The sequence below is a fragment of the Janthinobacterium sp. OK676 genome, from assembly GCF_900103595.1.
Classification (GTDB): domain Bacteria; phylum Pseudomonadota; class Gammaproteobacteria; order Burkholderiales; family Burkholderiaceae_D; genus Janthinobacterium.
Genome location: NZ_FNHA01000004.1, coordinates 137,416 through 252,758 on the forward strand (window position 1 = coordinate 137,416; position 115,343 = coordinate 252,758).

91 protein-coding genes, 4 tRNA genes and 2 pseudogenes (2 of these 97 only partly in view) are annotated in these 115,343 nt (G+C 63.9%); 56 read left to right on the top strand and 41 right to left on the bottom strand.

Going from position 1 to position 115,343, the window contains the following annotated elements; translation table 11 throughout:
• The 11 genes from BLU39_RS10005 to BLU39_RS10055 form a co-directional block, all read left to right on the top strand.
• Nucleotides 1–380: the 3' portion of a response regulator gene (locus tag BLU39_RS10005; protein WP_034755074.1), read on the top strand. Its footprint begins 310 nt before the window's first position; the window shows 380 of its 690 coding nt (coding positions 311–690); the start codon falls outside the window, past its left edge; it ends in the stop codon at nucleotides 378–380.
• A gap of 11 nt (nucleotides 381–391) precedes the next feature.
• Nucleotides 392–1,708: a phosphate regulon sensor histidine kinase PhoR gene (gene phoR / locus BLU39_RS10010; protein WP_092712464.1), complete on the top strand. Its 1,317-nt coding sequence runs from the start codon at nucleotides 392–394 to the stop codon at nucleotides 1,706–1,708.
• Between the two features lie 77 nt (nucleotides 1,709–1,785).
• Nucleotides 1,786–2,982, top strand: coding sequence for a selenoneine synthase SenA (senA, locus tag BLU39_RS10015; RefSeq protein ID WP_254788944.1), 1,197 nt, complete (start codon nucleotides 1,786–1,788; stop codon nucleotides 2,980–2,982).
• Between the two features lie 35 nt (nucleotides 2,983–3,017).
• Entirely contained in the window at nucleotides 3,018–4,964 is a 1,947-nt protein-coding gene (locus BLU39_RS10020; protein ID WP_092712466.1) for a UvrD-helicase domain-containing protein, read from the top strand.
• Between the two features lie 93 nt (nucleotides 4,965–5,057).
• Nucleotides 5,058–5,972 (top strand): NAD-dependent epimerase/dehydratase family protein, encoded by a 915-nt coding sequence (locus tag BLU39_RS10025; protein ID WP_092712468.1) that lies wholly within the window; start codon nucleotides 5,058–5,060, stop codon nucleotides 5,970–5,972.
• A gap of 382 nt (nucleotides 5,973–6,354) precedes the next feature.
• Nucleotides 6,355–6,738: a LiaF transmembrane domain-containing protein gene (locus BLU39_RS10030; RefSeq protein ID WP_254788945.1), complete on the top strand. Its 384-nt coding sequence runs from the start codon at nucleotides 6,355–6,357 to the stop codon at nucleotides 6,736–6,738.
• Entirely contained in the window at nucleotides 6,728–7,543 is an 816-nt protein-coding gene (locus tag BLU39_RS10035) for a LiaI-LiaF-like domain-containing protein (protein WP_092712470.1), read from the top strand. The genes BLU39_RS10030 and BLU39_RS10035 overlap by 11 nt, the downstream gene beginning before the upstream one ends.
• 6 nt (nucleotides 7,544–7,549) lie before the next feature.
• Nucleotides 7,550–8,626 carry a sensor histidine kinase gene (locus tag BLU39_RS10040; RefSeq protein WP_092712472.1) on the top strand — a complete coding sequence of 359 codons (1,077 nt, stop codon included), beginning with the start codon at nucleotides 7,550–7,552 and terminating at the stop codon, nucleotides 8,624–8,626.
• Nucleotides 8,627–8,637: 11 nt separating this feature from the next.
• Nucleotides 8,638–9,366, top strand: coding sequence for a LytR/AlgR family response regulator transcription factor (locus BLU39_RS10045; protein WP_092712474.1), 729 nt, complete (start codon nucleotides 8,638–8,640; stop codon nucleotides 9,364–9,366).
• Between the two features lie 57 nt (nucleotides 9,367–9,423).
• On the top strand, nucleotides 9,424–9,825 hold the full coding sequence (locus BLU39_RS10050; RefSeq protein ID WP_254788946.1) for a type II toxin-antitoxin system RelE/ParE family toxin: 402 nt from the start codon (nucleotides 9,424–9,426) through the stop codon (nucleotides 9,823–9,825).
• Between the two features lie 33 nt (nucleotides 9,826–9,858).
• Entirely contained in the window at nucleotides 9,859–10,287 is a 429-nt protein-coding gene (locus BLU39_RS10055; protein ID WP_175539257.1) for an XRE family transcriptional regulator, read from the top strand.
• A 7-nt stretch (nucleotides 10,288–10,294) separates the two neighbouring features.
• Here BLU39_RS10055 and BLU39_RS10060 read toward each other — a convergent pair whose 3' ends face one another.
• From BLU39_RS10060 to BLU39_RS10070, 3 genes are all read right to left on the bottom strand, one after another.
• A complete protein-coding gene (locus tag BLU39_RS10060; protein WP_092713007.1) occupies nucleotides 10,295–12,550 on the bottom strand; it encodes an ATP-dependent DNA helicase in 2,256 nt (751 codons plus the stop codon).
• Nucleotides 12,551–12,555: 5 nt separating this feature from the next.
• The gene (locus BLU39_RS10065) at nucleotides 12,556–14,208 is read right to left on the bottom strand and encodes a VRR-NUC domain-containing protein (RefSeq protein ID WP_092712481.1); all 1,653 of its coding nucleotides are present in this window, start codon (nucleotides 14,206–14,208) and stop codon (nucleotides 12,556–12,558) included.
• Nucleotides 14,209–14,293: 85 nt separating this feature from the next.
• On the bottom strand, nucleotides 14,294–14,998 hold the full coding sequence (locus BLU39_RS10070; protein ID WP_092712483.1) for an SMI1/KNR4 family protein: 705 nt from the start codon (nucleotides 14,996–14,998) through the stop codon (nucleotides 14,294–14,296).
• A 155-nt stretch (nucleotides 14,999–15,153) separates the two neighbouring features.
• Between BLU39_RS10070 and BLU39_RS10075 the strand changes: the two genes are divergently transcribed.
• The gene (locus BLU39_RS10075; protein ID WP_092713009.1) at nucleotides 15,154–16,383 is read left to right on the top strand and encodes an MFS transporter; all 1,230 of its coding nucleotides are present in this window, start codon (nucleotides 15,154–15,156) and stop codon (nucleotides 16,381–16,383) included.
• 133 nt (nucleotides 16,384–16,516) lie between these two features.
• On the opposite strand, the gene phaP is transcribed toward BLU39_RS10075, so the two are convergent.
• From phaP to BLU39_RS10095, 4 genes are all read right to left on the bottom strand, one after another.
• Complete coding sequence (phaP, locus tag BLU39_RS10080; RefSeq protein WP_092712485.1) at nucleotides 16,517–17,128, bottom strand: TIGR01841 family phasin; 612 nt, start codon at nucleotides 17,126–17,128, stop codon at nucleotides 16,517–16,519.
• 108 nt (nucleotides 17,129–17,236) lie between these two features.
• Complete coding sequence (locus tag BLU39_RS10085; RefSeq protein ID WP_092712487.1) at nucleotides 17,237–17,431, bottom strand: hypothetical protein; 195 nt, start codon at nucleotides 17,429–17,431, stop codon at nucleotides 17,237–17,239.
• 47 nt (nucleotides 17,432–17,478) lie between these two features.
• The gene (locus BLU39_RS10090; protein ID WP_092712489.1) at nucleotides 17,479–19,719 is read right to left on the bottom strand and encodes an ATP-binding protein; all 2,241 of its coding nucleotides are present in this window, start codon (nucleotides 19,717–19,719) and stop codon (nucleotides 17,479–17,481) included.
• Nucleotides 19,720–19,821: 102 nt separating this feature from the next.
• Nucleotides 19,822–20,250, bottom strand: coding sequence for a winged helix-turn-helix transcriptional regulator (locus tag BLU39_RS10095; RefSeq protein ID WP_092712492.1), 429 nt, complete (start codon nucleotides 20,248–20,250; stop codon nucleotides 19,822–19,824).
• A 116-nt stretch (nucleotides 20,251–20,366) separates the two neighbouring features.
• Between BLU39_RS10095 and BLU39_RS10100 the strand changes: the two genes are divergently transcribed.
• Entirely contained in the window at nucleotides 20,367–21,218 is an 852-nt protein-coding gene (locus tag BLU39_RS10100) for an SDR family oxidoreductase (RefSeq protein ID WP_092712494.1), read from the top strand.
• 87 nt (nucleotides 21,219–21,305) lie between these two features.
• Here BLU39_RS10100 and BLU39_RS10105 read toward each other — a convergent pair.
• The 3 genes from BLU39_RS10105 to BLU39_RS10115 form a co-directional block, all read right to left on the bottom strand.
• Nucleotides 21,306–21,390 (bottom strand) — tRNA-Leu (locus BLU39_RS10105).
• A gap of 80 nt (nucleotides 21,391–21,470) precedes the next feature.
• A tRNA-Leu gene (locus tag BLU39_RS10110) sits at nucleotides 21,471–21,555 on the bottom strand.
• A 303-nt stretch (nucleotides 21,556–21,858) separates the two neighbouring features.
• Nucleotides 21,859–21,943 (bottom strand) — tRNA-Leu (locus BLU39_RS10115).
• Nucleotides 21,944–22,351: 408 nt separating this feature from the next.
• Between BLU39_RS10115 and rnr the strand changes: the two genes are divergently transcribed.
• The 5 genes from rnr (at nucleotide 22,352) to udk (ending at nucleotide 28,220) form a co-directional block, all read left to right on the top strand.
• Nucleotides 22,352–24,913 carry a ribonuclease R gene (gene rnr / locus BLU39_RS10120; protein ID WP_092712496.1) on the top strand — a complete coding sequence of 854 codons (2,562 nt, stop codon included), beginning with the start codon at nucleotides 22,352–22,354 and terminating at the stop codon, nucleotides 24,911–24,913.
• A 14-nt stretch (nucleotides 24,914–24,927) separates the two neighbouring features.
• Nucleotides 24,928–25,671 carry a 23S rRNA (guanosine(2251)-2'-O)-methyltransferase RlmB gene (rlmB, locus tag BLU39_RS10125; RefSeq protein WP_058048541.1) on the top strand — a complete coding sequence of 248 codons (744 nt, stop codon included), beginning with the start codon at nucleotides 24,928–24,930 and terminating at the stop codon, nucleotides 25,669–25,671.
• Between the two features lie 194 nt (nucleotides 25,672–25,865).
• A complete protein-coding gene (gene cysE / locus BLU39_RS10130; RefSeq protein ID WP_092712499.1) occupies nucleotides 25,866–26,615 on the top strand; it encodes a serine O-acetyltransferase in 750 nt (249 codons plus the stop codon).
• Between the two features lie 10 nt (nucleotides 26,616–26,625).
• Nucleotides 26,626–27,336, top strand: coding sequence for a YceH family protein (locus BLU39_RS10135; protein ID WP_092712501.1), 711 nt, complete (start codon nucleotides 26,626–26,628; stop codon nucleotides 27,334–27,336).
• 239 nt (nucleotides 27,337–27,575) lie between these two features.
• On the top strand, nucleotides 27,576–28,220 hold the full coding sequence (udk, locus tag BLU39_RS10140; protein WP_092712503.1) for a uridine kinase: 645 nt from the start codon (nucleotides 27,576–27,578) through the stop codon (nucleotides 28,218–28,220).
• Nucleotides 28,221–28,246: 26 nt separating this feature from the next.
• Here udk and BLU39_RS10145 read toward each other — a convergent pair whose 3' ends face one another.
• The 11 genes from BLU39_RS10145 to BLU39_RS10195 form a co-directional block, all read right to left on the bottom strand.
• A complete protein-coding gene (locus tag BLU39_RS10145; protein WP_092712505.1) occupies nucleotides 28,247–29,416 on the bottom strand; it encodes an HlyD family type I secretion periplasmic adaptor subunit in 1,170 nt (389 codons plus the stop codon).
• Nucleotides 29,413–31,545 (bottom strand): ATP-binding cassette domain-containing protein, encoded by a 2,133-nt coding sequence (locus BLU39_RS10150; protein ID WP_217635065.1) that lies wholly within the window; start codon nucleotides 31,543–31,545, stop codon nucleotides 29,413–29,415. Before BLU39_RS10150 ends, BLU39_RS10145 begins: the two co-directional genes overlap by 4 nt.
• A 28-nt stretch (nucleotides 31,546–31,573) precedes the next feature.
• A complete protein-coding gene (locus BLU39_RS10155) occupies nucleotides 31,574–32,797 on the bottom strand; it encodes a TolC family protein (protein WP_175539258.1) in 1,224 nt (407 codons plus the stop codon).
• Nucleotides 32,798–32,986: 189 nt separating this feature from the next.
• Nucleotides 32,987–40,111 (bottom strand): hypothetical protein, encoded by a 7,125-nt coding sequence (locus BLU39_RS28575; RefSeq protein WP_092712509.1) that lies wholly within the window; start codon nucleotides 40,109–40,111, stop codon nucleotides 32,987–32,989.
• 759 nt (nucleotides 40,112–40,870) lie between these two features.
• On the bottom strand, nucleotides 40,871–41,872 hold the full coding sequence (locus BLU39_RS10165) for a hypothetical protein (RefSeq protein WP_092712511.1): 1,002 nt from the start codon (nucleotides 41,870–41,872) through the stop codon (nucleotides 40,871–40,873).
• Nucleotides 41,869–42,741, bottom strand: coding sequence for an ABC transporter ATP-binding protein (locus tag BLU39_RS10170; RefSeq protein WP_092712513.1), 873 nt, complete (start codon nucleotides 42,739–42,741; stop codon nucleotides 41,869–41,871). The genes BLU39_RS10165 and BLU39_RS10170 overlap by 4 nt, the downstream gene beginning before the upstream one ends.
• A complete protein-coding gene (locus BLU39_RS10175) occupies nucleotides 42,738–43,118 on the bottom strand; it encodes a GntR family transcriptional regulator (protein ID WP_092712515.1) in 381 nt (126 codons plus the stop codon). The genes BLU39_RS10170 and BLU39_RS10175 overlap by 4 nt, the downstream gene beginning before the upstream one ends.
• Nucleotides 43,119–43,248: 130 nt before the next feature.
• Nucleotides 43,249–43,965 (bottom strand): DUF72 domain-containing protein, encoded by a 717-nt coding sequence (locus tag BLU39_RS10180; protein ID WP_092712517.1) that lies wholly within the window; start codon nucleotides 43,963–43,965, stop codon nucleotides 43,249–43,251.
• Between the two features lie 69 nt (nucleotides 43,966–44,034).
• Nucleotides 44,035–44,781 (bottom strand): UDP-2,3-diacylglucosamine diphosphatase, encoded by a 747-nt coding sequence (locus BLU39_RS10185; protein WP_092712519.1) that lies wholly within the window; start codon nucleotides 44,779–44,781, stop codon nucleotides 44,035–44,037.
• Nucleotides 44,782–44,867: 86 nt separating this feature from the next.
• Nucleotides 44,868–45,359 carry a peptidylprolyl isomerase gene (locus tag BLU39_RS10190; protein WP_092712521.1) on the bottom strand — a complete coding sequence of 164 codons (492 nt, stop codon included), beginning with the start codon at nucleotides 45,357–45,359 and terminating at the stop codon, nucleotides 44,868–44,870.
• 73 nt (nucleotides 45,360–45,432) lie between these two features.
• Nucleotides 45,433–46,062 carry a peptidylprolyl isomerase gene (locus BLU39_RS10195; protein ID WP_175539259.1) on the bottom strand — a complete coding sequence of 210 codons (630 nt, stop codon included), beginning with the start codon at nucleotides 46,060–46,062 and terminating at the stop codon, nucleotides 45,433–45,435.
• Between the two features lie 278 nt (nucleotides 46,063–46,340).
• Here BLU39_RS10195 and cysS point away from each other — a divergent pair, with 278 nt between their 5' ends.
• The 8 genes from cysS to BLU39_RS10235 all read left to right on the top strand — a co-directional run bounded on the left by cysS (nucleotide 46,341) and on the right by BLU39_RS10235 (nucleotide 56,486).
• Nucleotides 46,341–47,735: a cysteine--tRNA ligase gene (gene cysS, locus BLU39_RS10200; RefSeq protein WP_092712523.1), complete on the top strand. Its 1,395-nt coding sequence runs from the start codon at nucleotides 46,341–46,343 to the stop codon at nucleotides 47,733–47,735.
• Complete coding sequence (locus tag BLU39_RS10205; protein ID WP_092713015.1) at nucleotides 47,735–48,445, top strand: DNA-3-methyladenine glycosylase family protein; 711 nt, start codon at nucleotides 47,735–47,737, stop codon at nucleotides 48,443–48,445. The genes cysS and BLU39_RS10205 overlap by 1 nt, the downstream gene beginning before the upstream one ends.
• Nucleotides 48,446–48,499: 54 nt before the next feature.
• Nucleotides 48,500–49,474 carry an acetyl-CoA carboxylase carboxyltransferase subunit alpha gene (locus BLU39_RS10210; RefSeq protein WP_065308858.1) on the top strand — a complete coding sequence of 325 codons (975 nt, stop codon included), beginning with the start codon at nucleotides 48,500–48,502 and terminating at the stop codon, nucleotides 49,472–49,474.
• Nucleotides 49,475–49,621: 147 nt separating this feature from the next.
• Nucleotides 49,622–51,040, top strand: a complete 1,419-nt coding sequence (gene tilS, locus BLU39_RS10215; RefSeq protein ID WP_092712525.1) for a tRNA lysidine(34) synthetase TilS — start codon at nucleotides 49,622–49,624, stop codon at nucleotides 51,038–51,040.
• Between the two features lie 196 nt (nucleotides 51,041–51,236).
• Nucleotides 51,237–52,484 carry an aspartate kinase gene (locus BLU39_RS10220; protein ID WP_092712527.1) on the top strand — a complete coding sequence of 416 codons (1,248 nt, stop codon included), beginning with the start codon at nucleotides 51,237–51,239 and terminating at the stop codon, nucleotides 52,482–52,484.
• Nucleotides 52,485–52,594: 110 nt separating this feature from the next.
• A tRNA-Ser gene (locus BLU39_RS10225) sits at nucleotides 52,595–52,687 on the top strand.
• Nucleotides 52,688–52,991: 304 nt separating this feature from the next.
• Nucleotides 52,992–54,188 (top strand): tyrosine-type recombinase/integrase, encoded by a 1,197-nt coding sequence (locus BLU39_RS10230; RefSeq protein ID WP_232731037.1) that lies wholly within the window; start codon nucleotides 52,992–52,994, stop codon nucleotides 54,186–54,188.
• Nucleotides 54,189–54,887: 699 nt separating this feature from the next.
• Nucleotides 54,888–56,486 (top strand): ATP-binding response regulator, encoded by a 1,599-nt coding sequence (locus BLU39_RS10235; RefSeq protein WP_034754634.1) that lies wholly within the window; start codon nucleotides 54,888–54,890, stop codon nucleotides 56,484–56,486.
• Between the two features lie 26 nt (nucleotides 56,487–56,512).
• On the opposite strand, the gene BLU39_RS10240 is transcribed toward BLU39_RS10235, so the two are convergent.
• The 5 genes from BLU39_RS10240 to BLU39_RS10260 all read right to left on the bottom strand — a co-directional run bounded on the left by BLU39_RS10240 (nucleotide 56,513) and on the right by BLU39_RS10260 (nucleotide 64,642).
• On the bottom strand, nucleotides 56,513–60,523 hold the full coding sequence (locus BLU39_RS10240; protein ID WP_092713017.1) for a response regulator: 4,011 nt from the start codon (nucleotides 60,521–60,523) through the stop codon (nucleotides 56,513–56,515).
• An 8-nt stretch (nucleotides 60,524–60,531) separates the two neighbouring features.
• The gene (locus BLU39_RS10245) at nucleotides 60,532–61,689 is read right to left on the bottom strand and encodes a response regulator (protein WP_051959249.1); all 1,158 of its coding nucleotides are present in this window, start codon (nucleotides 61,687–61,689) and stop codon (nucleotides 60,532–60,534) included.
• 600 nt (nucleotides 61,690–62,289) lie between these two features.
• Complete coding sequence (locus tag BLU39_RS10250) at nucleotides 62,290–63,831, bottom strand: IS66 family transposase (RefSeq protein ID WP_092712532.1); 1,542 nt, start codon at nucleotides 63,829–63,831, stop codon at nucleotides 62,290–62,292.
• A gap of 29 nt (nucleotides 63,832–63,860) precedes the next feature.
• Nucleotides 63,861–64,208, bottom strand: coding sequence for an IS66 family insertion sequence element accessory protein TnpB (gene tnpB, locus BLU39_RS10255; RefSeq protein WP_034754629.1), 348 nt, complete (start codon nucleotides 64,206–64,208; stop codon nucleotides 63,861–63,863).
• Nucleotides 64,205–64,642: an IS66-like element accessory protein TnpA gene (locus BLU39_RS10260; protein WP_217635066.1), complete on the bottom strand. Its 438-nt coding sequence runs from the start codon at nucleotides 64,640–64,642 to the stop codon at nucleotides 64,205–64,207. The genes tnpB and BLU39_RS10260 overlap by 4 nt, the downstream gene beginning before the upstream one ends.
• 476 nt (nucleotides 64,643–65,118) lie before the next feature.
• On the opposite strand from BLU39_RS10260, the pseudogene BLU39_RS10265 reads away from it, so the two are divergent.
• The 3 genes and pseudogenes from BLU39_RS10265 to BLU39_RS10275 form a co-directional block, all read left to right on the top strand.
• Nucleotides 65,119–65,418 (top strand): annotated as a pseudogene (locus tag BLU39_RS10265) (transposase); the annotation flags it as partial.
• 2 nt (nucleotides 65,419–65,420) lie between these two features.
• Nucleotides 65,421–65,804 (top strand): annotated as a pseudogene (locus BLU39_RS10270) (integrase core domain-containing protein); the annotation flags it as partial.
• Between the two features lie 230 nt (nucleotides 65,805–66,034).
• Nucleotides 66,035–70,603: a hypothetical protein gene (locus BLU39_RS10275; protein WP_139178224.1), complete on the top strand. Its 4,569-nt coding sequence runs from the start codon at nucleotides 66,035–66,037 to the stop codon at nucleotides 70,601–70,603.
• 488 nt (nucleotides 70,604–71,091) lie between these two features.
• Here BLU39_RS10275 and BLU39_RS10280 read toward each other — a convergent pair whose 3' ends face one another.
• On the bottom strand, nucleotides 71,092–72,060 hold the full coding sequence (locus BLU39_RS10280) for an IS1595 family transposase (RefSeq protein WP_092712538.1): 969 nt from the start codon (nucleotides 72,058–72,060) through the stop codon (nucleotides 71,092–71,094).
• 295 nt (nucleotides 72,061–72,355) lie between these two features.
• Between BLU39_RS10280 and BLU39_RS10285 the strand changes: the two genes are divergently transcribed.
• Nucleotides 72,356–72,961 carry a hypothetical protein gene (locus BLU39_RS10285; RefSeq protein WP_092712540.1) on the top strand — a complete coding sequence of 202 codons (606 nt, stop codon included), beginning with the start codon at nucleotides 72,356–72,358 and terminating at the stop codon, nucleotides 72,959–72,961.
• A 264-nt stretch (nucleotides 72,962–73,225) separates the two neighbouring features.
• Nucleotides 73,226–73,762, top strand: coding sequence for a DUF2325 domain-containing protein (locus BLU39_RS10290; protein ID WP_232731359.1), 537 nt, complete (start codon nucleotides 73,226–73,228; stop codon nucleotides 73,760–73,762).
• Nucleotides 73,763–73,769: 7 nt separating this feature from the next.
• Here the strand turns inward: BLU39_RS10290 and BLU39_RS10295 are convergent, their stop codons facing one another.
• The 3 genes from BLU39_RS10295 to BLU39_RS10305 form a co-directional block, all read right to left on the bottom strand.
• Entirely contained in the window at nucleotides 73,770–75,530 is a 1,761-nt protein-coding gene (locus BLU39_RS10295; protein ID WP_092712543.1) for a chloride channel protein, read from the bottom strand.
• Entirely contained in the window at nucleotides 75,523–75,951 is a 429-nt protein-coding gene (locus tag BLU39_RS10300; protein WP_092712591.1) for a MarR family winged helix-turn-helix transcriptional regulator, read from the bottom strand. Before BLU39_RS10300 ends, BLU39_RS10295 begins: the two co-directional genes overlap by 8 nt.
• An 85-nt stretch (nucleotides 75,952–76,036) precedes the next feature.
• Complete coding sequence (locus BLU39_RS10305) at nucleotides 76,037–77,029, bottom strand: alpha/beta fold hydrolase (protein WP_092712597.1); 993 nt, start codon at nucleotides 77,027–77,029, stop codon at nucleotides 76,037–76,039.
• Between the two features lie 184 nt (nucleotides 77,030–77,213).
• Between BLU39_RS10305 and BLU39_RS10310 the strand changes: the two genes are divergently transcribed.
• The 5 genes from BLU39_RS10310 to BLU39_RS10330 all read left to right on the top strand — a co-directional run bounded on the left by BLU39_RS10310 (nucleotide 77,214) and on the right by BLU39_RS10330 (nucleotide 80,889).
• The gene (locus tag BLU39_RS10310) at nucleotides 77,214–78,038 is read left to right on the top strand and encodes a TlpA disulfide reductase family protein (RefSeq protein ID WP_092712599.1); all 825 of its coding nucleotides are present in this window, start codon (nucleotides 77,214–77,216) and stop codon (nucleotides 78,036–78,038) included.
• 58 nt (nucleotides 78,039–78,096) lie between these two features.
• Nucleotides 78,097–78,372 carry a metal/formaldehyde-sensitive transcriptional repressor gene (locus BLU39_RS10315; protein ID WP_092712602.1) on the top strand — a complete coding sequence of 92 codons (276 nt, stop codon included), beginning with the start codon at nucleotides 78,097–78,099 and terminating at the stop codon, nucleotides 78,370–78,372.
• 10 nt (nucleotides 78,373–78,382) lie between these two features.
• Nucleotides 78,383–79,357, top strand: a complete 975-nt coding sequence (dmeF, locus tag BLU39_RS10320) for a CDF family Co(II)/Ni(II) efflux transporter DmeF (RefSeq protein WP_092712604.1) — start codon at nucleotides 78,383–78,385, stop codon at nucleotides 79,355–79,357.
• Between the two features lie 91 nt (nucleotides 79,358–79,448).
• On the top strand, nucleotides 79,449–79,790 hold the full coding sequence (locus BLU39_RS10325; RefSeq protein WP_092712606.1) for a zinc ribbon domain-containing protein YjdM: 342 nt from the start codon (nucleotides 79,449–79,451) through the stop codon (nucleotides 79,788–79,790).
• A gap of 64 nt (nucleotides 79,791–79,854) precedes the next feature.
• Nucleotides 79,855–80,889, top strand: coding sequence for an RNA methyltransferase (locus BLU39_RS10330; RefSeq protein ID WP_092712608.1), 1,035 nt, complete (start codon nucleotides 79,855–79,857; stop codon nucleotides 80,887–80,889).
• A 56-nt stretch (nucleotides 80,890–80,945) separates the two neighbouring features.
• Here the strand turns inward: BLU39_RS10330 and BLU39_RS10335 are convergent, their stop codons facing one another.
• Together BLU39_RS10335 and BLU39_RS10340 are read right to left on the bottom strand one after the other, a co-directional pair.
• A complete protein-coding gene (locus BLU39_RS10335; protein ID WP_092712610.1) occupies nucleotides 80,946–81,350 on the bottom strand; it encodes a hypothetical protein in 405 nt (134 codons plus the stop codon).
• Nucleotides 81,351–81,412: 62 nt separating this feature from the next.
• Entirely contained in the window at nucleotides 81,413–81,640 is a 228-nt protein-coding gene (locus BLU39_RS10340) for a hypothetical protein (RefSeq protein ID WP_092712612.1), read from the bottom strand.
• 127 nt (nucleotides 81,641–81,767) lie between these two features.
• On the opposite strand from BLU39_RS10340, the gene BLU39_RS10345 reads away from it, so the two are divergent.
• Nucleotides 81,768–82,445 (top strand): phosphoribosylanthranilate isomerase, encoded by a 678-nt coding sequence (locus BLU39_RS10345; protein WP_092712614.1) that lies wholly within the window; start codon nucleotides 81,768–81,770, stop codon nucleotides 82,443–82,445.
• Here BLU39_RS10345 and BLU39_RS10350 read toward each other — a convergent pair.
• The 7 genes from BLU39_RS10350 to BLU39_RS10380 all read right to left on the bottom strand — a co-directional run bounded on the left by BLU39_RS10350 (nucleotide 82,442) and on the right by BLU39_RS10380 (nucleotide 91,523).
• Nucleotides 82,442–83,347: a LysR family transcriptional regulator gene (locus BLU39_RS10350; RefSeq protein ID WP_092712616.1), complete on the bottom strand. Its 906-nt coding sequence runs from the start codon at nucleotides 83,345–83,347 to the stop codon at nucleotides 82,442–82,444. The genes BLU39_RS10345 and BLU39_RS10350 overlap by 4 nt on opposite strands.
• 233 nt (nucleotides 83,348–83,580) lie before the next feature.
• Complete coding sequence (locus tag BLU39_RS10355; protein WP_157808699.1) at nucleotides 83,581–84,120, bottom strand: 4'-phosphopantetheinyl transferase family protein; 540 nt, start codon at nucleotides 84,118–84,120, stop codon at nucleotides 83,581–83,583.
• A 21-nt stretch (nucleotides 84,121–84,141) separates the two neighbouring features.
• A complete protein-coding gene (locus BLU39_RS10360; RefSeq protein WP_092712620.1) occupies nucleotides 84,142–88,197 on the bottom strand; it encodes a Pls/PosA family non-ribosomal peptide synthetase in 4,056 nt (1,351 codons plus the stop codon).
• A 148-nt stretch (nucleotides 88,198–88,345) separates the two neighbouring features.
• A complete protein-coding gene (locus BLU39_RS10365; protein ID WP_092712622.1) occupies nucleotides 88,346–89,053 on the bottom strand; it encodes an anaerobic ribonucleoside-triphosphate reductase activating protein in 708 nt (235 codons plus the stop codon).
• The gene (gene nrdD, locus BLU39_RS10370) at nucleotides 89,043–89,243 is read right to left on the bottom strand and encodes an anaerobic ribonucleoside-triphosphate reductase (protein WP_092712624.1); all 201 of its coding nucleotides are present in this window, start codon (nucleotides 89,241–89,243) and stop codon (nucleotides 89,043–89,045) included. The genes BLU39_RS10365 and nrdD overlap by 11 nt, the downstream gene beginning before the upstream one ends.
• Nucleotides 89,240–90,988, bottom strand: a complete 1,749-nt coding sequence (locus BLU39_RS10375) for a ribonucleoside triphosphate reductase (protein WP_092712626.1) — start codon at nucleotides 90,986–90,988, stop codon at nucleotides 89,240–89,242. The genes nrdD and BLU39_RS10375 overlap by 4 nt, the downstream gene beginning before the upstream one ends.
• Nucleotides 90,989–91,112: 124 nt before the next feature.
• Nucleotides 91,113–91,523: a hypothetical protein gene (locus BLU39_RS10380; RefSeq protein ID WP_092712628.1), complete on the bottom strand. Its 411-nt coding sequence runs from the start codon at nucleotides 91,521–91,523 to the stop codon at nucleotides 91,113–91,115.
• A gap of 165 nt (nucleotides 91,524–91,688) precedes the next feature.
• Between BLU39_RS10380 and BLU39_RS10385 the strand changes: the two genes are divergently transcribed.
• From BLU39_RS10385 to BLU39_RS10395, 3 genes are all read left to right on the top strand, one after another.
• On the top strand, nucleotides 91,689–92,723 hold the full coding sequence (locus BLU39_RS10385) for a ubiquinone anaerobic biosynthesis protein UbiU (RefSeq protein WP_092713021.1): 1,035 nt from the start codon (nucleotides 91,689–91,691) through the stop codon (nucleotides 92,721–92,723).
• Nucleotides 92,724–92,849: 126 nt separating this feature from the next.
• The gene (locus BLU39_RS10390) at nucleotides 92,850–93,746 is read left to right on the top strand and encodes a ubiquinone anaerobic biosynthesis protein UbiV (RefSeq protein WP_092712630.1); all 897 of its coding nucleotides are present in this window, start codon (nucleotides 92,850–92,852) and stop codon (nucleotides 93,744–93,746) included.
• Nucleotides 93,747–93,765: 19 nt separating this feature from the next.
• Nucleotides 93,766–94,293 (top strand): ubiquinone anaerobic biosynthesis accessory factor UbiT, encoded by a 528-nt coding sequence (locus BLU39_RS10395; RefSeq protein ID WP_092712632.1) that lies wholly within the window; start codon nucleotides 93,766–93,768, stop codon nucleotides 94,291–94,293.
• 31 nt (nucleotides 94,294–94,324) lie between these two features.
• Here the strand turns inward: BLU39_RS10395 and BLU39_RS10400 are convergent, their stop codons facing one another.
• Nucleotides 94,325–94,588 carry a heavy-metal-associated domain-containing protein gene (locus tag BLU39_RS10400; protein WP_092712634.1) on the bottom strand — a complete coding sequence of 88 codons (264 nt, stop codon included), beginning with the start codon at nucleotides 94,586–94,588 and terminating at the stop codon, nucleotides 94,325–94,327.
• A 247-nt stretch (nucleotides 94,589–94,835) separates the two neighbouring features.
• On the opposite strand from BLU39_RS10400, the gene BLU39_RS10405 reads away from it, so the two are divergent.
• From BLU39_RS10405 to BLU39_RS10440, 8 genes are all read left to right on the top strand, one after another.
• Complete coding sequence (locus tag BLU39_RS10405; RefSeq protein ID WP_092712636.1) at nucleotides 94,836–95,705, top strand: substrate-binding periplasmic protein; 870 nt, start codon at nucleotides 94,836–94,838, stop codon at nucleotides 95,703–95,705.
• Nucleotides 95,706–95,976: 271 nt separating this feature from the next.
• Nucleotides 95,977–97,659 carry an aspartate-alanine antiporter gene (aspT, locus tag BLU39_RS10410; protein WP_092712638.1) on the top strand — a complete coding sequence of 561 codons (1,683 nt, stop codon included), beginning with the start codon at nucleotides 95,977–95,979 and terminating at the stop codon, nucleotides 97,657–97,659.
• A gap of 42 nt (nucleotides 97,660–97,701) precedes the next feature.
• Nucleotides 97,702–99,390 carry an aspartate-alanine antiporter gene (gene aspT, locus BLU39_RS10415; protein ID WP_092712640.1) on the top strand — a complete coding sequence of 563 codons (1,689 nt, stop codon included), beginning with the start codon at nucleotides 97,702–97,704 and terminating at the stop codon, nucleotides 99,388–99,390.
• A gap of 68 nt (nucleotides 99,391–99,458) precedes the next feature.
• Nucleotides 99,459–101,069, top strand: a complete 1,611-nt coding sequence (locus tag BLU39_RS10420) for a bifunctional aspartate transaminase/aspartate 4-decarboxylase (protein WP_092712642.1) — start codon at nucleotides 99,459–99,461, stop codon at nucleotides 101,067–101,069.
• A 177-nt stretch (nucleotides 101,070–101,246) separates the two neighbouring features.
• On the top strand, nucleotides 101,247–102,656 hold the full coding sequence (locus BLU39_RS10425; RefSeq protein WP_254788947.1) for a TolC family protein: 1,410 nt from the start codon (nucleotides 101,247–101,249) through the stop codon (nucleotides 102,654–102,656).
• A 2-nt stretch (nucleotides 102,657–102,658) separates the two neighbouring features.
• A complete protein-coding gene (locus BLU39_RS10430; protein WP_092712646.1) occupies nucleotides 102,659–103,633 on the top strand; it encodes an HlyD family secretion protein in 975 nt (324 codons plus the stop codon).
• A 6-nt stretch (nucleotides 103,634–103,639) separates the two neighbouring features.
• On the top strand, nucleotides 103,640–104,821 hold the full coding sequence (locus BLU39_RS10435; protein WP_092712648.1) for an ABC transporter permease: 1,182 nt from the start codon (nucleotides 103,640–103,642) through the stop codon (nucleotides 104,819–104,821).
• Nucleotides 104,818–105,966 (top strand): ABC transporter permease, encoded by a 1,149-nt coding sequence (locus BLU39_RS10440; RefSeq protein WP_092712650.1) that lies wholly within the window; start codon nucleotides 104,818–104,820, stop codon nucleotides 105,964–105,966. The genes BLU39_RS10435 and BLU39_RS10440 overlap by 4 nt, the downstream gene beginning before the upstream one ends.
• Before the next feature lie 60 nt (nucleotides 105,967–106,026).
• Here BLU39_RS10440 and BLU39_RS10445 read toward each other — a convergent pair whose 3' ends face one another.
• A complete protein-coding gene (locus BLU39_RS10445; RefSeq protein ID WP_092712652.1) occupies nucleotides 106,027–106,890 on the bottom strand; it encodes a LysR family transcriptional regulator in 864 nt (287 codons plus the stop codon).
• Between the two features lie 99 nt (nucleotides 106,891–106,989).
• On the opposite strand from BLU39_RS10445, the gene BLU39_RS10450 reads away from it, so the two are divergent.
• The 8 genes from BLU39_RS10450 to BLU39_RS10485 all read left to right on the top strand — a co-directional run.
• Complete coding sequence (locus BLU39_RS10450; RefSeq protein WP_092712654.1) at nucleotides 106,990–107,847, top strand: alpha/beta fold hydrolase; 858 nt, start codon at nucleotides 106,990–106,992, stop codon at nucleotides 107,845–107,847.
• The gene (locus BLU39_RS10455) at nucleotides 107,844–108,455 is read left to right on the top strand and encodes a glutathione S-transferase (protein ID WP_092712656.1); all 612 of its coding nucleotides are present in this window, start codon (nucleotides 107,844–107,846) and stop codon (nucleotides 108,453–108,455) included. The genes BLU39_RS10450 and BLU39_RS10455 overlap by 4 nt, the downstream gene beginning before the upstream one ends.
• Before the next feature lie 74 nt (nucleotides 108,456–108,529).
• A complete protein-coding gene (locus BLU39_RS10460) occupies nucleotides 108,530–110,110 on the top strand; it encodes an AAA family ATPase (protein WP_092712658.1) in 1,581 nt (526 codons plus the stop codon).
• Entirely contained in the window at nucleotides 110,107–110,574 is a 468-nt protein-coding gene (locus BLU39_RS10465; RefSeq protein WP_092712660.1) for a hypothetical protein, read from the top strand. The genes BLU39_RS10460 and BLU39_RS10465 overlap by 4 nt, the downstream gene beginning before the upstream one ends.
• Nucleotides 110,575–110,583: 9 nt before the next feature.
• Complete coding sequence (locus tag BLU39_RS10470; RefSeq protein WP_092712663.1) at nucleotides 110,584–111,555, top strand: hypothetical protein; 972 nt, start codon at nucleotides 110,584–110,586, stop codon at nucleotides 111,553–111,555.
• Nucleotides 111,552–113,309 carry a hypothetical protein gene (locus BLU39_RS10475; RefSeq protein WP_092712665.1) on the top strand — a complete coding sequence of 586 codons (1,758 nt, stop codon included), beginning with the start codon at nucleotides 111,552–111,554 and terminating at the stop codon, nucleotides 113,307–113,309. Before BLU39_RS10470 ends, BLU39_RS10475 begins: the two co-directional genes overlap by 4 nt.
• Nucleotides 113,310–113,396: 87 nt before the next feature.
• Nucleotides 113,397–113,990 (top strand): hypothetical protein, encoded by a 594-nt coding sequence (locus BLU39_RS10480; RefSeq protein WP_092712667.1) that lies wholly within the window; start codon nucleotides 113,397–113,399, stop codon nucleotides 113,988–113,990.
• Nucleotides 113,987–115,343, top strand: partial view of a phenylacetate--CoA ligase family protein gene (locus BLU39_RS10485; protein ID WP_092712669.1) — the 5' portion only. Its footprint extends 23 nt past the window's final position; only the first 1,357 of its 1,380 coding nucleotides appear in the window; its start codon is at nucleotides 113,987–113,989; its stop codon lies off the right edge, out of view. The genes BLU39_RS10480 and BLU39_RS10485 overlap by 4 nt, the downstream gene beginning before the upstream one ends.

Below are 115,343 nucleotides of genomic sequence, written 5' to 3' on the forward strand. Positions count from 1 at the left end.
ATTACGTCACCAAGCCGTTCTCGCCGCGCGAGCTGCTGGCCCGCGCCAAGGCTCTGCTGCGACGCAAGAGTCCGGAACACGCGCAGGCGCCCATGCGCGCCGGCAACGTGGCCCTGGACCCCGTCAGCTGCACCGTGATGATGGATGAACAGAAGATCGATATCGGCCACGCCGAATACAAGCTGCTGAAATTCCTGCTGGCCCATCCGGAACGCGTGTTTTCGCGCAGCCAGCTGCTCGACAAGGTGTGGGGCGACCATGTGGTGATCGAGGAGCGCACGGTCGATGTCCACGTATTGCGCTTGCGCAAAGCCTTGAAAGAGGCGGAAAGCCTGATCAAGACCGTGCGCAGCGTCGGCTACATGTTGTCTGAAAAGTAAAGTTTGACTCTATGAATCCGAAATTGCTGTTCTGGGTACCGGCCGCCCTGCGCATGGTGCTGGCGCTGCTGGGCGTGGCCGTCGTCTGGTATCTGTTTGGCGCCACGTATGCGCTGGGCATCGCCTTCGTGCTGATGGCCATGATGGTGTTCGTGCAGCTGTCGTATCTGTTCCAGCTGAGTAACTGGCTGGACAATCCGCAAAGCGCCAAGCTGCCCGATGGCTGGGGCGCCTGGACCAGCATTTTCGCGCGCCTGTACCGCATGCGCCGCGACGACGAAAAAAACCAGGCCGAGCTGACGGAATGGCTGGCGCGTTTCCGCCAGGCCATGCACCTGCTGCCCGACGGCGTCGTCATCATGGACGACGTGCTGTTCCTCGAATGGTGCAATCCCGCCGCCGAGAAACACCTGGGCCTCACGCACGAGCGCGACAAGGGCATGCGCGTGACGAACCTGATCCGCAGCCCCGAGTTCATGGATTACATCATCCTGGGCCGCTACGACCAGCCGCTGACGATCACCTTCCGCAACCGCAAGCTGATCGTGCAAATCATTCCATTCGAGAACCGCCGCCAGATCCTCGTCACGCATGACGTGACGGAAACGGAACGCATCGAAATGATGCGCCGCGACTTCATCGCCAATGCCTCGCACGAATTGCGCACGCCGCTCACCGTCATCGTCGGCTTCCTGGAAATCGCTTCCGCCGAGCTGGACCTGGACGCCACCACGCGCGCCGCCCACCTCAAGCTGATGACGGAGCAGGGCCACCGCATGCAGCATCTGATCGAGGACATGCTGACCCTGTCGCGCCTGGAATCGGTCGACTATCCGCTGCGCCCCGAGCCTGTCGATATCAAGAAGCTCATGCAGCAAGTCTTGCGCGACGCCAAGGGTTTGTCGGCCGGCAAGCATGAAGTGACGATGGAATGCAATGGCCCTGGCGTGCTGGGCAGCTACGACGAGCTGTACAGCGCGTTCGGCAACCTGGCGTCGAACGCCGTGCGCTACACGCCGGCCGGCGGCACCATCACCCTGCGCTGGCAGGATGGCCCGGCCGGGCCGCAATTCATCGCGCAAGATACGGGCATCGGCATCAGCCAGGAACATATCTCGCGCCTGACGGAACGTTTCTACCGCGTCGACAAGAGCCGTTCGCGCGAAACCCAGGGCACGGGCCTGGGCCTGGCCATCGTCAAGCACGTGCTGCTGCGCCATGGCGGCACCCTGGCCATCCAGTCCGTGGCCGACAAGGGCAGCAGTTTCATCGTCAGCATGCCCAAGTCCGTCGTCACGCCGCTGCACGGCGAATTGCTGGTCAAGTAAGCGGAGGAAGGGGAGGACTTCTTCCCTGTTTCCTGCGCGACTAGTGCAAGCTTGGCATAAGTCGTTACAATCAGGCCATGACTTTAATCAACGCCTCTTTTCGCCATGCCGGCGCGCAGCAACTGGCCCAGTCGCTGCAGGCCGCGCGCCAGGATACTTTATCCCTGTTCGACTGTTACGTCAGTGCCGGCCTGGACGTGGTGGCTGGCCTGCCCCGTCATCCGCGCCTCAATCCGCCCTTGTGGCAACTCGCGCACATCGCCTGGTTTGCCGAATGGTTCATCCTGCGCGAAGCCGCTTCCAGCCATCCGGCCGACGCCATTTACAACTCCCTGCTGACGCGTGGCGACGACTTGTTCGATGCCAATATGGTGGCGCACCGCGCGCGCTGGAAGCTGGAATTGCCCAGTCCGGGCGCCGTCAAGACGTATTGCCGCGAAGTGCTCGACCGGGTGCTCGATAAACTGTCGCGCGAAGCCAATGTCGACAGCGCTCTGGCGCCGTACCGGCTGGCCTTGGCGCATGAAGACTTGTGTGGCGAGGAAATGCTGGCCGGCTTGCAATGGCTGGGCCTGGAAGCGCCGGAATCGCTGGCTGCCAGCCCGGCCTTGCCGCCGGGGGCCGGCGAGATCGCTTTTCCTGGCGGCACCATCGAACTGGGCTCGCCGCGCGGGGCCGGCTTCGCCTTCGACAACGAGTCGCCGCCTTATGCCTGCTACGTGCCGCCGTTTTCCATCGATGCCTGTGCCGTATCGAACGCCCAGTTTGCCGATTTTGTCGCCGATGGCGGCTACCAGAACCGCCAGTTCTGGAGCGCGGCCGGCAGCGCCTGGCTGATGCAGCAGGAGCGCTCGTCGCCCCTGTACTGGCTGCGCGAAGCAACACAGTGGCGCGCCATGCGTTTCGGCCAGCGCACGACCTTGCCGCCGAACGAAGCCGTGCGCCACATCAACCTGTATGAAGCGCAGGCCTACTGCGCCTGGGCGGGGCGCCGCCTGGCGACCGAGGCGGAATGGGAGTATGCTGCGCTGTCCGGCCACCCGCGCTTTCACTGGGGCCAGGTGTGGGAGTGGACGGCGACGCCGTTCGAACCGTATGCGGGCTTTGCGGTCGATGCCTGGCGCGAATATTCGGCGCCGTATTTCATGCAGCACCAGGTGCTGCGCGGCGCCGCCTTCGCCACGCCGCCACGCCTGCATTCGCCCCGCATGCGCGCCTTCCACGCGCCCGAACGGGGCGACGTCTTTGCCGGCCTGCGCACTTGCGCCTGGTAACGGAGCAGGGAGTAGCAACCATTTCAGGAATTCTTTTGAGTACAGATAACGCCCCGCAGTTCATTCCCAAACGCATCACGCCCACGCCGGAACAGGTCGCCATCCAGACGGCGCAAAAGAAAGTGGTCTTGATCGACGCCAATGCCGGCGCGGCCAAGACGACGACCCTGGCCCTGCGCTTGGCCGAAGCGCTGCACCGGGGCCGCGCGCCCGAACGCATGCTGGCCCTCGTGTTCACGGAAGCGGCGCGCGTGGCCCTGCGCCAGCGCCTGCTGGAAGTGGGCGTGCCGCTCGGCGTCGTCAAGCGCCTGACCATCGATACCTTCGACGCCTTTGCCGCCAAGGTGCTGTTGCAGCTGGAAAACATGCAGGTCGCTTCCATGCGCAGCGATGAAGAGCTGCGCCCGGTGGCCTGGGAAGCTTTGGCCGTCGTGTCGGAAAAGTATGCTCACCGTTACCCGCTGGAAATCAACACGACGAACGGGGCGATTGCCGAATTCTTGAAATTGCAGTTGCGCACCAAGGCGCGCCTCGATTTCCAGAATCCCGACTTCGACAGCAATTCCCTCGACGACAACCTGGAGCTGCTGGGCATGTCGCGCACGCATTATCTGTGGCTGCGCGAATACGAAGGCTTGCGCGGCGCCGACACGGGCGATATCCAGTTCCGCGCACCGTTCGATGCCACCTACGACCTCGTGCGCATGCTCGATGGCGACGAGCCGCTGCGCCAGCAATTGCCGGCCTTCCAGATCATCGTGGCCGATGAATTGCACGATTTGAATGAAGCGTCGTTCCGCCTGCTGACCATGCTGATACGCCGCGGCAACGCCTTTTTCTGCGGCGCCGGCGACAAGGATCAAGTCATCTACACGTGGTCGGGCGCCGACCACCGCTTCCTGCGCCAGCGCTTCGAGCAGGAATTCCCCACCTTGCAGCGCTTGCCGCTGACGGCGTCCTACCGCTACGGCCCGCAACTGGCGCAGGCCGTGGGCGTGCTGAAAAACAAGGCCAGCGTGTCGGCCCTGTCGCGCGCCACCCGCATCGAGCTGCTCGAGTATGACCATGCGCAGCCGCAGGCGTGCAGCGCCCAGCTGATCGCCGCGCTCGAACATGCGCATGCGGGCACGACGGCCATTTTGCTGCGCGACCGCGATCAGGCCATCCGCGTGGAAACGGCGCTGTTCCAGAGCGGCATCGCGTATGGCCTGGTGGACATGAACAGCTATCTGCTGAGCCTGGAAGTGCTGATGCTGCGCGGCATGGTCGCCATCGCCCGCAAGGACTTGCATGCGATCAAGAGCGGCCCGCGCCGCGGCGAGATCCTCGAAGCCCTGGTGGCCTTCGCGGAAATCCCGTTTACGCGCGCGGAATTGCAGCAAGCCAAGGCCGACGTGGCCAACTATCCCGACTTGCTGGAAGGCTTCCTGACGAACCAGCTGGCCAAGTCGCAGAACCAGGACAAGGCGGCGCTGACCCTGGCCGCCGTCGATTATCTGCGCGCGCTGCCCCCCGACGCGCTGGCGGGCGAGGCGCTGCAGCACATCTTTGGCCTGATGCAGCTGGAACAGACGGCGCGCCGCATCTATGTCGACCCGGCCCAGGCGCGGGTCGTCGCCCGTTCCCTGCACGGCTTTATCGCCGTGTGCCGCGAAGCGGGCGTGGCGCTGGGCGGCTTTGCCGGCTGGCTGGGCGAGATGGAGGAGGCCGTGACGGTCTCGACCGGCAAGGCCAAGCTGGTGATTGCCTGCATCGACCAGATCAAGGGCCTCGAATACAACCACGTGATCTTGCCCTATCTGGCCGTCGACGAATTCCCACGCAGCAAGACCGACCCGCTGGAAGAGGAAAACCGTTTCTATGTGGCCGCCACCCGCGCGCGCGACAGGCTCACCTTGCTCACGCCGGAAGACCCCGCCTACCAGAGCCGCTACATCGCCGCCCTGCAGCTTAAACAGAAAATTGTTGCGCCGAAGTCATAGATCTTTTGCCGTGTGACTGCTTTTTGCGAAAGACGAAAGCGGGCATACTGGACTGGTGTGATTGACAGCAATCTAACCAGACAGGAGTAAAGCATGAAGATTTTCTTGACAGGCGCGGCAGGTTTCATCGGCAGTTCCATCGCGGCGGGCCTCGTGCGGGCCGGCCATCAGGTGACGGGTCTTGTGCGCAAGCCGGAACAGGTGGCCGAGCTGGCCACTATCGGGGTACGTGGTATCGTCGGCACCTTGAACGACCGCGAGCTCATCATCGAGCAGGCGAGGGCGGCGGACGCCGTCATCAATGCGGCCAGCAGCGACCATCGGGGCGCCGTCGAAGCCATCATCGAAGCGCTGGCCGGCAGCAACAAGCCTTTCCTCCATACCAGTGGCTCCTCCATCGTGGGCGACGCGTCGGGCGGCGAAGGCACGGAACAGGTTTATTTTGAAGACAAGCTGCCGGCGCCCACGGCCGACAAGGCGGCCCGGGTCGCCATCGATGACCTGGTACTGGCCAGCGCAGGCAAGGGCGTGCGCGCGAGCGTGCTGTGCAATACCCTGATCTACGGCCACGGCGCCTTGCCGCGCGACAGCGTGCAATTGCCCCGCTTATTGAAACAGGCGCGCAAGAACGGTATCGTGCGCCACGTGGGGCCGGGCCGCAATATCTGGTCCAACGTGCACATCGGCGACGTCGTCAGCCTGTATCTGCTGGCGCTGGAAAAGTCGCCCGCCGGTACCTTTTACTTTGTCGAATCGGGCGAAGCGGCTTTCCGCGACATGACGGCCGCCATCGCCAGGGCGCTGGACCTGGGTCCCGCGCAGGACTGGCCGCTGCCCGAGGCAATTGCCGAATGGGGCTATGAGATGGCATCCTACGGCCTCGGCTCCAACAGCCGCGTGCGCGGCGAACGGGCACGCAAACTGCTGGGCTGGCAGCCGCAAGGACCGTCCGTGCTGGCATGGATCGAGAACGACATGCTCCATCCGCCGCACGCCATCACGAATTGATGCAGCTCAGCAAAACCGCAGCAGTGTGCGCTAGCGAACGGTGCTGTTTTGCGATCGGGAGTATGATGTCTTTGCTTGGTTGAGACGCACTGCCGTGAAGTTGGCGGCATGTTCGATCTTCCAGCAGGTCAGCCGGTCGCCTCGAGGATCGGCACCAGATTTTGGCCGCCGGCGCCCTTGCGCTCGCCGGCCGTGCACTGCCACTCCAGGTCGCGGTGTGTACTGCGAACCCCTTCAAGGCCGGCCTAGCCGGTCTTTTTTTTTGCCGGTTATTTCTGTCCCCGCGCCATTCACCGCCACCTGTCCGCCATTCGCCGAAGCGGTGTTTTCGCGCGCCCGAAATCCGCGTATCTTTACGATGAACCAACTTCAAGGGGTGACCGTGAAACCTGAACCAGCGTATTACCGCCGTACCCAGCTGCTGTGGGGCGTGCTGCTGATCGCCGTCGGCGCCATCATCCTGCTGGACCGGCTCGATGTGATCGATCTCCATGATTACTATGCACTATGGCATTATTGGCCGGTGATACTGGCCGTCTTTGGCCTCAACAAGCTGCTCACGCCCGTGTCCGCCAAGCAGGTACTGAGCGGCCTGTGGCTGATCTTCTTCGCCGCCTGGTGGTATGTGTCGTATGAAGAACTGTGGAACTTGAATTTCTACAATAGCTGGCCCGCCTTGCTGATCGCCTGGGGCGTGGGGCTCGTGCTCGAACCGCTGTTGAACAAACATTTTATTGCCTACCGGGAGTCCGAGCATGAAAAATAGACCGCCGCTGCACTCGCCATCGCAAATCGTGCTGGGCGTCATCGTCATCGGCCTGGGGCTGCTGTTCCTGCTCGATAACCTCGGTTTCATCAATGTGCGCTATACCTTCCGCTTCTGGCCCACCATCCTCATCATTTTCGGCTTGCTGAAAATATCGCAAAGCCATTCCCGCTCCGGCTACATCCTCGGCGGCGTGATGGTCTTGCTGGGCCTGAGCTGGACCTTGAAAGCCATGGGCTTGTTCTATATCAACTGGAGCATGCTGTGGCCGCTGCTCATCATTGCCGCCGGCGTGGCCGTCGTGTCGAAATCCCTGCCCGGCGGACAGCAGCGGCAGCGCCGCCGGCACTTTGCCGCGCCGCCCGATGGCAGTGCCGCGCCCGACGCATTCGGCCAGGCCAGGAATGGCGCCGTATCGCTCGACAAGGAAGGCGCCGGCGCCACTGCAGCGCCCGGCGCCAGCGGGCAGGCGGACGACGACAGCATCATCGAAGTGACGGCCATCCTCGGCGGCTATGTGCGGCGCGTATCGTCGCAGCGCTTCAGGGGCGGCGATATCAACGTCATCATGGCCGGCTGCGAAATCGACCTGCGCCAGGCATCGATCGAAGGCGAAGCCGTGCTCAACGTGTTCGCCCTGTGCGGCGGCGTCACCATCAAGATTCCGCCCGACTGGAGCGTCGTGCTGCAGGGCACGCCCATCCTCGGCGGCTTCGAAGAAAAGACCATCGTGCCGCCGAACCAGAACAAGCGTTTGTACGTGACGGGCTACGCCATCATGGGTGGCCTGGAAATCCGCAACTAGGCGCGCATGTCCGGACCCTTGTCGAAGCGGCGCGGCGCCGTCGTGGTGTTGCTGGTCTGCATCGCGCTGGGCCTGGCCCTGGCTTCCATCCTGGCCAGGGTGGCGCACGCGCCCTGGCTCAATGCCGTCCTGCTGGTGGCGCCCGCCACGCTCGTGTATGCGATCGGTTCGGGGTTTTCCGCGTTTTACCTGTGCCGCGCCTATCCCTTGCACGCCCGCCATCCGCTCGCCATCGCCGGCGTGATGGGCGTGGCGGCCCTGTTCGCGGGCTTGCTGTGGGCGACCCTGCTGCAATTTTTGAACAGCGTCAGCCTGTTGACGGAGCAGCACTGGCTGGGCGTGGACCTGACACCATCGCTGCTGGCCCTGTTCTTCGGCCTGGGCGCGCTGCTGTATTGCCTGGCCGCCGCCGTGCATTATCTGCTGCTCGAATTCGTGCGCGCCAGGATGGCCGAGCAGCGGGGCCTGGAAGCGCAGCTGATGGCGCAGGAAGCGCAGTTGCGCATGCTGCGCACGCAGATCGACCCCCATTTCCTGTTCAACAGCCTGAACTCCATCAGCGCCCTGACGTCTATCGATGCGGCGGGCGCGCGTCAGATGACGGTGCAGCTGGCCAGTTTCTTTCGCCAGAGCCTGAGCCTGGAAGCGCACAAGCACATCACCGTGCAAGAGGAACTGGTCCTGATCCGCCATTTCCTGGCCATCGAACAGGTGCGTTTCGGCGCACGCCTGCAAGTGGCGGAAAGCATCGACACTGCCGCGCTGGCGTGCCTGCTGCCGCCCATGCTGATACAGCCGCTGGTGGAAAATGCCGTCAAGCATGGTATCTGCGGCTTGACGGAGGGCGGCCTGATCGCCATCGAAGTGCGGCGCGCGGGCAGCCTGCTGCAGATCGCCGTGCGCAATCCCGTCGATGCGGATCAGGGCCCGGCGCGCGGCAATGGCGTGGGCCTGGAGAATGTGCGCCAGCGCCTGGCCGGCGCGTATGGCCACGAGGCCAGCGTGCACTGGACGCGGCGCGGGCCGACGTTTGAAGTAACGTTATCGATGCCGGCGCAGACCGGCGACACGGAGGAAGCATGATGCAGGCAAGAATGCGGGTGGCCATCGTCGACGATGAAGCGCTGGCGCGCGGCGTGCTGCGCGAATACCTGGCGCGCCATGGCGATATCGAGATCGTGGCCGAATGCGCCAACGGCTTCGAGGCCGTCAAGGCCATCGCGGAACTGGAGCCGGAACTGGTGTTCCTCGACATCCAGATGCCGCGCCTGGACGGTTTTGAAGTGGCCGAGCTGATCGGCGCGAAGACGCGTTTGATCTTCGTCACGGCCTACGACCAGTACGCCTTGAAAGCGTTCGACTGCCACGCCCTCGACTATCTGCTCAAACCGTTCAGCGAACAGCGCTTCGACCAGGCGCTGGCCCACGCGCGCGCCCACCGCAGCATGCCCGAGACTGTACAAACGCTGGCGCGCGAGGCGGCCACGCGCGCCGCACCGTTGGACCGCGTGCTGATCCGCGACGGCGCGAAAGTCCACGTCATCGCCAGCGCGCGCATCGACTACATCGAGGCGCAGGACGATTACATCAGCATCCGCTCCGAAGGCAAGTCCTACCTGAAAAGCCAGCGACTGTCGGAACTGGAGACCCAGCTCGATCCCGCCAAGTTCCTGCGCGTGCACAGGTCGTATCTGCTCAATATCGACGGCATCCGCCGCATCGAGGCGGCCACCAAAGACAGCCACGTGGCCATCTTGCGCGACGATACGAGGATACCTGTGAGCAAGGCGGGCTACCAGAAGCTCAGATTATTGGTGGGCTAGCATTTTCGCTGGCGTAGATGCATAATCATCTGCACATGATATCATCCGGAGATGATAGTGAATGCGCCGAGGATATGGCCGGTCACGTTTCACGATGACTTCGATGCGGAATTCGATGCTCTGCCGATAGATGTTCAGGATGAATTGCTGGCGAGTGCCGATGCGCTGTCGAAGCTGGGTCCGGCTGCCGGGCGTCCTCACGTGGGGACGTTGAAGAATCCTAAACACCCGAACATGAAAGAGCTGCGTTTCAAGGCCAATAACGGGGCACAGGTGTGGCGCGCGGTCTTTGCTTTTGATACGAGGCGTGAAGCGGTCATTCTGGTTGCAGCGGCCAAGCTAGGTGTCGATGAGGACAAGTTTTACCGGGATTTGTTATTCAAGGCAAATGCACGCTACGAGCAACACCTCAACAAGCTGGATGTGGCGAAAGCGAGGCAGGGCAAGGGCCGGAGATGATTTTAGGAACAGGAGTTTGCCATGGGAAGAAGTTTGAACGACGTCATCGCCAGTTTGCCGGCTGAGCGGCAGGCAAAAATTGCCGCTCTGTCCCAGGAAAAAATGCAGGAAATGATAGCGCATGCCGCTACGCTGACGGATTTCCGCAAGGCAGTGGGCAAGACCCAGGCGGAAGTCGCCAGGGAACTTGGGATTCAACAGCATGCTGTTTCCCAACTGGAAAAGCGTACCGATACCTATGTCTCGACCTTGCGCCGTTTCCTGCAATCGCTGGGCATGACATTGGAGCTGTCGGTCGTTGCGCAAAACGGCGTGCGTATCGAACTGCAGAATTTTCTACGCAGTCAGGAAGTTGAAGCCGATGTCAATGTCAAGGCAGTGCCTGCGCCTTCAGCCGCGCCTGTCACCAAACCAGCAAGGAGAAAAGCAGGCGTGCCGCGCAAGCAGGCTGGCAACGCCTGAAGTCGCTTTATCCAGCAGCCAGTTGCACATCCCACCACGTGGGGAGCAGCTGGCGGATTTCCGGGCGCGAAAAACGGTCGTCGATCAGGTAGACGACGCCCTTGTCCGACTGGGTGCGGATGACCCTGCCGGCCGCCTGCACCACCTTTTGCATGCCCGGATACAGATACGTGTAGTCGTAGCCGGCGCCGAAGATGTCGCCCATGCGCTGGCGGATTTGCTCGTTGACGGGATTGATCTGCGGCAAACCGAGGGTGGCGATGAAGGCGCCGATCAGGCGCGCGCCGGGCAAGTCGATACCTTCGCCGAAGGCGCCCCCGAGCACGGCAAAGCCGATGCCGCGCGTGTCCAGGCCGAAGCGGCCCAGAAATTGCGCGCGGGCAGTATCGTCCATGCGGCGCGGCTGCTGCCAGATGGGAACGGCGGGGTAGTGCTGGGCGAACAGGGTGGCCGTCTTTTCCATGTAATCGAAGCTGCTGAAGAAGGCCAGGTAGTTGCCCGGCGCTTCCGCGTACTGGCGCGCCATCAGCTGGGCGATGGGCAGCAGCGAGGCGGCGCGATGCTGGTAGCGCGTGGAAATGGTGTCGGCCACGCGTACGGACAATTGCTCCGCCTGGAATGGGGATTCCACGTCGACCCAGGCCGTGTCGGCCGGCATGCCCAGGGTGTCGCTGTAGTAATTCCATGGACTCAGGGTGGCGGAAAACAGGGCCGTGCTGTGGCTGGCCGCGAAGCGTTCCTTCAGGAATGGCGCCGGGACAATGTTGCGGATGCAGACGGTGGAGCCCGTCTCCGTCTTGCTCACGTCGAACAGCGAATGCTCGCCGAAGCTTTCCGCCAGGCGATTGATCAACAGTACGTCAAAGTAAAAGCGCTGCAAGTCTTCGTCCAGGGCCGTGGCGTGTTCGGCCATGTGGTCGCCGATGGCCGTCGCCACGCCTTGCAAGGCGCCAAAGAATTTCTCGGGCAAGGCGGGATGCACGTGGTAGTCGCCATCCTGTGCTTTTAATAATGCCGTCCACTGGCGCGAGAGGCGGTCGAGCGGCTTTTTCAACGCTTCGGGGGCGAATTTGCGCAGCATCTTCAGGTCGATCTGTGCCAGCTCGGCCGAATACATGCTGCGCGCGCGCGACACCATATTGTGCGCCTCGTCGACCAGCACGTTGACTTTCCAGTCGTGGGCGAGGGTCATGCCGTACAGCATGGCGCTGAGGTCGAAGTAATAATTGTAGTCGCCGATGACGACATCGCTCCAGCGCGCCAGCTCCATGCCCAGGTAGTACGGGCAAATACCCTGTTGCAAGGCGATGGCGCGCACGGCTTCCTTGTCGAGGATCAAGCCGCTGGCCAGCGCCACCTCGCGCGCCAGCGGCAGGCGGTCGTAAAAACCCTTGGCCAGCGGGCACGATTCGCCATGACAGGCTTTGTCAGGATGTTCGCAGGCGCAGCTCTTGGCGCTCAGTTCCAGCACGCGCAAGGGCAGCAGCGGGGCGCTATCCTTGAGGATGGCGCAGGCGTCGAGCGCCATCTGGCGGCCGGGCACCTTGGCGGCCAGGAAAAACAGTTTATCGAGGCCATGCGCGGCCGTCGCTTTCAACATGGGAAACAGGCTGCCCACCGTCTTGCCGATGCCGGTCGGCGCCTGCGCCAGCAAGCCGCAGCCGCGGCTGCTGGCCTTGTACATGGCTTCGGCCAGCTGGCGCTGGCCCGGGCGGAAGTCCGCATGGGGAAAGGCCATGGCCGTGAGTTGTGCGTCGCGGCTGGCGCGGTGCGCCATTTCCTGCTCGGCCCAGTCGAGGAACAGCGCGCAATGCTGTTCGAAGAAGGTGCGCAGCGCCTCGGCCGTGCACTCCTCGTGCATGACGGTTTCCTTCTGGCTGGCAATATCGAAATACACGAGCGCCACGCGCAACATGGGCAGGTTCAGTTGCTGGCACAGCAGGTGGCCGTAGATGCGCGCCTGCGCCCAGTGCAGCTGGCGGTGGTTGGCGGGCATGGCGTCCAGTTCACCCCGGTAGGTCTTGATTTCTTCCAGCTGGCGCCGCGCCGGGTCGTAGCCATCGGCACGGCCCCGCACGTGCAGGGGGCCGAAGTCGCCGCACAAGCTGATTTCGCGCTGATAATCGTCGTCGCGCCGGCCCGTGACGGTGGCGTGGCCGGCCATGCCTTCCTGCGCCGTGGGCGAGGGCGTGAAACGCAAGTCCAGGTCGCCCACCTTGGCCGTGAATTCGCACAGGGCGCGCACGGCGATCGTGTACTTCATGCCGCTCATGTGGCCACCTGCCACTGCAGGTAGCACACACTGACGGGCATGGCGTGTTCGGCGCAATACGCGATCCAGCGCAGCTGGTTGTCTTGCAGGCGGTCGCCCGGACCCTTGACTTCGATCATGCGGTAGCGCCGTTCGGCCGGCCAGAACTGGATCAGGTCGGGAAAGCCGCTGCGGTTGCTTTTTATGTCGAGCAAGATGCGCTCGAATGCCTTCTTCAGGTGAAAGGCCGGGATGCAGGCCAGCGCCAGGTCCAGCAAGCCGTCGTCGAGCACGTCCCAGCTGACGAAGGGCGAGACGATGCCGTGCTTGGCGGCAAGCGTGGCGCGGATGGCCGCGTGGTAGCTGCCATCGTCCAGCTGCGCCAGGCAGGCGGCAAAGTCGCTGCTGCGGCGCTGGTAGAAATCGGCGCTGTGCAAGTCGGCCGGGCCACGGTGGAACGGGTGGAAGAAGGCGCCCGGCATGGGCTTGAAGATGGCGGGCCAGCACAGCAGGCCGAACAGCGAATTGATCAGGGTGTTTTCCACGTAGTACACGGGCGCAGCGTCGTGGCTCAAGTGCTGCTGCACCACGCCTTCCACGTAGCACGCCTGTTCAGGGTAGGGCAGCAGCAGGTCGATGCGCTCCACGGCGGCCGCTGCATTGGCCGCCTGTTTGGCATGGCCCAGCTTGCGCCGCAGACGGGGCGCCATGCGCAGCAGTAATTGCTGTTCCGCTTCGCTTTCCGGCGCGGCCAGGGCGATCAGCAGGCGCTCGTAGGCCGCTTGCGGCTGCTCATCTTTTTCCAGCACGCGGATGGCGCGGCCACGCGCACCCGGATAGCGGCAATCGGCGTAGGCGCGGTAGGCGGCCGGCCAGTCCTGGCATTTTTCCAGGTGCTGGGCGATCTGGAAGCGCAGCTTGTCGCGCCGGCTGGCCAGCCAGGTATTGTCCTCGGCCAATGGCAGCGCCGCCAGTTCCCGCAGCACCTCGTCGGCCGGTGCGCTGTCGTTGTAGCGTTCGCGGCACTGGTGCAGCATTTCGTAGTGTTCGATATCCTGGCGCGTGCGAAACCCGCGCGATTGCGGCGAGAATTCCACTTTTTCGTATTGATACACGCCGAGGTCGGACAGCACGAATTCCGACCAGTCCTGGTGATAGTTGCCAAAATAAATCAGGCGCAGGCGATCGCACAGCGCTTGCAGGCCGATGCGGTACAGCACGTCGGTGCAGGCCGGATACCATGCGGAAAACGGTTTATTTTCCCCATGCTGCTCGCGCAAGGCGTCCAGTTGCTCGGCCTTGCGCGCCGCTCTCAAGGGCGCGGCGAGGTCGAAGGCCTGGGCGACTTCCGCCTTCAGCAGCAAGTCGAACAGTTCTTCGAGCGAGATGACGGGATCGGCCACCACCCAGCCCGTCGCCAGCAGGGGCAGGGCAGCCGCGCGCGTGTCGCCGATTTCCGGGTAATTGAGTTTGCTGGCACGAAACAGGCAGCCCTTGCGCATGACAAGGCGCACGAACAGGGCGCGCGACGGCTGCGGCAGCGCGCCGAAGGCGGCGATGAACTGTGTTTCTTCAGGACTCAGCAGATCGGCGTAGCGCGCGCTGATCCAGCTCAGCACGTCCTGGAAATTATCCAGATAGTACAGGGGATTTTCCAGGACTCTCAACATGGGGGCAATAGGGCAAGGTGATGGTTTTTACTGTGTTTATATACAGTTTAAACCTTCAGCCGCCGCTTGCCCAGCGATTTCATGTTCAGTCAGCCGTGCTGTAGGCAAAATAGCTGTCGAACTTTTCGTAGGGAATCAGTTCCGCGCGCAGGCTGGCCAGTTCCATATCGGTCAGCAAGCCCCGGTGCGCTTCCTTGCGTCCCTTCGGCAGCAGTACGTCGTAATCGACGATGTCCCTGGCCAGCAAGGCCTGCAGCACGTCGGCTTGCCGCGCCGTCAGGTAGCGTGCATGCGTGCCCAGGGTTTTCGTCAGTTGCTCCTTGAATGCCTCGTCGCTGACGCCATTGTATGTGTCCTGGTCCGCCATGCTGTTCAACAACATGTGAAGCAGGAAGTCTTGCAGGTTTTTCGCCAGGTAGCGGGCTTCATTCTCGTCATGCCACAGCAGCACGACGGGCATCTCGCCGTCTTGCTCGCTTGACGCGAAAAAGCAGTAGTGGTCGCCCGCGCCCGTTTGCGCGAACGGGATGAACTGGAAGGCGGGATCGACCTGCCGGTAATCGTCGGCGTCCCGCAAGGTTTCCACTTCCTCGGCCACGGCCTCGATGTTGAGCAGTTCGAAATCGTCGGCATGCAACAGCAGGGTGGGCCGCTCCGTCAAGGTGGGATAGACCAGCTTGTACCAGTCGGGCCCGTATTCGCCCACGGCCAGCATGCCGTCGCGCTCCAGTTGCCGATACAATGCGGGATAGGTGAAGCCGTGCTGCTGTTCAATTTCCGACAGTGTCATGTTTGTCCCGTTCAACGTGATTCGTGTGGGCATGATAGCCGAGGCCGTACTTGGCACGCTTCACGGCAGCAACGATGTGCATCATTGCAAACATTTAAGTTTGCTTGTGTGGCATGGTCACGTATGCTTGCCAGACCAACATCCGCCGAAGCCGCATGAAAAACATCATCCTGATTTCCGCCGCCTGCCTGCTGGCGCTGCTGTCGACCATAGGCGCTTCGCTGCCATACCCGATTTTGCCGCCGCTGTTCGCGGCCGAGGCGCCGAATGCCTTCAACAACTTCCTGGGCTTGCCGTCCAAATTGCTGTTCGGCCTGGCGCTGACCATCAACCCGCTGGGCTTGCTGATCGGCTCCGCCTTGCTGGGCCCCTTGTCCGACCGCTATGGCCGCCGTCCCTTGCTGATGCGCACGGCCGTGGGCGCCGCCATCGGCCACGCCATTACGGCCTGGGCGCTGGTGATCCAGTCCTACCCGCTGTTCATCGTCGCCCGTTTCATCACGGGTTTGCTGGAAGGGAACGGCGCCGTGGCGCGCGCCATGCTGGCCGACCAGCTGACGGGAGCGCTGCGCCTGCGCGCGATGTCGTGGCTGAATGGCGCGTTTTACCTGGGCTGGCTGGTGGGGCCGATCCTGGCGGGCGCGACTCTGCATTGGGGCGTGACGGTGCCATTCTGGATCGCCGCCGCCGCCCTGATGCTCGTCGCCGTGCTGGTGGCCGTGGGCTTGCCGCGCGAAACGCCCTCGCTCTTGACGACGTCGTGGTGGCAAGTGGCGCGCGATCGCCATTCGCTCAATTTGCTGCGCCATGAGGAGCTGCGCACCCTGTTCATCGTGCAACTGGCGCTCACCTGCGGCGTGGCCAGTTTTTACGAGTTCTATCCGCTGTGGCTGGTCGAGACGGCCAATTACCATGCGCAGGAGATTGCCTGGGTGAATGTGGGCCTGTGCGGCACGATGACGGTCACGTCCCTGCTGGCGGGCGGTCCCAGCCGCCATGCGCCCTTGCTGCGTGCCAGCTGGTATGCGTGCGGCGTGGCGCTGGCCGTGGGGATTCTGGCGCTGGGCAATATCTGGGTGGGCATTGCCGCCATCGTGCTGTTCGGCATTCCGAATGCGTTGTACAACACGGTGATACAGGGTTGGTGCGCCGAGCGCTTCAGCGCGCACGGTCAGGGCGCCGTGATGGGTTTGCTGGCAACGACGTTTTGCATCGCCAACATCGTCGTCGCCCTCAGCGGCTCCGTGCTGACCCTGATCGATACGCGGCTGATCCTCGTCGCGGGCGCCTTGTCCGCCGCCTGGGCCGCATGGCGCATGGTGGCCTGGCGCCGCCAGCTGGACGGCGCCGTCGAGGCGAAGGCATGCGAGGATTTCTGCAGCTAGGCTCAGGCTATTTCGGGGGTATGGGAGGAGGGCGAATACCGGACCCTGCCGGTGGATTCTTGTAGGTCGGTAGGTCGGATTAGCGCGCAAGCGCGTAATCCGACATCACCATTAACGCCAACAATGCGTCGGATTACTTTTTGGTAGCCTTCGGCTTGGTCGCCGGCGCCGCTTTGTCAGCCGCGGCGGTGGCGCCGTTTGTCGCCTTTTCCGTTGCCTGCGCCACTTGCGCGCTGGCCTTGGCGATCTGCTCTTCCACCGTTTTCACGGCCTGCTTCGTGGCCTTGGTCACTTGCTCGTAGCCGAGGAAGGCGTTGTCGATGGCGGCCTTGACGATGGCGACGGCGTTTTCCGAGCCGGGCGGCACGTTCTTCGTGACGTCGTAGATCAGGGCGCTCAAGTTGCTTTTCGCTTCGGCCACGTGGGCTTCGGCGGCCGTCGTGAATTCCGTGTGGATTTCCTTGATGATGTCGTCGAGTTGCTGTTTATACGCTTTGGCGCCGGCCACGCCCGGTTGCAGCTGGGCAGCGGCGGCGGCCATGGCGGCCTTCGGATCCTTGGCCTGGCTGATTTCCTTGCCGGCGGCAAGGCCATCTTCGATGCCGGACTTGGCGGTGGCCATGTTCAGCGCCAGCACCTGTTCCACGCCTTGCACGGCCTTCGAGGTGAGGGTGTTGAAGGTCATCAGCTGGAATTCAAACAGGGCCTTGGTGGCCGATGCGAATTGTTCGGGATTCGTAAACATGTGGTCTCCTCGGTTTGAATAGATACGTTCTTATCGTTCCATACTCTTTCGACGCCGCAATGCCATCGCTTGCAATCAAGCCGGTGCCCCCGTGTGATCATGGCCCCATTATTTAGCAAGCGCCGGTTTTTCGCAACGGCTATCTTTGTACGGTCCCGAAGCCAGTTCCCAGCCAAATCCTAGGGTGGACTGGGCGCACGACAGGGTGCCGTCGATCTTGCTGCGCCATTGGTACCAGGGTGCAGGTCCGGCCGAGGCGCAGGCGCAGGCGGCCAGCAGGGCCGTGGCGATCAGGTATTTCATGGTTGCTCCGAAAGAAATGCTTGCGAGCATTGTAGCGCGCTTGCCGTTCAGGGCGCGGGCGATTGCGGCGCCACGGCCGGCAGCTGCAGGGTGAAGGTGGTGCCGCTGGCGTCGCCCGTGTTGCTGGTGGCGTCAATATGGCCGCCCAGCACGCCCGTGACGATGTTGTGCGCCACATGCAGCCCCAGGCCCGAGCCGCCGGAACCGAGCTTGGTCGTGAAGAAAGGGTCATAGACGTGCACGAGGTCGTCGGCCGCGATGCCCACGCCCGTGTCGGCGATCGACATGGTGATCGTTTTCCCATCGTCGCTGCCGCGCGCCCTGACGGCGATATTGCCGCCGCTGCGGCCTTCGAAGGCGTGGCGCAGGCAGTTTTCCAGCAGGTTGCTCAGCACCTGGCCCAGCGGACCCGGATAGCTGTCCATGGCCAGGTCCTCGGGCACGTCCTGCGTCAGCGTCAAGCCGGCCGCCTTGAGCGGCGTGGACAGGGGCAGCATCAGCTCGGCCACGAACTGGCGCAGCAGGAAGTGGCGGCGCTGCGAACTGGCGCGGTCGACGGCGATCTGCTTGAAGCTCGAGACGAGGTCGGCCGCGCGCTGCAGGTTGCGCAGCATGATGGCGTCGGCCTCGCTGGCCTGGGTCAGGTAGGCGCCCAGTTCGGAACGGCGCAAGCCGTCCTGGAAGCTGGCCTGGAGTTCGCGCGTGCGTTCGGCCATCGTGGTGGCCACCACCAGGCCGTTGCCGATCGGCGTATTGAGTTCATGCGCGATGCCGGCCACGAGCGCGCCCAGCGCGGCCAGCTTGTCGCGGCGCACCAGTTCTTCCTGCGTGATGGACAGGTTTTCCAGCGCGGCGGCCAATTCGCGGTTTGCCTGTTCCGACTGTTCCTTGGCCTGGGTCAGGGCCGCCGTGCGTTCGGCCACCAGCTCTTCCAGGTGGGCGCGGTGGCGCTGCAATTCGCGTTCGTGGCGCATGCGGCCAATCGCGATGCCGGCCAGGTCGGTTGCCGTGTCGATCAGCTCGAGGTCGCGCGCATCGGGCGTGCGCACTTCGCGGTAGTACATGGCGAAGGAGCCGAGCACGGCGCCATCCTGCCCGAAGATGGGGCGCGACCAGCAGGCGCGCAAGCCGAACGGCGCGGCCAGCTCGCGGTAGGGCGCCCACAGCGGATCGCACATGATGTCGCTGACCACCACCGGTTCGCGCAGGAACATGGCAGTGCCGCAAGAGCCCACGCCGGGGCCGATGGCCACGCCTTCGAGCAGGGCCATGTATTCGGGCGGCAGGCTGGGGCCGGCCGCGCTGTGCATGTGGACGCCGTCATCGTCGAGCAGCATGATGGAGCAGTACACGCCGCGCGACTGGCCTTCGATCAGGAGTAGCAGCTGGTTCAGGGTGGGAATCAGGGGGGCGCCCTTGGCGACCATTTCCAGCAGGGCGCTCTGGCCCGAGCGCATCGCTTCGGCGAGGTTGCGCTCCGTCAAGTCGATGATGCGCGCATGCACGAGCTGGCGGCCCGGCACGGACAGGCGCATCAGCCGGATTTCGCAGGCGATGGGGCGGCTGTCGCGGTGGCAGCAGCTGGCGCGGAAGACGACGATCTTGCCTTGCAAGGTATCGCGGATCTTTTCTTCCAGCAGTTGCGGCGAGGCGCGGCCATCGCTCTGATGGGTGGGGAACAGCGGTTCCATGCCGCCTTGCAGCAACTCGGCCAGCGGCATGCCGAACAATTCCTCGGCCAGGTGGTTGGCGTCGATCAGCAGGCCGTTGTCGATATCGAACAGCAGCACGGCATCGGGCGAGCCGGCCAGTATCGAGTGGTAATTGACTTCCAGCGTTTGCGGATGCAGGGGGCGCGGCGGCGTGGCGGCATGCGGCGCCGGTGCTTCGGCCTTGTGCAGCGCCAGTTCCATGAGGATTTTTTCCGCCACGTCGCGCGCATTGAAGGGCATCTTGATGTAGTCGGAGGCGCCGGCGCCCACGCTGCGGCCTTGCTCCTCGGCGCTGGGGGTGGCCGACATCAGCAGCAGGGGGACGCTGTGGCGACCGCCCGCATTGCGCAAGCGCATGCAGGTGGCGCCGATATTCGTGCCCGCCAGGGCCGCGTCGAGCAGGATCAGGTCCGTTCCGCCGGCCGCCAGTTCCACGCCTTCGTCGATATCGCCCGCCAGCCCCGTGCCCAGGTTATGCCGGTCCAGCACATACAGCAGTTCGCGCACATCGTTTGACGAATTGCTGACCAGCAGCACATTGGCCCGGTCGGCAATGGAAGAAATCAACTGGTTCATGGTGTCGCGCCCTTACGCGTTTCATGGGCCTAGTATTACATCAAGGCAAGTAGGAGTAAACGATAATTCTTGATGACCAAAAGCAAGGGTCATAGTAGCCGTTCAGGCGGCGTTTTGCACTGCGGGCGCCGCGGCCAGGTCGGCGCGCGCCTGTTCGATGCGCGGATAATTATCCTCGATCCAGTCGACCAGCACGGCCAGGCGTTCGGCCGCCTCGCGTCCCAGCGGCGTGAGGCTGTATTCCACCTTGGGCGGGATCACCAGATACGCCTGGCGCAGCACGAAACCGTCGCCAGCCAGCGCTTCCAGGGTTTGCGCCAGCATTTTTTCGCTGACGCCGCCCACTTCACGGCGCAGTTCGCTGAAGCGCCGCGTGCCGCTCAGCAGCAGTACCAGCACCAGCACGGCCCAGCGGCTGGTCAGGTGGCTGAGCACGGCGCGCGACGGGCAGGCGGCGGCCATCAGGTGCGCGCCCTGGGTTTGGCGGGCGAGGGCGGCGCGCAGGCTGGCACCGGGAGTGTCTGTGGACATGATAGTTGGCCTTGATAATTTAAAATTTACGCATACTTACCAAAAGGTACGTACTTACAATAAGTAAGTAATAGTCCTATTATAGGGTTTTACCACCCACGTACCAAGGAGAAATCATGATCGTCATCACCGGCGCCACAGGCAATCTGGGGCAGCACGTCATCGCCAGCCTGCTCAAATCCGTACCCGCAGCCAATATCATCGCCGCCGTGCGCAATCCGGCCAAGGCCGCCAATCTGGCCGCCCAGGGCGTGCAAGTACGCCAGGCCGATTACAACGACGGTGCCAGCCTTGATGCGGCGTTCAAGGGCGCAACCAAGATCCTGCTGATTTCGTCGAGCGAAGTGGGCCAGCGCATCCAGCAGCACCAGAACGTCATCGATGCGGCCAAGCGCGCCGGCGTGGCCCTGCTGGCCTACACGAGCGTCTTGCGCGCCGACACGTCGCCGCTGGGCCTGGCCGCCGAGCACGTGGTCACGGAAGCGGCCATCCGCGCGTCCAATGTGCCGTACGCTTTCCTGCGCAACGGCTGGTACCTGGAAAACCACACGGAACACCTGGCGCCCGTGCTCGAGCATGGCGTCGTGCTGGGCGCGGCGCAAAACGGCCGTTTCTCGTCGGCCGCGCGTCTGGACTATGCCGCCGCCGCCGCTGCCGTGCTGGTCGCTGACAAGCCGCAAGCCATCTATGAACTGGCCGGCGACCAGGGCTTTACCCTGGCCGAGTACGCGGCCGAAGTGGCGCGCCAGTCGGGCAAGGCGATCGTGTACAAGGATTTGCCGCAGGCGGACTTCAAGGCGGCGCTGGTGGGCGTGGGCGTGCCGGAAGGCTTTGCCGATCTGCTGGCCGATTCCGATGCGGGCGCGGCCAAGGGCGGCCTGGAAGACCATGGCAAGCAATTGAGCGCGCTGATCGGCCGTCCGACGACAAGCCTGCTCGACGCCGTCAAGGCCGCGCTGGCCAAATAAGAAGAGGGTGCCGCAGGGATGCGGCATTCTGGAATGAAAAAAGCCGCAAACTCGTGAAAGTTTGCGGCTTTTTTGCGAATTAGGTAATGGTGCCCACGAAGGGACTCGAACCCCTACACCCGAAGGCACATGGACCTGAACCATGCGCGTCTACCAATTCCGCCACGTGGGCACTGATGCTGCTAGTTACTGCTGATGTCTCACTACGGTACTGCTTTACTGCGGACTACAACGAAAACAACTCGTTGCTGGTGGTGCCCACGAAGGGACTCGAACCCCTACACCCGAAGGCACATGGACCTGAACCATGCGCGTCTACCAATTCCGCCACGTGGGCATTGTTACTGCTTGCTGCTTGTCGCTGCGTGTTCTGCAGCGAGGACAAAATCATAAGGGCTGGCGCGCATTCGGTCAATCAACATTTTGCACTTTTCTTCAAGAAACATGTTTTTTCGCCTGAAAAGGGCTGTTCCCTATGGAAAAAGGGGAAATCTGCCTCTTTTTTCAGCGATTTTCCGCAGACTTCTATCCGCAGGCATGCCGCGTGACCAGTCTGGCGCGAGAGGGAAGGGCTTTTCGCTGCGGAAATGAAAAAAGCCGCAAACTCGTGAAAGTTTGCGGCTTTTTGCGAATTAGGTAATGGTGCCCACGAAGGGACTCGAACCCCTACACCCGAAGGCACATGGACCTGAACCATGCGCGTCTACCAATTCCGCCACGTGGGCACTGATGCTGCTATTGCTTACTACTTTGCTGCTCGAGTATTCGTTGCCAAATAACTTGGCAACAATTCTGCTATTATAGCGGCTTGAAGAGTTTTGCGCCAGATGAGCTTTCGCTCCATACTGCACATCAACCCTGTACCGCTTTCCTGCAACCGCATTCCCGTGAAGGTTTGTCGCTGCAAGAGACCGAGATTATAGAGCAATATTTGCCGAAGTCAAATGCATTGCGCAGCTTTTCTTCTTTTTTTCATCGGCGGGGCACTTGTTCGGTTTCCGCTACGCTGTCCGTTAGGCAAACCAAGGCGTCCTCCGGTACACTACCGGACATCACCGTGTCAATATTGACGGTGATGTCATCGGTCTTTGTCTTCCGTTTGATCACTGTCAATAACAACTATAGAAATACTTTTGAGCCAAAATACCCACACCATCCCCAGCCGGGAGGACATTCTCGGCATATTCCGCAGCGTCAACGCGCCTCTCGACCCGCAGTCTCTCGGGAAAACGCTGCAAGTGCATGCCGATTCCATGGATGTCCTCGTTCGTCGCCTGAAGGCGATGGAGCGCGACGGCCAGCTCAAGTCTGACGCCAGCGGTGTTTTCAGCCTGGCCGACCAGAGCGCGCTTGTCGCCGGTCGCGTCACCAGCCACCGCGATGGCTTCGGCTTCGTTATTCCCGACGACGCGAGCGCCGACCTGTTCCTGCCTGAGAAAGAAATGCAGAAAGTACTGCATGGCGACAAGGTCATGGCCCGCATCGTCGGCACGGACCGCCGCGGCCGCCCGGAAGGCACGATCGTGGAAGTCACGCAGCGCGCCAACACCCACGTCATCGGCCGCCTGATCCAGGAGAACGGTACCTGGGTCGTGGCGCCGGAAGACCAGCGCATCGGCCAGGATATCCTGGTGACCGGTTCGGTGGGCAAGGCCAAGGCCGGCCAGATCGTCAGCGTCGAGTTGACCGAGCAGCCGATGCGCTTCAAGCAACCGGTCGGCAAGATCGTCGAAGTGCTCGGTGCGCTCGATGATCCCGGCATGGAAATCGAGATTGCAGTGCGTAAATTCAACGTGCCGCACATCTTTTCCGCCGCCGCCCTCAAGCAAGCTGAAAAACTGCCGTTCGAAGTGCGCGCCGCCGACCTGAAAGACCGTGTCGACCTGCGCGACGTGCCGCTCGTCACCATCGATGGCGAGGATGCCCGCGATTTCGACGATGCCGTGTATTGCGAGCCCGTCAAGATCGGCCGCGCCAACTGCTTCCGCCTGATCGTGGCGATTGCCGACGTCAGCCATTATGTGAAACCGAACGACGCGCTCGATATCGACGCGCTCGAGCGCAGCACGTCCGTCTACTTCCCGCGCCGCGTGATTCCGATGCTGCCGGAAAAACTGTCGAACGGCCTGTGCTCGCTGAACCCGGCCGTCGATCGTTTGACCCTCGTGTGCGACGCCGTCGTCAGCGACAAGGGCGAGCTGAAGGCGTACCAGTTCTATCCAGCCGTCATCCATTCGGCCGCGCGCCTCACGTATGACGAAGTCGCCGCCGTGCTGGGCAACACCAAGGGACCCGAAGCGGCGCGCCGCGCGGACATCCTGCCGCACCTGCAAAACCTGGAAGCCGTCTACCGCGCCTTGCTGAAAGCACGCACGGAGCGGGGCGCCATCGACTTCGAGACGACGGAAACGTATATCGTCTGCAACAGCGCGGGCAAGATCGAAAAGATCATTCCCCGCACGCGCAACGAAGCGCACAAGATCATTGAAGAGTGCATGCTGGCGGCCAACGTCTGCGCGGCCGATCTGCTGCTGCGTAACAAGCATCCAGGCACCTACCGCATCCACGCCAGCCCGACCAAGGAAAAGCTCACGCAAGTGCGCACCTTCCTCAAGCAAGTCGGCCTGAACCTGACGGGTGGCGATACGCCATCGGCATCCGATTACCAGACCCTGATGCAGCAGATCAAGGAGCGTCCCGACGCGGCCCTGCTGCAAACGATGCTGCTGCGCTCGATGCAGCAAGCCGTCTACAGCCCGGACAATATCGGTCACTTCGGCCTGGCGTACGAGGCGTATGCCCACTTCACCAGCCCGATCCGCCGCTATCCCGACCTGCTGACGCACCGCGCCATCAAGGCCATCTTGCAAGGCAAGAAATACGAGCCCAAGCTGTCCGAGAAGACCGTGCTGAACACGAACGTGTCGAACGCCACGCGCAAGCAGCAGGCGAAAGACAAGGCCGAAGGCAAGCCGAAGAAGACCGATCTGACGATCTGGGACGCGCTGGGCGTGCATTGCTCGGCCAACGAGCGCCGCGCCGACGAAGCGTCACGCGATGTCGAAGCCTGGCTGAAGTGCTACTTCATGCAGGACAAGCTGGGCGAGGAATTCACCGGCACCATCACGGGCGTGACCACCTTCGGCGTGTTCGTGCAACTGGATACCCTGTTTGTCGAAGGCCTGGTGCACGTCACCGAGCTGGGCACCGACTACTTCCAGTACGACGATGCGCGCCATGAATTGCGCGGCGAACGCACGGGCAAGCGCTACCAGCTGACCGACCGTCTGACGGTGCAAGTGGCGCGTGTCGACCTGGAAACGCGCAAGATCGACCTGCGCCTGGTCACCGATGCGGAACTGGCGGGCGAAGAAGCGCCAGCCAAGCAGGCTGGCGGCAAGCGCAAGGGCGAAAAGAAATCGATGGTCAAGCCTGGTCCCGCGACCGAGCAGCGCCACGAGATCAAGGCCAGCGTCAATGGCAGCGGCAACAATGGTGGCAAACCCGGCAAGGGTTCCGGCGGCCGTTCCAACGGCGCCAAGGCGCAAGCCAAGCCTGCAGCCAAGGCAGCGCCCAAGGCGGCAGCCCCCAAGGCCGCCGAGTCTAAGCGCAGCAAGAAACCAGCCGCGGCACCCGCTGCGGCGGCACCACGTGCAGCAAAAACTGTATCAAAATCAAGCAAGAACAAGCGATAAGCGATAGATAGATAATGAAGAATAAAATGATTTTCGGCTTCCACGCCGTCACCTCGCGTTTGCGTCATGAAGCGTCGTCCGTGGAAGAAATTTTCGTCGATGCCAGCCGCGTCGACGGCCGCATGAAGGACATGATCGCCGCCGCCAAGGCTGCGAACGTGCGCGTCATGCCCGTCGATTCGTCGCGTCTGGACAAGATCGTCGGCACGCGCCGCCATCAGGGCGTGATCGCGTTTGCCTCGCAGCTGTCCCTGGCGCGCAATCTCGATGAGCTGCTGGACGCCATCGACGGCCCGCCGCTGCTGTTGATTCTCGACGGCATTACCGACCCGCACAACCTGGGCGCCTGCCTGCGCGTGGCCGACGGCGTCGGCGCACATGCCGTCATCGTGCCGAAGGACCGCGCCGTGGGTTTGAACGCCACGGCCGCCAAGGTCGCCAGTGGCGCCGCCGAAACTGTCCCGTACATCACCGTGACGAACCTGGCGCGCACCATGCGTGAACTGAAGGATCGCGGCATCTGGCTGATCGGCACCTCGGACGACGGCGAAAAAGGCTTGTACGAAGCCGATTTCACGGGCCCGACGGCTCTCGTCATGGGGTCCGAAGGCGAAGGCATGCGCCGCTTGACGCGCGACACCTGCGACATCCTCGTCAGCATCCCGATGTTCGGCTCCGTCGAGAGCCTGAACGTGTCCGTGGCTTCGGGCGTGTGCTTGTATGAAGCCCGCCGCCAGCGCATCGCGCTGGAAGCCTAAAAAACGTCCATGGCTGCGTTGCATTGCCTCGCCGTACATTCGTACTGTCTTCGGCAATGCGCCTTGCCCTGAACGTTTTGTAACGCTTCCAGAAAATCAGCCGCCGCCCTTGAGGCGGCGGTTGTTTATCTGCCTCTCCGGCAGCACGCCGCCGAATACGCTACCATTTGCGTTCCACCTTATCCATTTTCATTATGTTCCACCACCTGCGCGAAGACATCAACAGCATCATCGAACGTGACCCGGCCGCCCGCAATGGCTGGGAGGTGCTGACCTGTTATCCGGGCTTGCACGCCATCGTCATGCATGGCTGGGCGCACTGGTGCTGGACGCGGCACATGAAGTGGGTGGGGCGCTTCATTTCCTATATCGCCCGCATCATCACGGGCATCGAGATCCATCCGGGCGCGGTCATCGGCCGGCGCGTCTTCATCGACCACGGCTTCGGCGTGGTGATCGGCGAGACGGCCGTCGTCGGCGACGACTGCACCATCTACCAGGGCGTGACCCTGGGCGGCACCTCGCTGCACAGCGGCGCCAAGCGCCATCCGACCCTCGAGCGCGGCGTCATCGTCGGCGCCGGCGCGCAGGTGCTGGGCAGCTTCACGGTGGGCGAGTACGCCAAGGTGGGCTCGAACGCCGTGCTGTTGAAACCCGTGCCGTCCGGCGCCACGGCCGTCGGCAACCCCGCGCACATCGTGCAAAAGGATGTCAGCGCCCTGCGCGAGGGCAGCACGGCCCATTTGTTCGCCGCGTATGGCGTCACGCCCAACGGCGACGATCCGCTGTCGAAAGCCCTGCAAGGGCTGATCACGCATGCCGTGGCGCAGGAACAGCGCATCGAAACCATCCTCGCCACCCTGAAGGCGGCGGGCATCTGCTGCCAAGCTGTACCTGAGTGTGATAAATTCGATTCCGAGCAAATGAACAAGCTGGTTGATTAAGGATACAGGCATGACTACAGACGCAAACATAGCTGGAAACGCAGCAGAAAAGAGCAGCGACAATCCGAATCTGCTCGACCCGTTCGAGATCCGCGTGCTGGCCGTGCTGGCGGAAAAGGAAGCGCTGACGCCGGACAGCTATCCGCTGTCGCTCAACGCGCTGACGAACGGCTGCAACCAGCTGTCCAGCCGCGACCCCGTCATGGCCCTCTCCGAAGAAACCGTCTACGACGTGCTGCAGCGGCTGATGCAGCGCAAGTTCGTCAACGGCATCACGCAGGCCGGCGCGCGGGTCGCCAAGTACGAACACCGCATGCGCATCAAGTGGTCGCTGGAGCAGGACAAGCTGGCCATCCTGACGATCCTGATGCTGCGCGGCTTGCAGACGGCGGGCGAAATCCGCAGCCGCAGCGGCCGCGTACATGAATTCAAGTCCGTGGCGGAAGTGGAAGCTGGCCTGCAATTCTTGATCGACAAATATCCGCCGCTGGTGGCCAAGCTGGCTGTCGCACCCGGCGCCAAGGAACCGCGCTACGGCCATCTGCTGGGCGGTGAAGAGGCGCTGGCACAGATCGAGACGGCGGCAGGTTTTGCCGGCGCCGTCAGCGCGCCGCAGCAGGGCAGCCGTGTGGCCCAGCTGGAGCAGGAAGTGCTGCAATTGCGCAGCGACTTCGATGGCCTGGCGGCGCAGTTCGAGGCGTTCCGCAAGCAGTTCGAATAATGGCCGCTCACGCGTGACGTTTTCCTTTTGCGCCGCTCCTGCGGCGAGACCCACTCGGGCATGCCCAGCTTCGACGCCCGGGATGCCTGCGTCAATGACGCGAAGCGCGCGCATCGGCCCTTTCTTCGGCTGGCCGGAACGGGTAGCCGAGCTGTGTGCGCGGCCCGTGCATGGCGCGGACAGGCCCGTCATTTCAGCCGCTCCCTGTCAGTCCGGCCCCGTTTCCGGTATCATTCGGCATGAATACTATTTCCTTCCAACCGTTTGTTATTGGTGTCGCTGGCGGAAGCGGCAGTGGCAAGTCCACCGTATCACAGCAGGTGCTGGCGTCGTTTGGCGCCGACATGGTCTCGGTCGTGATGCAGGACGACTACTATTGCGACCAAACCCATCTCTCCCCTGAAGTCCGGCGCCAGCAGAATTATGACCATCCGCAGGCGTTCGAGTGGCCATTGCTGGTGCAGCACATCCAGGCCTTGCGCAATGGCGAGCCGATCGAGATGCCTGAGTACGACTTCACGCTGCACAACCGCTCCAACCGGACCATTTCCGTCAAGCCGGCGCCCGTGATCGTGATCGAAGGCCTGTTCGCCTTGTATGACGAAGACTTGCGCAACATGATGTCGCTGAAGATCTTTGTCGACACGGCCTCCGACGTGCGCTTCATCCGCCGCATGCAGCGCGATATCACGGAGCGCGGCCGCTCCGTCGAAAGCGTCATCGAGCAGTACCTGGAAACGGTACGCCCGATGCACAAGCAGTTCATCGAGCCGACCAAGCGCAATGCCGATGTCATCTTGCCGCATGGCGCGAATGGCCCCGCGGTCGACATGATCACGGCCAAGGTGGCCAGCGTGATTGGTCAATTGAAACCGGCTGCCTGAAGCCTGCCGGCTACCATCCCGTTGCGTCAGCGTTCTCCCATCGATTCCGAAAACGTCTTGGTGATCGGTTTCGTCAGGTAGCGCAAGACCGTCTTGCGGCCCGTGTTGATTTCCACCGTAGCCGTCATGCCGGGCTGGATCAGGATAGGCTCGCCATTCTTGCCCATCAGATTGCGCCCGCTGGTCTTGATCTGCACGCGGTAGTAGGGCTGTTCGTTGCCCTTGTTGTCTTCACTTAGGGTGTCGGCGCTGATGTAGCTGACGGTGCCGCGCAAACGCCCGTAGATGCCGTAGTCGTAGGCGTCCAGTTTCACGGCCGTGGGCAGGCCTGGCTTGATGAAGGCGATGTCGGCCGGTTTGACTTTCGCTTCGATGATCAGGTCATCGTCCGTCGGCACGATCTGCAGGATTTCCTCGCCCGGCTTGGCCACGCCACCCAGGGTAGTGAGGCGCACGTTGCGCACGATGCCGTCCGTGGGCGCGTAGATATCCGTCGAACCGAGCTGCTCCTTGCGCTGCGTGACCGTCTGCAGCACGCCGGCCAGGTCTTCCTGGGCCTTCACCAGGTCCGTCTGGCTGTCCTGCAGATATTTGTTGCGCCGGTTGGTGATCTGCGCCTGGATGTCGACCACTTGCCGCCGCAGTTTCAGCACTTCGGCGCGGCTGACATCCCCCGTTTCCAGCAGCGGCAGATTCATTTCCAGCTCTTCCTTGATCAGCTTCATGGCGCTTTCCAGCGAGCTCACTTCCGCCTGCACGGCGCCCTGGCGCTTGCCGAACAGGGCCAGCTGGTTGGCGCGAAATTCCGGGAACGCCTGCAGTTCGGGCGGGAACTTCGGCGTGCCGCCAAACACTTCCGCCTGCAGGCGCGCCACGGCCGCCTTCAGACCGGCCGCCTTGGCCGTGCTTTCCAGGTAGCTCGTCTCGGCCCGCGTGCGGTCGAAACGGGCCAGCAATGCTCCCTTTTTCACCACGCTGCCTTCGTGCACGCGCAGTTCGGCCAGCACGCCGCCATCGGCCACCTGGATGATCTGGTTGCGCGAACTGGCGATCACCTGGCCGTTGGCGCGCGTGACCTGGTCCAGCTCCGCCCATGAAGCCCAGGCGATGACGCCGGCCAGCGCCGCCGTGCAGCTCCAGATCAGCACCCGGCCCCGTTTCGCTTCCTCTCTCGTTGCCACCTTGGCCAGTTTCATGCGACGGCTCCTTGCGCCACCGGCGCAGGGGCCGCACTGGGCACGGCTTGCGGCTTGCCCGACAGCTTGGCCAGCACGGCATCGCGCGGACCGTCGAGCAGTACCCGTCCCGCCTGCAGCACCACCAGGCGGTCGAGCAGGGGCAGCAGGGCGTTCTTGTGCGTGGTGGCGACCATGGTCACGCCTTCGGCCGCCAGTTCGCCCAACAGCCCGACGATGCGCGCTTCCGTCTTCGCATCCATGGCGCCCGTGGGCTCGTCGAGCAGCCAGATGCGCGGCTTGGCCAGCAGCAGGCGCGTGACGGCAATCAATTGCCGCTGGCCGCCCGACACGCCGCGCCCGCCTTCGGTGATGGTCAGCGCCAGTCCCCGTGGCTGGCCCAGTATCAGCTCGATCAGGCCAGTACGTTTTGCCGCCGCCAGGATCGCTTCCTCGCCCGGGTCGGCCAGTCCCAGTAACAGGTTGTCGCGCAGGGTGCCGCTGAACAGCCGCGTTTCCTGCGGCAGGTAGCCGACCATTTCGCGCACCACGGGCGGCGCCAGCAGGGCCATGTCGACGTCGCCCAGGTAGGCCTTGCCCTCGGCCGGCTGGTACAGGCCCGAGGCCAGTTTCAGCAGGGTGCTCTTGCCCGAGCCGATGGCGCCCACCAGGCCGACCCGTTCGCCGGGGCGGATGGCCAGGCTGTCCACTTCCAGCGCCACCTTTTGCGCGCCGCCATACGTAAAGCGGATGCGTTCGAAGCGCAAGCCCGTATCGAGGCTGCGCGGCGTCAGCGCGAACTGCGCGTTGTCCGCTTCGTTGGGCAGGCTGATGACCTGTTCCAGGCCGTCGATCGAGGCGCGCGCATGCGCCCACTGCACCATCACGGCGGGCAGCTGCACGATGGGCATCAGGGCGCGGTTGCTGATGATGGTGCAGGCCATCAGGGCGCCCATGGTCATCTGGTTCTCGGCCACGAACCACGCACCCATCGAGATCAGCGCCACGTTGGTCAATTGCTGGAAGGCGGCCGTGATGTTTTGCGACAGGGCCGCATAGTCGCGGATGTTCTGCTCCGCGTTGCTGCTTTCGGCCACCAGTTCGGCCCAGCGCGCCTGCATCATCCATTCGGCGCTGCTGCCCTTGAGCGTTTCCACGCCATCGACGGCTTCCACCAGCAAGCCGGCCTTGCGGTTGCTGGCGTTGAGGTTCTTGCGCGTGTGGCTCTCGATGGCGCGCTGGAACATCAGCCCGCACAGGAGGGCCAGCGGCAGCGCCACCAGCGGCACCACCACCAGCCAACCGCCGATGATGGTGATCATGGCGAGGAAGATCAGGGCGAAGGGCACGTCCGTGAGCACGAACAGCGACGTCGACGTGAGCACGCCGCGCACCATTTCAAAGCCCTTCACCTGCGCCGCCAGGGTGCCGACGGAAGCGGGGCGCGACTCCATGCGGATGCCCAGCATGCGCTGGAAAAACCACTCGGACAATTCATGGTCGACGTCATTGCACGAGTGGTCGACGATGCGGCTGCGTACCTGCTTGAGGATGAATTCCAGGCCGATCGACAGGGCCACGCCCACCACCAGTACCCACAGGGTGCTGAAGCTCTGGTTCGGAATCACGCGGTCGTACACCTGCATGGAAAACAGCGAGGTGGCCATGGTCAGCAGGGTCACCAGCGCGGTGGCCAGCACGGCGTCGACGAACACGCTTTTCTTCAGCCACAGGGCCTGGCGTACCAGGCTGAGTGCGCCGGGGCGGGCGCCGCTTTTTTCGCTGCGGCGCGGCAGGCCCACGCAAGCGAGGCCGGCCAGCGAGGCCAGCTGCAGGGCGCGCCCGTCGACGCCTTCGCCGCGCCAGGCGCCGTCGGCGCCGCGCGACTGCAGCAAGCCCCAGCCCGTGCTGGCGCTGTAGACGGCGAACGGCAGCTCGCCCGGCGTCGGTGCGTGCAGCTGGCGCGCCGCGCCTTCCAGCCCGGCCGCCTGCCAGATTGCGGTAAGCACCATGGCGGGCGCGCCGCTGTCGTCGATATCTTCGAGCTGGCGCTGCAGGTCGGCCAGGCGCGCGCTGGCGACGTGCTGGCCCGTCAGGCGCGCAGCCCGTTCGATAAGTGTCAGCAAGCCATGTTTGATGGAGTTGTCCACGCTGTCTCCTGTGTGCATCATGTCGGTGTCAATTCGCGCGCGCCACGCCCGCCGGCGCCGTGCGCCCGGCCAGGGTGCCCGTCTGCGCGGCCAGGCGCAGGCTGGCGGCAATCGCCTGCGCCCGCGTGTCTTCCAGCGAAAACCGCGCCTGCGTTGCTTCGCGCACGGCGTTGAGCACGTCGTTCCAGCTCTTGCGGCCGATCACGTACTGGCGCGCATACGATTCGAATACCTGCGTCGAGGTGGTGCTGGCTTCGCCCGCGTTGCCCAGGCGCTGGCGGCTCGCCTCGGCCTCGTTCCAGTCCAGCGTAAAGCGTTCGCGCACGTCGCGTTCGGCCGCATCGTGCGCGGCGCGCGCCCCTTCGCGCCTGGCCACGGCGGCGTCCACGCCGGCCTTGGCCGACAAGCCGGCGCCCGGCTGCGCCTGCAGCACCAGCATGGCGCGCGTGCGGTTGTCCGCATTGATGCCGCCCGTGGGCTTTTCCATGCGCAGCACGACTTTCGGCATGTAGGCCGAGCGTTGCAGGGTGATTTCGGAGTCGGCCGCCTGCGCCTCGAAATCGAGGCGGTGCAGGGTGGGGGAGTAGTCGACGGCCTGGCGCATGACCCGCTCCAGGCTGGCGTCGGGCAGCGGTTCGCCCACGCCGATGCCGCTGGCGGTGACGAGGCGCACCGGTTTGCCGGCCAGCTGCGACAGCTGCGCCAGCGCGTTGTCCAGCGCCTGGCGCGCATTCGACACGTCGTTGGCCGCCTGGTAGGCGCGCGATTCGGCCAGGCGCTGGTCCGTTTGCGAACTGACCGACTGCGCCACGCGGCGCTTGATCATGTCCAGCAGGCGCTGGTGTTCGGCCAGTCCCTCTTCGGCAGAACGCACGCGCGCCGTCTGGCGCAGCGCTTCCGTGTAGGCGGCGATCACGCGCAGGGACAGGGTCAGGCGTTCCTCTTCGATGGCCGCGCCGGCCGCGTCGACCCGGCTGCCGGCCGCATCGATGCCCGCGTCGATGCGCCCGCCGCTCCACAACGGCTGTTCGACGCGCACCACGCCGCCCGTTTCGCGCGAACCCGTGGGGACTTCGGCCGACAGGCTGGGGAAGCGCTGCCACTGCGCGCCATCGAGCTCGGCGCGCGCGGCCGCCTGCGCCGAACGCTTGCCCTGGACGGCGGGATGGCTTTGCAGCGCCTGCTGCAAGACCTGGTCGAAGCTCCAGGCCGTGGCGCCCTGGGCCTGGGCGAAAGTGCTGATCGATGCCATGGCCATGGCCGCCAGTACGGCCGCGCCACGTGGCAGTAAAAACCATGCTGGGAAACCGCGTAATCTCATCCCGTATTTTTCCGGCACCAGGCCTGATGCATTTCAAGGTGTGGCGGGAGCGCGCGCCGTGCTGCGCTGCGCGCTCCCGCTCCCGTGCCAGGCGTGGCGCCTGGCGTGGTTGCCCCTGCTTCAGACGACGAAGTTGGCCGCCGTCAGCTGCGTGATGTTCACGCCACCGAGCAGCACCAGCGCCGTATCGATGGCGTTGGTGTTGCTCAGGTCACTCGAGTGATACACGGTCACGGCGCCGCTGTTCTGCGCATCGGCGATGACGATGTAGCCCTGTCCCGACAAGACGCTGTTGTCGGCCGCGATGGCGCTGGCCGCCGCGCCGATCGACACGGACGTGCCGTCGAAGATGAACAGGTTGTCGTTGCCAAAGTCCGTGCCCACGTTGACGCCCACGGCCACCGACGCCGTCAGGTGGGCGATGGCGGACATGTCGATCACGTCGCCGCCGGCCGCCGGCAGGCCCGTGCTGAAGTCGGCGACCGTCAGCGGATTGTGCAGGGCGTTCTGGCTCAGCACGAACAGCTGGCTGGCGTCGGTCAGGTCGGCTTGCGCCTGGGCGGCGGCCGCCGCCGCGGCATCGGCATTCGCCGCCACCGTCAGCGAACTTGCGTCCGTCAGGTCCGCCTGCGCCTGCGCTTGCAGGGCGGCGGCCGCTGCCGCATCGGCTGCCAGGTGCAGGGCGCTGGCGTCCGTCAGGTCGGCCGTCTGCGACGCGGCCAGGGCCGCTGCCGCTGCCGCATCGGCGGCCTGCGTGAGCGCCACGGCATCGGTCTGGTCAGCCAGCGCTTGCGCGGCGGTGGCGTGGGCCGCGTCCGTCGCTGCCACGGATGCCAGGGCGCTGGCGTCGGTTTGGGCGGCGATGGCGTTCGCTTGCGCCAGCGCGATGTCGGCCGCCTGCGCATCGGCATTGGCCTGGGCCGCCGCCGCGTCGTCCGCATAGGCGGCGTTCGCATTGGCATGCGCCTGCGCCGCTGCGGCTGCCGCGCTGGCGGCGACCGCATCGTCGGCTTGCGCCGCTTGCAGGGCCAGCAGGGAGGCGGCGGCCTGTGCCTGCGCCAGCGTCGCGGCCGCATCGGCCGCATGGGCGGCCAGCGCGGCCGCCGCCGCGTTGTTGGCGTTGACGGTGGCCGCCGCTGCCGCCGCATCGTCGGCTTGCGCCGCCTGGGTGAGGGCCAGCGAGGCCGCGGCCTGGGCTGCCGCTGCCGCGGCCGCGTCGTCGTCGTTCTGCGCCGCCGTGGCCGCTGCCAGTGCGCTGGCAGCCGTTGCCGCCGTGCTGACGGCGAGGGCGTCGGCGGCGATGGCGGCCGTGTGCGCGGCGGTGGCGGCGGCCGCATTGGCCGCGGCCTGGTTGGCGGCCGTGTCATCGGCTTGCGCCGCCTGGGCGGCGAGCAGCGCCGCCGCCGCTGCCGCGGCGCTGGCGCTGGCCGTGGCGTCGGCCGCTGCCGCTGCCGTGGCGGCCGCTTGCGCCAGTGCGGCTGCGGCGGCGGCATCGGCTGCCGCCTGGTCGTCGGCGACGGCGGCGTTGTGCGCGGCCTGGGCATTGGCGGCGTTGGCCGCCGCCAATGCGGCTGCCGCGTCATCGGCTTGCGCCGCTTGCGTCGCCGCCAGGGTAATGGCTGCCGCAACGGCTGCGGCCGCTGCCGCCACATCGGCGTCATGCGCGTTTTGCGCCGCCAGCTGGGCTGCCGCTGCCGCGGCGGCGGTGGCGGCCACGTTGGCGTCGGCGGCCAGGGCGGCGTCGAGCGCCGCTTGCGCGCTGGCGGCTGCCGTGGCGGCAGCTGCCGCGGTGGCGTCGTCCGCCTGGGCATTGAGGGTGGCGGCCATGGAAGTGGCCGCTTGCGCCGCCGCCGCTGCCGCGGCGGCATCGGCATTTTGCGCCGCGACGGCCGCCGCATGCGCGGCGACCGCATTGGCGGCGGCGGTGGCTGCCGCCGCATCGTCGGCCTGGGCCGCCGCCAGCGCCGCATGGGCTGCCGCCGCATTGGCATTGGCCTGGGCCGCATTGTCGGCCGCTCCCTGGGCGGCGATAAGGAGGTTCAGTTTCAGGGTCCTGTCATTGTCGGCATCCGTGGCGTTGACATCGGCCGTGACGGCGGCGGTCAGATTGGCGATGGCCGCGTTGAGCGCGGCATGGGCGTTGAGCGCTGCCGTATCGGCCAGTTGTGCCGCCAGGGTGGCGGCCGCCGAGAGGGCGGCCGTGTGCGCGGCATTGGCGGCGGCATCGTCGGCGGCCAGCGCCGCGCTGGCTGCCGCCAGTGCGTTGTTGGCCACCGTGGCGAGGGTTGCCAGGGCGCCGTCGGCCAACAGCGCCGCGTCGGAAGCAAGCTGTGCCACTGCCGCGGCAGCGGCCGTGCTTGCCGCCGTGGCGTCGTCGTTCTGGGCCGCCGTCGTCGCGGCAAGCGAGGCAGTGGCCGCCACGATTGCCGCGTTGAGTGTGGTCGTGGCGTTATTCAGGGCCGTTTGCGCGTTGGCCGCTGCCGTGGCAGCCGTGGCGGCCAGGCTGTCGTCGTTCAGGGCCTGGTTCAGCGCGGCCAGCGCGCTTGCCGCCGCCGCCGCGGTCGTGCCGACGGCGAGATCGGCCGCTTGCGCGGCCTGCGTGGCTGCCAGCGAGACGGACGCCGTGAGCGCGGCTGCCGCCGCGGCGATATCGTCCGCTTGCGCGTGCTGCGTGGCGGCGGCCGAGATGGCTGCCACGGCGGCGGCCGCTGCGGCAACCGCGTCGGCGGCGGTGGCGGCCGTGGCGGCGGCCGTTGCATTGGTGGCGTTCAGCACAGCTGCGGCGGCGGCCGCATCATCGGCCAGGGCCGCATTCAGGGAAGCGAGCGCGTTGGCGGCGATGGTGGCGGCGCTGGCGGCGGCGTTGTCGGCCAGTTGCGCCGCTTGCGCAGCCGCTTGCGAGGCGTTGGCGACGGTGGCGGCCGTGGCGGCGGCCAGATCGTCGGCGACGGCGGCGGCGGTGGCCGCGTTCGCCGTCACGGCGGCAGCTGCCGTGGCGGCCGCATTCGCGTCGGCCTGCAAGGCCGCATTCAGGGCGGCCAGGGCATTGGCCGCCGTCGCGGCCGTCGTGGCGGCGGCCGTATCGGCCGCTTGCGCGGCCTGGGCCGCTGCCAGCGAGGTGGCGGCCACGCCGGCGGCGGTGGCCGCTGCGGCATCGTTCAGCTGCGCCGCCGTCGCTGCCGCTTGCGAGGTCAGGGCCAGGGTAGCGGCGGCGGTGGCGGCGTTGTCGGCGGCCAGTGCCGTGTTCAGCGCCGTCAGGGATGCGGCGGCCGTGGCTGCTGTCGAAGCGGCCGCCGCGTCGTCCGCCTGCGCTGCCACTGCGGCGGCATGCGACAGGTTCGCCGTGGTGGCGGCCGTCGTCGATGCCAGTGCCGCCACCAGGTCGAGCGGATGCGCGGCCGAATAGGCGGCCAGGGCGGCCGCATTGGCGGCGTCGTTGTTGGCGATGGTGGTCAGGGCGGCGGCATCCGTCAAGGCGGCCTTGGTGGCCGCCACGGTGGCGGCCGTGACGTCGAGCGTGTGTTGCGTACCCAGCAGGACGGCGTCGGTGAGGCCGGCCAGGGTGGCGGCGGCGGTGGCGGCGGTGGCATTCGCGGTCGCCACCAGGCCCAGTGCGACGGCATCCGTCAGGTTGGCCGTCGTTTGCGCCGCAGTGGCGGCGGCCGCATCGACGGTCGCCACCAGGCCCAGGGCGACGGCGTCCGTCAGCGCGGCCGTGGCGGCGGCCGTGTTGGCGGCGGCGGTGGCTGCTGTCGAGACGGTCCCCAGTGCCACGGCATCGGTCAGGTTGGCAACGGCGGCAGCGGCGCTGGCGGCCGTATTGGCGGCCGTCGAGACGAGGCCCAGTGCCACGGCGTCGGTGAGATTGGCCGTTGTTTGCAGGGCGGCAGCGGCAGCCGCATCGGCCGTGGCGACGAGGCCCAGCGCCGTGGCGTCCGTCAGCGCGGCGGTGGCGGCAGCCGTATTGGCGGCCGTGGTGGCGGCGGTCGAGAGCGTGCCCAGGGCCACCGCATCGGTCAGGTTGGCAACATTCGTCGCCGTATTGGCGGCGGCGGCAGCGGCCGTGGCGAGCAGGCCCAGTGCGGCGGCATCCGTCAGGTTGGCCGTCGCCTGCAGGGTGGCGGCCATGGTGGCGTCGGCCGTGGAGATCAGACCCAGCGCCGAGGCGTCCGTCAGCGTCGCCAGGCTGGCGGCCGAGGCGGCGACCAGCGCATCGGCGTTCGAGACGAGGCTCAGTGCGGTGGCATCGGACTGGCCCGCTGTCGTCACGGCTGCGGCGGCAGCGGCATCGGCGGCGGCCGACACCAGGGCCAGAGCCACGGCATCGGTCAGGTTGGCCGTGTTTTGCGCCGCCGTGGCTGCCGCCTGCGCCAGCGTGTTGGCAGAAGTCAGCGCGTTGACGGTGGTCTGGGCGGCCAACTGGGCTGCCGCATCGGCGGTGGACACCAGACCCAGCGCGCCGGCATCCGTCAGTGCGGCCGTGGCGGCGGCGGCGGTGGCGGCGGCTTGCGCGGCTGCGGCGGCGCTCACTGCCGAAATATCGATCCCGCCAAGGGCGGCGGCCGCTTCCGCTGCCGAGACGGCGCCTGCGGCCGTGGCGGCGAGCGCTGCTGCGTCGGTCAGGTTGGCTGTCACTTGCAAGGCCGCTGCCAACCCCGCGTCGGTGGTGGCGGTCGTGGCTAGGGCGATGGCATCCGTCAGGCTGGCAGTGATATCGGCGCTATCGGCATCGCCCTGCAAGGCATTGACGGTGGCCGTCAGGTCAAGCACGCTGGTCTGGCCGGCCGTGACGTTGGCGGCCACGGCGGCGAGGTTGGCGAGATTGAAGGCGTTGAGCGCAACATTGACGTCCAGCAGACTGGCCTGCGCATTGGCGGCAGCCGCGTCGGCATCGGCCTGGTCGGCCGCTTGCTGCAGGGCGACGACGTCGGTCTGGTCGGCCACTGTCTGCGCATTGGCGGCATCGCTGGCGGCGGCCGCGTCGGCGGCGGCCAGGGCGGCCGCATCCGTCTGGTTGGCCGTCGTTTGCGCGGCCAGCGCGGCGGCGGCATCGGCATCGGAAATGATTTGCAGGGCGGCCGCGTCCGTCAATGCCGCTTGTGCGGCGGCGCTGACGGAGGTGCTGGCGGCCGCATCGGCCGTGATTTGCAGGGCTGCCGCGTCGCTCTGGTTGGCGGTAATTACGGCATTCGCCGCCACGGTGTCTGCAGCGGCAGCGGCGACGTCGAGTGCGGCCGCATCGGCACTGGCGGCCAGTGCGGCGGCGGCTGCCGTGGCAGCGTCGGCATCGGAAATCAGGGCAAGCGCAGCCGCGTCCGTCAAGTTGGCTTGCAGTTGTGCCGCATCAGCCGCCGCGGTGGCGGCATCGGCGATCAGGCCCAGGGTGGGCGCGTCCGTCATGTTCGCTTGCGTCTGCGCATTGGCGGCGTTCGTCGCGGCGACATCGGCGGCGGCCTGCAGGGCGACGGCGTCCGTCGCGTTGGCGATGGCCGCGTCCTGGGCGGCGATGGCGGCGGCGGCGTCCGCCGCCATCGTCAGCGCCACGGCATCGGTCAGGCTGGCCTGCGCATCGGCGGCAATGGCCGCATTCGCGGCGGCGGTGGCGGCGGTGCCCAGTGCCGTGGCGTCGCTGGCATTGGCCGCTGTCGCTGCATTGGCAGCGGCCGTGGCGGCCGCGTTCGCGGCGGCGGCCAGGGCGGCGGCGTCGGTGACATCGGCCAGTTCGGTCGCAGCGGCAGACGCGGCGGCATCCGCATCGGAAATGAGGGCCAGGGCGGCGGCATCCGTCAGGCCGGCCTGGATGTTGGCCGCGACGGCGGCATTGGCGGCGGCGGTGGCCGCCAGATCCAGGGCGGCGGCGTCCGTGGCATTGGCCAGGGCCGTGGCGGCGGCGGCAGCGGCCGCATCATTGGCCGAGACGACGCCAAGCGCTGCCGCATCGCTCAGCGCTGCCTGGGTGTTGGCCGCAGTGGCGACCACGTCGGCCGCATCGGCGATGGCTTGCAGCGCAGGGGCGTTGGTCTGGTCCGCTTGTGTTTGTGCCGCATCGGCAGCGGCGTGCGCGGCGGCGGCGTTGGCGGCGGCCGTGGCGGCAGCCGCATCGTCATTTTGCGCCGATGTGGCGGCCGTTTGCGACTGGGCCGCGGCGGCGGCCGCAACGGCGGCGGCGCTGTCGTCACTGGTTGCGGCGGCAGCGGCGGCTTGCGCGCCGGGAACGACGGCAGCCGCGCCGGCCGCCAGCGTGTCGTCGCTGGTGGCGTTATTGGCGGCGAGCAGGGCTGCCGCCGCGGTAGCGGCGGCCTGCGCCGCCAGTTGGTCGGCCAGGATGGCCGCATTTGCCGCAGCCAGCGACGCTGCTGCCGTGGCTGCCGCAGCGGCGGCGGCGGCGTCATCGGCCAGGGCATTGTTGGCGGCGGCGACAGCGGCGGCGGCGGCCAGCACGGCTGCGTCCGTTACGACGGTGGTGGTGGATTGATTCCCCGTGCCACCCTGTCCGCCGGTCGAGCCGCCCGTACCGCTCGTACCTCCCGTACCACCGGTTCCGCCCGTGCCTGTACCACCGGTCCCTCCCGTCCCGGTACCGCCGGTCCCTGTTCCTCCTGTCCCACCGGTTCCCGTGCCGCCCGTGCCTCCTGTGCCCGTGCCGCCTGTGCCCGTTCCTCCTGTCCCCGTGCCACCCGTGCCGGAACCGCCAGCCGCGGCGCCACCTCCGCCGCCACCGCCGGCCGCGGCGGCCACCAGGCCCAGGCCGCCGAGCGCGCCCAGCACGCCAAGTCCGCCCAGGCCACCGGCCGCGCCCGCGCCGGCCGCGCCGCCGGCGCCAGCCGATGCCCCGGCTACATCCACGACACTGCCGCTGGGGATGCCGGCCGCACCCGCGCCTGTGCCCGCTGCGCCTGCGGCGCCACCATTGTTATCGCTTTGCGGCGTGCCGAGGTCGGCGCCAGCGTTGCCGGCCTGGCCTGCGGCCGCGCCGCTGCCACCGGCGGCCAGGGCGGCCGCAGCCACGGCGCCCGCCGTGCCCAGAGCGGCGGCATTGCCGTTCTCGGCGGCCCCCGTGACTTCCACGACATTTTCCGGCGGCATGGTCGCGCTGGCATCGGCCCCTTTGATCAGTTCATCTTCGTCATATTGCTTGCGGTCGCCGTTTTTTGGGTCGACTGCTTTTTTTGCGGGCGTCGCGAGTTTGGCGCCAGCGCCTTCTGCATTGACGGGAACTTGTGCTGGATTTTGGGTGGTGGCCATTTGAAAGTCTCCGGAAAAGGTTAGTGTTCGTTCAATTTTCTAAAATAATAAAAAATCAATAATATGATTCGCTTTCCTGCTTGCTCCGGCGAGGCTTGGGCCGTGGTTGAACTCTGGTGTTTCGGATGTTGATAGTGGCAAGTAAAACATAAATGGGAAAAAAACGCTGGGGCAAAAGAGCGCTATTTCGGCAATATTAAAAATATCATTTTCATATTTGTTTTGCGTGTCGCCGCTTTCCCGTGTTTTGTTGCGCCGGCAAGCCGCATGTCAGGCGATACGCTCTGGCAGAAGCCGGCCTTGAGACGATAAATATACTTGCGCTCACTCTGATGGAAGTTTCAATTTTGAAACTTCCAATTTCATTTTGATCACTTTCCACGACATTATTTTCTCTGGCCTCAAGCGGGTGAATAGTCACGAATTGTCACGAAACAGGCGTTTTTTACCGAGTCTATTGCCGTGCTTGCGTATTTCTGCGTCTTTTATCCAAAAAAACCGCCTTGCTATCGAATTGCTAGTTGTTGTTTTTTTGAATGCCGATTATCAAATCTGATTGGTAATAAAATACGATAGAAATAATTATTTGCAATTTTTATATCGCATTAATCCTATCGAAATAATAGTCTCGATTCGATGGCAGGGGTTTTTCATAATAACTATCAATAAAGAAGTTATTATTCCAGGGGCTTGAGCGGAGTCAAAATGGAAAACGCCCCGGCGGGCGGGGCGTTTTCATGGAGCGGTGATATGGCGCTGTCAGCCTTCTTCGCGCCAGCGGCGCAGGCGGATGGCGGCGTAAATCAGCGCCGCGCCTGCCGCCGCACCCAGCCAGACGGCCGGCAAGGCCAGGCTGGACCAGGAATTGCTGAATACGTCGATGCGTGTCACGTGCGATCCTCCTTCCGCCAGCGCATGCATGTGCGGCAGCAGGTCCGGTTCGAACAGATACCAGCTGCCGGGGAGGGTGCCGAGCAGCGCGCGTCCGATGACGTTCATCTGTATCCAGCCGACGTCGCTTTCCGTCTGCGTCAGCTTGCCGGCCCAGACGGTCAGGACCAGCAGCAGCAGCGGCACGCCGACGGCCCACAGGAAGACTTTGGACTTGGCCCAGCTCGATACCATCAGCAGCCAGCCCACCGTCGGCAAGGCCCACAGGCAATATACGGGCAGCAAGCCGAACACGCGCAGCGGTCCCAGATACAGGCCGGGGGAGGCCAGCAGTTCGGCAAACACGTGGATGCCGTTGGCCGCCAGCACGCCGCTGAGGATCAGGACGAGGGCCAGCGAAGTCAGGCTGGCGGCGGCGGCCACGATCAGCGGCGCGACCAGCAGGGCGATGGCCGCTTTCGACAGCACCGTCTGCGCATCCGAGATGGGCAGCGATTTCCAGAACAGCACGCTGCGGTCGCGGCGGTCGTCATGCAAGGCGCTCAGGCAATAGAAAAACACGAGGAAGCCCAGCGCCAGGAACAGCGGCGCGGCCGCGTACGTATAGTTGTTGGCGACGGCGTCGATGATTTCCGTGCGGCGCGGGCCGAAGCTGCTGGTATTGAAGACTTTGCTCCAGGACACTTCCTCGCCATTGACGATCAGCGCCGTGCGCATCTTGGTCTTGGCGATGGTGGCTATCGTCATCAGGGCGCCCAGCACGGTCATGACGATGCCGATCAGGGCGGGCGTCCACACCAGCATGCCCTTGTGTTCCCACAATTCACGCCGGATCAGCCATTGCATCTTGTTGGCAGGGGAAATACTCATTGGTACGATCCTTTCATGGTCGCGACAAACAGGTCTGCGAGGCTGGGCGTGCGCACCTCGCCCAGGGCGGCCAGCTGGGTGCGGGCGACGCCATCGAACAGCATCACCGACTTGCCGAACACGCTGCGTTCGCTGATCGGCTGCAGGGCGCGCGCCGGATTGACGTGCTGCGGGCCGACCATCACTTCGATGTAGCGCTCGCCCACTTCTTCCATGCTCGAGGCCAGCACGATCTTGCCGTCGCGAATGAACATCAGGTCGCTGAGGATATGTTCCACCTCCTCGATCTGGTGCGTGGTGATGACGATGGTCTTGTTTTCATCGAAATAATCTTCCAGCAAGTTCTGGTAGAACTGCTTGCGGTACAGAATGTCCAGGCCCAGGGTGGGCTCGTCGAGCACGAGCAGCTTGGCGTCGATGGCCATGACCAGCGCCAGGTGCAGCTGCACCACCATGCCCTTCGACATGGCCTTGACCTTCATCTTCGGCGACAGCTTGGTGTGGGCCAGGTAGCGCTCGGCCTTGCTGCGGTCGAAACGGGGATGCACGCCCGCAACGAAATCGATGGCGTCGGCCACGCGCAGCCAGCCCGGCAGGATGGCCACGTCGGCGATGAAGCACACGTCGTCCATCAGCGCATCGCGCTGCACGCGGGGATCGCGCCCCAGCACCGACAAGTCGCCGTCGAAGCCCGTCAGGCCCAGAATGGCTTTCAGCGTGGTGGTCTTGCCGGAACCGTTAGGCCCGATCAAGCCGACGATGCGCCCCGGCGCGATATCGAAGCTGATGCCATCGATGGCCACCTGCCTGCCATACTGCTTGCGCAAGCCGCGCGCGCTGATGACGCTGTCCTTGTTCAATGCATTCATGCGTTCTCTCCGTGTGCGCCGCTGTCGCGGCTCGCTTGCAGTAGTTGCTCGAGGTTCAAGCCCAGTTGCGTGATGCGTTCCAGCATCGCCGGCCATTCTTCGCGCATGAAGCGCTCGCGTTCACTGGCCAGCAATTTGTCGCGGGCGCCTTCCAAGACGTACATGCCGAGTCCTCTGCGTTTTTCCACCAGGGCATCGTCGACCAGTTCCTGGTAGGCGCGCGACACCGTGATGGGATTCAATTGATAATCGGCCGCCACCTGGCGCACCGAAGGCAGGGCGTCGCCGGACTGCAGCACGCCATCGAGCATCATGCCCACCACCCTGGCCTTGAGCTGGCGGTAGATGGGGCTATTGTCATTCCATTCCGCGCTCATGGGATGGGCTCCGACAAGGGCGGGGCGGTGCGGCGCGTGAAAAATGCTGTAGGCATCAAAGCTCCGTGGTTTATTGAGTTGGTGTTGTAGTTAACTATAACACTAAGTCTCAAAAAATCAACACCTATTTTCAGGCCAGCCGCGCCCGCACCTCCAGCGCATTGAACAGGGCGGCCCCGGCCGCCGTGTTGTCGAAGATGCACCAGCTGCCCGCGTGCGCCGGTGTGCGCAATTCTCCGGCCAGCATCGCCAGGTAATCGGCAGGATAGTCCGAGTAGTATATTTTCGGACTGCCGTGCAGGCGCACGTAGGCGGTTTCCGTCGTCGGCACGTGCGGGCCGGGCTGGCCGGCAGGGGGATCGGCGCGCACGCGGGTGATGCCATGTATCGTTAACAGGTCGGTCGCGCCCGTTTCGAACCAGCTGGAGTGGCGCGCCTCGCACGCGAGCATGCCGTCGAAGCGCTGGCGCAGCGCATGGAAAAATGCAGCGGCCACGTCCGCTTCGAAACGCAGGCTGGGGGGAAGTTGCACCAGCACGCAACCCAGTTTGTTCCCCAGTTGCAAGACTTCTCCCGCAAAACGCTCCAGTTCGGCCTCACCCTCGCGCAAGCGCCGTTCGTGCGTGATGCTGCGCGGCAATTTCACGCTGAAGCGGAAATGGGCGGGCACGCTGGCGGCCCAGCGCGCGTAGGTTGACGGCTGGTGCGGGCGGTAGAAGGAGCTGTTGATTTCCACGCAGTCGAGCACCTGGGCATAGCGCTGCAGGTGGCTGCCATCGAGGGGGAAGTGGCTGGCGGCGGCGCTGGAAATGCTCCAGCCGGCCGTGCCGATGTAAACAGTATGCATGGCGCCATTACAGCAAGGCCAGGCGGGCCCGGCTATCGGACAAACGCCCGTGCCGCCGTCGGCGCGGGCCTAGTCGATGATGTTGCCGTTCAGGTCGTGGCGCGTGATGTTGCCGCGCGTATCGATGGCGATCCAGCCGCCGCGCGGCGGCGTCACGTCGCATTCCCAGTCGGGCAGGACATAGCGCAAGGTATGGCCGACCTGGTGCAGGGCGGGGCGGTGCGTATGGCCGTGGATCATGACGGTGCTCGCATGGTCGGCAAAGACTTGCGCGACAGCATCAGGCGTGACATCCATGATCTCCATGGATTTTTCGCCATTGTGCTCGCGGCTGCTTTTGCGCAAACCGTCGATGATGGCCTTGCGCTGCGCCAGCGGCATGGACAGGAACTGTTGTTGCCAGGCGGGCTGGCGCACCATGGCGCGAAATTCCATGTATTGCACGTCTTTCGTGCATTCGGCGTCGCCATGCAGCAAGACGATGCGCTGGCCGGCAATCGTGGCCACATGCGGTTCGCTGAGCAGGGTGGCGCCGGCGGCGGCGGCAAAGCCGGAGCCGACCAGAAAGTCGCGGTTGCCGGCGATCCAGTAGACGTGCACGCCAGCATCGCTGACGGCGCGGATGGCGGCCGTCATGCGCGCATTGAACGGGTCTTCCAGGTCATCGTCGCCGGCCCAGTATTCGAACAGGTCGCCTAATAGATACAGCGCTTGCGCATATTGCGCATGGTGTTCCAGGAAAGAAAGAAACGCCGCGCTCGTGCGCGGGTGCGAGCTCTGCAGATGCAGGTCGGAAATAAAGAGTGCGGCAGGCATTGTCATCGTTCAACGCTCCCAAAAAGTGATGTGCATGGAAAAGCGCAAACGCTGCAATGCCTGTTGTTCATGATGCTGTAGCCTGATTACGCGGCTTCTACCTTCTCGATGATCACGTCCGTCACTGGCACGTCGGCGAACATGCCGGCGCGCGAGGTTTTCACGGCGCGGATGGCGTCGACGACTTCCTTGCCTTCGGTGACTTTACCGAACACGGCGTAGCCCCAGCCGTCCTGGCCTGGATAGTCGAGGAAGCTGTTGTTCTTGATGTTGATGAAGAACTGGGCCGATGCCGAATGCGGGTCCGACGTGCGGGCCATGGCCAGCGTGTACGTGTCGTTTTTCAGGCCGTTCTTGGCTTCGTTTTCCACGGTGGCGTCGGCTGGCTTTTGTTTCATGCCTGGCTCGAAACCGCCGCCCTGGATCATGAAGCCGTCGATGACGCGGTGGAAAATCGTGTTGTCGTAGTGACCGGCTTTCATGTAGGCCAGGAAGTTGGCAACCGTTTTCGGCGCTTTCTCGGCGTCCAGTTCAGCGGTGATCTTGCCCAGATTGGTGGTGATGATGACGGAGGTCATGATGATCCTTAATAAATTGGATGAATAATTGATTCAGCGGCGCCAGGCAGGCCGGCGCCGCAAAAACGCTATTTTACAGTTTTGCGGGCGCGGACTTGAGTAAAGTCGCCGATTCGATCACCACGGGGGTGACCGGCACGTTCTGGTGCGGACCCTTGTCGGCCACGGGCACGGCCTTGATCTTGTCGACCACGTCCATGCCACTGACGACTTTGCCGAATACCGTGTAGCCGAAACCGTCGCGGCCCGGATAGTCGAGCGCGCCATTGTCGTTGACGTTGATAAAAAATTGCGCGGTGGCCGAATGCGGGTCGCCCGTGCGCGCCATGGCGATGCTGTAGGTGACGTTTTGCAAGCCGTTTTGCGCTTCGTTCCTGATCGGCGCCTTGGTGGCTTTCTGCTTCATGTTCTTGTCGAAGCCGCCGCCCTGTATCATGAAGCCGTCGATGACGCGGTGAAACACGGTGCCCTTGTAATAACCGCTTTTGACATATTGCAAGAAATTGGCCACGCTTTTCGGGGCTTTTTCCTGGTCCAGTTCCAGCACGATCTCGCCCATGCTGGTTTTCAGGGCCACGTGGGGCGTGGGGTCGAGGGCGGTTGCCGGAGCGGCGGCCACGACCGCGCTGCCCAGGGTCAGGCCGGCAAACAGGGTGCAGAAGCGGGCCAGGAAAGACAGGCGTTTCGATTTGGTTTCTTGCATGAAGGCGTCCTTGATCGTTGTTTTTCTCTAAACTTGCTTTAATTGTTAAGAAGTGAAAATTCGGTTGAACATCGTAAAAACCTGATTCATATCGGGCCAGTATGGTTTTTATCAATGTTATACTTGACCGCTAACGCCCTAATTCTAACAAACAAGAACAACAATACAGCGGGTCGTCCCGTCTCGGCGCACACGGCAGTTCTGTGGCGCGGCACCCCCGGTGTCCGCGCCTGTCTGTCGTTTTGCCAGGCTGGCGGCCGCTCCACTTGCAAAGTACGATGAGCAATCTAAAGATTTACAACACCCTGGCTCGCGAGAAGCAGGTATTCGTCCCGATGGAAGCTGGCAAGGTACGCATGTACGTCTGCGGCATGACCATCTACGATTATTGCCATATCGGCCATGCACGCATGATGATGGCCTTCGACGTCATCTACCGCTGGCTGAAAGCGTCCGGTTTCGACGTTACCTATGTGCGCAACATTACGGACATCGACGACAAGATCATCCGCCGCGCCGTGGAAAACGGCGAGACGATTTCCCAGCTGACGACGCGTTTCACCCGCTACATGGATGAGGACACGGCCGCGCTGGGCATCTTGACGCCCGACCACACGCCGCGCGCCACCGAATACGTGCCGCAGATGCTGCGCCTGATCGAGCAGCTGGAAGCGAAAGACCTCGCTTACCAGGGTGCGGACGGCGACGTGAACTATGCCGTGCGTAATTTCCCCCATTACGGCAAGCTGTCGGGCAAGTCGCTCGACGATCTGCGCGCGGGCGAACGTGTCGACGTGAACACGGGCAAGCGCGATCCGCTCGACTTCGTGCTGTGGAAGTCGTCGAAAGAGTCCGAGCCGGAAGAAGTCAAATGGGATTCGAAGTGGGGCAAGGGCCGCCCGGGCTGGCATATCGAGTGCTCGGCCATGTCCTGCGCCTTGCTCGGCGAACAGTTCGACATCCATGGCGGTGGCGCGGACTTGCAATTCCCGCACCACGAAAACGAGATCGCCCAGTCCGAAGGCGCGTTCGGCCATACCAGCGTCAATTACTGGATCCATAACGGCTTCGTGCGCCTGGACAATGAAAAAATGTCCAAGTCGCTCGGCAATTTCTTCACCATCCGCGAAGTGCTGCAAAAGTTCGATGCCGAAGTGATCCGCTTCTTCATCCTGCGCGCGCACTACCGCAGCCCCCTCAATTACTCGGACGTGCACCTGGACGACGCGCGCCTGGCGCTGACCCGTTTGTACACGGCGCTGGCCGGCGTGGCGGTGGAAGAGGGCGCCATCGACTGGAACGAAGCACATGCCGTGCGCGTGCGCGACGCCATGGATGACGATTTCAATACGCCGCTGGCCGTGGCCGCCCTGTTCGACCTGGCAACGGAAGTGAACAAGAGCAAGTCACCAGCGCTGGCGCGTCAATTGAAGGGCCTGGCGGGCGTATTCGGCTTGCTCGAACGCACGCCGCAGCAATTCCTGCAAGCGACCGTCGGCGCCGCCGGCGGCCAGGACGAGGCGGCCGGCATCGAAGCGGCCATCGCGGCACGCAGCGCGGCAAAAAAGGCGCGCGACTTTGCCCAGTCCGACAAGATCCGTGCCGACTTGCTGGCCGCGGGCATCATTCTTGAAGATAAGCCTGACGGCTCGACCAACTGGCGCCGCGCATGATGGCTACGTCCAGGGAAAACGGGGAAGCGCCGGTGGAGGCGCAGGTGATCCAGGTGCCGCACTACTGGGAAGAGGCGAAGATCGAGCTGATGAAGCGCGACCGCATCATGAAAAAACTCATCCCGCAATTTGGCGACCTGCACCTGGTCGGCCATAGCGACCCGTTTACCACCCTGGCACGTTCGCTGGTAGGGCAGCAGATCACGCCCAAGGCGGCCGACGCCGCCTGGAAAAAGCTGCTGCTGGCGTGCCCGAAATGCACGCCGTCGCAAGTATTGAAGGCCGGCGCCGAGCAGCTTTCCGCCTGCGGCTTGTCCAAACGCAAGACCGAATACATCCTCGACCTGGCCGACCATTTCAAGGCCAAGCGCGTGCACGCGAGCCAGTGGGACCAGATGGATGACGAAGCCGTCATCGCCGAACTGGTGCAAATCCGCGGCATTGGTCGCTGGACAGCCGAGATGTTTCTGATATTTAATCTGCTCCGGCCGAATGTCTTGCCGCTCGACGACCCCGGTTTGATCCAGGGCATCAGTGTCAATTACTTCTCCGGCGAACCTGTTTCCCGCAGCGATGCGCGCGAAGTTTCCGCCAATTGGGAACCGTGGCGCACCGTGGCGACGTGGTATCTGTGGCGCAGTCTCGACCCTGCAGCCGCTCCTGCCGCACCCGATGCAGCCCCCGGCGCAGCAGCCGGTACGGTAAAATAAACATAGATGACGCCGCGCGCCCTGGCGCCGTGGCCGGTAAAACCTGGAGGTACAATGACTAAAACGACTTTCCTCAATTTTGAACAGCCGATCGCGGAACTCGATTCCAAGATCGAAGAGTTGCGCTTCGTGCAAGACGATTCGGCCGTCGACATCTCGGAAGAGATCGACCGCCTGGCCAAGAAGAGCCAGCAGCTGACCAAGGATATCTACGCCAAGCTGACCCCTTGGCAAGTGGCGCAGATCGCGCGCCACCCGCAACGCCCCTACACCATGGATTATGTGAATGAAATCTTTACCGATTTCCACGAATTGCATGGCGACCGCAGCTACGCGGACGATCTGTCCGTCGTCGGCGGCCTGGCCCGCTTCAACGGCCAGCCGTGCATGGTCATCGGTCACCAGAAGGGCCGCGACACGAAAGAGCGCGCCATGCGCAATTTCGGCATGCCGAAGCCGGAAGGCTACCGCAAGGCCATGCGCCTGATGAAAGTGGCGGAAAAGTTCAACTTGCCCATCTTCACCTTCGTCGACACGCCGGGCGCCTTCCCCGGCATCGACGCGGAAGAGCGCGGCCAGTCGGAAGCCATCGGCCACAACCTGTACGTGATGGCCGAGCTGAAAGTGCCGCTGATCGCCACCATCATCGGTGAAGGCGGTTCCGGCGGCGCGCTGGCCATCGCCGTGGGCGACGCCGTGCTGATGCTGCAATACTCGACCTATGCCGTGATTTCGCCGGAAGGCTGCGCCTCGATCCTGTGGAAGAGCGCCGAGCGCGCCGCAGACGCGGCCGAAGCGCTGGGCCTCACCGCCCACCGCCTGAAAGCCATGGGCCTGATCGACAAGATCATCAACGAACCGCTGGGCGGCGCCCACCGCGATCCGAAGCAGATGGCGACCTTGCTCAAGCGCGCACTGGCCGACACCCTGCGCCAGTTCCACGGCATGAAAACCAAGGACCTGCTGGCCGCGCGCCACGAAAAACTGCTGAGCTACGGCAAGTTCAAGGAAACGACGCCGAGCGAGTAAGCCATCGCTGGTCGGCGTAGGTCGGCTTAGCGCAGCGTAAGCCGACATGACGTAAGCCGACAAGACAGTAGAACACACCAGGGACAGTCCGCTAAACGACACCATCCGTTTAGCAGCCTGTCCCTCTTTGCATTCCCGGAGTCCTGATTGAAAAAGCAACAAACTGCCACCGTCGCCGATATCTTTGCCCACGCGCTGGACGCCTGCGGACCGCAAGCCGGCGAGACGGTCGGCATTGCCTTGAGCGGCGGCCTCGATTCCTCGGCCCTGCTGCACCTGGCGCATGCATGGGCGCAGGAGCACGGCGTATTTCTTTACGCGTTTCACGTGCACCACGGCCTGAGTCCGAATGCGGATGCGTGGCTGGCCCACTGTGAACAATTGTGCGCCAGCATGGGCATCGCCTTCGAAGCGCGCAAGGTCACCCTGGAAAAGAATGCGAAGACGGGCACGGAAGAGGCGGCCCGCAAGCGCCGTTACGCGGCCCTGGGCCAGCTGTGCGCCGCGCACCGCGTGCGCCTGCTGCTCACCGCCCACCACCAGGATGATCAGGCGGAAACGGTGCTGCTGCAGTTGCTGCGCGGCTCGGGCACGGCGGGCCTGTCCGGCATGGATGGCGCCAACAGCGCGCCCGAGCTGCTGGGCAACCCGGACCTGGTGATGGCGCGCCCCTTGCTGCCCGTGTCGCGCAAGCAGCTCGAAGCGTATGTGGCCAAACATGCGATCGCGCACATCCACGATGAATCGAACGACGATCCCCGCTTTGCCCGCAATGCCCTGCGGCACCAGGTGATGCCTGTGCTGGCGCAGGCGTTTCCCGGTTTCCAGGAGCGTTTCGCCCGCAGCGCCCAGCACGCGCAATCGGCGCAGCGCCTGCTGACGGAACTGGCGACGCAGGATTTGGCGGCGTGCCTCGATGGCGACTGCATCGAACTGGCGAAATTGCGCACGCTGAGCGCGGACCGCTGCTACAACCTGCTGCGCCACTGGTTCGGCACGCGCGGCTTGCGCATGCCGTCGACGGCGTGGCTGGCGGAAATGCTGGCGCAATTGCTGGAAGCGCGGCCCGATGCGCAATTGCTGGTGACACACCCGGAATGCCACGTGCGACGCCACCGCGACCGGCTGTACCTGACGCCGAAGCTCGATGATCTGGCCGGCATGCGCGAGCGTGACGACGCGGGCATTCCCGGCCTGGAAAAGGCCAGCCAGCAATTTACATGGCAAGGCGAAGCCAGCCTGGCGTTCCCCGCGTATGGCGGCGTGCTGCATTTCGATGCGGTGGAAGAGGGCGGCCAGGGTATCGATATTGCCTGGTTGCAAGCACAAACCTTGAGCATCGACTTCCGCCAGGGCGGCGAGCGCCTGAAACTGGCCTTGAACCGTCCCACGAAGAGCTTGAAATACCATTACCAGGCGTTTGACGTGCCCGCCTGGGAGCGCGAACGCCTGCCCCTTGTCTGTGCGGCGCAACAATTGCTGTTCGCGGCCGGTATCGGTCTCGATTGCCATTGCCTGAGTCTGCTGGACCGTCCCCGCGTCGCCCTGCGCTGGGTCTCCTGCTGAGCGCAGGGCCAGCCGCCACGGCCACTCCCGGGGTAGCCGCCAAGCGGCTGCCCAAGCCAGCTGGACTGCATGGATTGGTTATTTCCATATGCGCAATCGGTATGAGCTAATGCGCTTTTTAGCTTGTTATTTTGCATTGCGGCATGTAGAGTAAAGCCCTCCTTTTTTATTCTTCTTGAGCGGAAACTTCACTCTTATGGCTTTAATCGTCCACAAATATGGCGGTACGTCGATGGGCTCGACTGACCGTATCAAGAATGTCGCCAAGCGCGTTGCCAAGTGGCACGACGCTGGGCATCAAATCGTGGTGGTGCCATCCGCCATGTCGGGCGAAACGAACCGCCTGATTGGACTGGCCAAGGAAATCATGGATCAACCCGATCCCCGTGAACTTGACATGATCGCCTCGACAGGCGAACAAGTGTCCGTCGGCCTATTGTCGATGGCACTGCTGGCGATCGGCAAACAAGCCGTATCCTATGCTGGCTGGCAAGTCGCGATCAAGACCGATTCCGCCTTTACCAAGGCACGCATCCAGTCGATCGATGACGAAAAAGTCAAACGCGACCTCGATGCGGGCAAGATCGTCATCATTACCGGTTTCCAGGGCGTCGACGAACACGACAACATCGCGACCCTGGGCCGCGGCGGTTCGGACACCTCGGCCGTGGCGATCGCCGCCGCCATGAAGGCGTCCGAATGCCTGATCTTCACGGACGTCGACGGTGTCTACACGACCGACCCGCGCGTGGTCTCCGAGGCGCGCCGCCTGAAGACCATCACCTTTGAAGAAATGCTGGAACTGGCTTCGCTGGGCTCCAAAGTGCTGCAAACGCGTTCGGTGGAATTTGCCGGCAACTACCGCGTGCCCACGCGCGTGCTGTCGTCGCTGACCGACCCGATGTTGCCGCTGGAAATAGAAGCCAATTCAGGCACCCTGATTTCGTTTGAGGAAGATACAAACATGGAACAAGCAGTCATCTCCGGCATCGCCTTCAACCGCGATGAAGCCAAAATCACCGTGCTCGGCGTGCCCGACCGTCCAGGCGTGGCCTACCACATCCTGGGACCGGTGGCCGACGCGAACATCGAAGTCGACATGATCATACAGAATCAGTCGGTCGACGGTAAAACGGACTTCACCTTCACCGTCTCGCGCGGCGAATACACGCGCGCGCTGGCCGTGCTGGAATCGAACCGCGAAGCACTGGGCGCGGCCAGCATCACGGGCGACGCAAAAGTGTCGAAACTGTCCGTCGTCGGCGTGGGCATGCGCAGCCACGTCGGCGTCGCGTCGCAGATGTTCCGTACCCTGTCGGAAGAGGGCATCAACATCATGATGATCTCCACTTCCGAGATCAAGATTTCCGTGCTGATCGATGAAAAGTACATGGAACTGGCCGTGCGCGCGCTGCACAAGGCGTTCGAGCTGGAAAAAGCTTAAATATCCAAAAATATTGCCCCACGCCCTTGACCAAAGGGGGGGCAATCGATATTATGACGTTCGTCGCTGCAGCGCAGTTAGCTACAGAGACATAGTTGAGTAATCAGCTAGGAGACGTGGCCGAGTGGCCGAAGGCACATCCCTGCTAAGGATGCATACGGCTTATACCTGTATCGTGGGTTCGAATCCCACCGTCTCCGCCAGTATTTTTAAAAACCCGCTTCGGCGGGTTTTTTCATTTCCGCTCCTCATAGGAGAAACCACGTAAATCCATCCACCAGCGTCCGCTGCCTGCCGCGTCAATCCTGCATCTGCTGGGGGGTAGGCTGGGGGGTAGCAATGGCTGTGTGCGCTGCCTTCAAGCGTACGTCACCGATCCTGTTATGTCCCGCCTGTTGCCGCAACTGACCTTGCGCGGGATCAAGTGTCGTTGCCAGCACGCGCTTGATCGCGCGCTAAAATTAGTACGGGATCTCGCAATGCGGGAGTGGGGTAATGACAATCAGGATGAACAAGCTGTCGGCGCTGGTCGTCGGTCGCGCCAGGGAGCCAGGGTATTACGGGGATGGCGGCGGACTGGTGCTGCAAGTATCCGGCGCTGGCGCCAGGAGCTGGCTGTTTCGTTATAGCGTAGCTGGCAGGCGTCACGAAATGGGGCTGGGTTCTTGTCTGGCAGTCGATCTGGTCGAGGCGCGCAAAAAGGCGCGGCAATGCCGTTTGCTGCTGAGCGAAGGGCGCGATCCGCTGGCAATGCGCCGCCAGGAAAAACAGGCCGGGATGCTGGCGCGTGCGCGTCAAATGACCTTTGAGCAGTGCGCGGCATCCTATATCGCTGCGCACCGGCATGGCTGGAGAAATGTCAAACATGTGGCGCAGTGGGAAAACACCCTGGCCGCTTATGTGTTCCCATTGGTGGGGGCGCTGCCTGTCGCGGCGATCGACACCGATCTGGTCGTCAAGGTGCTCGATGCAATCTGGTTGTCAAAGACGGAGACGGCAACGCGCATACGCGGCAGAATCGAATGCATACTCGACTGGGCAACGGTCAGCGGCTTTCGTCAGGGAGAAAATCCGGCGCGCTGGAAAGGCCATCTGGAAAATCTGCTGGCCAATCCGAACAAGGTTTCTCCAGTGAAAAACCGACCGGCCCTGCCGTGGCAAGAGATCGGCAGATTCATGGCCGCCTTATCGGGTCAGGAAGGGATTGCTGCCAGGGCGCTGGCGTTTGCCATCCTGACGGCTGCGCGCTCAGGAGAGGTCAGGGGTGCGCGGTGGCCGGAGATAGACCTGGAGGCGGCCCTGTGGACCATTCCAGCGCAGCGCATGAAGGCAGGCAAGGAGCATCGCGTGCCGCTCTCTGGTGGGGCGCTTGCGCTGCTGCGCGCAGTGCCGCGTCAGGGGGACATCATCTTTTCAGGCCGCAAGCGTGGCACGCAGTTGTCGGACATGAGTTTGACGGCAGTCTTGCGCCGCATGCAGCTTGAGGATATCACCGTGCACGGTTTCCGTTCTTCCTTCCGTGACTGGTGCGCCGAGGCGGCAGCCAACGCCTTTTCACGTGAGGTATGCGAGCATGCGCTGGCGCACCGCTTGCCGGACAGGGTGGAAGCGGCCTACCGGCGCGGCGACTTGTTCGACAAGCGTATCGTGCTGATGCAGGCATGGTCTGACTTTTGCACCAATCCCGCACCGCCTGTCGTGTGATGGCATATCCCATGGAGTATCCTTGCGCAGGCTGAGGACTGGCATGCGTGTTCAGGCGCCTTGCAGCCACTGTCCACATCCCGTGCTGGCACGCGTTCCTGAACCAGGCCGGCAAGCGGCCCTGGAGTCTTACGGAGGCCAGGACGGTAGCTTCCTTGGCGCTTGCTTAGATCCTGCTACCCCATTTTCCGCTGCTTGCCGACACTCCAGGCAGGCCGCTGAAGCGCGCCTCGTTGAGCGTTGGCGCGCCAAGGTACTGTGGCGGGAGGAAGGAGTCACTTGGGACGTGTTTCTCTTCAAGGGTGAGGCAGGATCGGTACCAGCACGGCGGCACTGGCGCAGACCGGATCGCCGTCCTGGCGTCACCAGTTGATTGTTGCTGCGGGTATCGTCGCTGAAGGCCAGAAATGCGACGAAATTCTGGCCGCGCTTCGCAGGTGGTGGCGTTTGAGCCAGGCACGCAGTTGTTCTGCACAGGATTCTTCATGGTATTTAATGTAAGCGTCTGCCCAGTGACGTCTTGGCTAGTTGCAGGATTTGATCGATGATGGCGTCACAGCGATTGACGTTTTTATACAGCCTGGGCCAGAAGCCGACCTTGACGGCTTGAAATGCTTTCGTTTCAAATCGATAAAAAAATGCCGCATAATAAATGAAACGGTGTGCTACCCCACGTAGCAGGCCTCACATGGGGGAGACATGGCACAAGTGCTGAGAATACTGGTGGTTGATGATGTTGAAACAATGCGCAAGGTCACGGCTGGCCAACTGGCCTCGCTTGGCTACGGATCGGTGGATCTCGCAGCCGATGGCTCTGAAGCTTGGCGCATGATTGAGCGCAAGCGTTATGATTTGGTGATCTCCGACTGGAATATGCCGGCGTTGACCGGCATCGCCCTACTGCAGATGATTCGTTCCAGTCCGCGCCATGTGCACATGCCGTTCATTATGATCACCGCCGAGGCCGAGCGCAGCCGCATCGAAACGGCCATCAGCAGCGGTGTCAGCGACCTGCTAGTCAAACCCTACACGGCGGGCCGGCTGGCCACCAGCATCAAGCGGGCGATGGCGCATCAGGTTGCAGCACCGGCGCCGGATAAGGAAACGAACATCGACGCGCCGCAGGCCGCCACACCCGTGGACGATGTGATCGTCAAGCCACCGGCGGCGGTCCATTTACAATCAAGGGAACCGTTGCCTCCGACATTGCTCCTGGTCGACGACACCGCTGACAACTTGTACGTGCTGGCCAATGTGTTCAAGGGCCGCTACCGCATCAAGGCAGCGCACAACGGCGAGAAAGCACTGGCCTTGTGCTGTGGCGACACGCCGCCAGACCTAGTGCTGCTGGACGTGATGATGCCCGGCATGGACGGTTTTGAAGTGGCGCGCCGCATGCGCGAGCATCCCAGCGCAGAAAATGTACCCATCATCTTCGTCACCGCCCTTACCGACGACGCCGCGCGCCTGCAAGGCATGGAGTTGGGCGCGGTGGACTTCATTACCAAGCCAATCGACCCGGCCCAGCTGAAGCTGCGGGTCGACAACTTCATGCGCTACGTCGAGCTGCGCCGCCACCTGCAAGCCGATTACGACAACATGCTCGCCATCGCCCGCCTGCGCGATGACGTCGAGGCCATGACGCGGCACGACCTCAAGGGACCGCTGGCCGGCGCCATCGGCATAGTGCAGTCGCTGATCGACGCCGCCGACATGGACCGCCGACAGCTTGAGAATTTGCGGCTGGCCGAGCAGGCCATGCTGCAGGTGACCGACATGGTCAACCTGTCCACCGAGCTGTACAAGATCGAGACGGGAAAATACGTGCTCCATGCAGCGCCGCTGCCCATCAGCGACATGTTGCGGCGGGTGGTTGAGACGGCACGCGCCACTTACGCGGGTAAGCAGCTGGTGTTGGCGGTCGACACCGATTTCGATGTCGGCATCGACGCTCCGCTAGCGCTGGGCGATGCCATGCTGACCTATTCGCTGCTGAATAATCTGATCAAGAACGCCTGCGAGGCAGCGCCAGAGCGCACCCGTGTCATTGCCACGCTGTACGCCGGAAGCCCGTTGCGCATCGAGATAGTCAACAAGGGTGTGATCCCGGAACCGATACGCGAACGCTTCTTTGACAAGTTCGTCACCGACGGTAAGTCCGGCGGCACCGGCCTGGGCACGTATTCGGCACGCCTGCTGGCGCGCGCGCAATACGGCGAGGTGGCCTTCGCCGTCGATGACGAGCTCCAGACCACCACCCTGATTGTCAGCCTGCCGTCGGTGCCGCCCCCGGCCTAAGGCGAATCGCGCGGCGGCCTTGCTTGTCAGGCTGGCTGCACCACGGCATCAAGCGCTTCCAGCGCAGCGTCGAAGTCGAAGCGTTCAATTGCCTGGCTGACTTTGCGCAGCTGTCGCGCCAGCGGGTGGCCGGCGGCTTGCGATTCCAATGTCTCCAGCACATCCAGCGCGGCGGTGTCGCTGTCGGCCAGCAGCTTGCGCAGCTGGGCAAGTGTGGCGGTCGCGTCCGGCGGCAGGGCGGGAGCCGCTGCGATGGCCCCGGCCCGGGTGTTCTCTGCCGCTGCAGTATAGTTGCCCAGTGCCGCCAGGCCGAGCAGCACCGGCGCCAGTTCGTTTTCGACCGCCGTCAGCAGCACAGCCAGTTCGGCTTCGGCTACACCAGCTTTGCATGCCAGTTCCAGTGCGGTAGCTGTCGCCGCCACGCCTTTGGCACCGACGTTGCCGGCGGTGCCGCGCAAGGTGTGGGCTACCCGCGCCGCCGCTGTGGGGTCATCGCTTTGCCGCGCAGCCTCAAATTCCCCCCGCAGTCTAGCGTGGCCGTCGCGGAAGCGCACCAGCATGCGCAGGTAAAGGTCCTGCCGGCCCATGCTGGTCGCCAGGCCGGCGCGCTGGTCGATACCGGGGAGTTCGGCAGGTAGGGCCGCAACCACTTTGCCTGCGGAATCTGGCTGCCCCGCTGGGGGCGCTGCTAATGCCGACTGCGCCGGGCGGATCCACTTGCTCATGGTGGCGAACATGGCGGTGACGTTCAGCGGCTTGGAGATGTGGTCATTCATGCCGGCAGTCAACGCCATTTCGCGGTCGCCGGCCATGGCGTTGGCGGTCATGGCGATGATCGGCAGCTGAGCGTAGCGGGGTTGGGCGCGCAGGCGGCGGGTGGCTTCGTAGCCATCCATCACTGGCATCTGGCAGTCCATCAGCACGCCGTCGAAGGCGACGGTCCCGGCTTGAGCCAGTAGGTCCAGCGCCTGTTGCCCATCGCCTACGATGGTGAGCACGATGCCAGCGCTTTCAAGCAGCTCGCGCGCTAGCTCCTGGTTCATATCGTTGTCCTCGGCCAGCAGCAGGCGGGCGCCGGCCATGCGGGCCTGGTCGGCCGCGCTGCGGTCCTGTCGCTCTGCCTGGCGCGTTTCGGCCACCACGCCCTTGCCCAGTACCTCGCCGATTGCTTCGAGCAGCGTCGACGGGGTGACTGGCTTGGTCAGCACGGCTGGCAGCGCCACCTGCTGGAGCGCCGCCGCTTCCTGAGCGTCGTCCCGGCCGAAGGCAGTCACCATGATGACAGAAGGGATGTGAGTCACGGCGCCGCTCTGCATGCGCTGCAGCGTTTCGACGCCGTCCATGCCCGGCATGCGCCAGTCCAGTAGCACCAAGTCGTAGGGCAGGCTTTTGCGCTCAGCCTCGACCATGGTGCGCAGCGCGCTGTGGCCGCTGTCGGCGAGGTCCACCTCCAAGCCGAAACTGCGAGCCATTGTCGACAAGATTTCGCGCGCGCTGGCGTTGTCGTCGACCACCAGCACGCGCAGGCCGAGCAGCTCGTCGGCGTGGAACATGCGGCGCGGCTGCACCTCGGTCTGGCGTCCGAAACGGGCGCTGAAGTGGAAGGTCGAGCCCTCGCCCGGCATGCTCTCGACCCAGATCCGGCCATCCATCAGCTCCACCAGCTTCTTGGAGATGGCCAGACCTAGCCCGGTGCCTCCGTATTTGCGCGTGGTCGAGCTGTCTGCCTGGCTGAACGAGTGGAACATGCGTTCGCACTGCTCGGCCGTCATGCCGATACCGCTGTCGCGCACCCAGAAGTGAAGCTCGACTTGATCCCCGGCGTCGGCAGCCATCTCGATCCCGACCACGATCTCACCGCGTTCGGTGAACTTGGCGGCGTTGTTGCCGAGGTTGACCAATACCTGACCCAGCCTCAGCGAATCGCCTACCAATGCGGTCGGCAGGTCGGCCGAAGTGGCGAACAGTAGTTCCAGGCCTTTTTCCTCGGCCTTCAGGCCGATCATGCTGGCGAAATTCTCCAGCACGTCCTCCAGCCGGAACGGGGCCTGCTCTATGTTCATCTTGCCCGCTTCGATCTTGGAGAAGTCAAGAATGTCGTTGATGATGCCCAGCAGGTTCTCGGCCGAGCGGTGCACCTTCTCGATGTAGTTGCGCTGTTTTTTGTCGAGATCGGTGCGTAGCGCCAGATGGCTCATGCCGATAATTGCGTTCATCGGCGTACGGATCTCGTGGCTCATGTTGGCCAGGAAATCGCTCTTGGCGCGCGTAGCGTCCTCGGCGATCTCCTTGGCGCGCAGAACCTCGGCCTCCGCCAGCTTGCGGTCGCTGATGTCGCGCACCGAGGCGCACACGCAAACGCCGCGCTCGGCGATAGCCGGCAGCCGCGACAGGCCGATCTCGACCGAGAAGCGGCTGCCATCCTTGCGCATACCGTGCAGGTCGGCGCCTGTCATGCCCATCTGGCGTGCCGTGCCTTGCTCGATGAAACCATTGCGCGAGCCGACGTGGCGCCCGTGCGCCTCCGGCGGCACCAGCGTTTCGATCGGCAAGCCGGCCAACTCGCCGGCCTCGTAGCCGAACAGCTGGTCGAGCTGCGGGTTGGTCATCATGATCAGGCCGTGCACATCGATTACCAGCATGCCGTCCGGCGCAGCCTCGATGATGCCGCGATACCAGGCCTCGGTGGCTTTCAGCACCACCTGCTGCGCTTCGAGTTCGATCGCCATGGCCTGCACCGCGTGGCTGCGTGCCTTGATTTCCAGCGACATCGCCAGTTTGGGCAGCAGCTCGTCCATCAGCACCCGGCCCGATTCGCTGGGAGCGTCGAAGCCGGCCAGCTCCAGCACGCCCATCAGGCGCTCGCCGTGCAGCAGTGGCAGCACCTGCAGGTGGCGTGGGCGCGACCGCCCCAGTTGCGAGTGAATCTGCACGTAGTCGTCCGGCAGGGCGTCGAGCCGGAGCGGCTGGCGGTCCTGCGCGCACTGACCCAGCAGGCCACTGCCCAACGCCAGTTGCGGCGCCGGCGGATGGTCCGGATCGGCGGCGTAGCTGGCGGCAAGGCGCAATGCGGCGGCGTTTTCGTCAAGCAAGTAGAGCGCGCCCTGGCCAGCCTGCACCAGCGGCGCGAGTAGCGTCAACAGGCGCTGCGCGGCCTGGTCAAGGCTGGCCGCTTGCTGCAGTTCGGCCTGGATCGAGGCTTCCTGCGACTTGATCCAGCGCTGCATGTCGAGCTGGCGCGATTCGACCTGCAACTTGGCGATGGCGCGGGCCAGGTCGCCCGTTTCGTTCTGGTAGTCAGTATGCGGAATCACGCTGTCGAGCTGGCCGGCGGCCAGCGCATCGACCGCCTCGCGCAGGCGGTTGACCGGGCGCCGGATCGAGATGCTGATCCACCAGGCGCATAGCAGCGCCACCGCCAGGCCACCGATCAGCAGGGCGTAGGTGAGGGTGCTGCTGGTGAGGGCGAATTGGCGAATCTGGTAGATGGTGCTGCGGGCGTTGGAATCCTTGACGGCGGCGATCTCGGCCATCTGCCGGTCGGCGGTGCGCATCGCGTGCTGGAAGCGCTCGCTGTTGAGCAGGGCGTTGGCTTCGGCGTTGCGGTGCAGCCGCGCCAGTTCGATTGCCTCGTCGGCGATGCGCTCGGCGCGCGCCAGCATGCTTTCAAAGACGTTATGGCGTTGCTGGTTGTCGATGCGCAGCAGGGTGGCGCGGGCCTCGTCGACGGCAAAGTGTAGCTGCTCGCGCGTCTTGTCTAGCTGTTCGAGCGCCTTGTCGACGGCAACAGGGTCCGGGGAGTTGGCCACCTTGTGCAGCATTAGCTCGAAGCGGTTGAGCTGGATGCGGGCCTCCTTGACCTGTACGATGCCGATCATGCCCTCGCTGAGCAGGCGCTGCATGTCGCTACTCAACTGGTCTTGGGTGCGTAGGCTTTGCAACCCCAGCGCCAGGGCCAGCAGCAGCACTGCGCAAAAGCCGGCCGCAAGCTTCTGGCGCAGGCGCAGCCGTTCAAGATAAGCCAGGGGCGAACGCATGCCGGCGCTCACTGTGCAGGCAGGGTGTGTGCGATGGCGGCAGCCTGCTTGGCCATGTCCTGGTCGCTGTCGGCGTAGCGCGCGGCGATCTGCTGGAAGGCGGGCAGGTTGGCCAGGAAGGCGTCGCAGACGTCGGGATCGAAGTGCGAGCCGCGCCCCTCGGCGATGATTTGCACTGCCTTTTCATGCGGCATGCCTTCCTTGTAGACGCGACGACTGATCAGGGCGTCGTAGACGTCGGCCACCGCCATCAGCCGCGCCGAAATCGGGATGGCGTCGCCGGCCAGGCCTTCGGGGTAGCCGCTGCCGTCCCATTTTTCCTGGTGTGAGTAGGCGATCTCCTTGGCCAGGCGCAGGAAGTCGACGTCCATGCCCAGTTGTTGTTCGGCGTGGGCGATGGCGTCGCGCCCGAGCGTGGTGTGGGTCTTCATGATCTCGAATTCCTCGGGTTCGAAGCGGCCAGGCTTGAGCAAGATGCGGTCGGGGATGCCGATCTTGCCGATGTCGTGCAACGGCGCCGACTTGAACAAGAGCTTGATGGTGTCGGGGTCGAGGAAAGCGCGGAAGCGCGGATGCTCGCTCAGATGTTCGGCCAGCACCTTGACGTAGTGCTGGGTGCGGCGGATGTGGTTGCCGGTCTCGTTGTCACGCGTCTCGGCCAGCGAGGCCATGGCGTGGATCGTGACATCCTGGATCGCGCCCAGCTCGCGCGTGCGGCGCTGGACTTCCTGTTCCAGGTACTCGTTCTTGTCGCGCAGGAAGTCGGCCGCGTCTTTGACCTTGAGTTGGGTGCGTACGCGCGCCAGCACCACGGGCGGGCTGATCGGTTTGGTGATGTAATCGGCCGCGCCCAGCTCCAGACCGTGCGTCTCGTCCTCGCTGGAGGCCATAGCGGTCAAGAAGATGATGGGTATGTCGCGCGTGGCCGGGTCGCCCTGCAGTGCCTGCGCCACTTCGTGGCCGGTCATCCCAGGCATCATGATGTCAAGCAGGATGAGGTCGGGCGGCGGTGCATCGCGCGCGATGCGCAGTGCTTTCTCGCCGTTATTCGCTGCTTTGACCGTATAACTATCCTTGAGCAAGTTGGCCATCAACAGAAGATTATCCGGCGTGTCGTCCACGACAAGGATTACAGGCCTGATGGGACGGGTATAAGATGAGTTCATGCCTAAATGCTCCAATCAGGTCCGCACTAATTTGTTGCCTAGACTATATCTGTGTCCTGTGTGCAAGTAAACCGCATATTAGTTTTGCTATGCGAATCGCTCCCGTCCTACACTACATTCTCCGATCTCTAGGTATATATGGATTGCTCATCACTCAACATTTCGAAAATGACAGTGTGGGGAGGGTGCGCTTAGGGAGACCTCTGCCGCCAAGCTGAACTTCTGCTTTGAGGCCAGGCTGTGTGGAAACGCAGAAAAATTCTGGTTCTTCAAAAATCGGCCTCTCAAAACGCGCGCTACCCCGTTTTCTCGGTGGCGGGAATGGTAACCCTACCCACAAATATTTTGAGATTTGAAGTTTTCACCCAGCCTGGGGCGGAACCAGCCGCTCCCTGCCTCTGCTGGTGGCGTTACGGAAGTTGTCAGTTCAGGGACGACGTCGTTCGCAGCCATTTCGTTATCCCTTTGGATTAGTCGCAGCTATTCAGCGAAAAATCGTCGCAGCTTTTAGCAAAATCAAGTTGGCCTAGCCCTGTGCCGCAATACCTTTCGTCGCGTTTATTTCAGAAAGTCACAACACCGCTGGGAAGCGGCGTGATCTCAAAGGGCTGCTGGCAGCTTGCAGTTCCAAGGCAAGAAGTCATCAACCCGGTTGACGGGATGATCGGTGATATGCGTCAGCACGTGACGCAACCAGGCTTCGGGTGCGACACCGTTCAGCTTGGCCGTGCCGATCAACGAGTAGATCGCGGCGGCCCGTTCGCCGCCGCTGTCGGCGCCGGCGAACAGATAGTTGCGCCGACCAATGGCGACACCACGCAAGGCGCGTTCGGCCGCCGAGTTGTCAATCTCGATGGCGCCGTCGTCGCAGTAGCGCAGCAGCGCCGGCCAGAGCTTGAGCGCGTACAGGATCGCCGCCGCCGTGTCGGACTTGCGCGACAGCGTATCGAGCGTGGAGCGCAGCCAGTGCTCCAAGTCCTCGAGCAGCGGGCGCGAGCGGGCTTGCCGAACTTGTCGTCGTTCGTCGGGCGGCTTGCCCCGGATCTTGGCCTCGATCAAATAGAGCTCGGCGATCCGGCGCAGCGCCTCGGTGGTCAGCGGCGTCGCGCGCGCCGCGTGCAGGTCGTGGAATTTACGCCGCGCGTGCGCCCAGCAAGCCGCTTCCTGGATCGTGCCGTCTTCGAACAAAGCGTTGAAGCCAGCGTAGGCATCGGCTTGCAGCACGCCCTCGAACTTGGCCAAGTGGGTTTGCGGATGGATGCCCTTGCGGTCGGGCGTGTAGCCAAACCAAACCGCCGCTGGCGTGGTGTCGCCGGCGGGCCGGTCATCGCGCACGTAAGTCCACAGACGGGCCGTCTTGGTTTTGCCATTGCCGGGCGCCAGCACCGGGATCGGCGTGTCGTCGGCATGCAGCTTCGACGCCGTCAGCACGTGGCGGCGAATGGCATCGACCAACGGACGCAGCAATGCGCTAGCGGCGCCGACCCAGTCCGCCAGCAGCGCACGATCGAGGTCGACGCCTTCGCGGGCGTAAATGACGGCCTGGCGGTACAGCGGCAGATGATCGGCGAACTTCGCAACCAGCACATGCGCCAGCAGGCCGGGGCCGGCGATGCCGCGCTCAATCGGCCGGCTTGGCGCCGGCGCCTGGACGATGGCGTCGCAGCAGGAGCACGCCAGTTTCGGACGAACATGGCGGATCACGCGGAAGCTGGCCGGCACGAACTCCAGTTGCTCGGCCACGTCCTCGCCCAGCGGCCGCAGGCCGCCGCCACAAGCCGGGCAAGCATCGGCCGGCGGCGCATACACCTTTTCGTCTCGCGGCAAATGATCGGGCAACGGCCGGCGCACAGACTTCTTTCGCGGCGCCTGGTCGGCCGCCGGCATCTCGCGCGCCGCCTCGGCCTCGTCGGCTTGCAGGTCTTCCAGTTGCAGCTCCAGCTGCTCGATTTGATGATCCAGCTTTTCCGATTTGCGGCCGAATTGCATGCGCCGCAATTTGGCGATCTGCAGCTTGAGGTGCTCGATCTCGACGGCGCGCGTGTTCAGCTGTTCGCGCAGCCCTTCAACCACCTCGTTTTGAGCGAGCAGCAGCACCTTCAAGGCGGCGATGTCGTTGGGCAGGTCGGCTGGGCTGAGCATGTGCCAAGTTTACGCGAGCCTTGTGTCGTTTACAAGGCCGACGTTGGTCTCCAGGTCCGTTCCGGCCGCCGCCAGTCGATGCCTTCAAGCAGCATCGACAGTTGCGCCTGCGTCAACGCCACCGAACCGTTGGTAGCCTGCGGCCAGATGAAGCGACCACGCTCAAGCCGCTTGGCCAGCAGGCACAGGCCATCGCCGCTCCACCACAGGAGTTTGATGAGGTCGCCGCGCCGGCCCCGGAACACGAATACGTGGCCGCTGAACGGATCTTCCTCCAGCGCCGTCTGCACTTTGGCAGCCAGGCCGTTGAAGCCGGAGCGCATGTCGGTGGTGCCGGCGGCAAGCCATACCTTGGTGCCGGCGGGCAGGCCGATCATCGTAGAACCCGATCGAGCACCTGCGCCAGCGCGGCCGCGTTGGGCTGGCCTTCGATTCGCACGCGCACTTCGCCCAGCTCCAGCATGATCGTGCCGTCGGCGTCGGCGTCGGCGTCGGCGTCGGCGGTGGAGTTGCCCGGAGCAGGCGCCGTTGGCGCCAGCACCACTGGCAATAGGCCATCGTCGCGAATCAACGCAGGCACGCCGAGGCGTCCTTGTTGATAGAGGCGGCGCCAGCTAAACACCTGGTTGGCGTTGACGCCGTGTTCGCGTGCAATGCGAGCCACCGAGACGCCCGGTTCCAGCGACAACGCCACCAATGCGCGCTTGAACTCTAAAGAATGCTGCCGATAATGGCCGCGCGCATTCGTCGAAGTGATTGGTTGAAAATTTGTGTCCATAATCAGAATTTGTGGGCACAAATGCTGTGCCAAAATTCGATCATGAATGACGGTGGTCAGGGAGTCCAGACGGCGCTGGGAAGACGCTTACTATTTAATCGCCCTCATGTCGTGCGGAACATGCACGGTTAAACCACAAATCTGCCACGGTTGAATCACAAATCTGACACGGTTGAACCACAAATCTGACACGGTTGAAGCAGATATGGCACAAATAAGGCCTTATAAGGCCTTATTTTCTTTCAGCCGTGCCAAAAAAGGGGTTTGGTCGACGTTGCGTCCGACGATTTTAGTGGTTCAGTCGCTGCGCGAAGCGGGGCAGGATAGGTGAAGTTAGCTAACCGGCGGGCCGGTTAGCTAACTTCACACCTGCTTATTCGCACTTCGTGCTCAACGTGTGAAGGATGCCTGAAGGGAGGCAATCCCGACAGCGGTTCGGTGCTGGGGTCGAGCCTGTAAGAATTTCTGTGTGAAACGGGGCCATGAAATAATACCGATAGGGATGTTCCATGACCGACACGATGACTACCAAGAAACCCCGCAAGAAGAAAGAGCCGTATCCATTCCCAGGTGAGCTGATCGACCAGCTGCTGGCCCAAGTTCAGGACAAGAACGCTGAGTCTATTCCCGGTGACTCTGGCTTGGCCGGCCAGCTCAAGAAGATGCTGGCCGAGCGAATGCTGGCGGCCGAATTGACACATCACTTGGCCAACGAGGATGCGACGAGCAAGAGTCATAGAAACGGCACCATGCCCAAGAAGGTTCTGACGCCGGACGGAGAGCTGCAACTCGACATTCCACGTGACCGCCTGAGGGGCTCAGTATCGAGGTTGATTTCTCATTGCCGTCTGAACGGGTCATCCGGTCCGTTGACAGAATCATCGAATGGCGTGGCAAACCCCAGGTCATTCGCTGCGATAAGGGCCCGGAGTACATCAGCGCTGTGACGTTGGCCTGGGCCGCCAAACGCGGTATTCGCATCGACTTCATTCAGACTGGCCAGCCGCAACAGAATGCTTATGTCGAGCGCTATAACCGAATGGTGCGCTACGACGGGTTGGCTCATCATCTGTTTGAAACGCTCGATGAGATCCAGGATTTTGCAACCCGCTGGCTGTGGACTCACAATCACGACCGGCCCAACATGGCACTTGGCGGCATCACACCAAAACAGAGGCTTGCCTTGGCCAATTAACCTCTACTTTTAGCGCGCTCTAAAAATGGGGGGATTACCGTCTACTTGCGCCTATTTACAGATTTTTGTAGTGCCTGGCCCTTGTTTATCGTCGCTGGGTGCAGAGCTGTCGTCGCTAGACGCTTTATTCCTGCAGGCAAATGGTATTCTATTCAGAACGACCAGCCCTGCAACTGAATCCAAATTCGGTAACGTGCTGCTATTGTCCAGACCTCTTACTTTCGCGACGCATGCAATCACCAGCAGAGAAAAACTCAGATAGCACCGGCAAGCCGCTAGATTACCTAGATGTGCTGCGGGAAGGAATGATAGCGTTGAATGCTGCGGGACCTGACGGCTTCGAAGGGCTGGTCGCGGAAGTTTTGACACATGCCTGCGGCCGGTCATTTAGGCTCGCTGCGAGCGGTTCGCAGGGCGGGCGGGATGGTGACGACGGGACCGTGTATTTCGAGGCAAAACGATACGTCGGCGACTTGAAAAGGCCCGCTGTTTCCGACAAGCTGTTGGAACTTGGTGTGCGGGGCGTTGAGCATATTGACCTCTTCGTGCTGGCAGTTACGTGTCCAGTGAGCGCACAGCACGCTGAATTCTACGCGAAGGCCTGTGATGACATTGGCATCGAGCTGCTGTTGTTGGATTGGGAAGAATCTAGTTTACGCCAGCCAGCATTGGCAGTGCTCCTCTCCTTAGCCACTGAAGTCGCTCGACGTTTTTTTGCAGAAAATCTTCCTGACAAAGCAGAGAGGATAGCGGGGGCGCTTTCTGAAATGGAATCCAGGGTCGACAGCCGATTGCCGGCTGAGATGTTGTCGAGGCTAACCAGCCCGCTCGCATCTTTCAGCTATGCACGTGCGAGCAGTGAGAAATGGTTCAAGAAAATTTTCGCCAGCGTTCGGGTTGCTCGAGGAATCCTCCATCAACCGGTTGCGCCTTTCGACAGCAACGCCGGCAACTACCGAGCGCGCCCTGCGTTGGCGAATGAGCTTGCGGTAGCGCTTACCTCGCCACCAGACGAAGGATTCTGGATGCTGCAAGGCTGCGAAGGGGCAGGGAAGACTTGGCTACTAGCTTCGACTTGGAATGAACTGGCGCACTCACCGATTCTAGTCTTCATTCTTCCCGATGAGTGTAGAGACCCTGCGCGTCTGTATGACTTGGAAGGATTCGTCGCAAATAAGCTTGCGATGCAGTCGGAGCAGACCATACATGGCGATGCTCTAAAGCGCTGGCGCCGACGACTGAAAACATGGGAGACATCGCCGCAGGCTGAACGCGCCCGGTTGGTCGTTTACCTGGACGGTATTAATCAATCTCCGGATGTAAATTGGCGACAGTGGATTGAGTCGCTCTCGGCCTACGTTCAGTCGATTGGTGGAAGGCTCATTGTCTCAGCTCGGCCGGAGGTTGCGCAGCGCGTAGCTGATACGGTGGCCTCACCGTGTCGACAGCTAAACGTCCCGGAGTGGACTGAGCAAGAGCTGTCTGAAATTTTGAAGTCGCTTGAAATTGAGCGAAACCAAATGCCGCCACAGGTGTTTGTTGCGCTCAGAAATCCACGTCTGTTGGGCATTGCGCTCGAGGTGTTAGACAAACGCGAAATAAATGGACTAGAAGAATTGCATCCTGAGCGACTGCTGTTCGAATACATGAACAAAGCATGTCGAGACAGCGCCGTGCAGCTCGAGCCGAGAAAATTCGCGCAGACTTTGCAGGGACTTGCGGCCGAATTTATGCGCCGCGTCAACGCAAAACAAACCAATGACCTGGATGTGTATTCCACCGATTTCGTTGCGGGTCTAAGTGCAGCTGCTGACAGCCAATTTTTCCAGCCGGTCCCGTGGGAGAGTAATCACTACGCCATCCATCGGAACGGACTGTCACTCGCGCTAGGGCTTTGGATTGTTTCCGAGCTGGACAAGGAGGTACGCAATGGTCGTGACCCAGCTGAACACCTTGAACGTTTGATTGAGCCGATTGAGGCGCTCGATTTTACTGCCGATGCAATGCTCGCGGCCGTGATGGTCGCGTTTTTGGATGCCGGCAAAGACTCTAAGGTTGGTGCTGTTCTGTTCTGCAGATATTGCAATTTGCAGAACAGACCGTCGAATGAAGAAGTCGCTCTTCTTGGCTTGGCGCGTCGCCGAACTGGCCTGGTCCTCGATGCAGCTCAATTCGCGATTGAGAAAGGGCATTCCCCGGATAATGGTCTCATAGGTGCCACCCTCAGTGCGATTCGTGATGACAGCCAAGCTTGGGCCACGATGCATGAGCGCATAGCGACGTGGCTTACCTTACGTTCCGATGCTGTCGATAATATTGGGGGTATTGACCAGGCGGAGAAAAAGGTCCAAGTTCAGAATCGCCAGAAGGAATATGAGGAACGACTGCGAAACCTGTCGCAAGCGGAGAGGACGATTCTGGACGAAGTGAACGGCGTGTGCATCAGCCGTGACGTTAAACCCTACCATTCGCTGGCGTTCTTGTTAATGCGTGGCCAATCACTAGCCCCGTTCGCTCAACAGATGGTGGTCTGGTCCTTGGGGACCTCTCTGTTATCGAGTTTTTACAGCTTGCATGACGAATTCCTGCAACTGGTCCAGTACAACACTGAAGACTGGGAAAAAACTCGCGGCGCTATTTTGCGTGAGAGCTCAAGGCTGCGCGAACCAGAAGTGTCCGAGAAAGGAAAGTGGGCATTGTGGCGTCTGTTGACATCGACCGGAGCATTACTCGACAGCGCGGAGGCAAAAGCGCTCTACGAAGAACTGACGCAATCCGACGGCCCGAGGGAGTCATGGTCGTTGAGAGAAAAAATGTGTGCGGTCGACCCGTGCGACCCTACGACTATTATTCCCGCAAATTTGGCGGAAACCGCGGCCAAGTTTGCAGACACCAAACCCGATGATTTATACATGCTCATGGGACAAACGGCGGAACAGCATTTCTTCGAAAATGCTGCAACAGGCATCTGCCGATTCATGCCTGAATTGGCGTCCAAAAAATATAGGGAACTGATATCTGACGTGTTGAGGCGAGATAAACTGCCGCTGCGCCAAGGCATTCAACCACTGTTAGGTGCCAGTGCGTTGATAGAGCCTTCGCTCGTCCCGGCGCTGACCAACATCGCAATCGAGTGTAGTGGGAATGAAGCCGCGCGCGGACTCAACAAGCAGGACGCACCTTTCGTGCAGCACTACGCGACCGAGGCAGTATTGCCACATCTCGATGGCAATGAGCAATTCGCGCTCTTTCAAAAGTGCGCCAACACTGGCATCGCTCGCCGCTCGGTGGAAATGTTGAAAGCTGCTGAAGATGGCGTTATCGAAAGAGAGTGGAGGCGCATAGAGAGTGGAGGCGACACGACAAAGTTGTGCAACGCCTTGCTCTTCGTTGCTTACTCGAACACTTCGCTACCTAGCGCCTTTAGGGAGTCGTTGCCGCAGTTGGTGTGCCATTCGGATTGGCTAATTCGTGCTCACGCACTTGCAGCGGTCGCTCGAACAGAGGACTCTGGCCTCGTTCAAATAGTCGTTGATTCGGATTGGAGTGCGTCCGCTCTGCACAGCCGCCGTGAGGCATTAGAGGAGCACGCCGGCTCACGCGTATTAGCCGCGGCATGTCGCATGCGTATGATTGAGCCAAATGCTGCGCTCCAAAGAATGGCTTTGTCTTCGTACGGTCTCATAGCTCGTTGCGGCGCCGAAGGCGTCGCTGCTGTGGCCGCTGCAGTGGCAGGCGCATTACAACGTGTTCTCAATCTGAACTACGCCCCCAACTTGGTGGCCATCGAAGAGAGGGAAGTTAGAGACTCCGACTTGCTGCCCCCAGTGCTTTCGTCCCGTATTCCAGATGAACGTTTACGAAATTCATTTGAACCGATGACAGACGAAGAGAGTGAGAAGGCTTGGGATGCTTGGCAGGATGCCGCATGGACCAGTTATTTTGCTTTTGACTCCAAGCTTTCTGACGCTGACGCCAGATTGGCATTGGACCATCTCAGTCAGGACTGTGTGGAGGCTATCGTCCTCGCGGACCCCGTTGCTGCTGAGACGTGGCTTGAATGGATAAGGGCTGCGGGGCCTACTCAGCAGCGTTTGATTGCTCACTTTTGGCAGCAACTGGTAATGGGTTTTACCCATGTCCGGAAAGATGCGAAGCCGTTGCTGGCATTGGCGCACCATATGCCCCTGACGAAGGTCGTCCGTAGCTACCACGGCATTTCAGTCTTTACCTGGTTACTCTGGCGCAGCGCAGATTTGCTCGACGTATCTCAAATCTGTTTCGATAGACTGAACCTCGCGCAGAGCGACACTGAAATCGCATATGAGGTTTACGCGGCGGAGAGTGCCGAGCAAGGGAGAGCACTTGACGATTATATTGCTCAGCAATTAGCGATTGGAGAGCCAGTCAATCTTTGCCGCGCTCTCACGGTTGCAGGCTTCCGCGACGAATGCCCGCAGTCCCTTAGGTTGTTGGGGCAGTACGCAGGCGCGACTGGCATGGTTGGAGAGGCAAGAGAGGCCGCCTGGCAGGCTTATCAGCGAAATAGATGGACACGCCACTGGTTCGAATTAATGTTGCGTGCGCCGTTTAAAGAAGACTTCTGGAGGCATTCGCGCCTGTTCTTGAAGATAGCCGATGCTCGTTATCAGATGTGGCCATTGAGCTCTGTTGCCGCGAATTCTTTCGGACGATTCTTCGTGACGCTGCATGCGGAATTGAATGACCGTCTCGAGAAATGGAGTCGCTTGCGTCGAGACAAACTGTATGGACAAAAACGTCCTTGGTGGCTGCACTAGCTTTGTTCTTGAACAAAAATGGCCTGCCTTACCCGCGATGGCGCACTAGACTGCACAGTCGCCCAAGATGGCGCTGAATGCATTGCATCGATACCCAGTTAGCCGGCATTACTTCGTTATTTGTAGTCGAACTGGCTGACGCTGGCTTATATTTTCCTAAGTTTGGTAGACTCCAATTTAGGACGCCAGGCAGTATATCGTCGACTAAATCGAAATGTGCTACATCCCGTTTGCCGTCACGGTTCTGATGACTGGCTCTCGCTAGCAGAGCGTTAACGAAGCAATTTTGAACGGTTCGCGGTTGTCTGGCAGACTCCTGGCGATTCACTTTGCCATTGACTAACAACCTTTCCACCCCAGTCGTTCTAGGGGGGTAGGCAGGGGGGTAGCGCCGAAGTATGCGCCGTTTTTCATAGGGATGTTCTACGGACACCGTCTCCGCCAGAATCAAATAAAAAAGCCTCCCCTGCGGGAGGCTTTTTTATTGGCTATGTCACCGTCAGGTGTGGGAATGCGCCCAATGTTGCTTTCAACAGCGTTTCCGGTGAGCGGATGCGCCCGGCATCGAGTATCCAGCGCCACCCCAGGTAGTTCGGCAGGTAGCGTGTCGCCACGCCATGAAATGGCCCCAGCCATTGCCGCAAACGGCTGTGATACGCATTGACGTTCTGCACGTGGGCGGCACCCCGCACACGGATGCCGGCGCGCAAGTTGACGGCCTGATGGCTGATGCCCGCTTCCCGAGCAAAAGCCCGGTAGGCGGCATGGCCATCGGTGACCAACAACACATCCTTGTCGATGACGGGCAACAAACAGCGATGCAGCTGCGCCTGCGTCAGCGCCCCTTTGCCCGTAATGAAATCCAGGGTCTGGCCCGTGCGGTCGCGCGCCACCAGGATGCAGACCTGTTCATTGGAAATGCCGCGCTTGAGGGAATGGCCGCCCCGGCGACGGGCCGGACGCGTCATTTTCTTGGCTCCCTTTTCCGATTCCAGCAGATACAACTCGTCGGCTTCGGCGATGCCGTGCAGGCCATGCGGCCGGTCCGTCCTTGCCAGCGATAAAAACCGGTGGCGCCAGCGAAAGGTGGTATTCCGGTGCACGCCCAGCTGCAACGCCGCCTTGCGCACGGAATCCGATGCCAGCAGGCAATCGGCGTAGTCGAGCCACAGCGCCTTGTGGCGCAAGCGGGCCAGCGGCGTGCCGGTGAGCGCATTGAAGGTGCGCCCGCAGGGAACGCAGCGGTAGCGCTGCAAGCCGTGCGCATGGCCGTGCCGGTGCAAATGGTCTGAATGGCAGGCGGGACAGGCCAATCGCGGCTGGGCCACACTTTCCAGCAGCGCGATGGTCGCGTCGTGTGGCGAGTTGCCATGCAGCAGGGCAATGCCTGCCTGCCGCTGGCGTCGGCTCAACCGGGCAAACTGCGCGATAAAACTGATCCATTCGGCTGGCCGCATGATTGGCTCCCGCAGAGTGAGTATGCAGAGTCAGACAGCACGGCCACAGGAAGATTCCGGCATTTCCCCTACTTGCTGATGACAGAGCCTTTTTATTTGTCTGGACGGAACGGTGGGATGCGAAGACGGAGCGCCCTAAGGGGCGCGAGGCTATCCGAATCGCCATTCTGCCGCGCTCCGCGTGGCCCCGCTGGCCACGCAGCGGCCAGCGCCGTCCCCTCATCTCATGCAGTAGCGGCCAGCACATACGCCGGTCCCTGGTCGGGCGCGTGTCGTTCATTTATATGGACGCAATATGAATACCTATTATCGCGCTGCGATCGCCGCCTTGTGCGCCAGCCTGTCGCCCGCCATGGCGGCATCCACCCCGGCCGCCTCACCGTTCCTCGACGTGCTCGTCCATCAGTACGCCAGTTGCGTCAAGCCTGCCTATCATCAGGCCGACCTGCTGCTGCAGGACGGGACGGGGCGCTACCGGATCGACGTCAAGGGCGAGGCCTACACGGTCGAACTGCAGGAGCGCATGGGCTTTTCGCTGCAGGCGGGCATAGGCGGTCCCGTGGCGGCCGTCGTCAAGCTGGACCGGCCGCCCATGGGGCAGTTCGGGGAGCAGGCCCGCTGGCGCGAACGCTGGCTGCGCGACGTGGCCGAGCGCAGCGGCGTGGCGCTCGATGAGCGTGTGCTTGCGGACGGCGCGCGCGTGCTGACCGTGAACAAGGGCGAGATCAAGGGTAACTATGTGGGGCAGTCCCTGCTGATCGATCCTGCACGGCAGTTGTTCATTGATATGGCGTGGCCGAACACGCTGGACATCTATCGTGGCCCCGACGGCCTGCGGCATGTGCGGCAGGTGCAGGACGACGTCTGGCGGCGCCTGCTGTCTTGCCCGCCGGCTGCCTGATGCTGGCGGCCACCGCATACCCCTACAGCGCACGCGCGCATACACAAATAACAATGATTCTCATTTATAATGCGGATCCATGGGGTAGCATGGGCTGGCGCCATGGCGGTGAAGGAGGGCATGATGGGCAGTGTGTATGGCAACGAGGACGCGATCGCGCACGAGCATCGCGTGCTGATCGGGGAATATGGCCGCGCGCAGGCGCGCTGCAGTGCGCAACTGGCTGCGCAGGCGGCCCGCATCGCGCAGCTGGAGTCGGAACTGATGCGCGCGCGGGCGCAGGTCGTGATCCGCGATACCAGGCTGGCGCTGGCGCGCGACGAACTGGCCGAGCTGGCGGCCAGCGTGCCCGGCTTGCCGACGCGCGCCCGGCTGGCGCGCAAGGTCGAGTGGCTCGGCGAGCGCGTGCAGGACCTGATGCGCGAATTGCTGCGCCTGCAGTGGCTGCCCGCGCCCGCCTTGCAGGCCGATGTGCGCGAAAAAGCCGTGCTGTATGTGGGCAGCTGTCTGGAGCAGAATGCGGGCCAGCAGGCCGCCGGCGCCAACGTGGCGCAGCTGGCCATCGAACAGGCCGGCGGGCGCTTCCTGCACCACGCGGGCGGCGACGATGGCGCCGACGACGCGGCGGCGCTGGAAGCGGGCCTGGTGGCGGCCGACCTGGTGATTTGCCAGACGGGCTGCGTCAGCCACGACGCCTACTGGCGCGTGCACGACCACTGCAAGCGCACGGGCAAGCGGTGCGTGCTGGTGGACCAGCCGCAAGCCATGCATTTCGTGCGCAAGGAGGCGCTGCTCACCTGAACTCTTTTTATCGCTGGCGCTGCAGCGGCCAGAGGCGCCGCACGGTCTGCCGTTGCAGCTCTTCGCCATCCAGGTTCAGCGCGGGCTTGACCAGGTCGCTGCGGCTGACGACGCCGATCAGGCGCAAGGTTTTGGCGTCGCTGACGACGGGCAGGCGTTCGAGTTCGTGCACGGCCAGGCGGGTCGCCAGGGCGCGGCACGTTTCATCGGCCAGGGCGACGACCGGCATGTTCACGCCGAACAGCTCGCCGGCCGTCAGGTCGCCGTTGCCGGGCAGGTGCCGCAGCAGGGTGGAACGGTCCAGCATGCCAACGAGCGCGCCGTCGCGCGTGACCGGAAAGGCGCGATGGCGCTGGGTTTCGCCGAAATGGCTGGCCAGCACGTCGGCAAGGCGCGCGCCGGCGTCGATGCCGAGCGGCGCTGGCGTCATCACTTCGGCCACGCTATGGCGTTCCATGGGATCGATGCCGTACTCGCGGTAGATATGGTAGCCGCGGCGGGCGATTTTTTCCGTCAGGATGGAGCGGTGCATGGTGGTCACGGTGAAGGCATAGGCGACTGCCGACGCGGCCATCACAGGCAGCAGCGCATTGACGTCGTGCGTGAGTTCAAACGCGAAGGCCACGGCCATGATGGGCGCGCGCATCATGCCGCCCAGGGTGGCTGCCATGAAGACGAGCGGCCAGATGGCAGGCTCGCTGCCGGGCAGGTAGGGGCCCAGCAGGGCACCCAGGCCGGCGCCCAGCATCAGCAGCGGCGCCAGCACGCCGCCCGAGGTGCCCGAACCGAGCGCCAGCAGCCAGATCACGGCCTTGACGGCCAGCAGCGCGAGCAGTGCACCGGCCGCGATATGGTTGTGCAGCAGGTCGGCGATCACGTCGTAGCCCACGCCCAGCGCGCGCGGCTGGAAATAGCCGCCGATGCCCACCGCCAGGCCGCCGATGGCCGGCCACCACATCCAGTGGCACGGCAACCGGTGAAACAGGTCTTCCACGCGGTACAGCGACGTCGACAACAGCCAGGCCAGCGCGCCGCACAGCAAGCCGGCGATCAGGCAGGACAGCAATGCCGATGGCGGCAGCGCCGCGCTCTGCAGCGGGAACAGCGGGCCGCTGTCGATCAGCGCCGGGCGCAGGAAGCCGGCGATGACGCAGGCAATCGCCACCGGCGCCAGGCTGCGCGGCCGCAATTCAAACAGCAGCAGTTCCACGGCCAGCAGCAGCGCCGCCACGGGCGTGCCGAACACCGCCGTCATGCCCGCCACGGCGCCTGCCACGAGCAGCGTCTTGCGCTCGGCCGCGCTCAGGTGAAAGTGCTGCGCCAGCAGCGAGCCGACGGCGCCGCCCGTCATGATGATCGGCCCTTCGGCGCCGAACGGTCCGCCGCTGCCGATGGCGATGGCCGACGCCAGCGGCTTGAGCACGGCCACCTTGGGCGACATCAGGCTTTTCTTGAACAGGATCGCCTCGATGGCTTCGGGAATGCCGTGCCCGCGTATCTGCTCCGTGCCATAGCGGGCGATCAGTCCGATGACGAGGCCACCGAGCACGGGCACGACGATGACCCAGATGCCCAGCGCGTGGCCGGCCGGCGACGTGAAGCCGGTCGAGAATTTTTGGAAGAAAAACAGGTTGCTGAAGAAGTGGATCGCGCGCAGCAGCACCCAGGCCGTCACGGTGCTCAGTGCGCCGACCACGACGGCGAGACCGGAGATGAGGATCAGCCGCGCCTGGCCATCGAAGTCGCGCCGCGTATCGAATTTATGCATGGCCGTCACCCGCCAGTTTCGGGATGGTGAACACGCCTTCGAGGGACAGCAATTCCGTGCGGTGCAATTGCGCCAGCTTGGCCAGCATGGCTTCGCCGTCGGCCAGCAGGTGGATTTCGACACGGCGCCGGTCGGCGCTGCTGTGGCGGCGCTCTACCAGACCCGATGCCTCGCAGCGCGTGACCAGCGCCACGACGCCGTGCGGTTTGGCCTGCAGCCGTTCGGCCAGTTCGCCCACCGTGGCCCAGTCGCGGCCCGGGTACCCCTTGATATGCAACAGCAGCAGGTATTGCAGCGGCGTGATGCCGTGCGCCTGGATCACGTCATCGGAGAAGCGCTCGAAGCGCCGCATCTGATAGCGAAATTCCGACAGGGTCGTGAAGTCATGCTTGCCGAGTGTGGCGGGAGGTGCAGGGGGCATCGCGGCGGCCTAGTGAGGGAAAGGCGCCAAATATATCACAACGTGATGTAAATAGCCGGAAAGCCTTTCCCTGTCGATGTTCCGCTCAGGCGGGCGTGGTGCTGCCGATGCCCGCGCCGTAGCCGGCCCGCACCGTTTCGCGCAGCAGCGTAGCTTGCGACAGGTGCTGGATCATGTGGCCGGCGCCGGGCAGCAAGGTCAGTTCGCTGTTGTCCAGCTCCTCGTGCAGGCGCGCGGAATGGTCGCTGGCGCTGACGATCGCATCCTCGCGTCCGGCCACGATGGACACGGGCATGCGCAGCTCCGGGTAGTGTTTGCGCAGCGCCGCCGCGCTCGGGATCATCATGGCCGTTTCTTCCGCCTCGGCGCGCAACTGGCCGGGACGCAGCATCATCCACGGCGACAGGCGCTTGAAGCTGTCCGGCACTGGCGCGGGTGCGAACGCGCGTTTGACCGACAGGGGCCACATCAGGCGCCCCAGCAGGGGCGAGATGGTATGGCTGAGCACATCGCCGATGACGGGAATGGCCGGCGTTGCCGTCAGCACATCGAAGCGCACGCTGGGATAGTAGTAGCCGGAAGCGAGCACCAGGGCCTGCACCAGTTGCGGCTGCTGCAGGGCCATCGAGATCGCCACCAGCGTGCCCCAGGAGTGTGCCAGCACGACGGCGTGGCGCACGCCCAGCTGCTCGAGCGCGGCCGCCAGCAGCGCGGCCTGGGCGGCCGGCGTCCACAGCGTGCCGCGCGGCCGGCCGCTGTAGCCAAAGCCGGGCCGGTCGAAGGCGATCACGCGGTGCGTGCGCGCCAGTTGGTCGAACAGGCCCGCATGGCGAAAATCCTCGGCGATGACGCCGTTTCCGTGCAACAGCACGATGACGGGGCCTTCGCCCTGGCTCAGGTAGTGCAGGCGCGTGCCGTGCACGTCGAGAAAATGGCCGGCGGGCGGATGCGCGCGCTCGGCCTGCCGGCTGCGGCTGCGGACAAACAGCCACGCCGCCCCCAGTGCCAGCGCGCCCAGGGTCCAGCCTCTATGTGCCTGTGCCCGTGCCGGCGTGCCTTTCGCAACAACGGCGTTCATGTCTTTTTTCATGCTGTGCCCCTGCTAGTGAGTCAGGCATCCATGATGCCCATGGCCGGCCGCCGGCGCGATAGGCGTTCTGCGGTGCCTGGCGTAGGAAAAACGCCCGCCCGACTTCGCCGCGTGGCGCTGCCCGGCGGAGCATGAGGCACAATGGGCGCCCTGACTGTCGATGAAAGTGCCCATGCTGTCCCTGCAAATCGGCCCCCTGGCCCTGCCCACGGGCCTCGTCCTGCTGTTCCTTTCCCTGTGCGTCGCCTATGGCGTGGCGGCCTGGCTGCGGCGCTACCGCCAGCTGCCGGACGCCGGCCCCCTCGTTTCCGACATGCTGATCGCCGGCCTGCTGGCGGCGCGGCTGGCCTTCGTGCTGCGCTGGCACGAACAGTACCTGGCGGCGCCGTGGTCCATCATCAATATCCGCGATGGCGGCTTTCTTGCGCCGGCCGGCATCGCGGCCGCCCTGGCCATCGCCGCGTGGCGCTGCCGGCGTCCCGCCATGACGGCCATGCGCCGCCCTTTGGCCATCAGCGTGGCCTCCGGTACGCTGGCCTGGGGCGTGTTGAGCGCCGGGATCTCGCTCGCTTTCGACAAGCCGACGGCCTTGCCGGCCGTGGCGCTGCATGGCATCGATGGCGCACCAACGACATTGGGCGCGCTGGCCGGCGGCAAGCCGCTGGTGGTCAACCTGTGGGCCAGCTGGTGCCCGCCGTGCCGGCGCGAGATGCCCGTGCTGGCCGCCGCGCAGCGGACGCGCGCCGATATCGTCTTCGTGTATGCGAACCAGCGCGAGGATGCGGCGGCCGCCGGCGCTTTCCTGGACAGGAGCGGCGTGACCCTGCGCAATGTGGTGCTCGACAGCGGGGCGGCGCTGGGCAAGGCGGCCGGTTCCTCGGCCCTGCCTACTACCCTGTTTTATGACGCGCAAGGACGCCTGGTCGACACGCACCTGGGCGAACTGTCCGATGCCTCGCTGGCCAGCAAGCTGCAAAAGATCGCGCCAGCGCCTTGACGCGGCCGCAGCCGTTTCTGATAGTATACCCCCCTATAGTATTTATCGAGGTGGGATCATGGGACACACGGCGCACAACAAGAGCAAGCTGCTCAATCGCGTGAAGCGCATCCGAGGGCAGGTGGAAGGTCTGGAGCGGGGCCTGGAAGAAGGGCGCGACTGCGGCGAAGTGCTGCAGCTGATCGCCGCCGTGCGCGGCGCCGTCAACGGCCTGATGGCCGAAGTCATCGAGGAACACTTGCGTGAGCACGTGGCCAGTCCCGCTATCTCCGGCGAGGAGCGGGCCAGGGGCGCCGACGACATCGCGGGCATCCTGCGCACCTACCTCAAATAAGGAGAACGGCATGCAAGCGCCATTCATCAAGGAAGACCTCTCCGCCTGGCAGCACGACCACGTTTTTGACAGCAGCAATGGCAAGGCCGAACGCCGCGCGCGCATCGTCATGTGGATCACCCTGGCCACCATGGCGCTGGAAATCGCCGCCGGCTGGTGGTACAACTCCATGGCCCTGCTGGCCGATGGCTGGCATATGAGTTCGCACGCGCTGGCCATCGGCTTGGCCGCGTTTGCGTATGCGGCCGCGCGCCGCTATGCGCGCGACTCCCGCTTTGCCTTCGGCACGTGGAAGATCGAAGTACTGGCCGGCTACACGAGCGCCATCCTGCTGCTGGGCGTGGCCGTGCTGATGGTCGTGGCCTCCGTCGAGCGCCTGTTCTCGCCGCAAGCCATTCACTACCCGCAGGCCATGGCGGTGGCGACCTTTGGCCTGCTGGTCAACCTCGTGTGCGCGCTGATCCTCGGCGGGCATCACGACCACGGCCATCATCATGGTCACGGCCACGGGCATGACCACCATGGCCACCATGACCACCATGGCCATGGGGAAGACTTGAACATGAAGGCTGCGTACCTCCACGTGCTGGCCGATGCCGCCACATCCGTGCTGGCCATCGTCGCGCTGGCCGGCGCGTGGGCTTACGGCTGGCAGTGGCTCGATCCCGTGATGGGCATCGCGGGTGCCGTGCTGGTGGCGCTGTGGGCGAAAAAGCTGATGCAGGAAACGGGCAAGGTCTTGTTGGACCGCGAGATGGACCACCCCGTGGTGGATGAAATCCGCGAGGCGGTGGAAGTGGAAAGCGCAGGCGATACGCCGCGCATCGTCGACCTGCACGTGTGGCGAGTCGGCAAGCAGCTGTACTCGTGCGCCTTGTCCGTCGTCAGCCGCGATGCCGCATTGACGGCCGCCGAGCTGCGCGCGCGCATCGGCATCCACGAGGAAATCGTCCACAGCACCATCGAGATTATTCACCGGCCTTGACAATGATGGTGAAACAAGGCCGCTGATGCGGGGCGTAGGCGGTATAATGTCGGCTTTTACAGCACACGCTGTTCACCAGACAGAGAAAAAAATGAGCACATTACCACCATGCCCGCAATGCAAATCCGAATTCACGTACGAAGACGGCAGCCAGTTGATCTGCCCTGAATGCGCGCATGAATGGTCGGCCACGGCCGCCGAAGCGGTGGAAGAGGGCGCCAAGGTGTACCGCGATTCGGCCGGCAACATCCTGCAGGATGGCGACACGGTCAGCGTCATCAAGGACTTGAAATTGAAGGGCGGCGGCGGTGTCGTCAAGATGGGCACCAAGGTCAAGAACATCCGCCTGGTCGACAGCGACCACGATATCGACTGCAAGATCGACGGTTTCGGTTCCATGAGCCTGAAGACGGAATTCGTCAAGAAGGTCTAACGCTTTTACCCGTAACACGGCGCGCCGGCTTCATTCCAGCGCGCCGTTTTTTTATCCGGACGCCATGCAAATCGATACCATCCGCCAGCGCCTGCGCGCCTTGGGCGCCAAGCCCCTGCACGAACAGCGCGTGCTGCGCGACTGGATACAGGCGCAGCCGCACGACCAGGGCCGGCGCCGCGCCGAGGATTTTCTGCCGCTGCCCGTGCGCTTGGCCTTGCCCGCGCTCGACCTGGAATTGCAGGGCATGCTGAAGTTGATTAGCACCCATCCGGGCGCCGACGGTTCCGCGCGCCTGCTGGTGGGGCTGCGCGATGGCCAGACGGTGGAAAGCGTGCTGCTGCCGCGCGACGGCCTGTGCGTATCGAGCCAGGTCGGCTGCGCCGTGGGCTGCCAGTTCTGCATGACGGGTCGCGACGGCTTGATCCGGCAAGTGACCAGCGGAGAAATCGTCGCGCAAGTGGTGCTGGCGCGTACCCTGCGTCCGGTGAAAAAAGTCGTCTTCATGGGCATGGGCGAACCGGCGCATAACCTGAACAACGTGATGGAAGCCATCGAATTGCTGGGCACCGAGGGCAATATCGGCCACAAGAACCTCGTATTTTCCACCGTGGGCGACCCGCGCGCCTTCGAGCGCCTGCCGCAAGGCAGGGTCAAGCCGGCGCTGGCGCTCTCCTTGCATACGACCAGGCCGGCGTTGCGCGAACAGCTGCTGCCGCGCGCCCCAAAGCTGTCGCCGCGCGAACTGGTGGACTTTGGCGAGTCGTATGCGCGCCTGACCGGCTACCCGGTGCAATACCAGTGGACCCTGATGGAAGGCGTCAACGACGGTGACGATGAGATGGATGGCATCGTCGCACTCCTGAAGGGCAAATATGCGGTGCTCAACATGATCCCGTATAACACCATCGAAGACTTGCCGTTCAAGCGCCCCAGCTGGGACAAGGCGCGCGCCATTGCCGCCGCCCTGCACGAGCGCGGCGTGCTGACCAAATTGCGCGATTCGGCGGGACAGGACGTGGAAGGCGGCTGCGGACAGTTGCGGGCGCGCGAGGCCAAGGGCAAGGTCATTCCCATCCGAGCCAGCGTGACGGCGTAGGTCGGATTAGCGGAGCGTAATCCGACATTCGCACATACGCCAACAATGGTGCCGGCTCACATCCCACCGAGCAAATCGTTTTCATTCAATATCGCAAACGCGATCTCGGGATGGGCGGCCAGGCAGCGCCGCACGGCGGCCGGGATGGCGGCGCGCGTCTTGCGGCACAGGCCGGGGCGCTCCAGCAGGCGGATCTGGAAGCCGCGCACGGTGCGTACCTCGCCGCTGCCCGGCGCGATCTGCAGTTCGACGCCCAGGTTTTTCTGCAACAGCAGTTGCAGCTTCCTCAGCTGAGAATACGTGGCGATGCCCTCGATGTGCGCCAGCAGGCGTTTTTCTTCCGTCAGATTCAGGCGCAGGATGGAAACGTCCGCCTGCGGATCGTCGAGCAGCCGCCCGCGCTCGCAGTCGCACAACTGCGGCGGGCACTCCTTGCGGACTTCAAAGTCGACGAGACGCATGTACGGCTTCCAATGGCAACCCCCGATGAATCAAGTATCGTCCGCCGCATGGCGCGTGTCAATCAGCGCGGGCTGACGATCAGGCGCCAAAGAATCGGCCCCTGTTCGCTGCTGTGCTGGTGGTGGTTTTGCGGCGGCATGACGTGGCCTTCCGTCGACACGATTTCATGCGCGCAGCCGTCGCAGCGGTAGATGCCCGAATACGGCGCGGTTTCGCCGGGCGAGGTCAGTTCATCGAAACGCGGGTGCATGGAGCGGGCCACGTAGCTGGGGTTTTTGTAGTCGGCCATGGCATCGTCTGGAAGTGGGCAATGCAGCCATTCTGGCACACAATCGCGCACGGCCTTGACCGCGTGTCTTGGCGCGCGCGCCGCCCTGTGTTGTAATGTTGATCATCCAGACTGCACACGCCAGGCCATGAGAACCCGCATCAAGATTTGCTGCATCGCTTCCATCGACGAAGCGCAACTGGCCATTGCCGCCGGCGCCGATGCGCTGGGCCTGGTGGCGGCCATGCCGTCCGGCCCCGGCCCGATTCCCGACGCGCGCATCGCGCAGATCGCCGCCTGGACGCCGCCGCCCGTGGCCACCTTCCTGCTGACGTCCGAGACGACGGCGCAAGCCATCGCCGAACACGTGCGCGCCACGCAGCCGTCCACCGTGCAGATCGTTGGCCATATCGACCCGGGCGAAGTCGAGAAACTGGCGCGTTTGCTGCCGCACGTGCGGCGCGTGCAGGTGATCCACGTGGAGGGGCCGGAGGCGCTCGACCTGATTCCCGCCTATGCTCCCCACGTCCATGCCTTCCTGCTCGACTCGGGCCGCCCCGGCGCGGCGGTGCCGGAACTGGGCGGCACGGGCCGCACGCACGACTGGTCCGTCAGCGCCCGCTTCGTGCGCGCCAGCCCCCGTCCCGTCTTCCTTGCCGGCGGCCTCGATGCGAACAATGTGATGGACGCGCTGCGCCAGGTGCGCCCTTACGGTATCGACCTGTGCTCGCGCGTGCGCACGGATGGCCAGCTTGACGTCATGAAGCTGGCCTTGCTGATGGCGGCCGTGCGCGACGTGGATGCGGCGCTGTATGCGGAAGGTTAAGCGGCCGGCAGTCTGGCCATCTCGCGCACGAACGCTTCCGTAAACGCGGCCACCATGCCGCTGGCCGCGCGCGGCGAGATCAATCCCACGACGGAATGCGATTCCTCGTCGGGCAGGGCGATGAAACGCACGCCCGGCGGCGCCACCAGGCGCATGCTGTCCGGGACGATGGCGATGCCCATATTGGCTTCGATCAGGTTCAGCTGCGACGTCTTGCGCGACAGGGCGCGCGCCGCCTTCGGAAAAAATCCCTGCGCCAGGCACATGCCCGCCACCAGATAGCTGAGGCCTCCCCGGTCCTTGTGCGGGATCGAGACGAAGGCTTCATCGTGCAGGGCGGCTATCGTCGTGCGTTCCAGCGCGGCCAGCGGCGACGCCGACGATACGGCCACCACCAGCTTTTCCGCAAACAGTTCGCGCACGACGATATTGGCGTGCTTGCGCAGGGTGGGCAGGCGCACGAGGCCCAGGTCGGCGCGGCCTTCCTCGATGTCGGCCGCCTGGTTTTCCGACGATCCCTTCGATACATCGAGCGAAACGCCGGGGAACTGCGCCAGCAGGCGGTTCAGCACGGCGCCGATGGCGGGCGTGAGGGTGACGGAGCTCGAATGCAGCAGGCGGATGATGCCTTGCTCGCCTTGTCCCACGTGACGCGCCTGGCGCACGGTTTCCTCGATGTCGTCGAGGATGCGCTTGGCCCGTTCATAGAACACCTGGCCCGCGGGCGTGAGCTCGATATGGCGCGCGTCGCGCGTGAGCAGCAGCGCCTGCACTTCGCCCTCGAGCTCCTTGATCTGCCGGCTCAGGGCCGACTGCGCGATGTACAATTTTTCCGCCGCGCGCGAGTAGCTGCCCGCATCGACGACTTCGACAAAGTAGCGGAACTGTCTGATGGAAATCAATCGTATGCCTTTTCGAGATCGGAGACTGCCTGATTTGATATTGGCCCGGTCCCGCCGTTCGCGCTACAGTGCCTGGTCTGCTGTCACTGCAAAGGAAAGGCCATGCTGGAATTGATCGGGGTGCTGGGACTGCTCGTCAGTATTATCGCAAAACTGATTTTCGTCCAGATCGGTGGGGCTGATGATGGTAAGGAGGATTGAGAGGGAATCAACCCAACAGCGTAAAGCTGGGGTCAGACCCGTCGGGTCTGACCCCGGATTGTCGCTAACATAGCCACGAAATTTTGCGGTGTCTCCACAGCTTGCAAGTGACAATTCAATGCTACATCATCCCACTCCGCCAACTGTCTGCCCGCACACTTGAGCGCCGCCTCGCGCGCCGTCCACGCTTGCGCCAGCGCCAATGGGCGCTGTGCGTCGGGGCAGGCTGCCAGTGCTTCGGCCACCTGCGGCCCCAGGTAATCGCGCGCCAGAGTGAACCAGTCGGCAATGTCCTGCACGCGCATCGCGTCGACGCCAACGGCGCCGTGCAGGTTGATGGCGGCCAGCGAGAGTCCTTCGTCATGGCTGAACGACAGGCCCGCAACGCCGCCGGGAAACAGCAAACGGGGCGGGGCGCCCGGCGTCGACGCCACCGAGATCGCCTCGGTGTCCAGCTTCAGCCATGTCGCCATCGCCTCGCGCACGGCGGCGCGGATGCGCAGGCGGGCTTCGGCGCGCGGCAGCACGGCGGCGATGCCGATCACCAGCACGCCGTCTCCTGACAAGAGCACCGTAAAAGCCATCAGCTGCGATCAGCTGCGCAAAGGCGCGGCCGGGCAGCCCGCCCAGTTGCTGCCGGCGGGGATGTGCTCGCCCTTCATCACCAGGGTCAGGGGACCCAGGCGCGCATTGTCGCCCACCTTGGCGCTGTACAGCACGGAGCTGCGCGGGCCCATGTAGACGCGCTGGCCGATGTCCACGTGGTCGATCTTCATCACGCGGTCTTCGAACAGATGCGTTTGCGGGCAGGTGAGGGCGTTCAATTCGCTGTAGTCGCCGATGTGCACGCAGTCGAATTCCGTGATGTCCGTCGTGTCCATGTAGACGCCGCGGCCGATCTTGCAGCCCAGCAGGCGGAAAGCCAGCGGCAGCCACGGCGTGCCGCGCAAATAGCGCATGAAGTTGGGCACGGCGATGCCTTCGTACAGATTGGTCACGCCTTCCGAAATCCACACGAACGGCGTCCACATGGGCGCCGCGTGCTTGCGGTAGCGTCCCAGCAGCAGCCACTTGAACAGCACGACCACTAAAAAATTGCCGATGCCGTAGGCCAGGCCGGCGATGGCCAGGTCGCCCACCACTTCGCCCCAGCGTCCGGCGCCCGCGATCGGCATCACGTCCAGCACCAGGGTATAGCCGACGGCGATCACCACGGCGTGCGGCGCGACGATGCGGAACGCTTCGATCAGGCTGCGGCCCAGGCGGCGCAGCAGCGACGGCTTGAAGGTCAGGTGCTCGGCAAAGCCGCTGACCTGTTCGCGCGCGGGCAAATGCATGGGCGGGGAACCGAGCCAGGTGTCGCCGCTGTGCATCTGTTCATTGCGCGGCGCATGCGTGTGCACGCCGATCAGCACGTGTTCGGGCAGCACGGTGCCGTCCGGGATATAGCTGCCGTTGCCGACGAAGCTGCGGTGCGAGACGACGGTGGGGCGCATGGTCATCCAGCCGCCGTCGATCTGCTCGTCGCCCAGCATGACGGCGTCGGCGATGAAGGTGTCGTCGCCCAGGGTCAGCATGTCGGGCACGACGCCCAGGGCCGTGGAAATCTCGGCGCCCTTGCCCACCTTGGCGCCCAGCAGGCGGTACCAGTAGGGCGCGTACACGGTGGCGTAGATGCCGTGCAGGACGTTCAAGCTCGATTCCTGGATATGGCTGACCAGCCATTTGGCGCAATAGATATTGCTGTGCACGGGCGAGCTGCCCGGCTTCAATCGGGGCAGCGCGCCCCAGCGGATGGCGGCCGACAGCAGGGCTGTCAGCACGATCAGCACGGCGCTGGCGGGGAAGGCCAGCAGGAAGTAGCGGGCCAGCTGGGTCGTCACGTCGCGTCCCTGCAGCCACGGCATCATTTCGCGTTCGTCGAACCAGTCGATCAGCACGAAGCTGGGGAAGACGGGCATGAAGAACAGCACGGCGATCAAGACCATGCCGAAGCAGAAGAACAGGGTTTCCCCGGTCAGGCGCAGGCGCGAGACGGCGGGCCGCGGCGGGTGGCTGGCTGGGTCGAAGGCGCCTGCGTCGCGCGCGGGAGAGCCCGTGTACACGCGCCCGGCCGGCACCGCCGCGCCATCGGCCAGCGCCGATTGTCCTTCCAGGTGACCGAAGGCGCCCACCGTGGTATTGCCTTCCATGATGGCGTAAGAGCTGATGCAGGCATCGTCGCCGATGCTGATCCGGCCCAGCAGCAAACGGCCCCGTTCGACCCGGGCGTTTTCAAAGTTGACGGCATTGCCCACGCTGACGTTGTCGCCGATGGACAGCAGGTCGGGCGCGCGCAGGGTCATCGAACCGATGACGACTTCCTTGCCCACTTTCGCGCCCAGCGCGCGCAACCACCAGCTATTCAGGGACGAGCCGCTGAGCAGGTAGGCGGGCGCCGATTCGACCAGACGGTCGGCCAGCCACCAGCGGTAGTAGGTGACGCCCCACAGCGGATAGCTGCCCGGCTTCAAACGTCCGGCGATCAGCCACTTGCCGGCAATCGCGATGGCAAATTCGGCCAGGGTCGCCAGCAGGAAGACGCCGATCGAGGCGGCGATGGCGCGCGGCACGGTATCGCCCGTGTCGCCCGTGAAGAAGTGGTAGGTGAAGAACGGCGCCATCCACTGCGCCATGCGCAGGGTGACGAGGCCAGGCACGGCCGCCGCCTGCGCCGCGCCGCAGATCCAGCGTTTCAGGGTGGACGGCGGCGTCCAGTCAGCTTCCGGCGTGGCCAGCGCGGGCGCCTCGTTCAGCACGGCGGCGATCTTGCCGATCTGCCGGTTCTGGTAAATGTCGCGCACCGTCATGTGGGCGTAGGCCGGATCGGCGCGCAGGGCGGACGCCAGGCGGGCTGCCAGGAAGGAATGGCCACCGAGGTCGCTGAAAAAATCCAGCTGGCGCACAATCGCCTGGCCCGGGAACAGCTTGGCCAGCGCCGCGAACAGGGCCGCTTCGGCCGGCGTTTCCGGCACGTCCGATTCACCCGCTTCGCCAGGCGGCGGCGCTGACAGGGGCATGGCCTTCAGCGCCTTCCTGTCGATTTTTCCGGAGGTGAGGCGCGGCATCAGCGGCAGCAATTCAAAACGGCCCGGCATCATATACGGCGGCAAGTGCAGGTTCAATGCCGCGCGCAGGGTTTTCGCGGCCAGGGCGTCGGCCGGCGCATCGTCGCTGCCGACGATGTAGGCCACCAGCTGGTCGATGCCGTCATCCTTGCGCAGCAGGACGGCCACCGTGCCCACGCCCGGTTGCTGCGCCAGTACGGCTTCGATCTCGCCCAGTTCCACGCGGAAGCCGCGTATCTTGACCTGGTCGTCGGCGCGGCCCAGGCACAGCACCTGGCCATCAGGATCGATGCGGGCCAGGTCGCCCGTGCGGTACAGGCGCGCGTCGTCGGGGCCCGTGCTCCAGGGATTGGGCAGGAATTTTTCCACCGTCAGGTCGGGCCGGCCCAGGTAGCCCTCGGCCAGGCCGGGGCCGATGATGCACAGCTCGCCCGTCTCGCCGCGCGCCAGCAAAGTCAAGGGACGGTTTTCTCCCGACTCGGCCACTTGCAGCACCAGCAAGCCGTAGTTGGGCAGCGGCGTGCCGATGGTCACCGGTTCGCCGGGCCGCAGGCGCGCCAGGCTGCACGAGACGGTCGCTTCCGTGGGGCCATAGGTGTTGAACATGGCGCGGCCCGGACGCGACCAGCGCTCGACGAGCGACTCCGGGCACATTTCGCCGCCAAGGTTGATCAGGCGCAGGCTCGGTACTTCCTCGGCGAACAGGGCCAGCAAGGTCGGCACGGCGTGCAGAACGGTGACCTGCTGGTCGGCCAGCGCGCGCGGCAGCGCTTCCGGGTCGCCCGAAATCTCCTTGGGCCCCAGCCACAGGGTGGCGCCCACCAGGTAGGCGATCCAGATTTCCTCGAACGACATGTCGAAGGCGACGGAAAAGCCCTGGTAGACGGTGTCGGACTGCGTTACTTCCAGCACGGCGTTTTCGCTGCGCAGGAAGTGGCAGATGCTGCGCTGATTGATCAATATGCCCTTCGGCTTGCCCGTGGAGCCGGACGTGTAGATCACGTAGGCCGGGTGTTCGGGCAGCACGGTGGCGCGCGCTGGCAGCACTTCGCCCGACGCGGCGGGGGCCAGCAGGCTTTCCGCCGTCCACACGGGGCGGCCGAGTCCTGCTTCTTCCAGGCGCGGCGCGAACTGCGCGCAGCTGACGACACCAAAGCCATTCGCGTCATCGAGGCACACCTGCAGGCGCTCGACGGGCGTATCTTCATCGACGGGCAGCCAGGCGGCGCCCGCCTTGGCGATGGCCGCCTGCATCAGCAGCAGAGGGGCGCCGCGCGGCAGCCACAGGCCCACGATGTCGCCGGGCTTGACGCCGGCCGCCACCAGGCGTGACGCGGCCAATCCCGCCTGCGCATCGAGCTGCGCATACGTGATGCGGCGCGCGCCGTCGATCAGGGCGATTTGCTGCGGACAGCGGCGCGCCGTCGCTTCCAGCAGGTCGGCCAGTACTTCCTCGCGCAGCAGATCCGGTCGCGGCGGGCCGTACAGGATCTCGGCGTGGGTGGAAGGGATGCCTGGACTGACTGCGGTGAAATCGTTCATGGATGACGCTTATCTGTAATGCTGTAGGAGGAATCTAAAGGGCTGCGCGTGGTGTGCGGCACAGTTGATACATTACAGCACGCAAGACATTTCAGCGTTGCAGAACGGGGAATTTTGGGGCGCTTTCCAAAATTATGTGCTTGCAGGATCAATTGCCATGGTTACGGAATGTAAAACGGGGAAACATGGCGCCGATTTGCGCCAGAACAGGCGCCGATGGATAGCCGTGCAGGGGGCGGCCGGACAGCGCCGCATCCGCGCAGCCTTCGGCGCGGAATTGCTGCAGCACGTAGTTGTCGACGCCTTTGGCGGCCAGGGTGGCGGCCAGGGCCAGCAGCTGCTCGTCCGGCAGCAGGTCCGGGTGGGCGGTGGTGCGGCACTCGTAGGCGACGCCGCTGGCGAGGATGGCGTCCAGGCAGGCGCGCGCCGGGTCGCCGCTGCCGGCCACGCGGGTCACATGACGATAGTCGGCAAACGGCGCCTTGATGTCGAAACCGACCCAGTCGACCAGCGGCAGCACTTCCTGCAGGCGCTGCGGATAGATGCAGGCCGTGTGCAGGCCGACGCCGAAACCCAGCTCCCTCACGTCCCGCATGGCGCGCGCCAGCGCCGGGTCCATGCACGCTTCGCCGCCGCTGAAGACGACGGCGTCGACCAGGCCCGTTCGGCGGCGCAGCCAGGTCAGGACGTCCTGCCACGGCATGGCGCCTTCCGGCGTGCGCGCCTGTAAGTGCGGATTGTGGCAATAGCCGCAACGCCAGGGGCAGCCCTGCACGAACACCACGGCCGCCAGCTTGCCAGGGTAGTCGGTGGCGGAAAAGGGCGTCAGGCCGCCCACTTTCAGTTCAGCCGCCATGGCAGGCGGGCTGGCCCACGCGGGCGCTCGCTTCCGTAAAATACTGGCGCTCGTGGAATTCGCCCTGCTTGCCGATGTTGAACGAGGCGACGGGGCGGTGGTAGCCCATCACGCGCGTCCAGATTTCGCAGCGCTGGCGTTCCGTGTCGAGCAGGGTGATGGCGGGAGTGAAGTCGGGACGTGCGTTCATGGCGTTTCCTTGAATGGGTGAGCGAGATCGGACTGCTTGCGGGCGATCAGTTCCGCGTCGCAGGTGGGACAGAATTCATGTTTGCCGGCCAGGTAGCCGTGGCGCGGGCAGATGGAAAACGTGGGCGTGACCGTGATGTAGGGCAGCGAGAAACGGCTCAGCGCGCGCTTCACCAGTTCGCGGCAGGCATTCGCATCCGACAGCGCTTCCGTCATGTACAGGTGCAGCACCGTGCCGCCCGTGTACTTGCGCTGCAGCGTATCCTGCAATTCCAGTGCCTCGAACGGATCGTCCGTATGGCCGACGGGCAGTTGCGACGAGTTCGTGTAATACGGATTGTCGACGGTGCCGGCCTGCAGGATGGCGGGATAGCGCTTGCGGTCTTCGCGGGCGAAGCGGTAGGTCGTGCCTTCGGCCGGCGTCGCTTCCAGGTTGTACATATGGCCCGTCTCTTCCTGGAATTGCAGCATGCGCGCACGCACGTGGTCGAGCAGGCGCACGGCCAGCGCATGGCCTTCCTGTGTCGTGATGTCGTCAGCGTCGCCGCTGAAATTGCGGATCATCTCGTTGATGCCGTTCACGCCCAGGGTGGAAAAGTGATTGCGCAAGGTGCCCAGATAGCGTTTCGTGTACGGGAACAGACCCTGCTGCATCAGTTCCTCGATGGTGCGGCGCTTGATTTCCAGGCTGGTCTTGCCCAGCTCCAGCAGGCGGTCCAGGTCGGCCATCAAGGCTGGCTCGTCGCCGCGCCACAAGTGGCCCAGGCGCGCGCAGTTGATCGTCACTACGCCCAGGGAACCCGTCTGCTCGGCGGAACCGAACAGGCCATTGCCCCGTTTGAGCAGTTCGCGCAAGTCCAGCTGCAATCGGCAGCACATGGAACGTATCATGTTCGGCTTGAGTTCCGAATTGATGAAATTCTGGAAGTAGGGCAGGCCGTAGCGGGCCGTCATTTCGAACAGGCGCTCCGCGTTCTCGCTGTGCCAGTCGAAATCCTCGGTGATGTTGTAGGTGGGGATGGGGAAGGTAAATACGCGTCCCTTGGCGTCGCCCGCCATCATGATCTCGATGTAGGCGCGGTTGATCATGTCCATTTCCGCCTGCAGATCGCCATAGCTGAAGTCCATTTCCTGGCCGGCGATGACGGGAATCTGTTCGCGCAGGTCGTCCGGGCAGACCCAGTCGAAAGTCAGGTTGGTGAACGGCGTCTGCGTGCCCCAGCGCGATGGGACGTTGAGGTTGAAGATCAGTTCCTGCATGTACTGGCGCACGTCTTCGTAGCGCAGGCTGTCCTTGCGGATGTAGGGCGCCATGTAGGTGTCGAAGGAGCTGAACGCCTGCGCGCCGGCCCACTCGTTTTGCAGGGTGCCGAGGAAATTGACGATCTGGCCGATGGCGCTCGACATGTGCTTGGGCGGGCCCGATTCGATCTTGCCCGGCACGCCATTCAAGCCTTCGTGCAGCAGGGTGCGCAGCGACCAGCCGGCGCAATAGCCGGCCAGCATGTCGAGGTCGTGGATATGCAGCGCCGCTTCGCGGTGCGCCGCGCCCACTTCGGGCGGATACACCTGGTCGAGCCAGTAGTTGGCGATGACCTTGCCCGATACATTGAGTATCAGGCCGCCCAGCGAGTAGCCCTGGTTGGCGTTGGCGTTGACACGCCAGTCGCGCCGGTCCAGGTATTCATTGATGGACGCGGCGACGTCGACCTGGCCGCGTGTTGGGGAAACTGCATTTGTCGTCATGAAACCTCCAATAAACACAACATGCGGTGTTTTTATGGAGATTAATCACTAAATATAGTGGCGTCAAAGGGCGCGTGCAGTTGCGTGAGGAATCCTTGATGCAGGTGAAAAAAGCGGCCGCTGTTTACTTTTTCGCGCCGCCCTGGCGCAGGAGGAAGCCGCTCAGGCCGAAATACGCGGCGCCGCAGACGGCGATGCTGGTGACGGAGGCGGGCAGCACGTGCGCCCAGATTTCCCGCGCCGAGAAGGTACTCCAGCTGGCCACGCGCGCGTCGAACGTGAGGTAGTTCGCCAGCAGCCAGTAGACGGCCAGCAGGCCCGTGCAGATGGCGGCCTGGCGCAGCACGGGCATGGCGCGGCGCGCGAAGACGGCCTGCAGGAACAGCAGCAGCACGCCCGGATACGCGCCCAGCACTTCGGGCGACAGCACGGAGAGCGTTTCTTCGACATGGCCGTCGGCGGGGGCGGCCCACTGCACCTGCAGCACGGTGAGGAACAGGGTGAGCAAAAAAATCAGCAGCGGTTTGCGGGGCATGGCGGGCAATCGGTGAGGGAGAAAAGTGGGGCATTTTACAGCCAGGTCAAGCAAGTTGAACGCGCGCCAGCCATGCATGCATTCCTTCACCTGCGTCAAGGACTGGGCGGCGGGGGCGGGGCTATAGTCTGCACCCTGAGCCGATACAGGACTGTGAACATCATGATGCTTGAATCAACCACCGCCACCCGCGTGGCCGGACCGCTGGAACTGGTCTGCCCCGCCGGCAGCCTGCCTGCCCTGAAAGCGGCCATCGACAACGGTGCCGACACCGTCTACCTGGGTTTTCGCGACGCCACCAATGCGCGCAATTTCGCCGGCCTCAATTTCGACGAGAAGGCCATCGCCGAGGGCGTGCGCTACGCCCATCAATATGGACGCAAGGTGCTGCTGGCGCTGAATACCTATCCGCAGCCGCACAACTGGGCCGTGTGGCGCAGCGCCATCGACCGCGCCGCGCAGGCCGGCATCGACGCCATGATCGTCGCCGATCCGGGCCTGATGGCCTACGCGGCCCAGCACCACCCGCAATTGCGGCTGCACCTGTCCGTGCAGGGTTCGGCCACCAACTACGAAGCCATCAATTTTTACCATGAACACTTCGGCATCGCCCGAGCCGTGCTGCCGCGCGTGCTGTCGATGGCGCAGGTCGAGCAGCTGATCGCCAAGACGGAAGTCGAGATCGAGGTCTTCGGCTTCGGCAGCCTGTGCGTGATGGTCGAAGGGCGCTGCGCGCTGTCGTCGTACGCGACGGGCGAGGCGCCGAACACGCACGGCGTGTGCTCGCCGGCGAAATCCGTGCGCTGGCTGGAAACGCCGAACGGCCTCGAATCGCGCCTGAACGGCGTGCTGATCGACCGCTACGCACCGGGCGAAAACGCCAGCTATCCCACCCTGTGCAAGGGGCGTTTCGAAGTCAACGACGAAGAGTATTACGCGATCGAGGAGCCGGCCAGCCTGAACACGCTGGCGCTGCTGCCGCAGCTGATCGCCATGGGCGTGCGCGCCGTGAAGATCGAAGGACGCCAGCGCAGCCCCGCCTACGTGGCGCAGGTCACGCGCGTGTGGCGCGAAGCGATCGACGCCTGCCGCGAAGGCAATGCGCGCTACGCCGTCAAGCCGGCCTGGATGGCGTCCATGGACAAGCTGGCCGAGGGCCAGCAGCACACTTTGGGTGCCTACCATAGATCTTGGAAATAGCAAAACCTACTGCGCGTCCCGGGGCGTGGCCTGCGATGCTCGCTGTGCTCTAGCACAGCTGCGCTTCTCGGCCTCGCCGCGAACCGCTCGCTACGGTTTTGCAACTTAAAAAATAATGGAACAGACATGTTAAAACTCTCTTTGGGTCCCTTGCTGTACTACTGGCCGCGCGCCACCGTCTTCGAGTTTTACCAGCGGATCGCGGCGACCGCCGTCGATATCGTCTACCTGGGCGAAACCGTCTGCTCGCGCCGGCATGAGCTGCGTCTGGCGGACTGGCTCGATATCGCCGACATGCTGGCCGCCGCCGGCAAGGAAGTGGTGCTGTCGACGCAGGCGCTGATCGAGGCGGGTGCGGAACTGGCGACCCTGCGCCGCATCACGGGCAATGGCCGCTACGGCGTCGAGGCCAATGACATGGGCGCCGTGCACTGCATGGAAAAGGGCGCGTCCTTCGTTGCCGGTCCCCATCTGAACCTGTTCAATGGCCCCAGCCTGCAACTGCTGGCACGCCTGGGTGCGCGGCGCTGGGTGATGCCGCTGGAAATGGGGCAGACGGCGCTGGCCGAGATGCAGCGCCAGAAACCGGAAGGGCTGGAGACGGAAGTCTTCGCCTATGGCCGCATGCCGCTGGCGTTTTCCGCGCGCTGCTTCACGGCGCGCAACCGCAATCTGCCGAAGGACGATTGCGGCTACAGCTGCCTGGAAGAGCCGGACGGCCTGCTGCTGCGCACGCGCGACGAAGTGCCGTTCCTCGTGCTCAACGGCACGCAGACGCAGTCGGCCCTCGTCTACAACCTGGTGCGCGAACTCGACGCCATGCGCGACATGGGCGTGTCGGTGGCGCGCATCAGCCCGCAATCCATGCATACGGAACAAGTCATCGCCATCTTCGACCGCGCCCGCCGCGGCCAGGTCAGCGGCATCGGCGCGCAGGCGCAGCTGGCGGCCTGCCAGCCGGCCGGCGCCTGCGACGGCTACTGGCACGGCCAGCCCGGCATGGAACAGCACGCCGCCCATTGAACGCATCGAAAGGAAATACATGCAAGATCAACTGGAAAGATTGCCCGTCCCGGCCAAGCCCCCCATGAGCAAGCCGGCCATGTCGTACCGGCTGCCCGAACCGCTGGCCGAACTGCTGTCCAAGCTGCCGCCGTATCCCGCCTCCTGGCTGTTCGTGCAGGGCTTGAACCGCCTGCTGGCGCCGCAATTGCCCGACGACGTGCGCTGCAGCCTGGAAGGGCGCAGCCTGCGCTTGCGTCTGCTGGACGCGGGCATTGCCTTCGATTTCGAGTGGCAGGGCACGGTGTTCGTGGCCGAGCGCTATGTGGACGTGCCGGACCTGTGCATCGCCGCCAGCGTGCATGACTTGATGCTGCTGGCGCGGCGCCAGGAAGATCCGGACACGCTATTCTTCAGCCGCCGTTTGAGCCTGGAAGGCGATACGGAACTGGGCTTGCTGTTCAAGAATACGCTCGACGCCATCGAGCTGCCGCCGTTCGACCTGCAGGCGCTGGGACCGCGCCGCGTGCTGGCGCATCTGCGCGACCGGGGCGCGCGGGGAGGGTAGGCGCAGAGCTGGCGGCGCGCAATGGCGGCACTCAGTGGCGGCAGTGGCCGCAGGCGCCGCTGCACGAGGCCAGCTGTACTTCATCCGTCGCTTCGCCCATGAAGCCGGCGTCGTTGACGGCGGCCAGCAGGCGTTCCTGCGTGGCCAGCTTTTCGTCGAATTGCACCGTGGCGCCGTGGCGCGCCAGCGAGACGCAGACGGTGGCCACGCCCGTGACGGCTTCGAGCGCGCCCGTCAGCCTGTCGGCGCAGCCTTCGTGATCCATTCCGATGATATTCAAGCGTGCTGTCTGCATGGGTTCCTCTTGTTTTTCAGATAAAAAAACAGCGTAGGCGAGGGGCGCGCATGCCGTCCAGAGCAGCACGCAAGATTTATTTTCTATTTGCGGTTTTATTGATCTGGATTAATTCCGACCCCTGCTGGCCAGCCTGATAGTGCTGTTGTTTTGTACACAGTTACCGTATTCCAGTCGACAAGCGCGCTCTGCTGCGCGATACTGTCATTCTGATAAGAACGCTGGAAAGCGCTGGAAAGGAGGGCCCATGCAGCGCCGCCCCCTGCTCAAGCTTGCCGCCCTGTGGCCGTTCGGCGCGGCGGCCGCCGGCACCTCGTCGCCGCTGCCGCTCGTGTATCCGCGCCACCAGGCGTTCGATGATCCGCAGCAAGGTTACGTGACGGCCTTGCTGCGACAGGCGCTGGCCCGTTCGGGCCAGGCCTATGTCTTGCGCCGCTCCGAACTGCGCATGGTGCAGACGCGCGCCATGCAGGAAATCGCCATGGGGTCGGGCAGCGTCGATGTCGTCTGGACGATGACGAGCCGCGCGCGCGAAACGCAGTTGCTGCCGGTACGCATCCCCATCGACCGCGGCCTGATCGGCTGGCGAGTGGCCCTGATCCACGCGCGCCAGCCGCAGTTGCTGCGCGATGTGCGCAGCATCGCCGCGCTGGCGCGGCTGTCGGCCGGCCAGATGCGCGACTGGCCCGACTCCGTCATCCTGCAGGCGAACGGCTTGCGCCTCGATACCTCGAGCACTTATGAAGGCCTGTTCCAGCAACTGGCGGCGGGGCGCATCGACTACTTTCCCCGTTCCGTGATCGAGGCACAAAGCGAGCTGGCCAGCCACGCGCAATTGCCGCTGGCGCTGGACACCCACCTGGTCATCCGCTACCCGGCCGCACTGTACTTTTTTGTCGGCAAGCACCGGCCGGAACTGGCGCGTCACATTGAAACGGGACTGGAATCCATGCTGGCCGACGGCAGCTTCGCGCGGCTGTTCCAGCGCCATTTCGGCCGCCTCGCCGATGGCTTGCAACTGTCCCGGCGCCATGTGCTGGAACTGGCCAATCCGGACTTGCCGGAAGAGACGCCGTTGGCGCGCAAGGCACTTTGGTATCGTCCAAAAAATTACTAATAGTTTTATTGATCAGTGTCAAACAGCTGCTTCAATCGTGCACACGATGTTTGACGAAACGCAAAGCGAGTTCAACAGAACACCTGTTGACACTTATTAAATTTTCACCGAACATAATTCCACGTTGCAACACTTTGCAAACCTTTCCCAGCACAAGCGTTTACCGCAGGTGTCGTGCGGGATCCGTACGTCCGTTCAACAGCCAGCTGCCGCCAGCCGCCGAACGCCCTGTTCCCTTGTAACCATCCGTTATCTTTTCGAAGGTTTGCCCATGCTCGAGTCGATCACGTCGGTATTGCACCAGGTGCCGGAACTGGCCCTGTTCCTGGCGCTGGCGTTGGGCTATGCGGTAGGGCAGATACGCTTCGGCCCCATCCAGCTGGGCGGCGTGTGCGGCACCCTGATCGCCGCGCTGCTGATCGGCCAGCTGGGCATCACCCTGGACGCCAGCGTCAAGAACGTCTTTTTCATGCTGTTCATCTTTGCCCTCGGCTATGCGGGCGGTCCCCAGTTCTTTGCCAACCTCAATGCCAAGGGTTTGCGCCTGGGTTTGCTGTGCCTGATCGAAGTGGTGGTGGTGCTGGCGCTGGTGCTGCTGGCCACGCGTTTCCTGGGCCTGGACCAGGGCACGGCGGCCGGCATGATGGCGGGCGCGGCGACGGAATCGGCCGTCGTCGGTACGGCCACGGACGCCATCTCGAAACTGGCGCTGCCGGCCGCCCGCATCGCCGAGCTGCAGGCCAACGTCGTCACCGCGTATTCCATCACGTACATTTTCGGCCTGATCGCCATCGTCATCGTCACCAGCCAGATTTTCCCGCTCCTGTTGCGCGTCAACCTGCGCGAGGAAGCCGATAAATTGTGGACGCAGATGGGTGGCGCGCAGACCGGTGGCGACGGTGCGCAGGCCGCGCCGGACATGGTGGGCCGCGCCTATCGCATCAGCCGTGGCGCGGGACGCCGTCTCGACGCCTTGCAGCATATTTTCGCGGGCCGCGCCAGCATCACGCGCGTGCGCCGGCATGGCAAGGTATTGCCCTTGGAACCCGCGCTGCGCCTGCGCAACAACGACGAGGTGCTGGTGATCGGCCACCGTCCCGCGCTGGTGGCGGCCGAAGCCATCCTGGGCGAGGAATTTGCCGACACGACGGGCTTGAACATGGCGGTTTCCGCCGTCGAAGTGGTGCTGCAGCAAGCCGCACTGGTCGGCCAGCCGCTGCGCCAGCTGGCCTTGCCCTCCGGCGTGCACGTGGCGTCCGTCCTTCGTGGCGAGCACAGCATGCCGCCGCTGCCCGATCTGGCATTGCAGCGCGACGACGTGCTGCGCCTGTACGGCACGACGCAAGGGCGCGAGCTGAACACGGCGCTGGCCGCCATCGGCAAGCGCGTGCCCACCGGGGACCGCAGCAATATCGTCTACGCCAGCATCGGCATCGTGCTCGGCGTGGTCATCGGCGGCTTCAGTGCCAAGCTGGGCGGCATCCCGTTTTCGCTGGGCACGGGCGGCGGCGCCTTGCTGACGGGCCTCGTGTTCGGCTGGTACCAGGCGAGAAAGCCCGGCATGCCGGGCATCCACCCCAGCGCGCTCGACATGATGAAGGATATCGGCCTGGCCACCTTCATCGCCTGCGTGGGCCTGGCGTCGGGGCCGCAGGCGATCGACCTGATCCGCCAGTACGGCCTGTCGCTGCCGCTGATGGGCGTACTGATCGCCGTCATCCCCGCCTCGCTGTCGCTGCTGGTGGGCCACTTTTTCCTCAAGCTGGAAGCCCCCGTGCTGCTGGGCGCCATTGCCGGCCAGCAATGCAGCACGCCGGCCCTGTCCGCCGTGCAGAACGCGGCCGGCAATTCCACGCCCTTGCTGGGCTACACGATTACGTATGCCATCTCGAACGTGGTGCTGCCCCTTCTGGGGCCGCTCATCGTCGCCCTGGCCGGCTCGGTCCACGCGTGAAGCACGCAGTAAAGAATTCCTTCAACATGAAAGGCGGTCCGCATGGAATGGTTGCATGAGTTATTCAAGAAGTCGCCCGAAATTGCCTTGTTTCTCTCCCTGGCAGTGGGCTACTACATCGGCAAGATCAAGTTCGGCTCGTTTCAGCTGGGCGGGGTGGCCGGTTCACTGCTGGTGGCGGTACTCGTCAGCCAGGTAGGCGTTGCCATCGATCCCGGCGTCAAGTCGGTGCTGTTCGCCCTGTTCATTTACGCCGTCGGCTATGAAAGCGGACCGCAGTTCTTCAATTCGCTGGGGCGCCAGTCCGTGCGTGAAATCATCCTGGCCGTCGTGCTGGCCGTGACGGCGCTGCTGACGGTGGTCATCCTGGCCAAGATGTTCGACCTGGACAAAGGCCTGGCGGCCGGCGTGGCGGCGGGCGGCTTGACGCAGTCGGCCATCATCGGCACGGCCGGCGACGCGATTACCAAGCTGGGCCTGGCGGCCGACGAGGTGGCGCGCCTGCAGGGCAACGTGGCCGTCGGCTATGCCGTCACCTATGTGTTCGGCTCCTTTGGCGCCATCATCGTCTGCGTCAACATCTTGCCCAAGCTCATGGGGCGCACCATCCGCGAAGATGCGATCAAGGCGGAAACGGCGCTGCAGGCGGGCGTGCAAGTGCTGGGACCGGGCCAGACGCCGGCCGCGCCCGACCTGATCGGCCGCATCTACGACGTGGGCCCCGGTGCCGGGCGCTCCGTGCAGGAGATCGAAAGTGCCCATCCGAACACGGCCATTACCATCGAGCGCGTGAAACGCAATGGCCAGATCATCGACGTCAGCCCGGACCTGGTGCTGGCGGCCGACGACATCGTGCTGCTCGTGGGCCGGCGCGAAGCCATGCTCAGCGTCTCTTCCCAGCTGGGCAAGGAATTGCATGCCGTCGAAGGCATGGAACTGGTGATGCAGCGCCGCGACATGGTGCTGACGAACAAGGCTTACCACAACAAGACGGTGGGCGAAATCCGCAGCGCCACGGCGCCGGGCGTGCGCCATGGCATCTTTGTCGTGCAGCTGAGCCGCATGGGAAAAATCTTGCCCATGCAATCGGAAACCGTCGTGCAGACGGGCGACGTGGTGACCATCTATGGCGCCGAGCAGGACGTCAAGCGCGTGGCGGCCGAAGTGGGCTACATGATCGTGCCGAGCGCCAAGACGGACTTCGTCTACATGGGCGCCGGCCTCGTCGTCGGCCTGCTCGTAGGCTTGCTGGTGGCGCGTATCGGCTCGATTCCGCTGACCCTGGGCAGTGGCGGCGGCGTGCTGCTGTCGGGCCTGGTATTCGGCTGGTTCCGCGCCAAGCGCCAGACGTTCGGCTACATGCCCAGCGGCGCCGTGCAAATCTTGAAAGACTTGGGCCTGGCCGGCTTCGTGGCCGTCGTCGGCCTCACGTCCGGCCTGCAAGCCGTGCAAACCGTGCGCGAACATGGCCTGACCCTGTTCGGCGTCGGCGTGGTGGTCACCATCCTGCCGATGATTTTGACCATGCTGATCGGCCGCTACATCTTGCGTTATGACAACGTGGCCGTGTTCGCGGGCGCCTTGTCCGGCTCGCGCAGCGCCAATCCCGCGTTCGGTGAAGTGCTGAACGCGGCGCAAAACTCGATTCCCACCGTACCGTTTGCCATCACGTATGCCTTGGCCAACGTTTTCCTGACTTTGCTGGGGCCGCTGATCGTGGCCTTCGTCTGAGTCTGCAAGTATTTGCAAGAACCCTTGCAAGAACCGTGCACATTGTCTGTCTATAAGGAGTAGCAAAAATGGATTTCAGTAACCCAAGCAAACTCGCCCTGTTGAGCCCCTTTGAATTGAAGGATGCGCTGATCCAGACGGCCAAGCAAAGCAACCGTTTGATGCTCAATGCGGGCCGCGGCAACCCGAATTTCCTGGCCACCACGCCGCGCCACGGTTTCTTCCAGTTCGGCCAGTTCGCCATGACGGAAGCGGAACGTTCCTATGTGTACATGGAAGACGTGGGCGGTTTTCCCACGCGCGACGGCATCGAGGCCCGCTTTGAAATCTTCGTGCGCAAGCATGAAGGCAACCCGGGCGTGCATTTCATCGAGGCTGCCGTGTCCTACGTGCGCGACCAGCTGGGCTTGAGCGCGGGCGATTTTATCTATGAAATGTGCGAAGCCATCCTCGGCTGCAACTATCCCGTGCCGGACCGCATGCTGCGCCTGTCCGAGAAAATCGTCGGCCAGTATATCCACCGTGAAATGGTGGGCGACCATCCCTTCGTCGGCAACTTCGATATGTACGCCGTCGAAGGCGGCACGGCCGCCATGACGTATCTGTTCGCCAGCCTGAAATCGAACCACATCATCCAGGAAGGCGACACGATCGCCCTGGGCATGCCGATCTTCACGCCGTACATCGAAATTCCCCAGCTGAACGATTACAAGCTAAACACCGTGCACATCGATGCGCCGCAATCGAACAACTGGCAATTCACGAAGAAGGAGCTGGACAAGCTGCTCGATCCCAAAGTCAAAGCCTTCTTCCTCGTCAACCCCAGCAATCCGCCCTCCGTCAAGATCGATGACGAGACCCTGGAATACATCGCCAAGATCATCAAGAAGCGCCCGGACCTGATCATTCTGACCGATGACGTGTACGGCACGTTTGCCGACAATTTCGTCTCGCTGTTCGCCATCTGCCCGTTCAACACCATCCTCGTGTATTCGTTCTCGAAATACTTCGGCGCGACGGGCTGGCGCATGGGCGTGGTGGCCACACATGAAAACAATGTGCTCGACGATAAAATTTCCAAGTTGCCGGAAACCATCAAGAAGCAGCTCGATGCCCGTTATCACTCGATCACGACGGAGCCGCGCGAGCTGAAATTCATCGACCGTCTGGTGGCCGACAGCCGCACGGTGGCGCTGAACCACACGGCCGGCCTGTCCACGCCCGTGCAGGCGCAGATGACCTTGTTCTCCCTGTTCTCGCTGATGGATGAAGAGCAAAAGTACAAGCAGTCGATGAAGCGCATCGTGCTGCGCCGCAAGGAAGCGCTGTACCGCGAGCTGGGCTTGCCGATGGTGCACGACGCCAATTCCGTACGCTACTACCACTTGCTGGACATGGAGTCCCTGGCCGCGCAAATGCATGGCGTGGAGTTTTCGCAGTGGCTGCTGAAAAAACTGAAACCGAACGAAGCGCTGTTCCGCCTGGCCGAGGAAACGGGCGTCATCCTGCTGCCGGGCCGCGGCTTCGGCACGACGCACCCGTCCGGCCGCGTGTCGCTGGCCAACCTGAACGAATACGACTACGCCAACATCGGCCGCGCCATCCGCAGCATGGCGTCCGAGTTCTTTGCCGTGTTTGAAAAGGAAAAAGAGAAGGGTAGCAAGAAGGCGAAGAAATAATTAGTTTGGTAAAGGCTTGACCGTAACGGGCGTCCCGCAAGAGGCGCCCGTTTTCACGTGCCGGCCGCAGTGACCAACAGTGCAGGCTGGAATGGACATCCGTGGATATAATTGCTATTGTGAAAGTATAAACATGGCAACCCCGTGCTTTCCCCTCATTCATTGACTGGACGCTACATGGGCAGATTGCAAGGACACCTATCATTATTGCTGGCCAGCGCGCTGGGCGCGGCCATGCCCGCGCTGGCGGAACCGCTGACCTTTAACGAAGCGCTGCAGCAGGCGGCCAAGGCTTCGGGCGCCGTGCAGGGCGCCGCGCTCGACGTGCGCGCAAAAACACTGAAGGCGGAAGCCTTGTCGAATATCGACGGCCCGTCCGTGGACTTGACGGCGTTTCGCGGCCGTTTGTCGACGGATTTGAATATCGATACGAGCGGCTTGTCCGGCGTGGTGGGCGGCATCGAATCCGTGCTGCCGCCTATCCCCGGCTTGCCCACGCCCCACATCCCCAATTCCCTGAACCGCGAAGTGGTGACGGATTTGACGTCGTTCGGCTTGCTGGGCATGTGGCCCATTTACACGGGCGGGCGCCTGGACGCCGTCAAAGGCCTCGCTTCCAGCCAGACCCTGGCCGCGCAGGCCGAGCGCACGGAAGCGGAAGAGCAGCTGGCCACCCTCGTGGCGCAGCGCTACTTCCAGTTGCTGCTGGCGAAACGGGTGGTGGCCGTGCGGGCCGAAGTGACGGCCGGCGTGACGCAGCACCAGCGTGACGCGGCCAGGCTGGAAAAGGGCGGCCTGATTTCGCGCGCGGAGCGCCTGCGTGCCGACGTGGCCCTCGACAGCGCCCGCAGCGACGAGGCGCAGGCGCGCAGCGACGAGGAAATCGCCCAGGTGGCGCTCGACCGCCTGCTTGCCGTCAATACGCAGGTGCTGCCCAGCACGCCGCTGTTCGTCAACAGCTTGCCGGTCGGCACCTTGCAATCGTTCATCAGCACGGGCATGCGCGAAAATGCGAACTGGAAAAAGATCGACAGCAAGCGCGTGCAGGCCGAGCAAGCCCTGAAGCTGCATGGCAAGGAATACGCGCCCACCGTGTTTGCCATCGGTAACTACAACTTAAATCGCGGCAATGAAAAACTCGTGCGCTCGAACTGGGCCGTCGGCCTGGTCGTGGCCGTGCCGCTCGTGCACCGCATCAATACGGGCAAGATGATCGCCGCCGCCAAGCTCGACCAGGAGCGGGTGGAAGTGGTGGCGCGCCAGGCCGAGCGCGACATTCCCACCCTGATCGAAAAGAACTGGCGCGCGCTGGAAAACGCCCGCATCCAGTATCTGTCAACGGCCTCGTCGGTGGAGCTGGCGCGCGAGAATATCCGCTTGCAAACAGTGGCCTTCCAGCAGGGGCAAGTGACGTCGCTGGAAGTGGTCGATGCGCGCCTGAACCTGGCCAAGGTCGAGACCCAGCGCGCGCAGACGGCCTACAACTATGTGATGGGCCTGGCGCAATTGCTGGAAGCGACGGGCGAGACGCAACGCCTGGGCAGCCTGGCCGCCGCGGCCGATATCCAATTACCTGTGGACAAATAATAATGAGTACCTCTAAAAAACCATTGGCCATAGTCGCCGCCGTCATCGTGCTTGCCTTCGTCGGCTGGGGCTTGTACCAGGCCTTCCAGCCGCAGCGCCTGCCTTTGCAGGGGCAGATGGATGCGCAGGAAGTCAATGTCTCGTCGAAAGTGCCGGGCCGGGTGGGCGAGCTGTACGTCAAGCTGGGCCAGACCGTGCCGAAAGGCCAGATATTGTTCCAGCTGACGAGCCCGGAAGTGGATGCGAAGATCGCCCAGGCGACGGCCGCCACCCAGGCGGCCGAGGCCGTGGCGCAAAAGGCGCAGGCCGGTGCGCGTCCGGAAGAAGTCGCGGCAGCGAAAGCCAACTGGGAGCGGGCCCAGACGGGGGCGACCATCGCCAAGACGACGTACACCCGCGTCAACAATATGTACGAACAAGGCGTGATCGCCCAGCAGAAACGCGACGAGGCGCAAGCGCAATGGCGCGCCGCCGACCAGCTGGCGCAGGCTGCCCGCGCGCAATACGACATGGCGCAAAAGGGCGCCCGTCCCGAAGACAAGACGGCCGCCGCCGCCCAGGCGCGCCAGGTGGGCGCCGTGCTGACGGAAGCGCAGATCGCCCTGGCCGAAACGAAGATCGCTGCGCCTGTGGCGGGCCAGGTCAGCAAGATCCAGATACAGCCCGGTGAACTGGCGCCGCAAGGTTTCCCCGTGATTACCCTCGTGAACCTCGACGACGCCTGGGCCGTGCTGCAAGTGCGCGAAGATGAAATGGCCGCGTTTGCCATGGGCAGCACGCATACGGCCAATGTGCCGGCGCTGAAACAGCAGCTGAGCTTCAAGGTCAGCTCCGTGGCCGTGCTGCCGGACTTTGCCACGTGGCGCGCGGCACGTCCGGGCGGCACGGACTTGCGCACGTTTGAAATCCGCCTGCGTCCCGCCATCAAGGTCGAGGGCTTGCGCCCGGGCATGTCGGTCGTGTTTCCAGCGCTCTGATACTCGATGAACGAAGCGGATAAAGAGCCGGTTTCGGCGCTGGCACGCGAGTGGCGGCGTTTGCGTGGCGACTTCTGGGACTTTGGCATGCTCAGCTGGATTCCGGTCGTGCTGTGCGGCATGCTGTGGCTGGTGTTTTCCGCCGGCATCGCGCGCGACTTGCCCATCGTCGTCATCGACAACGATAACTCCACCTTGTCGCGCCAGCTCACGCGCTGGCTCGACGCTTCGCCCGGTGTCCAGGTGGCGGCGAAAGTGGCGTCCAGCGACGAAGCGCTGCACCGGCTGCGCGAACGCACGGCGTTCGGCTATCTGCTGATCCCCGACGATTTCGAACAGAAACTGCTGGGTGGCCGCCAAGCCACCGTGCAATGGCTGTACAACGCGCAATTTTCCTCGCACGCGGGCGCCTTGCTGCGCGACGTGCGCACGGTCAGCACGACCTTGTCGGCCGGCATCGAGATGACGGCGCGCGCAAAAAAAGGCGTGTCGGGCGTGCAGGCTGCCGCCCAGTTCGAACCGATACGCACGACCTTGAACAGTTTATACAACGAGAACATCAGCTATGAAGCGTTCCTGACCCTGGCACTGATGCCGGCCATGCTGCAGATTTTCATCGTCGTCGCCGTCGTCACGAGCATAGGCCGCGAGTTGCGCGACGGCACGGTGCCGCAATGGCTGGCTATGGCCCGTGGCAGCTGGCTGCGCGCCATCGGCGCCAAGCTGCTGTTTCCCCTCATCGCCTACTGCGCGCTGGCGCTGCTGTACTTGCTGTTCTTCAGCCTGGCGCGGGACTGGGCCGTGGCGGGCAGCTTGCCGGCGTTACTACTGAGCATGCTGCTGCTGGTGCTCGCCTATTGCGGCCTGGCCACCTTGCTGATCGGCGCCACCTTGTCCCTGCGTCTGGCCCTGTCGGGCGCGGCCTTCATCACGGCGCCGGCCTTCGCATTTGCGGGCCAGGCTTTTCCCTTGATGGCCATGCCGGCGCCGGCCCGCGCCTGGGCGGAAGCCTTGCCGCTCACGCATTATCTGCAGCTGCAAACGAAGTACTGGCTGGCCGGCGCGCCGTGGCGCTATGGCGTGCAGGAAATGCTGATACTGGCCGGTATCGCCATCGGCTGCGGCGCCGTGGGCGTGTTCCTGCTGGCGCGCCGCGCGAATGCGCCTGCCGCCTGGGGGCGCGCATGATGTGGCCGGCCTTTCTCGCCACCTGGCGCGCCATGCTGACGGACAAGGGCGCACTGACCTTGCTGTTCATCGGCGGCATCATCTATTCCTTCTTTTATCCGCTGCCGTACTCGACGGAAATCGTCCAGCGCGTGCCCGTGGCCGTCGTCGACCAGGACCGCAGCGCCATGTCGCGCCAGCTGACGCGCTTTGCCATGGCCCACCCGTCGCTGCAAGTGATCGCCGTCACGCCGGACCTGCCCGTCGCACAAGATCTATTGTGGCGCGACGAGGTCATGGGCGTGCTGATCATTCCCGACGGCTTGCAGACGGACGTGCTGGCCGGCCGCGCCGCCCACGCGCAGGTGGCCGGCAATGGCTTGTATCTGATGCTCAACAAGGTGGCCCTGAATGGCCTGGCCGAAGTGGTGGGCACGGTGTCGGCCGGTATCGAATTGAAACGTCTGGGCGCGGGCACGCCATCGGGCATCCAGGCCAACGAGCAGCGCTCGCCCATCGCTTTCGACGCCGTGCCCCTGTTTAACGTCAAGGAAGGTTATGGCGCGTATGTCGTGCCTGGCGTGGCCACCTTGATCGTGCAGCAGACTTTGCTGATCGGCATGACCATGCTGTTCGGCACCTGGTACCAGCGTAAAAACTTCCCGCTGGCGGGCCAGCGCACGGCGGGCGGCTATCTTGGCATGCTGCTGGCGTTTGCCTGCGTGGCTTTCCTCAACTGCTGCTATTTCTTCGGCTTCGTCTTCTGGTTCCAGGACTACCCGCGTGGCGGCAATTTTGGCGGCATGCTCTTGCTGCTGGTGCTGTTTTCCTTGGCGGAAGCGGCCTTCGGCATGCTGCTGGGCATGCTGTTCCGCACGCGCGAACGGGGCACGCAACTGATGATCGCCACCTCGATGCCCGTGCTGTTCCTGGCTGGCCTGACCTGGCCCGTGTCGTCCATGCCCATCGTGCTGCAATGGCTGCGCTGGCTGCTGCCATCGACGGCCGGCATCCAGGGCTTTGTCGCTCTCAACCAGATGGGTGCCTCGCTGTATGAAATCCGCCATGAAGTGGCGGGCTTGCTGGCCCTGCTGCTGGCTTGCGTGGCGCTGGGCTGGTGGCGCTGGCGCGCCGAGGCGCCAGCGTCCGTCATCCAGCAAGGATGAGCATGAAACCAGGGAAAGAGCTGGAGCCCCAGCTGCCCGTATCGTTAGCGACGGGAGCCATCACGCTTTCCGCAATGCCGCCAGCAGCAGCTGGCAAAAACCGTCACGCACGGGGTCGGGCAGGTTGTCATTGGCCCGCAGCAGGCTGTCGACGCGGGGCAGCGGTGCAAGCCGTTCCAGTGCCGCGTGCCGGTGCACGCCCTGGCCCAAGTTGCGTGCATTGACCACCGCCATGCCCAGGCCGGCGGCAACGGCGGTCAGCATGCCCGCCACCGATGGACATTCCAGGCCCGCGCTCCAGGCCATGCCGGCCTGGCCCAGCTTTTCCTCGGCCAGCCGGCGGTAAAAGCAGTGCGGCCCGTAGGTGATCAGCTTGACGGTCTCTCCCGGCAAAGCCTGCTCTGCCGTGGCAGCGCACCAATGCAGCGATTCTGTCCATAACAGCGTGTCGCCCGGTGCCGCCTTGCCGGCAAAATCCTGGTGCAAAATCACATCGAGCACGCCGTCGGCAAAGCGTTCGCGCAATACCTGGCTTTGCTCCACCACCAGCTGCACGTCCACCTTGGGGTGGTGATGCGAAAACTGCGACAGCACCGCGCACACGTCGGCCAATGAAATCTGCTCCGTCACGCCGATGCGCATCCGGCCTTGCATCGCCGATGGCGAAAAATGGGCGACGGCGTCATCGTGGGCGTCGAGTATGTTGAACGCATGCCGCAGCAGCACGGCTCCCTGGTCGGTCGTGCCAAACAGCCCGCCGCTGCGCGCCAGCAGCTGGCAATCGAGCTGCTGCTCCAGCCGCTTGATTTTCCAGCTGACGGCCGACTGGCTCAGATGGAGCAGGCTGGCTGCCTGGCTCATGCTGCCGGTTTGTACCACGGCCCTGAATACACGCAGGGCGTCGATGGATAGGCGTACATTCATGGGTTATGACAAGAATTGGATTGAAGATTAAAAGAATGTCGCTGACGTCATGTTGAGTCTAGCCTTAGCCTGCAGGTTCTGCAAACAAAAGGACATCTGATGACGAGTCAAGAACCGCTGTTGAATGGCCACGCCCTGATCCACGGCCAGCGTATCGCCACCGGCATCCATGGCGCAGGTACGCCGCTGGTGCTGGTGCATGGCACGCCGGCGCACAGCATTATCTGGCGCGAACTGGTGCCGCTGTTCGTCGATGCCGGCTTCCACGTGCACCTGTATGACTTGCTTGGCTTTGGGCGATCCGAGCGACCCGTCGAGGCCGATACCTCGGTAGCGGCGCAGGTGACCTTGCTGGCGGCCTTGCTCGAGCACTGGCAACTGCCGGCCACCCACTTGTTCGGCCACGATATCGGCGGCGCCATTGCGCTGCGGCTGGCGTTCGACCACGCGGCGCGCCTGCGCAGCTTGAGCATCGCCGACGCGCCCAGCTACGATTCCTGGCCATCGCCTACCTGGAAGCATCTGCGCGATGACTTCGCCCGGTATGCTTTGACGCCGGCCAGCGAGCATCGCGCCACGATGGCGCGCCAGCTGGGCATGGCCGTTTTTCACAAGGACAGGATGCAGGGCGAGCTTTTGCGGTCTTACCTGGAGCCGCTGTGCGGCGTGGTGGGGCAGCCCTCGTTCTACCAGCACCAGGTGGCGCACTATAACGCCCGCCATACGATGGACTTTGCCGAAAAACTGCCGCAGTTGACCGTGCCGGTACAGGTATTATGGGGCCGGCAGGACGAGTGGCAGCCGGTGGCTTATGGCCATCGCCTGCAGCGCGATATTCCCGGCGCCACCTTGCACCTGTTTGACGAGGCCGGGCACTTCCTGATGGAAGATGCGCCAGCGGCCGTCGCGGCACAAGTGATCGCGTTTATTCATCAACTGGAGAGGAGGGGACCATGATATTGATCGGAATGCTCGATTCGCCTTACGTCAGGCGCGTTGCCATCGGCATGAAAGTGCTGGGTCTGGACCATGAACACCGGCCCTTGTCGGTGTTTTCCGATTTCGACCAGGTACAAGCCATCAATCCTGCCGTCAAAGTGCCGACCCTGGTTACCGGCGACGGCCAGGTGCTGATGGACTCGACCCTGATCCTCGCATATCTGGAAGAACTGGCCGCGCATGCTCCCCGGATCAGGCCGGAGCCTGATCCGGAGCCTGCACGCCTGCGCGCGCTGTGCCAGACCAGCTATGCTTTGGCTGCTTGCGACAAAGCCGTGCAGATCGTCTATGAGCGGCGCTTGCGCCCGCAGGAAAAGCAGCATCAGCCCTGGCTGGACCGCGTCCAGCTGCAGTTGCATGGGGCCTGGCGGCAGCTGGAAGCGTCACTGCGCGAAGAGGCGCCGGACTGCCTGAGTATTGCCGGCATCACCATTGCGGTGGCCTGGAGTTTCGCTCGGCAGATGGTGCCCGACGTGATGGCGGCCGGCGACTATCCGGCCGTGGCCGCGCTGACGGCGCTGGCCGAGCGGCAGCCGGTGTTTCTGGCTACGCCGATGGCCGGCTGATCCGCTTTCATCCGAACCGGTACTTGCAGGCGGCTTGTGCAATAATTTCATTTCCTTAACGGAAGAATATTGCCATGCCGTCTTTTAATCTGTTCCAGCGCCTGTCCCAGGCCCCCACCAAGCCCAAGGCGGCGCCCGTCGCGCGGCAGTTCGACGTGGCGGATCTGTATCAGGGCCCCATCGCGCTGGGAGCGGAAGGCGAGACGCAGGCGCGGCCCTTCGATGAAAAGCTGCGCCAGGCGTATTTCTGGATCGTCAATCACGCCATCATCAGCCCCCATTACGATATCGAGTACAACGACGGCCCGTCGCAGACGTATTCCGTGGGCGACAGCCGACGCACCCTGAATCTGCCGTCGGCGCAAAGCTATTCCAGTTTTATCCTGCTGCCGCTGCTGACGTTCGCCACGCGCCGCAAATGCCTGTTCGTTGGCGGGCCGGGACGGGGCAAGACGGCCAGCGCCTTGCTGATGGGCGTGCTGGCCGGCTCCACCGTCAAGGAAGTCAAACGCGCCATGCAGCATGGCCACCCGCAGATGACGGTGGCCGATTTGCTCGGCAACCCGCTGCCGGCCGACCTGGTCAACGCGCAAAGCATGGACGATATCCGCATCGCCTGGCGCGCCTGGCTGGGCATGCGCGTAAAAATCGTCGATGAATACAACCGCATCCCCACGCGCACGCAGAGCGCGCTGCTCACCGTCATGGGCGACAATTACGCGGAAGTGCTGAACCACATTTACGAATGCCCGGAAGCGGCCTGGTATCTGACGGCCAACGACGACCAGGGAGGCGGCACCTACCAGGTGATCGAGGCGCTGCGCGACCGGGTCGACGTGACGGTGCAGGCGCTGGCCTTCAACCCGCGCTTCCTGAACGAACTGCTGCTGCGCGTGGAAGAAAACGTGCGCCCCGAAGAGCTGGTGCCGCCCGATATCATCTTCACGGAAAGCGAGGTGGACCAGATCGGCGAAGCGATCCGCCAGGTGGGCATCCCCGACGCCGTGCGGCGCCGCCTGGAGTTCTTTGCCAGCCAGTTCGAGCTGTTCGAGACGGCCGGCGGCCAGTTCGAATACATGACCAAGGATACGGCCCGCCTGGCCGGCGCTGACCGGGGGCAGGCGCAGGCGGCCGACAATGGGCGCGACCGCCTGAAGGATCTGGGCTGCCAGACCCTGAACGGCATCTCCGTGCGCACCCTGATGGCGCTCATGATCTACGCCAAGGCCATGGCTTACTTCCGCGGCAATGGCGAAGTGGCGCTGGAAGACTTGCGCCAGGTGCTGCCGTTTGTGTTGCATAACAAGCTGCAGCCGGACCCGGATGCGCCATTTTTCGCGCTGCCGGAAAACGCCGCCTACCGCAGCGACAGGCTGGGCTGGCTGCGCCGTTTGTTCGATCTGTCGAACGATGAATTCAACCGCCTGGACCTGGACCGCGACGATCCCGTGGGCGTACTGTCGGCCGAATTCGACCTGGGCCTCGACGGCGTCAGCGAACGCGAAACGCTGGCGCGTCTGAACCGCATCGAAAAGCTGATCGGCGAACGCACGAAGGGGAGAAAACTGTACGGTCCCCTGTACGACGATCTGTTGAAGCTCAAGTACCTGCACCAGCGCTATACCAACTACCGCAGCTGGCTGCGTTCGCAATGAGCGTCCTGCGTTGCCAAGGCTTCCTGGAAGCGCTGGCCCTGCTCAATGGCGAAGCGGGCGACCTGTGCGCCAGCTACGAATTGCAGCGCCTGCCCGATGCGCCCGATCTCGCCACGGCGCTGGGCTTGCGCGTGGAAGACCATGCCTTGCACGTCATCGCCCCCGCGCGCGACTTGCCGGCCGACCTGTGGCACATCAAGGTGGCGCCGTGCGGGAGAACGCAGCTGGAGCAGGTATGCCAGCGCTGGTTTTTCTCGTCGCGGCACATGCAGGCGGCGCCATTGGGGCGTTTCCGCGCGCAGCTGGTGGCCGCCTTCCTCGAGTCGCTCGATGACGCGTTCGGTGGATTTTCCCCGCACGCCGTGACGATGACGCCGCCAATGTGGTACGCGATCCACTGGGACGAGATCGCGTTCGAGCGCGATGGCGAACGCTATCTGTTGCACTTTTCGCACAGCGACTGACGGGCCGCGATGATTTCTCCTGCTTTTGCCTCGGTACTTGCCAGCGGCCGCGCCCAGTTCAACGGCCGTGCGGCGGAAGCGCGCCGGCGCTTTCCCGCGCTCGACATGGCCGCCTTCGGCGCCTTCCTGCACGACGGCGTCGATCCGCTGGTGCTGGCCGTGGCCGCCGCCGCGCCCGAGCGCGTGGGCGGCGTCACCCTGGCCGCCTACGACATGGCCCTGGAACTGGTGGGTCACGGCCTGGCCGGTCCTGCCGCGAAAAATCCGTTCTTGAATACCGTGTGGCGCGAACTGGCGCCGCTGTTTGCGCCGCTGCTGGCGACGGCGCCCGTGGATGTATTGGGCATGCTCAGCAACGCCGCCATCCACATCGCCTCCGTGGCGGGCGCGCGGCCCGCGCAGTGGCAAGCCGGGATGGCTGCCGTGGCGCCGCAAGTGGGCAGCGTCGCGCAGCTGCGCGCCGTGGGCCAGGTGCTGGCCTGGCGCGCCGGCGTCGCGCATTTCCGCCAGGGCGCGCTGGCTGCCGCCGACACCTTGCCACCGGCGCTGGCGCTGGCCGCGTTTGACGAGCCGGGTGCGCAATGGCCGCAGGTGCATGCACAGCTGCTGGACTATCCGTGGCGCGGCAATGCCGAGGGCAGGGAGTTCGGCAGCTTCAGCGGCCTCGGTGGCGATTTCGGCACGCCGCCGCAAGTGCGCGCAACAAACGACGGTTTTATCGTGCGCAGCGCCGAGCGCCATTACCTGCTGGTGGCCGACGCCTATGGCGCCGTGCTGCACAGCGCCACGGCGCAGGAGTATGAGCAGGCCACTACCGGCATGCCATCGTCCGTGCGCCTCGACGGGGCCACCGTGCACGTCGGCGCGCGCAGCATCGCGCTCGACCTGCCGGCCGGCGACATCGCCATCGCCGCGAATGCGCATACCTTGGCCATTACGTCGCCGTGGACGCACGCGATCCGCCTGCTGCCGCTCGCATGAAGACGACCGCCGACACCGCGCTGATCGACGCCTGGCGCGCCGCCTGGCCCGAAGCCCTGGCCGTGTGGAGCAAATTCACGCGCTTGCGCGATCCGAGCCTGTGCGCCAGTCGCGTCGAGGCCAGCAAGCAAGGCTTGTCCGGCAGTTTCGCCATGATACGGCTGCTGGACCAGAGCGTCGTGGTGGACTTGCCGCTGGTGACGGAGCTGGGCCTGGACGACTATGCGCTGGAAGTGCTCGCCCATGAAATCGGCCACCACATCCTCGCGCCGGGCAGCGCCAGTGACCAGTTCCGCCTGCTGGCGCGCATGCGCCGCGCCTTGCCGACCCTGGAACAGCACGCGCCCATGGTGGCCAATCTGTACACGGACCTGTTCATCAACGACCGCCTGCAGCGCCAGGCGAACCTGCGCATGGCCGATATCTACCGCAAGCTGGAGCAGGGACGCTCTGTGGAAGCCAAGGCCAACGGCGGCGTATGGACCCTGTACATGCGCATCTATGAAAACCTGTGGCAGCTGGAAAAGGGAGAGCTCGGTGGCGGCCACGCTGACGAGCGGCTGGACACGGACGCCTGGCTCGGCGCGCGCCTGATACGCGTCTACGCGAACGACTGGATGCTGGCGGCGGGCCGCTTCGCCACCTTGCTGCTGCCTTACCTGGTGGAAGACACGGACGCTCTGAGCCCCAGTCGCTATCTGCTCGATACGCGCGACGCGGCGCGCGGCTGCCAGACGTATGGCGCGCAGCAGATCGAGGATGACGAGGAGGACGGCGCCATCCATCCCGTGCACGACAAACGCATCTCGGGCCTCGACGGGGACGAAGCGCCTGCAGAGCCGGCGGCCAGGCAGGGCGGCGGCCAGCTGCGCGAACCGTTCGAACTGGGCGACATTCTAAAGGCGTCGGGCGTGGACCTGAGCGACCATGAAATCGCCATCCGCTATTACCGCGAACGGGCCTTGCCGCACCTGGTGGCCTTCCCCAGCCGCCCCGCGCCCGAGTCGCAGGAGCCGCAGATGGAAGGGCTGGAACCGTGGGAAATCGGCGACCCGCTGGAAGACATCGACTGGCTGCAATCGGTGATGCAGTCGCCGCGCCCCGTGCCGGGCGTGACCACCGTGCGCCGCGTGTATGGCCGCGAACCGGCGCGCGCCATCGATGCCGTGCCCGTCGACCTCGACATGTACGTGGACAGTTCCGGCTCCATGCCGAACCCGCAGGCGCACACCTCGTTTTTGACCCTGGCTGGCGCCGTCATCGCGCTATCGGCCTTGCGCGCCGGCGCGAAAGTACAGGTGACCCTGTGGAGCGGCAAGAACGAAGTGATGCAAACGCCGGGTTTCGTGCGCGATGAAGACATGATCCTGGGCGTGCTGACGGAATTTTTCGGCGGCGGCACCTGCTTCCCCATCCACCGCCTGCGCCAGACCTATGCGGCAAAGCGCGAGCGGCCCGCGCACATTTTGATGATTTCCGACGACGGCATCACTACCATGTTCGACAAGGATGAGCTGGGCAACAGCGGCTGGGATATCTCGGCGAAAGCGCTGGCCCAGGGCGGCGCGGGCGGCACCATGGCCCTGAACCTGGAGCGCGACTGGGAGGGCGCGGCCAGCCACAAATGGCTGCAGAAAACCTATGACGACTTGAAGCGCGCGCGCCGCGAGCAGGGCTGGGACATCCACGCCGTCGAGCGCTACGAGGACTTGCTGGACTTTGCGCGGGCGTTCAGCCGCAGGCATTATGTTTAAATTACCCCAAAGTCTAAACCTGGGGTCGGACCCTCAGGGTCCGACCCCGGCACTTGTATTTTGGGGTTGGAATTTCAAAGTAAAACGATGAATACTCCTGGCCCACTGCTCGAAATCCTGACCCACCGCCTGGCCGACACGCCCGTCGAATTCCTCGCCGAGCCCCGCATCGCCGGGGTCGCCAATGCGCAGGCCGTGGCCGTGGCCGCGCTGGTCAACGACATTTTGCTGCTGCATGGCGCGCGCGCGCCGGCCGCGTCGCTGCAGGGTTTTGTCGGCGCGCAGGTGAAGGCGGACCGCAACCGGCTGGCGCTGGCCATGATCGTGTGCTGGCTGCTTGCCGACGACTGGTTCACCGCGCAGCAGTTGCCGCAGCCAGCCTTGCTGCAGGTGCTGGGCGAGGCGGCGCGCGAACTGGCCGCTGCCACGCCGGCCCACCAGTTTACGCAAGACCCCGAGCGGCGCGAGGAACTGGCGCGCATCGTGCTGGCGCGCCTCGGCTTTCGACCGCGTGACGAAAGCGTGGCGCAGGCCACGGACCGATTGTCCGCCATCAGCGGCACGGAGCGCCGCCGCCTGCTCGACGCGAGCCGGCTGGCCGAGCAGCGCGCGCGCGAAATCCGCGAAGCGCTGGCGAAAAAGGCGGCCGAGGAATCGGCCGACAAGTGGTCGCGCGAATGACGCTCGCTGGCAAACCTGACGTCAACCTGCCTGGCGGCGCCTGGGCATCGGATCGCGACTACTGTCCCACCCTGACGCCGGCGGGCGCGCGCATGCTGGCGCACTTGCGCAGCCATCCTTGCGCCCCCGTCTACCGCAACCGCAGCGGCAACAAGCTGCTGGCCGGGGAAGTGGAAGCGTTGCGCGCCTACGAGCAGGAAGTCATGGACGCGGTAGCCGCTTGGAATGCCGATGCGCCGCCGTCCTGGCTGGCGGATTTTCTCAAGACGGCCTACGCCACGGTGCCGCATTACCGCGCCTGCGGCTCGCCGCCCGCGCGCCTTGCGGACGTGGCACCCGTCAGCCGCGCCGAGCTGGCCCACGACATCGCCGCCTTCGTGCCCGACGATGCGGACCTGGCGCGCATGATCAATTTCCAGACGACAGGCACCACGGGCCACCCGCTGCTGATCGCTTCGCACCCGCTGGTGGCGGGGCGCTACCTGGCTTTCCACAAGCGCGCGCTGCGCCGCTTCGGCGTGACCCTGCGCCATGGCGCGGGACAGGTGGGCGTGATGCTGCTGGGGCACCAGCGCCGCTGCTTCACCTATGTTTCCGTCACGCCGACGATGAACGAATCGGGCCTGGCGAAGATCAACCTGCACGTGGACGACTGGCGCGACCCGGAAGACCGCGCGCGCTACCTCGATGCCATGGCGCCCGAGCTGATCGCGGGCGACCCCATTTCGTTTGCCGAGTTGCTGACCTTGCCCATGACGCACAAGCCGGCCGCATTGATGTCCGTGTCGATGATGCTCTTGCCCGGCATGCGCGCGCGCCTGGAACAGCGTTTCGGCTGCCCCGTGCTCGATATCTATTCGCTCAATGAAGTGGGACCCGTCGCCGTCTACGATGAACAGGCGGGCGGCCACGTGCTGCTGCAGCACCGGCTGTACGTGGAAATCCTCGATGCTGCGGGCCAGCCCGTGCCCGAGGGCGCGCGCGGCGAAATCACGGTGACGGGCGGCTTCAATTTCTGCCTGCCGCTCGTGCGTTACCGCACCGGCGATTACGCTTCGCTGGCGCATGGCCCGCACGGTCCCGTGCTGGTGGGGCTGGCGGGACGCAGCCCTTTGCGCTATCGCACGGTCAACGGCGAATGGATCAACAATATCGACATCACGCACGCCTTGAAACCGCTGGCCATCGCCCTGTTCGGCGTGCACCAGCACGGCGACGGCGCCATCGCGCTGCGCCTGGCGCCGGGCGCCATGCCGCAGGCTGACCGGGCGCGCGCCTTGCTCGCGCCATTTTTCGGCGACATCGCGGTCGAGACTTTGCTGGCGGAAGACAAGATCATTCAATACACCTCGG

What these genes read in the sequence shown, in the direction of transcription:
- phoR (WP_092712464.1), top strand. Translation starts at nt 392, where the DNA reads ATGAATCCGAAATTGCTGTTCTGGGTACCGGCCGCCCTGCGCATGGTG.
- senA (WP_254788944.1), top strand. Translation starts at nt 1,786, where the DNA reads ATGACTTTAATCAACGCCTCTTTTCGCCATGCCGGCGCGCAGCAACTG.
- BLU39_RS10025 (WP_092712468.1), top strand. Translation starts at nt 5,058, where the DNA reads ATGAAGATTTTCTTGACAGGCGCGGCAGGTTTCATCGGCAGTTCCATC.
- BLU39_RS10035 (WP_092712470.1), top strand. Translation starts at nt 6,728, where the DNA reads ATGAAAAATAGACCGCCGCTGCACTCGCCATCGCAAATCGTGCTGGGC.
- BLU39_RS10040 (WP_092712472.1), top strand. Translation starts at nt 7,550, where the DNA reads ATGTCCGGACCCTTGTCGAAGCGGCGCGGCGCCGTCGTGGTGTTGCTG.
- BLU39_RS10045 (WP_092712474.1), top strand. Translation starts at nt 8,638, where the DNA reads ATGCGGGTGGCCATCGTCGACGATGAAGCGCTGGCGCGCGGCGTGCTG.
- BLU39_RS10060 (WP_092713007.1), bottom strand. Translation starts at nt 12,550, where the DNA reads ATGAAGTACACGATCGCCGTGCGCGCCCTGTGCGAATTCACGGCCAAG.
- BLU39_RS10065 (WP_092712481.1), bottom strand. Translation starts at nt 14,208, where the DNA reads ATGTTGAGAGTCCTGGAAAATCCCCTGTACTATCTGGATAATTTCCAG.
- BLU39_RS10070 (WP_092712483.1), bottom strand. Translation starts at nt 14,998, where the DNA reads ATGACACTGTCGGAAATTGAACAGCAGCACGGCTTCACCTATCCCGCA.
- BLU39_RS10075 (WP_092713009.1), top strand. Translation starts at nt 15,154, where the DNA reads ATGAAAAACATCATCCTGATTTCCGCCGCCTGCCTGCTGGCGCTGCTG.
- phaP (WP_092712485.1), bottom strand. Translation starts at nt 17,128, where the DNA reads ATGTTTACGAATCCCGAACAATTCGCATCGGCCACCAAGGCCCTGTTT.
- BLU39_RS10085 (WP_092712487.1), bottom strand. Translation starts at nt 17,431, where the DNA reads ATGAAATACCTGATCGCCACGGCCCTGCTGGCCGCCTGCGCCTGCGCC.
- BLU39_RS10090 (WP_092712489.1), bottom strand. Translation starts at nt 19,719, where the DNA reads ATGAACCAGTTGATTTCTTCCATTGCCGACCGGGCCAATGTGCTGCTG.
- BLU39_RS10095 (WP_092712492.1), bottom strand. Translation starts at nt 20,250, where the DNA reads ATGTCCACAGACACTCCCGGTGCCAGCCTGCGCGCCGCCCTCGCCCGC.
- BLU39_RS10100 (WP_092712494.1), top strand. Translation starts at nt 20,367, where the DNA reads ATGATCGTCATCACCGGCGCCACAGGCAATCTGGGGCAGCACGTCATC.
- rlmB (WP_058048541.1), top strand. Translation starts at nt 24,928, where the DNA reads ATGAAGAATAAAATGATTTTCGGCTTCCACGCCGTCACCTCGCGTTTG.
- cysE (WP_092712499.1), top strand. Translation starts at nt 25,866, where the DNA reads ATGTTCCACCACCTGCGCGAAGACATCAACAGCATCATCGAACGTGAC.
- BLU39_RS10135 (WP_092712501.1), top strand. Translation starts at nt 26,626, where the DNA reads ATGACTACAGACGCAAACATAGCTGGAAACGCAGCAGAAAAGAGCAGC.
- udk (WP_092712503.1), top strand. Translation starts at nt 27,576, where the DNA reads ATGAATACTATTTCCTTCCAACCGTTTGTTATTGGTGTCGCTGGCGGA.
- BLU39_RS10145 (WP_092712505.1), bottom strand. Translation starts at nt 29,416, where the DNA reads ATGAAACTGGCCAAGGTGGCAACGAGAGAGGAAGCGAAACGGGGCCGG.
- BLU39_RS10155 (WP_175539258.1), bottom strand. Translation starts at nt 32,797, where the DNA reads ATGGCATCGATCAGCACTTTCGCCCAGGCCCAGGGCGCCACGGCCTGG.
- BLU39_RS28575 (WP_092712509.1), bottom strand. Translation starts at nt 40,111, where the DNA reads ATGGCCACCACCCAAAATCCAGCACAAGTTCCCGTCAATGCAGAAGGC.
- BLU39_RS10165 (WP_092712511.1), bottom strand. Translation starts at nt 41,872, where the DNA reads ATGAGTATTTCCCCTGCCAACAAGATGCAATGGCTGATCCGGCGTGAA.
- BLU39_RS10170 (WP_092712513.1), bottom strand. Translation starts at nt 42,741, where the DNA reads ATGAATGCATTGAACAAGGACAGCGTCATCAGCGCGCGCGGCTTGCGC.
- BLU39_RS10175 (WP_092712515.1), bottom strand. Translation starts at nt 43,118, where the DNA reads ATGAGCGCGGAATGGAATGACAATAGCCCCATCTACCGCCAGCTCAAG.
- BLU39_RS10180 (WP_092712517.1), bottom strand. Translation starts at nt 43,965, where the DNA reads ATGCATACTGTTTACATCGGCACGGCCGGCTGGAGCATTTCCAGCGCC.
- BLU39_RS10185 (WP_092712519.1), bottom strand. Translation starts at nt 44,781, where the DNA reads ATGCCTGCCGCACTCTTTATTTCCGACCTGCATCTGCAGAGCTCGCAC.
- BLU39_RS10190 (WP_092712521.1), bottom strand. Translation starts at nt 45,359, where the DNA reads ATGACCTCCGTCATCATCACCACCAATCTGGGCAAGATCACCGCTGAA.
- BLU39_RS10195 (WP_175539259.1), bottom strand. Translation starts at nt 46,062, where the DNA reads ATGCAAGAAACCAAATCGAAACGCCTGTCTTTCCTGGCCCGCTTCTGC.
- cysS (WP_092712523.1), top strand. Translation starts at nt 46,341, where the DNA reads ATGAGCAATCTAAAGATTTACAACACCCTGGCTCGCGAGAAGCAGGTA.
- BLU39_RS10205 (WP_092713015.1), top strand. Translation starts at nt 47,735, where the DNA reads ATGGCTACGTCCAGGGAAAACGGGGAAGCGCCGGTGGAGGCGCAGGTG.
- BLU39_RS10210 (WP_065308858.1), top strand. Translation starts at nt 48,500, where the DNA reads ATGACTAAAACGACTTTCCTCAATTTTGAACAGCCGATCGCGGAACTC.
- BLU39_RS10220 (WP_092712527.1), top strand. Translation starts at nt 51,237, where the DNA reads ATGGCTTTAATCGTCCACAAATATGGCGGTACGTCGATGGGCTCGACT.
- BLU39_RS10230 (WP_232731037.1), top strand. Translation starts at nt 52,992, where the DNA reads ATGAACAAGCTGTCGGCGCTGGTCGTCGGTCGCGCCAGGGAGCCAGGG.
- BLU39_RS10235 (WP_034754634.1), top strand. Translation starts at nt 54,888, where the DNA reads ATGGCACAAGTGCTGAGAATACTGGTGGTTGATGATGTTGAAACAATG.
- BLU39_RS10240 (WP_092713017.1), bottom strand. Translation starts at nt 60,523, where the DNA reads ATGCGTTCGCCCCTGGCTTATCTTGAACGGCTGCGCCTGCGCCAGAAG.
- BLU39_RS10245 (WP_051959249.1), bottom strand. Translation starts at nt 61,689, where the DNA reads ATGAACTCATCTTATACCCGTCCCATCAGGCCTGTAATCCTTGTCGTG.
- BLU39_RS10250 (WP_092712532.1), bottom strand. Translation starts at nt 63,831, where the DNA reads ATGCTCAGCCCAGCCGACCTGCCCAACGACATCGCCGCCTTGAAGGTG.
- tnpB (WP_034754629.1), bottom strand. Translation starts at nt 64,208, where the DNA reads ATGATCGGCCTGCCCGCCGGCACCAAGGTATGGCTTGCCGCCGGCACC.
- BLU39_RS10275 (WP_139178224.1), top strand. Translation starts at nt 66,035, where the DNA reads ATGCAATCACCAGCAGAGAAAAACTCAGATAGCACCGGCAAGCCGCTA.
- BLU39_RS10280 (WP_092712538.1), bottom strand. Translation starts at nt 72,060, where the DNA reads ATGCGGCCAGCCGAATGGATCAGTTTTATCGCGCAGTTTGCCCGGTTG.
- BLU39_RS10285 (WP_092712540.1), top strand. Translation starts at nt 72,356, where the DNA reads ATGAATACCTATTATCGCGCTGCGATCGCCGCCTTGTGCGCCAGCCTG.
- BLU39_RS10290 (WP_232731359.1), top strand. Translation starts at nt 73,226, where the DNA reads ATGCGCGCGCGGGCGCAGGTCGTGATCCGCGATACCAGGCTGGCGCTG.
- BLU39_RS10295 (WP_092712543.1), bottom strand. Translation starts at nt 75,530, where the DNA reads ATGCATAAATTCGATACGCGGCGCGACTTCGATGGCCAGGCGCGGCTG.
- BLU39_RS10300 (WP_092712591.1), bottom strand. Translation starts at nt 75,951, where the DNA reads ATGCCCCCTGCACCTCCCGCCACACTCGGCAAGCATGACTTCACGACC.
- BLU39_RS10305 (WP_092712597.1), bottom strand. Translation starts at nt 77,029, where the DNA reads ATGAACGCCGTTGTTGCGAAAGGCACGCCGGCACGGGCACAGGCACAT.
- BLU39_RS10310 (WP_092712599.1), top strand. Translation starts at nt 77,214, where the DNA reads ATGCTGTCCCTGCAAATCGGCCCCCTGGCCCTGCCCACGGGCCTCGTC.
- BLU39_RS10315 (WP_092712602.1), top strand. Translation starts at nt 78,097, where the DNA reads ATGGGACACACGGCGCACAACAAGAGCAAGCTGCTCAATCGCGTGAAG.
- dmeF (WP_092712604.1), top strand. Translation starts at nt 78,383, where the DNA reads ATGCAAGCGCCATTCATCAAGGAAGACCTCTCCGCCTGGCAGCACGAC.
- BLU39_RS10325 (WP_092712606.1), top strand. Translation starts at nt 79,449, where the DNA reads ATGAGCACATTACCACCATGCCCGCAATGCAAATCCGAATTCACGTAC.
- BLU39_RS10330 (WP_092712608.1), top strand. Translation starts at nt 79,855, where the DNA reads ATGCAAATCGATACCATCCGCCAGCGCCTGCGCGCCTTGGGCGCCAAG.
- BLU39_RS10335 (WP_092712610.1), bottom strand. Translation starts at nt 81,350, where the DNA reads ATGCGTCTCGTCGACTTTGAAGTCCGCAAGGAGTGCCCGCCGCAGTTG.
- BLU39_RS10340 (WP_092712612.1), bottom strand. Translation starts at nt 81,640, where the DNA reads ATGGCCGACTACAAAAACCCCAGCTACGTGGCCCGCTCCATGCACCCG.
- BLU39_RS10345 (WP_092712614.1), top strand. Translation starts at nt 81,768, where the DNA reads ATGAGAACCCGCATCAAGATTTGCTGCATCGCTTCCATCGACGAAGCG.
- BLU39_RS10360 (WP_092712620.1), bottom strand. Translation starts at nt 88,197, where the DNA reads ATGAACGATTTCACCGCAGTCAGTCCAGGCATCCCTTCCACCCACGCC.
- BLU39_RS10365 (WP_092712622.1), bottom strand. Translation starts at nt 89,053, where the DNA reads ATGGCGGCTGAACTGAAAGTGGGCGGCCTGACGCCCTTTTCCGCCACC.
- nrdD (WP_092712624.1), bottom strand. Translation starts at nt 89,243, where the DNA reads ATGAACGCACGTCCCGACTTCACTCCCGCCATCACCCTGCTCGACACG.
- BLU39_RS10375 (WP_092712626.1), bottom strand. Translation starts at nt 90,988, where the DNA reads ATGACGACAAATGCAGTTTCCCCAACACGCGGCCAGGTCGACGTCGCC.
- BLU39_RS10380 (WP_092712628.1), bottom strand. Translation starts at nt 91,523, where the DNA reads ATGCCCCGCAAACCGCTGCTGATTTTTTTGCTCACCCTGTTCCTCACC.
- BLU39_RS10385 (WP_092713021.1), top strand. Translation starts at nt 91,689, where the DNA reads ATGCTTGAATCAACCACCGCCACCCGCGTGGCCGGACCGCTGGAACTG.
- BLU39_RS10390 (WP_092712630.1), top strand. Translation starts at nt 92,850, where the DNA reads ATGTTAAAACTCTCTTTGGGTCCCTTGCTGTACTACTGGCCGCGCGCC.
- BLU39_RS10395 (WP_092712632.1), top strand. Translation starts at nt 93,766, where the DNA reads ATGCAAGATCAACTGGAAAGATTGCCCGTCCCGGCCAAGCCCCCCATG.
- BLU39_RS10400 (WP_092712634.1), bottom strand. Translation starts at nt 94,588, where the DNA reads ATGCAGACAGCACGCTTGAATATCATCGGAATGGATCACGAAGGCTGC.
- BLU39_RS10405 (WP_092712636.1), top strand. Translation starts at nt 94,836, where the DNA reads ATGCAGCGCCGCCCCCTGCTCAAGCTTGCCGCCCTGTGGCCGTTCGGC.
- aspT (WP_092712638.1), top strand. Translation starts at nt 95,977, where the DNA reads ATGCTCGAGTCGATCACGTCGGTATTGCACCAGGTGCCGGAACTGGCC.
- aspT (WP_092712640.1), top strand. Translation starts at nt 97,702, where the DNA reads ATGGAATGGTTGCATGAGTTATTCAAGAAGTCGCCCGAAATTGCCTTG.
- BLU39_RS10420 (WP_092712642.1), top strand. Translation starts at nt 99,459, where the DNA reads ATGGATTTCAGTAACCCAAGCAAACTCGCCCTGTTGAGCCCCTTTGAA.
- BLU39_RS10425 (WP_254788947.1), top strand. Translation starts at nt 101,247, where the DNA reads ATGGGCAGATTGCAAGGACACCTATCATTATTGCTGGCCAGCGCGCTG.
- BLU39_RS10430 (WP_092712646.1), top strand. Translation starts at nt 102,659, where the DNA reads ATGAGTACCTCTAAAAAACCATTGGCCATAGTCGCCGCCGTCATCGTG.
- BLU39_RS10435 (WP_092712648.1), top strand. Translation starts at nt 103,640, where the DNA reads ATGAACGAAGCGGATAAAGAGCCGGTTTCGGCGCTGGCACGCGAGTGG.
- BLU39_RS10440 (WP_092712650.1), top strand. Translation starts at nt 104,818, where the DNA reads ATGATGTGGCCGGCCTTTCTCGCCACCTGGCGCGCCATGCTGACGGAC.
- BLU39_RS10445 (WP_092712652.1), bottom strand. Translation starts at nt 106,890, where the DNA reads ATGAATGTACGCCTATCCATCGACGCCCTGCGTGTATTCAGGGCCGTG.
- BLU39_RS10450 (WP_092712654.1), top strand. Translation starts at nt 106,990, where the DNA reads ATGACGAGTCAAGAACCGCTGTTGAATGGCCACGCCCTGATCCACGGC.
- BLU39_RS10455 (WP_092712656.1), top strand. Translation starts at nt 107,844, where the DNA reads ATGATATTGATCGGAATGCTCGATTCGCCTTACGTCAGGCGCGTTGCC.
- BLU39_RS10460 (WP_092712658.1), top strand. Translation starts at nt 108,530, where the DNA reads ATGCCGTCTTTTAATCTGTTCCAGCGCCTGTCCCAGGCCCCCACCAAG.
- BLU39_RS10465 (WP_092712660.1), top strand. Translation starts at nt 110,107, where the DNA reads ATGAGCGTCCTGCGTTGCCAAGGCTTCCTGGAAGCGCTGGCCCTGCTC.
- BLU39_RS10470 (WP_092712663.1), top strand. Translation starts at nt 110,584, where the DNA reads ATGATTTCTCCTGCTTTTGCCTCGGTACTTGCCAGCGGCCGCGCCCAG.
- BLU39_RS10475 (WP_092712665.1), top strand. Translation starts at nt 111,552, where the DNA reads ATGAAGACGACCGCCGACACCGCGCTGATCGACGCCTGGCGCGCCGCC.
- BLU39_RS10480 (WP_092712667.1), top strand. Translation starts at nt 113,397, where the DNA reads ATGAATACTCCTGGCCCACTGCTCGAAATCCTGACCCACCGCCTGGCC.